General features: G+C 68.8%; 98 protein-coding genes and 1 pseudogene (1 of these 99 running past the window's edge). 53 read left to right on the top strand and 46 right to left on the bottom strand.

Annotated elements, in window-relative coordinates; translation table 11 throughout:
• Both H074_RS40805 and H074_RS41170 read left to right on the top strand, forming a co-directional pair.
• Positions 1–424 (top strand): GyrI-like domain-containing protein (locus H074_RS40805; protein ID WP_007034344.1); only part of this gene is annotated, 424 nt, incomplete at its 5' end.
• Between the two features lie 201 nt (positions 425–625).
• Positions 626–841: a hypothetical protein gene (locus tag H074_RS41170; protein ID WP_143253029.1), complete on the top strand. Its 216-nt coding sequence runs from the start codon at positions 626–628 to the stop codon at positions 839–841.
• Here H074_RS41170 and H074_RS32550 read toward each other — a convergent pair.
• On the bottom strand, positions 829–1,614 hold the full coding sequence (locus tag H074_RS32550) for an IclR family transcriptional regulator (protein WP_007034342.1): 786 nt from the start codon (positions 1,612–1,614) through the stop codon (positions 829–831). The two genes, H074_RS41170 and H074_RS32550, sit on opposite strands and share 13 nt — an antisense overlap.
• 332 nt (positions 1,615–1,946) lie before the next feature.
• Here H074_RS32550 and hutH point away from each other — a divergent pair, with 332 nt between their 5' ends.
• Genes hutH through hutI form a run of 5 tightly spaced genes read left to right on the top strand, consistent with a single transcriptional unit; the run spans position 1,947 to position 8,778 of the window.
• The gene (hutH, locus tag H074_RS32545; RefSeq protein ID WP_007034341.1) at positions 1,947–3,473 is read left to right on the top strand and encodes a histidine ammonia-lyase; all 1,527 of its coding nucleotides are present in this window, start codon (positions 1,947–1,949) and stop codon (positions 3,471–3,473) included.
• A gap of 4 nt (positions 3,474–3,477) precedes the next feature.
• On the top strand, positions 3,478–5,130 hold the full coding sequence (gene hutU / locus H074_RS32540; protein WP_007034340.1) for a urocanate hydratase: 1,653 nt from the start codon (positions 3,478–3,480) through the stop codon (positions 5,128–5,130).
• Complete coding sequence (locus H074_RS32535; protein ID WP_007034339.1) at positions 5,127–6,323, top strand: allantoate amidohydrolase; 1,197 nt, start codon at positions 5,127–5,129, stop codon at positions 6,321–6,323. The genes hutU and H074_RS32535 overlap by 4 nt, the downstream gene beginning before the upstream one ends.
• Positions 6,320–7,624: a formimidoylglutamate deiminase gene (locus tag H074_RS32530; RefSeq protein ID WP_007034338.1), complete on the top strand. Its 1,305-nt coding sequence runs from the start codon at positions 6,320–6,322 to the stop codon at positions 7,622–7,624. The genes H074_RS32535 and H074_RS32530 overlap by 4 nt, the downstream gene beginning before the upstream one ends.
• The gene (hutI, locus tag H074_RS32525; protein WP_007034337.1) at positions 7,612–8,778 is read left to right on the top strand and encodes an imidazolonepropionase; all 1,167 of its coding nucleotides are present in this window, start codon (positions 7,612–7,614) and stop codon (positions 8,776–8,778) included. The genes H074_RS32530 and hutI overlap by 13 nt, the downstream gene beginning before the upstream one ends.
• Before the next feature lie 27 nt (positions 8,779–8,805).
• On the opposite strand, the gene H074_RS32520 is transcribed toward hutI, so the two are convergent.
• Both H074_RS32520 and H074_RS32515 read right to left on the bottom strand, forming a co-directional pair.
• A complete protein-coding gene (locus tag H074_RS32520; RefSeq protein WP_007034336.1) occupies positions 8,806–9,564 on the bottom strand; it encodes a hypothetical protein in 759 nt (252 codons plus the stop codon).
• Entirely contained in the window at positions 9,561–9,770 is a 210-nt protein-coding gene (locus tag H074_RS32515; RefSeq protein ID WP_007034335.1) for a hypothetical protein, read from the bottom strand. The genes H074_RS32520 and H074_RS32515 overlap by 4 nt, the downstream gene beginning before the upstream one ends.
• 125 nt (positions 9,771–9,895) lie before the next feature.
• Between H074_RS32515 and H074_RS32510 the strand changes: the two genes are divergently transcribed.
• The gene (locus tag H074_RS32510; protein ID WP_007034334.1) at positions 9,896–11,500 is read left to right on the top strand and encodes a histidine kinase; all 1,605 of its coding nucleotides are present in this window, start codon (positions 9,896–9,898) and stop codon (positions 11,498–11,500) included.
• Complete coding sequence (locus tag H074_RS32505) at positions 11,475–12,149, top strand: response regulator transcription factor (protein ID WP_007034333.1); 675 nt, start codon at positions 11,475–11,477, stop codon at positions 12,147–12,149. Before H074_RS32510 ends, H074_RS32505 begins: the two co-directional genes overlap by 26 nt.
• On the opposite strand, the gene H074_RS32500 is transcribed toward H074_RS32505, so the two are convergent.
• Positions 12,094–13,215, bottom strand: a complete 1,122-nt coding sequence (locus tag H074_RS32500) for an FAD-dependent monooxygenase (RefSeq protein ID WP_007034332.1) — start codon at positions 13,213–13,215, stop codon at positions 12,094–12,096. The two genes, H074_RS32505 and H074_RS32500, sit on opposite strands and share 56 nt — an antisense overlap.
• 43 nt (positions 13,216–13,258) lie before the next feature.
• Here H074_RS32500 and H074_RS32495 point away from each other — a divergent pair, with 43 nt between their 5' ends.
• Positions 13,259–13,804 (top strand): TetR/AcrR family transcriptional regulator, encoded by a 546-nt coding sequence (locus H074_RS32495; RefSeq protein ID WP_007034331.1) that lies wholly within the window; start codon positions 13,259–13,261, stop codon positions 13,802–13,804.
• Positions 13,805–14,086: 282 nt separating this feature from the next.
• On the opposite strand, the gene H074_RS32490 is transcribed toward H074_RS32495, so the two are convergent.
• Genes H074_RS32490 through H074_RS32480 form a run of 3 tightly spaced genes read right to left on the bottom strand, consistent with a single transcriptional unit; the run spans position 14,087 to position 16,778 of the window.
• On the bottom strand, positions 14,087–14,833 hold the full coding sequence (locus H074_RS32490) for an ABC transporter permease (protein WP_007034330.1): 747 nt from the start codon (positions 14,831–14,833) through the stop codon (positions 14,087–14,089).
• A complete protein-coding gene (locus H074_RS32485; protein WP_039923788.1) occupies positions 14,830–15,864 on the bottom strand; it encodes an alpha/beta hydrolase family protein in 1,035 nt (344 codons plus the stop codon). The genes H074_RS32490 and H074_RS32485 overlap by 4 nt, the downstream gene beginning before the upstream one ends.
• Entirely contained in the window at positions 15,861–16,778 is a 918-nt protein-coding gene (locus H074_RS32480; RefSeq protein ID WP_007034328.1) for an ABC transporter ATP-binding protein, read from the bottom strand. The genes H074_RS32485 and H074_RS32480 overlap by 4 nt, the downstream gene beginning before the upstream one ends.
• 135 nt (positions 16,779–16,913) lie before the next feature.
• Here H074_RS32480 and H074_RS32475 point away from each other — a divergent pair, with 135 nt between their 5' ends.
• Positions 16,914–17,702 (top strand): ion transporter, encoded by a 789-nt coding sequence (locus H074_RS32475; protein WP_007034327.1) that lies wholly within the window; start codon positions 16,914–16,916, stop codon positions 17,700–17,702.
• A gap of 40 nt (positions 17,703–17,742) precedes the next feature.
• Here the strand turns inward: H074_RS32475 and hrpB are convergent, their stop codons facing one another.
• Together hrpB and H074_RS32465 are read right to left on the bottom strand one after the other, a co-directional pair.
• Positions 17,743–20,130, bottom strand: coding sequence for an ATP-dependent helicase HrpB (gene hrpB / locus H074_RS32470; RefSeq protein ID WP_007034326.1), 2,388 nt, complete (start codon positions 20,128–20,130; stop codon positions 17,743–17,745).
• Positions 20,127–20,954, bottom strand: coding sequence for a glutamate ABC transporter substrate-binding protein (locus H074_RS32465; protein ID WP_007034325.1), 828 nt, complete (start codon positions 20,952–20,954; stop codon positions 20,127–20,129). Before H074_RS32465 ends, hrpB begins: the two co-directional genes overlap by 4 nt.
• 91 nt (positions 20,955–21,045) lie before the next feature.
• On the opposite strand from H074_RS32465, the gene H074_RS32460 reads away from it, so the two are divergent.
• Both H074_RS32460 and H074_RS32455 read left to right on the top strand, forming a co-directional pair.
• Complete coding sequence (locus tag H074_RS32460) at positions 21,046–21,534, top strand: MauE/DoxX family redox-associated membrane protein (protein WP_007034324.1); 489 nt, start codon at positions 21,046–21,048, stop codon at positions 21,532–21,534.
• A 2-nt stretch (positions 21,535–21,536) separates the two neighbouring features.
• Complete coding sequence (locus tag H074_RS32455; protein ID WP_039923868.1) at positions 21,537–22,331, top strand: DsbA family protein; 795 nt, start codon at positions 21,537–21,539, stop codon at positions 22,329–22,331.
• Between the two features lie 199 nt (positions 22,332–22,530).
• On the opposite strand, the gene H074_RS32450 is transcribed toward H074_RS32455, so the two are convergent.
• On the bottom strand, positions 22,531–23,415 hold the full coding sequence (locus tag H074_RS32450; protein ID WP_007034322.1) for a LysR family transcriptional regulator: 885 nt from the start codon (positions 23,413–23,415) through the stop codon (positions 22,531–22,533).
• A 132-nt stretch (positions 23,416–23,547) separates the two neighbouring features.
• Here H074_RS32450 and H074_RS32445 point away from each other — a divergent pair, with 132 nt between their 5' ends.
• Both H074_RS32445 and H074_RS32440 read left to right on the top strand, forming a co-directional pair.
• A complete protein-coding gene (locus H074_RS32445) occupies positions 23,548–25,377 on the top strand; it encodes a glycoside hydrolase family 3 protein (protein ID WP_007034321.1) in 1,830 nt (609 codons plus the stop codon).
• Positions 25,378–25,379: 2 nt separating this feature from the next.
• A complete protein-coding gene (locus H074_RS32440) occupies positions 25,380–26,195 on the top strand; it encodes a ThuA domain-containing protein (protein WP_007034320.1) in 816 nt (271 codons plus the stop codon).
• 72 nt (positions 26,196–26,267) lie between these two features.
• On the opposite strand, the gene H074_RS32435 is transcribed toward H074_RS32440, so the two are convergent.
• Complete coding sequence (locus H074_RS32435; protein WP_007034319.1) at positions 26,268–26,975, bottom strand: RraA family protein; 708 nt, start codon at positions 26,973–26,975, stop codon at positions 26,268–26,270.
• A gap of 9 nt (positions 26,976–26,984) precedes the next feature.
• Complete coding sequence (locus H074_RS32430) at positions 26,985–27,929, bottom strand: hypothetical protein (protein WP_235096929.1); 945 nt, start codon at positions 27,927–27,929, stop codon at positions 26,985–26,987.
• A gap of 181 nt (positions 27,930–28,110) precedes the next feature.
• Between H074_RS32430 and H074_RS32425 the strand changes: the two genes are divergently transcribed.
• The 5 genes from H074_RS32425 (at position 28,111) to H074_RS41765 (ending at position 31,749) form a co-directional block, all read left to right on the top strand.
• The gene (locus H074_RS32425) at positions 28,111–29,304 is read left to right on the top strand and encodes a lipid-transfer protein (RefSeq protein WP_200865836.1); all 1,194 of its coding nucleotides are present in this window, start codon (positions 28,111–28,113) and stop codon (positions 29,302–29,304) included.
• A gap of 20 nt (positions 29,305–29,324) precedes the next feature.
• A complete protein-coding gene (locus H074_RS32420; RefSeq protein WP_007034316.1) occupies positions 29,325–29,756 on the top strand; it encodes a type II toxin-antitoxin system Rv0910 family toxin in 432 nt (143 codons plus the stop codon).
• Complete coding sequence (locus tag H074_RS32415) at positions 29,753–30,595, top strand: MaoC/PaaZ C-terminal domain-containing protein (protein WP_007034315.1); 843 nt, start codon at positions 29,753–29,755, stop codon at positions 30,593–30,595. Before H074_RS32420 ends, H074_RS32415 begins: the two co-directional genes overlap by 4 nt.
• 10 nt (positions 30,596–30,605) lie before the next feature.
• On the top strand, positions 30,606–31,475 hold the full coding sequence (locus H074_RS32410; RefSeq protein WP_007034314.1) for an SDR family oxidoreductase: 870 nt from the start codon (positions 30,606–30,608) through the stop codon (positions 31,473–31,475).
• Between the two features lie 112 nt (positions 31,476–31,587).
• Positions 31,588–31,749, top strand: coding sequence for a hypothetical protein (locus H074_RS41765; protein ID WP_007034313.1), 162 nt, complete (start codon positions 31,588–31,590; stop codon positions 31,747–31,749).
• Between the two features lie 117 nt (positions 31,750–31,866).
• Here the strand turns inward: H074_RS41765 and H074_RS32405 are convergent, their stop codons facing one another.
• Positions 31,867–34,353, bottom strand: a complete 2,487-nt coding sequence (locus H074_RS32405) for a DNA gyrase/topoisomerase IV subunit A (RefSeq protein ID WP_007034312.1) — start codon at positions 34,351–34,353, stop codon at positions 31,867–31,869.
• A 29-nt stretch (positions 34,354–34,382) separates the two neighbouring features.
• Complete coding sequence (locus H074_RS32400; RefSeq protein WP_007034311.1) at positions 34,383–36,434, bottom strand: DNA gyrase/topoisomerase IV subunit B; 2,052 nt, start codon at positions 36,432–36,434, stop codon at positions 34,383–34,385.
• 289 nt (positions 36,435–36,723) lie between these two features.
• On the opposite strand from H074_RS32400, the gene H074_RS32395 reads away from it, so the two are divergent.
• Positions 36,724–36,972, top strand: a complete 249-nt coding sequence (locus tag H074_RS32395; RefSeq protein ID WP_007034310.1) for a hypothetical protein — start codon at positions 36,724–36,726, stop codon at positions 36,970–36,972.
• On the opposite strand, the gene H074_RS32390 is transcribed toward H074_RS32395, so the two are convergent.
• Complete coding sequence (locus H074_RS32390) at positions 36,956–38,380, bottom strand: glycoside hydrolase family 76 protein (RefSeq protein ID WP_039923866.1); 1,425 nt, start codon at positions 38,378–38,380, stop codon at positions 36,956–36,958. The genes H074_RS32395 and H074_RS32390 overlap by 17 nt on opposite strands.
• 135 nt (positions 38,381–38,515) lie before the next feature.
• Between H074_RS32390 and H074_RS32385 the strand changes: the two genes are divergently transcribed.
• The gene (locus H074_RS32385; protein ID WP_007034308.1) at positions 38,516–39,592 is read left to right on the top strand and encodes an LLM class flavin-dependent oxidoreductase; all 1,077 of its coding nucleotides are present in this window, start codon (positions 38,516–38,518) and stop codon (positions 39,590–39,592) included.
• On the top strand, positions 39,589–40,167 hold the full coding sequence (locus H074_RS32380) for an FMN reductase (RefSeq protein ID WP_007034307.1): 579 nt from the start codon (positions 39,589–39,591) through the stop codon (positions 40,165–40,167). Before H074_RS32385 ends, H074_RS32380 begins: the two co-directional genes overlap by 4 nt.
• A gap of 68 nt (positions 40,168–40,235) precedes the next feature.
• Here H074_RS32380 and H074_RS32375 read toward each other — a convergent pair whose 3' ends face one another.
• Both H074_RS32375 and H074_RS40800 read right to left on the bottom strand, forming a co-directional pair.
• Positions 40,236–40,577 carry a YciI family protein gene (locus H074_RS32375; protein WP_007034306.1) on the bottom strand — a complete coding sequence of 114 codons (342 nt, stop codon included), beginning with the start codon at positions 40,575–40,577 and terminating at the stop codon, positions 40,236–40,238.
• 2 nt (positions 40,578–40,579) lie between these two features.
• Positions 40,580–40,735: a hypothetical protein gene (locus H074_RS40800; protein WP_161630708.1), complete on the bottom strand. Its 156-nt coding sequence runs from the start codon at positions 40,733–40,735 to the stop codon at positions 40,580–40,582.
• Between the two features lie 285 nt (positions 40,736–41,020).
• Here H074_RS40800 and H074_RS38835 point away from each other — a divergent pair, with 285 nt between their 5' ends.
• From H074_RS38835 to H074_RS32355, 4 genes are all read left to right on the top strand, one after another.
• A complete protein-coding gene (locus H074_RS38835) occupies positions 41,021–41,464 on the top strand; it encodes an SbtR family transcriptional regulator (protein WP_007034304.1) in 444 nt (147 codons plus the stop codon).
• Positions 41,443–41,856, top strand: a complete 414-nt coding sequence (locus H074_RS32365; RefSeq protein ID WP_007034303.1) for a PGPGW domain-containing protein — start codon at positions 41,443–41,445, stop codon at positions 41,854–41,856. The genes H074_RS38835 and H074_RS32365 overlap by 22 nt, the downstream gene beginning before the upstream one ends.
• Before the next feature lie 20 nt (positions 41,857–41,876).
• Positions 41,877–42,569, top strand: a complete 693-nt coding sequence (locus tag H074_RS32360; RefSeq protein ID WP_007034302.1) for a TetR/AcrR family transcriptional regulator — start codon at positions 41,877–41,879, stop codon at positions 42,567–42,569.
• Positions 42,570–42,655: 86 nt separating this feature from the next.
• Positions 42,656–43,513 (top strand): oxidoreductase, encoded by an 858-nt coding sequence (locus H074_RS32355; RefSeq protein WP_007034301.1) that lies wholly within the window; start codon positions 42,656–42,658, stop codon positions 43,511–43,513.
• Positions 43,514–43,572: 59 nt separating this feature from the next.
• Here H074_RS32355 and H074_RS32350 read toward each other — a convergent pair whose 3' ends face one another.
• Together H074_RS32350 and H074_RS32345 are read right to left on the bottom strand one after the other, a co-directional pair.
• The gene (locus tag H074_RS32350; protein ID WP_007034300.1) at positions 43,573–44,397 is read right to left on the bottom strand and encodes an ABC transporter permease; all 825 of its coding nucleotides are present in this window, start codon (positions 44,395–44,397) and stop codon (positions 43,573–43,575) included.
• On the bottom strand, positions 44,387–45,283 hold the full coding sequence (locus H074_RS32345; RefSeq protein ID WP_039923784.1) for an ABC transporter ATP-binding protein: 897 nt from the start codon (positions 45,281–45,283) through the stop codon (positions 44,387–44,389). Before H074_RS32345 ends, H074_RS32350 begins: the two co-directional genes overlap by 11 nt.
• Before the next feature lie 155 nt (positions 45,284–45,438).
• Between H074_RS32345 and H074_RS32340 the strand changes: the two genes are divergently transcribed.
• Positions 45,439–45,648, top strand: coding sequence for a hypothetical protein (locus H074_RS32340; RefSeq protein WP_235096927.1), 210 nt, complete (start codon positions 45,439–45,441; stop codon positions 45,646–45,648).
• A gap of 60 nt (positions 45,649–45,708) precedes the next feature.
• Here H074_RS32340 and H074_RS32335 read toward each other — a convergent pair whose 3' ends face one another.
• A complete protein-coding gene (locus tag H074_RS32335) occupies positions 45,709–46,029 on the bottom strand; it encodes a hypothetical protein (RefSeq protein ID WP_235096926.1) in 321 nt (106 codons plus the stop codon).
• A gap of 16 nt (positions 46,030–46,045) precedes the next feature.
• Positions 46,046–46,678, bottom strand: a complete 633-nt coding sequence (locus H074_RS32330; protein ID WP_007034296.1) for a hypothetical protein — start codon at positions 46,676–46,678, stop codon at positions 46,046–46,048.
• Positions 46,679–47,044: 366 nt separating this feature from the next.
• Here H074_RS32330 and H074_RS40795 point away from each other — a divergent pair, with 366 nt between their 5' ends.
• The 5 genes from H074_RS40795 (at position 47,045) to H074_RS32310 (ending at position 52,918) form a co-directional block, all read left to right on the top strand.
• Positions 47,045–47,218, top strand: a complete 174-nt coding sequence (locus tag H074_RS40795) for a hypothetical protein (protein ID WP_161630707.1) — start codon at positions 47,045–47,047, stop codon at positions 47,216–47,218.
• A gap of 90 nt (positions 47,219–47,308) precedes the next feature.
• Positions 47,309–49,921, top strand: coding sequence for a CHAT domain-containing protein (locus H074_RS32325; protein WP_039923780.1), 2,613 nt, complete (start codon positions 47,309–47,311; stop codon positions 49,919–49,921).
• 236 nt (positions 49,922–50,157) lie between these two features.
• Positions 50,158–50,673 (top strand): lytic polysaccharide monooxygenase auxiliary activity family 9 protein, encoded by a 516-nt coding sequence (locus tag H074_RS32320; protein ID WP_007034294.1) that lies wholly within the window; start codon positions 50,158–50,160, stop codon positions 50,671–50,673.
• A gap of 76 nt (positions 50,674–50,749) precedes the next feature.
• Positions 50,750–51,691, top strand: a complete 942-nt coding sequence (locus tag H074_RS32315; protein WP_007034293.1) for a DNA polymerase domain-containing protein — start codon at positions 50,750–50,752, stop codon at positions 51,689–51,691.
• A 72-nt stretch (positions 51,692–51,763) separates the two neighbouring features.
• Entirely contained in the window at positions 51,764–52,918 is a 1,155-nt protein-coding gene (locus H074_RS32310) for a 4-hydroxybenzoate 3-monooxygenase (RefSeq protein ID WP_007034292.1), read from the top strand.
• Between the two features lie 25 nt (positions 52,919–52,943).
• Here H074_RS32310 and H074_RS32305 read toward each other — a convergent pair whose 3' ends face one another.
• From H074_RS32305 to H074_RS32295, 3 genes are all read right to left on the bottom strand, one after another.
• A complete protein-coding gene (locus tag H074_RS32305) occupies positions 52,944–53,561 on the bottom strand; it encodes an AAA family ATPase (protein ID WP_007034291.1) in 618 nt (205 codons plus the stop codon).
• A 66-nt stretch (positions 53,562–53,627) separates the two neighbouring features.
• Positions 53,628–54,293: a DUF998 domain-containing protein gene (locus H074_RS32300; protein WP_007034290.1), complete on the bottom strand. Its 666-nt coding sequence runs from the start codon at positions 54,291–54,293 to the stop codon at positions 53,628–53,630.
• A 110-nt stretch (positions 54,294–54,403) separates the two neighbouring features.
• Positions 54,404–55,555: a beta-ketoacyl synthase N-terminal-like domain-containing protein gene (locus H074_RS32295; RefSeq protein ID WP_007034289.1), complete on the bottom strand. Its 1,152-nt coding sequence runs from the start codon at positions 55,553–55,555 to the stop codon at positions 54,404–54,406.
• Positions 55,556–55,689: 134 nt separating this feature from the next.
• Here H074_RS32295 and H074_RS32290 point away from each other — a divergent pair, with 134 nt between their 5' ends.
• The 3 genes from H074_RS32290 to H074_RS32280 all read left to right on the top strand — a co-directional run bounded on the left by H074_RS32290 (position 55,690) and on the right by H074_RS32280 (position 59,265).
• Complete coding sequence (locus H074_RS32290; RefSeq protein WP_039923777.1) at positions 55,690–58,272, top strand: sensor domain-containing protein; 2,583 nt, start codon at positions 55,690–55,692, stop codon at positions 58,270–58,272.
• Between the two features lie 65 nt (positions 58,273–58,337).
• Entirely contained in the window at positions 58,338–58,901 is a 564-nt protein-coding gene (locus H074_RS32285; RefSeq protein WP_007034287.1) for a TetR/AcrR family transcriptional regulator, read from the top strand.
• Position 58,902: 1 nt separating this feature from the next.
• Complete coding sequence (locus H074_RS32280) at positions 58,903–59,265, top strand: tautomerase family protein (RefSeq protein WP_007034286.1); 363 nt, start codon at positions 58,903–58,905, stop codon at positions 59,263–59,265.
• On the opposite strand, the gene H074_RS32275 is transcribed toward H074_RS32280, so the two are convergent.
• Positions 59,266–59,961 carry a CDP-alcohol phosphatidyltransferase family protein gene (locus H074_RS32275; protein ID WP_007034285.1) on the bottom strand — a complete coding sequence of 232 codons (696 nt, stop codon included), beginning with the start codon at positions 59,959–59,961 and terminating at the stop codon, positions 59,266–59,268.
• 59 nt (positions 59,962–60,020) lie between these two features.
• Between H074_RS32275 and H074_RS32270 the strand changes: the two genes are divergently transcribed.
• The 5 genes from H074_RS32270 to ribA are packed head-to-tail and all read left to right on the top strand — an operon-like array spanning position 60,021 to position 64,890.
• Positions 60,021–61,001, top strand: coding sequence for a zinc-dependent alcohol dehydrogenase (locus H074_RS32270; protein ID WP_007034284.1), 981 nt, complete (start codon positions 60,021–60,023; stop codon positions 60,999–61,001).
• A 22-nt stretch (positions 61,002–61,023) separates the two neighbouring features.
• Complete coding sequence (locus H074_RS32265) at positions 61,024–61,422, top strand: 6-pyruvoyl trahydropterin synthase family protein (RefSeq protein ID WP_007034283.1); 399 nt, start codon at positions 61,024–61,026, stop codon at positions 61,420–61,422.
• A complete protein-coding gene (locus H074_RS32260; RefSeq protein ID WP_007034282.1) occupies positions 61,419–62,486 on the top strand; it encodes a glycosyltransferase family 4 protein in 1,068 nt (355 codons plus the stop codon). Before H074_RS32265 ends, H074_RS32260 begins: the two co-directional genes overlap by 4 nt.
• On the top strand, positions 62,483–63,301 hold the full coding sequence (locus H074_RS32255; protein ID WP_007034281.1) for a methyltransferase domain-containing protein: 819 nt from the start codon (positions 62,483–62,485) through the stop codon (positions 63,299–63,301). Before H074_RS32260 ends, H074_RS32255 begins: the two co-directional genes overlap by 4 nt.
• Positions 63,298–64,890: a GTP cyclohydrolase II gene (ribA, locus tag H074_RS39655; protein ID WP_007034280.1), complete on the top strand. Its 1,593-nt coding sequence runs from the start codon at positions 63,298–63,300 to the stop codon at positions 64,888–64,890. Before H074_RS32255 ends, ribA begins: the two co-directional genes overlap by 4 nt.
• Here the strand turns inward: ribA and H074_RS32240 are convergent.
• Positions 64,846–65,541: a creatininase family protein gene (locus tag H074_RS32240; RefSeq protein WP_007034279.1), complete on the bottom strand. Its 696-nt coding sequence runs from the start codon at positions 65,539–65,541 to the stop codon at positions 64,846–64,848. The two genes, ribA and H074_RS32240, sit on opposite strands and share 45 nt — an antisense overlap.
• Before the next feature lie 18 nt (positions 65,542–65,559).
• On the opposite strand from H074_RS32240, the gene H074_RS32235 reads away from it, so the two are divergent.
• From H074_RS32235 to H074_RS32225, 3 genes are all read left to right on the top strand, one after another.
• Positions 65,560–66,348 carry an inositol monophosphatase family protein gene (locus H074_RS32235; RefSeq protein WP_007034278.1) on the top strand — a complete coding sequence of 263 codons (789 nt, stop codon included), beginning with the start codon at positions 65,560–65,562 and terminating at the stop codon, positions 66,346–66,348.
• A 78-nt stretch (positions 66,349–66,426) separates the two neighbouring features.
• Positions 66,427–67,497 (top strand): glycosyltransferase family 4 protein, encoded by a 1,071-nt coding sequence (locus H074_RS32230; protein WP_007034277.1) that lies wholly within the window; start codon positions 66,427–66,429, stop codon positions 67,495–67,497.
• Between the two features lie 78 nt (positions 67,498–67,575).
• Positions 67,576–68,313, top strand: a complete 738-nt coding sequence (locus H074_RS32225; protein ID WP_007034276.1) for a GNAT family N-acetyltransferase — start codon at positions 67,576–67,578, stop codon at positions 68,311–68,313.
• A 54-nt stretch (positions 68,314–68,367) separates the two neighbouring features.
• Here the strand turns inward: H074_RS32225 and H074_RS32220 are convergent, their stop codons facing one another.
• Positions 68,368–70,038, bottom strand: a complete 1,671-nt coding sequence (locus tag H074_RS32220; protein WP_007034275.1) for a M14 family zinc carboxypeptidase — start codon at positions 70,036–70,038, stop codon at positions 68,368–68,370.
• Between the two features lie 172 nt (positions 70,039–70,210).
• On the opposite strand from H074_RS32220, the gene H074_RS32215 reads away from it, so the two are divergent.
• Positions 70,211–71,101: an NAD(P)-dependent oxidoreductase gene (locus tag H074_RS32215; protein WP_039923854.1), complete on the top strand. Its 891-nt coding sequence runs from the start codon at positions 70,211–70,213 to the stop codon at positions 71,099–71,101.
• A 44-nt stretch (positions 71,102–71,145) separates the two neighbouring features.
• Here the strand turns inward: H074_RS32215 and H074_RS32210 are convergent, their stop codons facing one another.
• From H074_RS32210 to H074_RS32170, 9 genes and pseudogenes are all read right to left on the bottom strand, one after another.
• Positions 71,146–72,111 carry an LLM class flavin-dependent oxidoreductase gene (locus H074_RS32210; protein WP_007034273.1) on the bottom strand — a complete coding sequence of 322 codons (966 nt, stop codon included), beginning with the start codon at positions 72,109–72,111 and terminating at the stop codon, positions 71,146–71,148.
• 255 nt (positions 72,112–72,366) lie between these two features.
• Positions 72,367–72,588 (bottom strand): annotated as a pseudogene (locus H074_RS41760) (GTP-binding protein); the annotation flags it as partial.
• 226 nt (positions 72,589–72,814) lie between these two features.
• A complete protein-coding gene (locus H074_RS32200) occupies positions 72,815–74,260 on the bottom strand; it encodes a glycoside hydrolase family 3 protein (protein WP_007034272.1) in 1,446 nt (481 codons plus the stop codon).
• A 3-nt stretch (positions 74,261–74,263) separates the two neighbouring features.
• Positions 74,264–75,094 carry a carbohydrate ABC transporter permease gene (locus H074_RS32195; RefSeq protein ID WP_007034271.1) on the bottom strand — a complete coding sequence of 277 codons (831 nt, stop codon included), beginning with the start codon at positions 75,092–75,094 and terminating at the stop codon, positions 74,264–74,266.
• The gene (locus tag H074_RS32190; RefSeq protein ID WP_007034270.1) at positions 75,091–76,077 is read right to left on the bottom strand and encodes a carbohydrate ABC transporter permease; all 987 of its coding nucleotides are present in this window, start codon (positions 76,075–76,077) and stop codon (positions 75,091–75,093) included. The genes H074_RS32195 and H074_RS32190 overlap by 4 nt, the downstream gene beginning before the upstream one ends.
• Positions 76,074–77,366: a sugar ABC transporter substrate-binding protein gene (locus H074_RS32185; protein WP_007034269.1), complete on the bottom strand. Its 1,293-nt coding sequence runs from the start codon at positions 77,364–77,366 to the stop codon at positions 76,074–76,076. The genes H074_RS32190 and H074_RS32185 overlap by 4 nt, the downstream gene beginning before the upstream one ends.
• Before the next feature lie 318 nt (positions 77,367–77,684).
• A complete protein-coding gene (locus H074_RS32180) occupies positions 77,685–78,110 on the bottom strand; it encodes a DoxX family protein (RefSeq protein WP_007034268.1) in 426 nt (141 codons plus the stop codon).
• A 118-nt stretch (positions 78,111–78,228) separates the two neighbouring features.
• Positions 78,229–80,283 carry an ATP-binding protein gene (locus H074_RS32175; protein WP_007034267.1) on the bottom strand — a complete coding sequence of 685 codons (2,055 nt, stop codon included), beginning with the start codon at positions 80,281–80,283 and terminating at the stop codon, positions 78,229–78,231.
• A gap of 78 nt (positions 80,284–80,361) precedes the next feature.
• The gene (locus H074_RS32170) at positions 80,362–81,159 is read right to left on the bottom strand and encodes a thioesterase family protein (protein WP_007034266.1); all 798 of its coding nucleotides are present in this window, start codon (positions 81,157–81,159) and stop codon (positions 80,362–80,364) included.
• 58 nt (positions 81,160–81,217) lie between these two features.
• On the opposite strand from H074_RS32170, the gene H074_RS32165 reads away from it, so the two are divergent.
• Positions 81,218–81,913: a TetR/AcrR family transcriptional regulator gene (locus tag H074_RS32165; protein WP_007034265.1), complete on the top strand. Its 696-nt coding sequence runs from the start codon at positions 81,218–81,220 to the stop codon at positions 81,911–81,913.
• Positions 81,914–81,922: 9 nt separating this feature from the next.
• The gene (locus tag H074_RS32160) at positions 81,923–83,128 is read left to right on the top strand and encodes a PP2C family protein-serine/threonine phosphatase (RefSeq protein ID WP_007034264.1); all 1,206 of its coding nucleotides are present in this window, start codon (positions 81,923–81,925) and stop codon (positions 83,126–83,128) included.
• A gap of 1 nt (position 83,129) precedes the next feature.
• Here H074_RS32160 and H074_RS32155 read toward each other — a convergent pair whose 3' ends face one another.
• Positions 83,130–83,699, bottom strand: coding sequence for a YdeI/OmpD-associated family protein (locus H074_RS32155; protein ID WP_007034263.1), 570 nt, complete (start codon positions 83,697–83,699; stop codon positions 83,130–83,132).
• A gap of 90 nt (positions 83,700–83,789) precedes the next feature.
• Between H074_RS32155 and H074_RS32150 the strand changes: the two genes are divergently transcribed.
• Positions 83,790–84,149, top strand: a complete 360-nt coding sequence (locus H074_RS32150) for an arsenate reductase family protein (RefSeq protein ID WP_007034262.1) — start codon at positions 83,790–83,792, stop codon at positions 84,147–84,149.
• 71 nt (positions 84,150–84,220) lie between these two features.
• On the opposite strand, the gene H074_RS32145 is transcribed toward H074_RS32150, so the two are convergent.
• The gene (locus H074_RS32145; RefSeq protein ID WP_007034261.1) at positions 84,221–85,378 is read right to left on the bottom strand and encodes an epoxide hydrolase family protein; all 1,158 of its coding nucleotides are present in this window, start codon (positions 85,376–85,378) and stop codon (positions 84,221–84,223) included.
• Between the two features lie 61 nt (positions 85,379–85,439).
• Between H074_RS32145 and H074_RS32140 the strand changes: the two genes are divergently transcribed.
• Complete coding sequence (locus H074_RS32140; protein WP_039923771.1) at positions 85,440–86,402, top strand: helix-turn-helix transcriptional regulator; 963 nt, start codon at positions 85,440–85,442, stop codon at positions 86,400–86,402.
• Between the two features lie 16 nt (positions 86,403–86,418).
• Here the strand turns inward: H074_RS32140 and H074_RS32135 are convergent, their stop codons facing one another.
• Both H074_RS32135 and H074_RS32130 read right to left on the bottom strand, forming a co-directional pair.
• Positions 86,419–88,092, bottom strand: coding sequence for an alkaline phosphatase family protein (locus H074_RS32135; protein WP_007034259.1), 1,674 nt, complete (start codon positions 88,090–88,092; stop codon positions 86,419–86,421).
• A gap of 61 nt (positions 88,093–88,153) precedes the next feature.
• Positions 88,154–89,299: an RsbRD N-terminal domain-containing protein gene (locus H074_RS32130; protein WP_007034258.1), complete on the bottom strand. Its 1,146-nt coding sequence runs from the start codon at positions 89,297–89,299 to the stop codon at positions 88,154–88,156.
• 144 nt (positions 89,300–89,443) lie between these two features.
• Between H074_RS32130 and H074_RS32125 the strand changes: the two genes are divergently transcribed.
• From H074_RS32125 to htpG, 4 genes are read left to right on the top strand one after another with little or no spacing between them, the layout of a single operon-like run.
• Positions 89,444–90,682 (top strand): YncE family protein, encoded by a 1,239-nt coding sequence (locus H074_RS32125; protein ID WP_007034257.1) that lies wholly within the window; start codon positions 89,444–89,446, stop codon positions 90,680–90,682.
• A 9-nt stretch (positions 90,683–90,691) separates the two neighbouring features.
• Positions 90,692–91,309, top strand: a complete 618-nt coding sequence (locus H074_RS32120; protein ID WP_007034256.1) for a hypothetical protein — start codon at positions 90,692–90,694, stop codon at positions 91,307–91,309.
• Between the two features lie 50 nt (positions 91,310–91,359).
• Positions 91,360–92,946: an alkaline phosphatase D family protein gene (locus tag H074_RS32115; protein WP_039923768.1), complete on the top strand. Its 1,587-nt coding sequence runs from the start codon at positions 91,360–91,362 to the stop codon at positions 92,944–92,946.
• Positions 92,947–92,975: 29 nt separating this feature from the next.
• Positions 92,976–94,841 (top strand): molecular chaperone HtpG, encoded by a 1,866-nt coding sequence (gene htpG / locus H074_RS32110; RefSeq protein WP_007034254.1) that lies wholly within the window; start codon positions 92,976–92,978, stop codon positions 94,839–94,841.
• Positions 94,842–94,948: 107 nt separating this feature from the next.
• On the opposite strand, the gene H074_RS32105 is transcribed toward htpG, so the two are convergent.
• The 6 genes from H074_RS32105 to H074_RS32080 all read right to left on the bottom strand — a co-directional run.
• A complete protein-coding gene (locus H074_RS32105; RefSeq protein WP_235096925.1) occupies positions 94,949–97,027 on the bottom strand; it encodes an iron ABC transporter permease in 2,079 nt (692 codons plus the stop codon).
• Positions 97,027–98,004: an ABC transporter substrate-binding protein gene (locus H074_RS32100; protein ID WP_007034252.1), complete on the bottom strand. Its 978-nt coding sequence runs from the start codon at positions 98,002–98,004 to the stop codon at positions 97,027–97,029. The genes H074_RS32105 and H074_RS32100 overlap by 1 nt, the downstream gene beginning before the upstream one ends.
• A gap of 16 nt (positions 98,005–98,020) precedes the next feature.
• On the bottom strand, positions 98,021–98,836 hold the full coding sequence (locus H074_RS32095) for an ABC transporter ATP-binding protein (RefSeq protein ID WP_007034251.1): 816 nt from the start codon (positions 98,834–98,836) through the stop codon (positions 98,021–98,023).
• Positions 98,837–98,908: 72 nt separating this feature from the next.
• The gene (locus tag H074_RS32090; RefSeq protein ID WP_007034250.1) at positions 98,909–99,778 is read right to left on the bottom strand and encodes a metal ABC transporter permease; all 870 of its coding nucleotides are present in this window, start codon (positions 99,776–99,778) and stop codon (positions 98,909–98,911) included.
• Positions 99,775–100,518 (bottom strand): ATP-binding cassette domain-containing protein, encoded by a 744-nt coding sequence (locus tag H074_RS32085; protein ID WP_200865835.1) that lies wholly within the window; start codon positions 100,516–100,518, stop codon positions 99,775–99,777. The genes H074_RS32090 and H074_RS32085 overlap by 4 nt, the downstream gene beginning before the upstream one ends.
• Positions 100,515–101,342, bottom strand: the 3' portion of a protein-coding gene (locus tag H074_RS32080) for a metal ABC transporter substrate-binding protein (RefSeq protein WP_007034248.1). The gene runs 102 nt beyond the window's last position; the window shows 828 of its 930 coding nt (coding positions 103–930); its start codon lies off the right edge, out of view — the gene reads right to left on this strand; its stop codon occupies positions 100,515–100,517. The genes H074_RS32085 and H074_RS32080 overlap by 4 nt, the downstream gene beginning before the upstream one ends.

Here is a 101,342-nt window from a genome sequence, read left to right as displayed (position 1 = left end):
CCTCACCGCCGACCGGATCGGCGAGTTCGCCACCCCGCTTTTCGGCTTGTTCGGCGGTCCCTCGAGCCCTCGGCCCGAGGGACATGCCGGGCTGCCGTTTCTGCGCTATCACGGGGAAGTCGGTGAAGACAGCGACGCGGTGGTGGAGTTCTGCTGCCCGGTGGACTCGACTGATATCGAGGCGGTCCGCGATCGTTTTCCGGAGATGACCCGGCGCGACGAAGAAGCCGGCCGCGAGATCTTTGTCAGCATTCCCAAGGCGAGCATGATGACCGAGCTCGGATTCGAAGCACTGCACCGGTGGCTTGTCGAACACGATGAGGAAACCGACTGGAAACCGCGTCAGATCTTCCTTGTCGATCCCGCCACGGTCGAGGCTTCCGAACCCGTTTACGAGCTGGCTGTCCGGCTTGGCGGGCGCTGAGGTGCTCGTGGGCAAGGCGCGCTGTTCAACGAGCTTTTGGAAGATTTTCTGAATCACGGAGGGTAGCTAAATCAGGTTCGATTTCATCTCGATTCACCCGCAATGGCGATCATGTTCGAGCGGGATGTCATGCTGTGTGTCCGACCATGGCCCTCTTTCGAAACGACCCCGTGTCGCCGGAGGGCCGGAAGAAGGTGGCAGATGACCTGGGCCAGGCATTCCAGTCGTCCCGACCCCGCTGAAGACCAGAGCCGGATGGCTGGTGTGCGTGCGGAGGAAGAGGTCCGCCTCACCCTGCAGAACGGCAGAGCCGCACGAACCGTCGCAGGGCACGCTTCGGACGCCCTCGACTGTGCGGAACTGCTGGCGATGCTCGGACTCGAGGGAGTCCAGAAGAAGCACGCTCAGCGCACCTGACCCCCGATCCGGGTGGTCAGCTCGGCCGCGGTCACGCGGACCTCTGCGGCGAGGTCGGGCCAAGTTTCCTCGCAGCCCTCGGCCCCTGGGCAGAGGTGGCGGAGGGTCACGCTGATCGCGGCCATCGGACGGCCGCCGTGGTCGAAGACCGGGCAGGCCACCGAGGCGAATCCTTCGGTGACGTGCCCGTCTTCGACCGCCCAGCCGAGTCTGCCCTCCGCGTTCAGCGTGCGGCGCAGCTCGGCGAGAGTGCGCGGGCCGCGACCGGTGCGCAGGACGAACGCCGACGCGGCCGGGAAGAGCGCGCGCACGTGCGGCGACGGCAGATGCCGCAGCATCGCCCTGCCTGACGCCGTGAGCTGGCCCGGCAGCCGGACGCCGACCTCGGTGACCAGCGTTTCCGGGCGGGTGGGGCGCTCTTTGACCAGGTAGAGCGACTCGTTGCCGTGAAGCACGCCCAGATGCGCGGTGTGGCCGACCCGGTCGGCGAGTTTGCGCAGCAGCGGGAGCGCGAGGCGTTCCAGCGGGTCGTGCCGCAGATAGGCCGATCCGAGTTCGAACGCGGCGATGCCGAGGCCGTACCGGCGCTCGGCCGGCAGGTGTGTCACGAAACCGGCGGCCTCCAGTTCGGCGAGCAGGTGATACGTCGTCGAACGCGGGAGGCCGAGTTCGCGCGCGATCGCGGCCGCCGACACCGGGCCCGGGCGGGCGGCGAGGGCGCGAAGGATGCCGAGACCGCGTCGTAGGGCCGGGACTTCGCTGCTGTCGCCCATGCCGACCTCCTGTTTCGTGCGGGGGGGGAGCAAGGGACCTTTGCTACCGCTTCTCTCAACGTTGAGAGAAGCGGTAGCAAAGGTCCCTTGCTCCCCTCTGTGGTGACCGTGTGGATTTCGGGACGTCAGATGTCCCAAAATCCACACGGTCAGTACGCATGGTTACGCGGAGTGCGCGGTGTGTGGAAACAGGGACACTCAACGTCCCTATTTCCACACACCCTGCCCGCGGTAGCAAAGGTCCCTTGCTCCCACCGTGCGTGTCTTGGATACCAGACACAACCACCGGTTGGCGCCGCCCACCAGCGGGCATGGCGTTGTCCAATGGGGCTATGCCGGAAACCGTACTTCTGGGGTCCGAACCGCTTCGGCCTGAACAGGTCGTCGCGGTCGCCCGTGACCACTCGCCCGTCGCGGTCAGCGAAGCGGCCGAGAAGAACCTTGCCGCGACGCGTCAGCACATCGACAACCTCGCTCACGCCGAGACGCCGACGTACGGCGTTTCGACGGGCTTCGGGGCGCTCGCCACCAGGCACATCCCGCTCGAGAGCCGCACCGCGCTCCAGCGGTCGCTGATCCGCTCACACGCGGCCGGCGCGGGCCCGGTCGTGGAGACCGAGGTCGTGCGCGCGCTGATGCTGCTGCGTTTGCGCACTCTCACCAGTGGTTACACCGGCATTCGCCCGCAGACCGCGCAAGCGCTTGCGGCCCTGCTCAACGCCGGGATCACCCCGCTCGTGCACGAGTACGGCTCTCTCGGCTGCTCCGGCGACCTCGCGCCGCTGGCCGCTGTCGCGCTCGCGCTGATGGGGGAGGGCGAAGTCTCCTACAACGGCGAAGTCGTCCAGGCCGCCGACGCGCTGAAGCACGCCGGGATCGAGCCGGTCGTTCTCGCGGAGAAGGAGGGCCTCGCCCTCACGAACGGGACCGACGGCATGCTCGGCATGCTCCTGCTGGCCGCCGCTGACCTGCGCAAGCTCCTCGACACCGCCGACATCACCGCGGCGATGAGCGTCGAAGCGCTTCTCGGCACCGATCGCGCCTTCGCCGCCGAACTCCAGGCGCTGCGTCCGCACCCGGGCCAGGCGCTGAGCGCCCGGCGCATGTGGACGGCGCTCCAGGATTCGAAGATCGTCGAGAGCCACCGCGGCCCCGATTGCAACCGTGTCCAGGACGCGTACTCCCTTCGCTGCGCGCCCCAGGTGCACGGTGGCGCGCGGGACAGCCTCACGCACGCCGAACTCGTCGCCTGGCGTGAGCTTCAGTCCGCGGTCGACAACCCGGTCGTGTTGTCCGACGGCCGCGTCGAGTCGAACGGCAACTTCCACGGCGCCCCGGTCGCGTACGTGCTCGACTTCCTCGCCATCCCGCTCGCGGACGTCGCGAGCATCGCCGAGCGCCGCACGGACCGCATGCTCGACAAGGCCCGCTCGCACGGCCTGCCGCCGTTCCTCGCGTTCGACGCCGGCGTCGACTCCGGCCACATGATCGCCCAGTACACGCAGGCGGCCGTGGTCAGCGAACTCAAACGGCTCGCGGTGCCGGCGTCGGTCGATTCGATCCCGAGCAGCGCGATGCAGGAGGACCACGTCTCCATGGGCTGGTCCGCCGCGCGCAAGCTGCGCAAGGCCGTCGAGGGTCTCAACACCGTCCTCGCCATCGAACTGCTCACCGCCGCGCGGGCACTCGACATGCGCGCGCCCCTGACCCCGTCGCCGGTCACCGGCCGGGTCCGGGATCTCGTCCGCACCAAGGTCGAGGGCCCCGGCCCCGACCGTCATCTGGCGCCGGAGATCGCCGCCGCCGAAGAACTCGTCGCGTCGGGTGCCGTCCTCGCCGCGGCCCAACTGGAGGTCTGAGCCCATGACCCGCACGGTCCGTGCCGCCCGAGGCACCACGCTCACCGCGAAGAACTGGCAGACCGAAGCCGCGTTGCGGATGTTCCACAACAATCTCGACCCCGAGGTCGCCGAGCGCCCGGAGGACCTGGTCGTCTACGGCGGCACCGGCAAGGCCGCCCGCAACTGGGCCAGTTTCGACGCCATCACCCGCGAGCTGACCACTTTGGACGCCGACGAGACCCTGCTCGTCCAGTCCGGCAAGCCGGTCGGCGTGTTCCGGACCCACGAATGGGCGCCGCGGGTGCTCATCGCGAACTCCAACCTCGTCGGCGACTGGGCGACGTGGCCGGAATTCCGCCGCCTGGAGGCGCAGGGCCTGACCATGTACGGCCAGATGACCGCGGGGTCCTGGATCTACATCGGCACGCAGGGAATTCTGCAGGGCACGTACGAGACCTTCGCCGCTGTCGCCAAGAAGCGGTTCGGCGGCAGCCTCAAGGGCACGCTCACCGTCACCGCCGGCCTCGGTGGCATGGGCGGCGCGCAGCCGCTGGCCGTCACGATGAACGACGGCGTCGCGCTGGTCGTCGAATGCGACCCGCAGCGTGCTCACCGCCGCGTGGAGACTCGCTACCTCGACGAGGTCGCCGATGACCTTGACGACGCGATCCGCCGGGTGGAGGCCGCGAAGAAGGAGAAGCGCGCGCTGTCCGTCGGCGTGGTCGGCAACGCCGCCGAAGTACTGCCCGAACTGCTGCGCCGCGGCGTCGAGGTCGACATCGTCACCGACCAGACCTCCGCGCACGACCCGCTTTCCTACCTTCCCAAGGGTATCGGCGTCGACGAGTGGCAGGACTACGCGGACAAGAAGCCCGACGAGTTCACCGAGCGTGCTCGCGAGTCGATGGCGGAGCACGTGGAGGCGATGCTCGGCTTCCTCGACAAGGGCGCCGAAGTCTTCGACTACGGCAACTCCCTGCGCGGTGAGGCGAAACTCGGCGGCTGCGAGCGCGCGTTCGACTTCCCAGGATTCGTGCCCGCCTACATCCGCCCGCTGTTCTGCGAGGGCAACGGCCCGTTCCGCTGGGCGGCGCTGTCCGGCGACCCCGAGGACATCGCGGCGACCGACCGCGCGATGCTGGAACTGTTCCCCGAGAACGAATCCCTCGCGCGCTGGATCCGGCTCGCCGGTGAGCGCGTCGCGTTCCAGGGGCTGCCGTCGCGGATCTGCTGGCTCGGCTACGGCGAGCGGCACCTCGCGGGTCTGCGGTTCAACGAGATGGTCGCCAGCGGTGAGCTGAAGGCACCGGTCGTCATCGGCCGCGACCACCTCGACTCGGGCAGCGTCGCCTCGCCGTACCGCGAGACCGAAGGCATGGCCGACGGATCCGACGCGATCGCCGACTGGCCGCTGCTGAACGCGCTGGTCAACACCTCGTCGGGCGCCAGCTGGGTGTCGATCCACCACGGCGGCGGCGTCGGCATGGGCCGCTCCATCCACGCGGGCCAGGTCAGCGTGGCCGACGGAACCCCGCTGGCCGCGCGGAAACTCGAGCGCGTGCTCACCAACGACCCGGGTATGGGTGTCATCCGGCACGTCGACGCCGGATACGACCGCGCCGCCGACGTCGCCGACGAGCGCGGCGTGCGCGTGCCGATGCGGGATGCCGAGTGACCGCGTCCTCGCTGCTGGAGGAGATCTCGGACGTCGGTCGCGACCCGAAACGTGGCGGCTACTCCCGTCACGCCTTCGACGCGGCCGAAACCGAACTACGCGCGTGGTTCGTCGAGCGCGCCGGGCGGCTGGGCCTGGGCGTCGAAACCGACCGCAACGGCAACATCTGGGCCTGGTGGGGCACACCCGGTCCGGGCGCGGTCGTCACCGGGAGCCATCTCGATTCGGTTCCCGGCGGCGGCGCCTTCGATGGCCCGCTCGGCGTCGCGAGCGCGCTTGACGCGGTGGAGATCTTGCAGGCCAAGGGATTCCGTCCCGCCAAGCCGTTCGCCGTCGTGGTCTTCGCCGAGGAGGAAGGTGGCCGATTCGGTGTGCCTTGCCTCGGTTCGCGGCTGCTGACCGGGACCATCGACGCGGACAAGGCCCGCGGCTTGCGGGACCCGGACGGCGTCACGTTCGCCGAAGCGGCGGCGAAAACCGGGCTCGATCCCGATCGCGTCGGCCGGGACCCCGAGCGGCTCGGGCTGATCGGACGGTTCCTGGAACTGCACGTCGAGCAGGGGCGCGGGCTGATCGACCTCGGCTCGCCGGTCGCCGTCGGCAACACGGTGATCGCGCACGGCCGGTGGCGATTCTCCTTCCAGGGGCAGGGAAACCACGCCGGTGCGACGCTGATCGGTGATCGTCGTGATCCGATGATCCCGGCGGCCGAGACCGTTCTCGCCGTACGGAAACTGGCGAAGGCGACCGCCGACGCGAGGGCCACCGTCGGGAGGCTCGTGCCCATCCCCGGCGGGACCAACGTCATCGCGTCCACTGTGGACCTGTGGCTGGACGCGCGGGTGCCGGGCACGGACACGCCCGAACTGGTCGCGGAGATCGCGAAGCTGGCCGAAGAGGCGGCCGGGCAGGAAGGCTGCCGCGTCGAGGTCACGAGGGAGTCGTACTCGGACGACGTGATCTTCGACGACGCGCTGCGCCGCGACCTGGGCACCTGGCTGGGCGGGCCGCCGGAACTGCCGACCGGGGCCGGGCACGACGCGGCGATCCTCGCCGGGTTCGTCCCGTCCGGGATGCTCTACGTGCGCAACCCCACCGGGATCAGCCATTCCCCGGAGGAGTTCTCCGAGGCGGAGGACGTCGACCACGGTGCCCGTGCGCTGGCGGATGCCCTGGAGAAGCTGTCGACATGACGACATATTGGTGTGAGCGGGCGTGGCTGCCGGACGGGGTTGCCGACGCCGTCCGGATCGAGCTCGACGGCGGGAAGATCACTTCCGTGACGGCGAACGCGCCTCGTGAGGGTACTGTCCTGAGTGGACTTACTTTGCCGGGCTTCGTCAACGGGCACTCGCACGCCTTCCATCGTGCGCTGCGCGGCCGGACGCACCACGACCGCGGGACCTTCTGGACGTGGCGCGAGCGGATGTACTCGCTCGCGTCACGACTCGACCCGGACTCGTACTACCGCCTGGCGCGGGGTGTCTACGCCGAGATGGTGCTGGCCGGTTACACGAGCGTCGGCGAGTTCCACTACCTGCACCACGCACCGGGCGGGAAGCCTTACGCCGAGCCGAACGCGATGGGCGAGGCGCTGCGGCAGGCCGCCAGGGACACCGGGATCCGGCTGACGTTGCTCGACACGTGCTACCTCGCGGGCGGAATCGGCGTCGAACCCGACGAGGTGCAGCGGCGGTTCTCCGATGGGTCGGCCACGAAGTGGGCGCAACGAGTCGGCGAATTGCGGGAAGAAGAGACGTTCCGGGTGGGCGGTGCGATCCATTCGGTGCGGGCCGTCCCCGAGGATCAACTGTCCGAAGTGGACAACGGCACGCCTGCGGATCGTCCGCTGCACATCCATCTTTCGGAGCAGCGAGCGGAGAACGAGCAGTGCATGGCGGCCTATCACTGGACTCCGACGGGGCTGCTCTGGGACAACGGCGTCCTCGGTGAGCGGCTCACCGCGGTGCATGCGACTCACCTGACACCGGGTGACATCAAGTGGCTCGGCGAGGCGCGGAGCCGCGCCTGCTTCTGCCCGACGACCGAGCGGGATCTCGGCGACGGCATCGGCCCCGCGCGGACGCTGCTGGACGCGGGGGTGCGGCTGTCGCTCGGCAGCGACAGCAACGCGGTCGTCGACGCGTTCGAGGAGACCAGGGCGCTGGAACTGAACGAGCGCCTCGCCAGCGAGAAACGCGGCCGGTTCACCGCGGAGGAACTGCTCGCGGCGGCGACGGACCACGGCGCGATCGGCTGGGACGAGGTCGGCGAGCTCGCCCCGGGCGCGGGCGCTGATCTGGTCACGGTCGGACTCGGTTCGGTGCGGACCGCGGGGATCGAGCCGTCCGGGGTGGTCTTCGCCGCTTCCGACGCGGACGTGCGGGATGTCATCGTCGCCGGGCGTGAGATCGTCCGCGATGGCGCACATCAGCTGATCGACCGGCCGGAAACGGTCTTGGCCAAGGAGATCGAGGCATTGTGGCAGTCCTGATCACGGGAATCGGCGAGCTCACGACGAACGACGCCGAGCTGGGCAAGCTCCGCGACGCGGCCGTCGTCATCGATGGCGAAGAGGTCGCGTGGGTCGGTGCCGCAGCGGACGCGCCCGACGCGGACGAGCGGATCGACGTCGAGGGCCGGGCGGTGCTGCCTGGTTGGGTGGACAGTCACACCCACCTCGTCTTCGCCGGGGACCGGACGGCCGAGTTCGAAGCGCGGATGGCCGGGAAGGCGTACAGCGCCGGGGGAATCGCGGTCACCGTCGACGCGACGCGGTCGGCTTCCGACGAGCAGCTGGCGGCGAATCTGCGGCGTCACGTCGGCGAGGCGGCGAGGCAGGGCACGACCTGCCTGGAAACGAAGACCGGGTACGGCCTCAACGTCGAAGACGAGGCGCGTTCGGCGCGGATCGCCGCCGATGTGGCCGACGAGGTGACGTTCCTCGGCGCGCATCTGGTGCCGCCGGGCGCCGACGCGGAGTCCTATGTGGACCTGGTGTGCGGCGACATGCTCGACGCCGTCGCGCCGCTCGTGCGGTGGGCGGACGTGTTCTGCGAGACTGGCGCGTTCGACGAAGCACAGTCCGGGCGGGTGCTGAAGGCGGCGCGGGAACGCGGGCTCGGGCTGCGGGTGCACGGCAATCAGCTGGGGGAGGGGCCGGGCGTGCGGCTCGCCGTCGAGTTGGGGGCGGCGAGTGTCGACCACTGCACGTACCTGAGCGAAGCGGACGTCGAGGCTCTGGCTGCTTCGGACACCGTCGCGACCTTGCTGCCGGCGTGTGACCTCTCGACCCGGCAGCCGCTGGCGCCGGCGCGGCGGCTCCTGGACGCGGGGGCGACGGTCGCGCTGGCCAGCAACGCGAACCCGGGCAGCTCGTACACGACGTCGATGGCGTTCTGCGTCGCGACCGCGGTGCTGCAGATGCGGATGACGATCGACGAGGCGGTGTGGGCGGCGACGGCGGGCGGCGCCCGTGCGTTGCGGCGTGACGATGTGGGCTTCGTGCGGCCGGGGGCGCGTGCCGACCTTCACGTGCTGGAGGCGCCTTCGACGGCGCACCTCGCGTACCGGCCGGGAGTGCCGCTGACGGCCGCTGTGTGGCGGCGAGGGAAGCGTTTGACCAGCGGTTTCGTCTCAAAGTGGTAGCAAAGGTCCCTTGCTCCCCCGCTGAGGTCAGGAGGCTTGGCCGAGGGTCTCCTCAACCCGCTCGCGCAAGGCGGGCGGGAGTTCGTCGAGCAGGTGGGACCACTGCTCGACCCGCTTCTCGCTCAGGTGGGTGAGCAGGTCGAGCACCGGCGCCCACAGATCCTCGTCGGCGGCCGCGACCTGCAGGAGGCCGCCGAACCGGGCTTCGGAGAGCAGCCCGAGTACGTGATCGATCCGGCTTTTGTCGTCGAGGACGAACGCGATCCGGATCAGCGCCTCGTCGCCGATGACGGCCAGGGCCCTTCGCACCGTCGGATCGGGCAGGTGGCCGACGAACCGGCCGACGGTGATCCAGTCCTCGCGGCGTACCAGTTCGCCTGCCACCGCGACGACGGTGTCGAGCGGGATCCGCGTGATGATCGCGCTCGCCCGGCGCGGGTCCAGTTCGGCCGCGACGTCGGCCAGGAACGGCGGCTTCAGTCGCTTCGCGACGTCGACGCCCCGGGAGACGTCCACCAGCCCGGCGATCCGCGCGCACAGAAGCGGGCCGAAGACCTTCTCGGCGATCTTCGCGAGAATCGGGCTCGGGACGAGCTTGCTCGCCATCGCCATCCGTTCCAGGACGGCGAGGTTGGCGTCGAACAGCGTGTCCGTGACCTGCTCGCGGAACGCCTGGAGTTCGGCCGCGTCCACCTCTTCCAGGTAGGACAGTCGTTCCGGAGTGGTGCCGAGGACACGGGCGAGTTTGAGGATCTCCGCCTGCGAAGCGAAGTTTTCGGTGGTCACAGGCCCACCACCTTGCGAACGGTGCCGCGCAGAAGCGCGGGTACGTACTTCAGGCCCTCTTCGCCCGCTTCGGCCAATGCCTTGGCCTGGCGGTGGCGCGCGTCGCGTAGCGCGTCGGAGAGGTCCTGTTTCTCGTTGTCGGCCAGCGCTTCGATGCCTGCCGGGACAGGACCGCCTAGCTGGCCGGTGAGTGTGCGCTCGGCCATGGTCGATCATCATGCCTCATCGGACCGGCGATGGTCGGATGATCGAGGGACCTTTACTTTCGTCCATGGCGGGCGGCTCGTCACGGCTTGTAGCGTCCTGTCGTGTGAAGGACGCTGAGGAGCCCGTGTGGCGCGGGCGGCGGCTGGTCATGGACGTGGCCTTGTGGCTCGGGCTCTGCGGCTGGGTGATCATCGACGCCGGATCCAGCACGAGACACTGGGAACTGCTCGCCGGGCTCATCGCGACCACCGCCGCGATCGCGGTGTCGCGCCGGTACCCGCTGCTCTCCCTCGCCATCGCGATGGTCGCCAGTTTCGTCGTCATGGGAAGCTTCGGCGGCCGGGTGCCGATCTGGGAGGGGTTCGTCCTCGTCGCGGTGAGTTACCTCGCCGGTTACCGGCAACCGGTCGCGAAGCCGATGCTGCGCCTTTTCGCCGTCGTTTCCGTGATCGCGGTCCCCGTGGCGCTGGTCTGGAGCCGGGACGGGTTCGCGTCCTGGGGTGCGCTGCTCGGTGTCCTGGTCTTCGCGGGGGTGACGCCGTGGCTGCTGGGCAGGTACATCCGGCAGCGTGAGGACATGGCGCGCGACGGCTGGCGCCGGGCCGAGGAGATGGAGAGCCGCCAGCGGCTCGTCGCCGACCGCGCGCGGCTGCGCGAGCGCACCCGGATCGCCAGCGACATGCACGATTCACTGGGCCACGAGCTGAGTCTGATCGCGGTGCGCGCGGCGGCGCTGGAGGTCGCGGGCGGCCTCGACGAACCTCAGCGGCAGGCCGCGGGCGAGCTGCGGCAGAGCGCCGCGACGGCGACCGAGCGGCTGCGCGAGATCATCGGGGTCCTGCGCGAGGACGACGCGCCGACCGAGCCGGTGCACGAGAGCATCGACGAACTGCTCGACCGGACCAGGGCGTCGGGCGTGCTGATCGAGTCCTCAGTGGACGGTCCGGTCGACGGTGAGCCGCCGATGGTCGACCGCGCCGCGTATCGCGTGGTCCAGGAATCGGTCACGAACGTGGTGAAACACGCGCCGGGTGCCGCGGTCACGGTCCGGGTCGTGCGGTCGGAAGGGCGGACGGACGTCGTGGTCACCAACGCCGCGCCACCCGCGGGCCCGTTGCCGGGCCGGGCTTCGGGCAGGCGCGGGCTGATCGGGCTGCGCGAGCGGGTCCGGCTGGTCGGCGGGACCCTGCGAGCGGGTCCCCGTGACGGCGGATTCGAGGTCAGCGCGACCTTGCCGCACGACGCGGCTCCGTCGGAGGAATCGCCCGAAAGCCAGGCGGCGATGGACGCCGAGGTGGGACAGTCGACGTCGGCCAGGGAACTGGAACGCGCCCGCCGGGACGTCCGGCGCAGCCTGATCCAGGCGATCGTCGTGCCGATCGGGCTGTTCGGCCTCGTGGTCGGGATCAGCGGTGGCGTGTTCCTCGTCCAGTGGTACGGCTCCGAACTCGCCGGTGCGGACTACGACCGCATCCGGATCGGCCAGACGCGGGCGGAGATCGCGCCCGTCCTGCCCGGCGGCCAGCGGATCGCGCGTCCGCGTCAGGTAGAGCCGCCGGTTCCCACCGGGGCGACATGCGAGTACTACGGCACCGAGCGCAGCGTGTTCAACATGAACTACGAGGCCTACAGGCTGTGCTTCGCGGAGGGGAAACTCGTGGCGAAGGATCTGATCAGTGAAGACGAGCAAAGGGGGGACCCGGATGATCCGGGTGGTGCTGGCCGATGACGAGGCGATGATCCGCGCCGGGGTGTCGGCGATCCTGGCCGCGGACGCCGGGATCGAAGTGGTCGCGGAGGCCGAGGACGGGCGCGCCGCCGTCGAGCAGGTCCGCGCGACCAGGCCGGACGTCGTGCTGCTCGACATCCGGATGCCGGTCATGGACGGGCTCAAGGCGGCCGAGGAGATCCGGCGGCTGCTGCCCGAGGTCGGCGTGATCATGCTGACCACGTTCGGCGAGGACGCCTACATCGAGCGCGCGCTCGGTCTCGGCGCTAGCGGGTTCCTGCTGAAATCCGGCGATCCCCGCGAACTGCTCGGCGGGATCCACGCGGTCGCGGGCGGGGCGGCGTTCCTTTCGCCGAAGGTCGCGCAGCGGGTCATCGCCCGCTTCTCCGGCAACCAGGTTTCCCGCGCCGAAGAAGCGAAGGCGCTGATCGGCAAGCTCACCCCGCGTGAGCAAGAAGTGCTGGCGTTGCTGGGTTCCGGACTGTCCAATGCGGACATCGCCGGGAAGCTGTTCGTGGTCGAGGGCACGGTGAAGGCCTACGTGAGCACCATCCTCAACCGGCTCGGCGCGCGGAACCGGGTGCAGGCCGCGATCACCGCGTACGAGGCGGGGCTGGTCGGCGGGGAACGGGAGGAGTCCAGCCGCTGACGCCGGCGCCGATGCGGGCGGTGAGCGCGCCGGGGAGCAGCCGGAACACGCCGTTGCGGACGGCCACGGCGAGCGGGTTGCGCAGCTGCGGCCCTATTCTTCCTGCCTGGACCGAAGCTTTGACCACCGATTGGCTGCGCGGTCGGCGCTGCTCGTCGTAACTCTTCAGCGCCGCGTCGACGTCTTCGGTGGTAGTGAGCGCGGCGGCGAGGACGACGGCGTCTTCGATCGCCTGGCAGCCGCCTTGGCCGAGAAACGGCGGCATCGCGTGGGCCGAGTCGCCGAGGAGCGCGACGCGGCCCCGCACGTAGGACGGCAGGGGAGTGCCGAGCAGGTGGAGATCGTGGTGGAGCAGCGTCTCGGGCGTGGTCGCGTCGATGAGCTCGGGAATGGGGTCGTGCCAGCCGCCGAAGCGGTTTCGCAGATACGACTTCGGGTCCTCGTGACGGATGCCCGCTTCGGCGACGTAGCTCGCCCACCAGTAGACGCGGCCGTCGTGCAACGGGATGACGCCGATCTCGGCGCCGTCGTCCCAGCTCGTGCTGAGCTCGACCGCGTGAGGGAGCGTGGTCACAGCGCGGAAGGCGGTGCTGCCGCTGTAGACCGGTTCGGGATGCCGCGGCCACAGCCGCTTGCGGGCCGCGCTGTGGATTCCGTCGGCGGCGACGATGACGTCGGCGTCGAGATCGTCGAGGTCGGTGACCTCGGTGCCGGTGCGGACGCGGTCGCCGGGCAGGGCGGCGCGGAGTGCGTCGATGAGGTCCGCGCGGTGGATGGCGGCGAGCGGGCGGCCGTGATGACGGCGGAACGCTTCGGCATCCCACCGGGTGATGCGGCGGCCGTCGCGATCGTGGAGGCCGCCGGACGATTGTTCCCGCAGCTTGCCGAGTTGGACGCCCAGTGCTTCGAGTGAGCGCAGGGCGTTCGGCCACAGGGAGATGCCGGCGCCCACGGCGGTGAGTTCCGGGGCCTGTTCGAGGACAGTGACCTCCCAGCCGATGCGGTGCAACCCGATGGCGGCGGTCAGTCCGCCGATTCCTCCGCCGATCACGATCGCTTTGCGCATGTCGACCTCCTCTACATTTGTAGAGTACTACTACACTTGTAGAGTGCGAAAGGCGACGATCGGGGACGCGGCCATCGAAGTGATCGCGGCCGAGGGGATGCGAGGGCTGACGCATCGCGCCGTCGACCGGTTCGCCGGACTGCCGTCGGGTTCGACCTCGTATTACGCGCGGACGCGGGCCGCGCTGCTGGAGCTGGCGATCTCGCGGATGATCGAACTCGACGAGGTCACCCTCGACCCGCCGCCCGGGGAGCTGGCCGACTATGTGGCGGGATTCGCCCACGCGGCGATCACGAACGGGCGGACGCGGATGCTCGCGCGGTACGAGTTCGCGCTGGAGGCGACGCGGCGGCCGGAGTTGCGTGAGGCCTACGACCGCGGCGGGTTGATCATCCGGCGCCGGTGCGAGGAGGTGCTCGCCGCGTGCGGATCGGCGGAGCCGGAGCGGCACGCGCGGGTGCTCGTCGCGTGGCTGGAAGGGACGATCTTCGACGCGCTGGCCGGGACCGGCTCGCTGCGGCCGCCGGATCTCGGGGAGCTGACGCGAGGGGCGCGGGAGGTTTTGGCGGGGCTCGGGGTGGCGGGGTAGCAAGGGACCTTTGCTACCACTGGGGGCGCTGACCTGCGCAAAGAGAGCGGGGGACCTTTGCTGTCGCTGGGGGTGTGTGGAAATGGGGACGTTGAGTGTCCCTGATTCCACACACCCTGTACTCCGCGTAGCGATGAGTGGTGACTGTGTGGGTTTTGGGACGTTAGATGACCCGAAATCCACACAGTCGTCCGGGCTGTGCCGAGTGCGGGGGAGCAGGGGACCTTTGCTACCGCTTCTCTCGACATTGAGAGAAGCGGTAGCAAAGGTCCCTTGCTCCCCTCAGGCGTCGCGGCGCCGGAGCACGGTGGAACCGGTGGCCAGACCGGCCGCCGCCCACGCCGCACAGAGCGCGATGCCGACCCAAGGCGCGTAGGGCGCGACGCCGCCGAAGATCGGGTTCGGCTGCCCTGGGGTGACCATCGCGTTGACGCCCGCGAAGCCGGGGAAGTAGTTCACGAGGTCTTCCCAGCCCAGCGAACCGGCGAACATCGGAATCATCACCAGCAGCACGAAGACCGTCACGATCGTCCCCGCCGTCGATCGCAGCGCCGTCCCCAGGCCGAGGCAGAGCAGACCCAGCAGCGCGAAGTAGCCGCCCATGCCCGCCGCGGTCGCGAGGACCTCACCCACCGAGGAGCCGGGCGCGGGGATAAGCGGTGCCGAGACCACCACACCGGCGAGTGTGTTCAGCACCCCGTAACCGAACAGCACCGGCAGCAGGACGGCCGATTTCGCCGCGAGGACCCGGTTCCGCACCGGGACCCACTGCAGGGTCGAGCGGATGCTGCCACTGGCGTACTCGCTCGTGATGAACAGCGTCGCCAGCGCGACCACGGCGAACTGCGTGAGGAAGTACGCCGCTCCGGCCACCACGGCGTGCGGGGCCATCGGACGGTTGCTGCCGTCGTGCAACGAGAAACCCACTACGGCCGAGTAGGCGAGCATCAGCAGGACACCGCTGATCAGGCACCACCAGGTGGACCGGACCGACCAGAACTTCGTCCATTCCGAAGAGATCGTGTTCATCGTGCGCTCCACTGCTTGAAGAAGCCGGTCAGCTCACTACGGAAGAACTCCAGCGCCTTCCGCGAGTCGATCGAGCCGTACTGGTTCTCGACTTCGGTCGGCGGGATGTGCGGTCGCAGCCCCAGCTGGTCGACCAGGATCGCCGCGTCGGTGACCGACGAATGGCCGCTGTTCTCGACCAGGTCCTGCTTCTTCGGCCCGGTGAGCCGCGGCCAGGTCTCGTTCCAGGACGCGCGGTAGTACTTCTCGCCGGTCGGGCTGGTCAGCAGCAGGAACGGCCGGTCGAGGGAGACGATGCCGAAGAACGGGCCGTCGACGTTCACGCCCGCCTTGATCCGCCGGTCGCCGACCATCGCGGCGGCGGTCGCCGAACCGCCGGCGGAGTGGCCGGCCATCCCGATCTTCGTGGCGTCGATCGACCAGCGCCGGTCCTTCAGCAGGGTGTCGACGACGAACGTCGTGTCGATCGCGCGGTTCGCGATCGCGGCGGGCCAGGGATCGTCCGACCGTCCGCAAGCGACACATTGGCGCAGCCCGTCGGGGAACTCCGTCGCCCAGGCCTCGTAGGCATGGTCGATCCCGGCGACCACGAAGCCTTGTGCGGCAAGGTGTTCGGCCACCGAGGTCAGCGTGATCCGGTTGTTGCCCGCGCCCGGCGAAAGCAGCACCAGAGGACGTCGTCCCGGCAGGGAAGGCGCGTTCTCCCGTGAGTGGACCCGCACCTTGCTCAGCGTGTCCGGCGGCAGGTCGAGCTTCCGTCCGGCGATCGCCGCCGCCGACTCCGCCTGGGTCATGTACAGCGGCGCGCGTCCGACCGGGACCGCCGGATACCAGACGTTGACCATCAGCTCGCGCCGCTTTTCGGGCACCCAGGGGTCGGCTCGCCGCTGATCGGTGAGGTGCAGTGTCCGCAGCCCGATCGGGAAAGGGCCGCCCGGAGCGGGCAGCGACAGATCCGGCGTCGCCGACGCGGCCGCCGGCACCCCCAGCAGGCCGGCGATCACCGCCACCAGGACCATCAATGACTTCATGCCGCGACTCCCGTTCCGTATTCGACCGACGACGCGGTCAGTTCCATGTACGCCTGCTCCAGCGAGGCGGTCCGTTCGGTCAGCCCGTGCACGCGGATCCCGAGTTCGTGCACCGCGTCGCCGACGAGGTGGACGGGCAGGTCGTGCACGAGCAGTTCCCCCTGATCGGTTTCCGTGGTCGCGCCGAGCGCGCGAAGGCGCTGTGCGAGCACGCGCAGGTCGGCTGGAGCGGGCACCCGCACCGCCACCGATGTCCGCGAATTGCCCGCGATGAACTCGTCGACGGGGGCGTCGGCGAGCAGCTTTCCCTTGCCGATGACGACAAGCCGGTCCGCGGTCAGCTGCATCTCGCTCATCAGGTGGCTCGACACGAACACCGTGCGGCCCTCCGCGGCGAGCGAACGCATCAGGTGCCGCACCCAGCGGACGCCGTCGGGGTCGAGGCCGTTGACCGGCTCGTCGAACATCAGCACACCCGGGTCGCCCAGCAGCGCGCCGGCGATCCCGAGCCGCTGTCCCATGCCGAGTGAAAACGTCCCGGCCCGCTTGCCCGCGACGTCGGTGAGGCCGACCGTCGCGAGCACCTCGTCGACCCGGCTCGCCGGGATCCCGTTGCTGCGCGCCATCGCCAGGAGATGCTTGCCCGCGCTCCGGCCGGGGTGCAGCGCCTTGGCCTCCAGCAGTGCGCCGACCTCGCGCAACGGGAACCGCAGGTCCGGATACTTCTTGCCGTCGATGCGGACCTCGCCCGCGCTCGGCGCGTCGAGGCCGAGCGTCATCCGCATGGTCGTCGACTTGCCCGCGCCGTTGGGGCCGAGGAATCCGGTCACCTTGCCCGGCTCGACGGCGAAGGTCAGCCCGTCGACCACAGTCTTCTCGCCATAGCGCTTCGTGAGTCCTCGAAGCGTGATCATCCGCGTCCTCCTTCGTGTCCCTGAATCCTCCGATGCGGGGACACGCGCGGGCATTGCCCCGAAGTCATCGGCCACCCCTTACTTTCGGCAGGTGCCGCTCGGCACGAGTCGCAGCGGAAAGGCAGAATCGGCGCCATGACCACCCGCGAACAACGGCGCGTGAATCCGCTCGACCTGGTGATGCTCGTACTCGCCGTGTTCTCCGTCGGGCTGCTCGCCTACGTGATGTTCTTCCCGCATTCGGAGGAGACGGCGCACCGCGTCTTCGCCATCGACACGACGGTGTGCGGGATCTTCGCGCTGGAATTCCTCTGGCGGTGGCGGCGCCACCGGTGGGAGAAGTGGTTCCCGCTGCGCAATTGGTACGAAATCCTCGGCATGATCCCCATCGCGCATCCGGCGCTGCGCGGGTTCCGGCTGCTGCGGATCCTGGTCGTGCTCGTCCGGCTCGCGCGCACCGCCGACCGCGCTTTCGGGGAGCGGTTCACGCAGCGGCTGGTCGAACGGCTTTCGCGGCCGATCGTGCTGGCGATCAAGAAGCCGATCACGATCGCGGTGCTCGACGAGGTCGTGAAGGTGCTGGAAACCGGGAACTATCCGCAGAACCTCGCGCGCTCACTCGGCGAGAACCAGACACTGCTGCGGGGGATCATCGCCGAGAAGCTCAAGAACGATCCGCAGGCGGGACGGCTTTCGAAGCTGCCGTTCCACGACGAGGTGGTGCGTTCGGTGATCGACACCGCGATGCGCGTGATCCTCGAAGTGCTGACCGATCCGCGGATCGACGAGTTCTTCGCGCATGTGGTGCGGGAGAACCGGGAGCAGATCCGCAGCGCGGTGCAACTGGGGCTGAACGAGCGGGAGGACGACGAGGAGCTGGCGGCGCGGCTGCCGACCCGGCCTCAGCACCAGTTGATGGACTGACCTCGTGAGTGGCGAGGACGGTTAGAACCGTCCTTACCACTCACGAGCCGCGACGGCTGGTCCGGCGGGTGGGTGCGGCATTCAGCGGGTCCTCCGGCCAGGGGTGCTTCGGATAGCGTCCGCGAAGATCGGCGCGAACGGCCGCGTAACCGTTGCGCCAGAACGATTCCAGATCGGCGGTGACCGCGGCCGGCCGCCCGGCGGGGGAGAGCAGGTGCAGTACCACGGGGACGCCCGCCAGTTCCGGCGTCGCGAGCCAGCCGAAGGTCTCCTGCAGTTTCACGGCCAGCACCGGCTGCTCACCCGAGTAATCGACCCGGATCCGCGAACCCGACGGTACGTCCAGGCGGTCCGGCGCCAGTTCGTCCAAACGCGACGCCTCGGGCCAGGGCAGCAGCCCGCGCAGCGCGGCGCCCGCGTCCAGCGAGGCCAGGTCCGACCGGCGACGGGCGGAGCCGAGATCGAGCCAAGTGTCCAAGGTGGACAGTAGATCCGCGTCGGAGACCGCGGGCCAAGGCGGGCCCAGCACCCGATGCAGGAAGGACAGCCGTTCGCGCAGCCGTCGCGCATCTTCCGACCAGCGCAGCAGACCGAGCCCTTCGGCGCGCAAACCGTCCAGCAGCGCGGCGCGGATCGCGTCCGGCGCGGGCGAGCGCAACGGTTTCTCCGACAGCACGATCGCCCCGAGCCGCCGCACCGATCGTGCCACGACGTCGCCCGAAGACCAGCGCACTTCGTCCACGGAGGACACCAGATTCGGCGCCGCGCGCACGGCGAGGTCTTCGTCCGCGGGCGCGGCCAGCCGGATGATGCCCTGCGCGCGCCCGGGATCCCGGGTCGCTTCGGCCACCGCCAGCCATTCGACGTCCGCCAGTCCGCTGCCGCGCGGAAGTTCGGCCGCCGTTCCACCGGCCATCAGATACACCGGCGTCCCCGGCGAACGCCGTCGCGCCAGCCGCTCGGGATGCGCCAGCGCCACGACCAGCGCCGGATCCGCGGCACCGCCGCCGTCGGGCACCAGCTTGGAAAGCCGCCGCACGTCGGACTTCCAGCGCTCGTCACCCCGCACTCGCCGCAGTTCGGCCTCGAGGTCGGTCAGTGTGCCGCCGCTGTCCAGCAGCGCGACGACCTCGGCCGCCGAACGCGCGTTGGTCCGGGCCGCGCCGTCCAGCAACGCCCTCGCCAGCCGCGGATGCAGGCCCAATCCGGCCATCTTCCGGCCGCGTTCGGTCACCGTGCCGTCTTCCGCTGTCGCCCCGAGCGTGGTCAGCAACGCGCGTCCGGCGGCCAGCGCGCCTTCACCGGGCGGATCCCACCAGGCGAGGCCGGAACCGTCCGGAGTGGACCAGCACGCGAGTTCGAGTGCGAAACGCGCCAGTTCCGCCGTCCTGATCTCGGGTTCGGGATACGCGGGCAGGGAACCCTGTTCGTGCGCCGCCCAGCACCGGTACGCGCGTCCCGGCGCCTCACGCCCGGCGCGGCCGGCGCGCTGTTCCGCGACCGCGGCCGAAACTCGGACCGTCGCCAGCCCTGGCAGGCCGCGCCGATGATCGACGCGGGGCACGCGGGACAGGCCGCAGTCCACCACCGCGCGCACACCCGGCACGGTCAGACTGGACTCGGCGACCGACGTCGACAGCACCACCCGGCGGCGGGCGCGCGGACGCAACGCGTCGTCCTGGCTCGCCGCCGAAAGCCGCCCGTGCAGTGGCAGCACGTCGGCGTCGAGGCCGCTGAGAAGGCCGCTCACCCTGGCGATCTCACCGGTGCCCGGTAGGAAGGCGAGCACATCACCGTCCCCTTCGGCCAGTGCTTTGCCGATCACGCGGGCCACGGTCGCTTCGATCCGCTCGCCGCGCGCGGGCGGGGAGTACGAGACGTCGACCGGATAGGTCCGTGCCCGCGCGGTGATCACCGGCGCGTCGCCGAGCAGGGCCGCGAGCCGTCCGGAAGCCACGGTGGCGGACGTCGCGAGCAGGCGCAGGTCGTCTCGCAGTCCGGCGCGCACGTCCAGCAGCAGCGCGAGCAGCAGATCCGCGTCGAGATGGCGTTCGTGGCATTCGTCGAGCAGAACGGTCGACACCCCGGCGAGTTCGGGATCGCCCTGCACCCGCCGGACCAGCAAGCCCGAGGTGACCACTTCGATCCGCGTCGAAGAAGACACCTTCCGGTCTCCACGGACCGAGTAGCCGACCGTCTCACCGACCCGCTCGCCCAGCAGGGATGCCATCCGCGCCGCCGCGGACCGCGCCGCCAGCCGTCTCGGTTCGGCGACGATCACCCGGCCTTCACCGTTGTCCAACGCGAGCGGCACCAAGGTGGTCTTGCCGGTGCCAGGGGGTGCGACGAGCACCGCGGTGCCGTGGGCGTCGAGAGCGGCTTCGAGTTCGGGCAGAACGGCGCGAACCGGCAGATCGGGAAGGGTCACTGCTCGGTGACCTGCGGCGGAGGCGGGATCCGGTAGCCGGACGGGCCGATGTTGCGGTTCAGCGATTCGAGCCATTCCCCGGACGAGATCATCTTCTGGATCGCCTTGGCCACCGCCGCACGGCCCTCGGTGTCGTCCTTGCGCAGGCCGACGCCGTACTTCTCGTTCGAGAACGGCTTGCCGACGACCCTCAGCAACTCCGGGTTCTGTGCCACGTAACCGGCCAGGATGACGTCGTCGGTGGTCACCGCGTCCACCTGTCCCGCGAGGAGAGCCGTGACGCAATCCTGGTAACGCGGGTATTCGACGAGCTGGACGGCCTGGGCGAACTTGTCGCGCACCTGCTCGGCGGAGGTCGTGCCGCCCACGGCGCACAGCTTCCGGCCGTTGAGGTTCTCGGGGCCGGTGATGTCGGTCGACCGGAGGCGGACGAGCAGATCCTGGCCGGCGTCGAAATAGGGTCCGGCGAAGGCGACCACCTGTTTCCGTTTTTCGGTGATCGAGTAGGTCGCCACCATCAGATCCGTGATCCCCGAGGTGATGTCCGTCTCGCGCGACGACGGCCTGCTGTCGTGCCAGGTGATGCGATCCTCGTCGACACCCAATTCGCTCGCGACGTACTTCGCCACGTCGACGTCGAAGCCGACATAACGGCCGTCGACCGTCCGTTCGGAGAGACCCGGCTGGTCGAAGCGGATGCCGATGGTGAGTTTGTTGGAGGCGACGGCGCGCGCGACGAGAGAATCCGACGGACCGGCCTCTTTGCCGCAGGCCGTCGCTGTGACCAGCATCAAGCAGGCCACCAGCAGGGCGCGTCCCCTCATCGGGTGCCTCCGTCCGCCGCCTCACGTTGTTCTCAGGGTCGGCGGCTAGCCTAGGCCCGTGCGTAGACCGCCCCAAGTCGTACTCGACGCCGTGGGCACACTCGCCCGGCTCGGACTGGCCGCCGTCTGGTTGATTTCCGGAGCGCTGAAGATCAGCGATCCGGGAGAGACCTACATCGCGGTTCAGGCTTTCGATGTCCTGCCGGGCGGGCTCGTCCGCCCGGTCGCGATCGGGATGCCGCTCGTCGAACTGGCGCTCGGCCTGTTCCTGCTCGCCGGGTTCGTGACCCGGTGGGTGTCGGTGCTGTCGGTGCTGCTGCTCGCGGTGCTCATCGCCGCGATCGCCCAATCCTGGGCACGCGGACTGAGCATCGACTGCGGCTGCTTCGGCGGTGGCGGTCAGATCGCCGCGGATCAGACGCAGTATCCGCAGGAGATCGCCAGGGACCTCGGATTCGCGCTTTTGGGGGTGTGGCTGATCGTGCGGCCGCGGACCTGGCTGTCGGTGGACGGCTGGCTCGGGAACTCCGGAGCCCGCGCCGACGACGACTATGTGGGTATCGCTGAAGGGAACGAATGATCGTGGGTGGAGCTGAGCGCAACGCTCGGAAACGCAAGCAGCAGCAGACGGCGGCGCGTTCTGTGGCACAGGCCAGGGGCGCCGCGGACGGCGACAAGAAGAAGGTCGTCGCGATCACCGTCGCGGTGGTCGTCCTCGCCGCGCTGGTGATCGGTGGCGTCATCTGGACGACGTCCAGCAAGGACAGCACCGAGGGCAAGGTGATCGGAGCGGAGACCACCGCGTCGGCGCCCGGTGTCGTCGAAAAGCGCGACGGGGCCGTCGTGGTCGTCGGCAAGCCCGAGGCGAAGAAGACCATCGACGTCTACGCGGACTTCCTGTGCCCGGTCTGCAAGCAGTTCGAGGAGTCGTTCAAGGGACAGATCCAGGAGCAGGTGAACAACGGGACCCTGCAGGTCCGGTACCACATGCTGCCGATGCTCAACCAGCGTTCCGACCCGCCGGGCTACTCGCTGGACTCCGCCAACGCCTCGCTCGCCGCGGCCGACGCGGGCAAGTTCCTGGCCTTCCACGACGCGCTGTTCAAGGACCAGCCGAAGGAAGGCGGACGCGGGTTCGACAAGGCGCAGCTGATCAAGCTCGGTCAGGACGTCGGCATCACGGACCCGTCCTTCGTGATCAAGGTCAACAGTGGCGCTTATGAGCAGGAGATCCAGGACGCGTACAAGAAGATCTCCACGGATCCGTCGCTGCAGCAGGACTTCGGCAACGGCCCCGGCTTCGGCACGCCGACCGTCACGTCGAACGGGCAGGTCGTGAAGCTCGAGCAGGACTGGGTGCAGAAGGTCACCGGCTAGTTCGCTAGAGGTACATGAAGGCCCCCTTCCTTACGCCTAGGTACGGGAAGGGGGCCTTCATGTACTTCGGGGTGACGGGGCGGCCGGGTGGTAGCAAAGGTCCCTTGCTCTCTTCCCGCAGGTGGAGGCCGCATTTAGGTGACGAATCGCGGCCGTTGCGCGGGCAAGGATCGCAAGTAGGTGACGAATTGCGGGGGAGTCAGGGGCGCGAAGCGGAGGCGACGGTCGCGAAGGCCTGTACGCGGGCTGTCTCGGCGGAACGCGGCCAGACGAGGCCCCACTCGACGTCGGGGGAGCCGGTGAAGGGCACGAAGCGAATTCGCGGGTGGCTAAAGTACTCCCGCGCGTGGGCGGCGAGCGGGCAGATTCCGGCGCCGGTGGCGATCGCCGCGAGCAGTTCCTGAAACGTCGCGAAGGGTTCGCCCCGGGTCACGAGGTGCCCGGCCGGCGTCAGCCACTGCCGGGGTTCCTCGATCCAGTACGGCTCCGGCGGATGCGCCGCGCGGAGGACGGTGTCGCGGGCGAGGTCGTCCAGGGTCACTGATTTCCGTCGCGCGAAAGGGTGTTTCGACGACACCGCGAGCACCATCGGTTCGGTGTGCACGGCCGGTCCGATCGTGAGGTCGGGTTCGTCGGCCGGAAGCAGGGTCACCAGCACGTCGATCTCACCCGATCGCAGCATCGCGAACGGATCGGCGAAATCGGCTTCGCGGATGAGCAGTTCCGTCTCCGGGTAGCGCTGCCGGAAACGGTCCAGCAGGTCTTCCGTCAGATCGGCGACGCCGGGTGCTTCGAAGCCCAGCCGCAGCACGCCACCGATCCCACGTCCGGCCGCGATCGCGCGGTCGATGCCTTCGTGCAGCGCACTGTAGGCGGGGCCGAGATCGTCCCGCAGCCGTTCGCCGATCGGCGTGAGCCGGACCCGCCTGCTGGTGCGGGCGAACAGCGGTGCGCCGATCCGCCGCTCCACCTGTTTGATCGTCTGGCTCACCCGCGCCTGCGAAACGTGCAGGCGTTCCGCGGTGCGGCCGAAATGCAGTTCGTCGGCCAGCGCCAGGAAGATCTCGACATCCCGCAGTTCCATAATCCCCAGGTTATCGATCCGGGCCGATGCCGGTCAGCGGGAACCGTCTTTTTCGCAGGTCTAGACCATAGATCGTTTGTCATGCGTTAATTCAAGCCTTGAACTTACGCCCGTGTGTCGAGGAGGACCCGGATGCGGAGATTCACACTGGGGATACTGACCGCCGCGCTCATGCTGGGCGCGCACACCCCGGCACTGGCCGGGAACGGCCCCGCGTACCGGGACGCCTGGCGGCCGGTGAAGTTCCGTGTGGCCGACCTGCTGTCGCGCATGACCCTCGACGAGAAGATCGGCCAGATGACGCAGGCCGAACGCCTCGGCATCAAGGCGCCCGGCGACGTCACCAAGGGGATGCTCGGCTCCCTGCTCTCCGGCGGCAGCTCACAGCCGACTCCGAACAACGCGATCACCTGGGCCGACATGTACGACGGCTTCCAGAAGGAAGCGCTCGCCACCCGGCTCGGCATTCCGCTGATCTACGGCGTCGACGCCGTCCACGGCCACAACGGGCTCTACGGCGCCACGGTCTTCCCGCACAACATCGGCCTCGGCGCGACGCGCGATGCCTCGCTGGTCATGAAGATCGGCCGCGCGACCGCCGAAGAGGTGTCGGGTACCGGAATCGACTGGAACTTCGCGCCGTGCCTGTGCATCGCGCGTGACGATCGGTGGGGCCGCACGTACGAGTCCTTCGGCGAGGTGCCGGAAATCGCCAGCGCGATGACGACGGTCATCGACGGTATGCAGGGCCGTTCGCTGTCCGCGCCCGGATCGGTTCTCGCGACGGCGAAGCATTACATCGGCGACGGCGGTACGACCGGCGGCGACGATCAGGGCGAGACCGACATCAGTGAAGCCGAACTCCGCGCCGTGCACCTGCCGCCGTTCCGCGAGGCCGTCCGCCGCGGCGTCGGCTCGGTGATGATCTCCTACAGCAGCTGGAACGGCCTCAAGATGCACGCCGGTTCCTACCTGATCAACGACGTGCTCAAGGGCGAACTCGGGTTCTCCGGCATCGTGATCTCGGACTACAACGGCATCGACCAGATCGACCGGCAGCCGGGCTTCACCCCGGCCGAGGTCACCGCGTCGATCAACGCCGGCATCGACATGGTCATGGTTCCTTTCGAGTACCAGAAGTTCACGGACACGCTGAAGGCCGAAGTCCTCGCCGGGCGGGTCACGCGGGCGCGGATCGACGACGCGAACCGGCGCATCCTGACGAAGAAGTTCGAACTGGGCCTGTTCGAGCGGCCGCTGACCGACCGGCGGTTCCTCAAGACCATCGGCAGTGACGAGCACCGCGCCCTCGCGCGACAGGCCGTCCGCGAATCGCAGGTACTGCTGAAGAACGAGAACAGGGTGCTGCCGCTGGACAAGTCGCGCAACCGGATCTTCGTCGCGGGCAAGAGCGCCGACGACATCGGCAACCAGAGCGGCGGCTGGACGGTCGGCTGGCAGGGCAAGAGCGGTCCGGTCACCGAGGGAACGACCATCCTGCAAGGGATCCGGCACACCGCGAAGCCGTCGTCCACGGTCACCTTCGACAAGGACGCGAACGGGATCGACAAGTCTTATGACGTCGCAGTGGCGGTCGTGGGGGAGACGCCGTACGCCGAAGGTCGCGGTGACCGGCCGGAGGGAATGGGTCTCGACGCCGAAGACCTGGCGACTTTGAAGCGGCTTCACGACAGCGGGGTGCCGACCGTGGTGGTGCTCGTTTCCGGGCGGCCGCTGGACATCGCGGGTCAGTTGCCGGAATGGGACGGGCTGATCGCGTCGTGGCTGCCCGGCTCGGAAGGTCAGGGCGTCGCGGACGTGCTCTTCGGCGACTACAACCCCACCGGCAAGCTGCCGGTGACGTGGATGCGCAGCGCTGACCAGCAGCCGATCAACGTCGGCGATGGAAAGTCCGGGCTGTTCCCGTTCGGGTTCGGCCTTCGCTATCGGCACGGGTGGTGAGTATGAGGAAATTCGCGGTCCGGCTCGCTCTGCTGTTCGTTTCGTGTCTCGCACTGGCGTTGGCGCCGGTGACGGCACAGGCGGCACCCGCGTTCAAGGTGCTGGCCTTCTACAACGGCACCTACGACGCGGCGCACATCAGCTTCGTCAAGGAAGCCAACCAGTGGTTCCCGAAAACCGCTTCACAGAACAACTTCAGCTACACCGCGACCAACGACTGGAACCGGCTGAACTCGCTGCAGCCCTCGCAGTACCAGGTCGTGCTGTTCCTGGACGACCTTCCGCAGACCTCGTCGCAGCGTTCGGGCTTCGAGCGCTACATGAACGCGGGTGGCGCGTTCTTCGGCTTCCACGTGGCGGCGTTCAACACCGATCCGTCGGCTTGGGACTGGTACCACAACAGGTTCCTGGGCACGGGCGGCTTCAAGTCCAACACCTGGGGGCCGACGACGGCGACGCTGAAGGTGGAGAACCGGCCGCATCCCTCGACCACGCGGCTGCCCGCGACCTTCACCTCGTCGGTGAGCGAGTGGTACGCCTGGAACAGCGACCTGCGCAAGAACCCGGACATCCGGATCCTCGCGTCGGTGGATCCGGTGAGCTTCCCGCTCGGGACCGATCCGAACCAGTCCTGGTACAGCGGGTATCACCCGATCCTCTGGACCAACGCCAAGTACAAGATGCTGTACGCCAACTTCGGCCACAACAAGATGAACTACGAGACGAACCAGCCGCTTTCGTCGACCTTCGCCAGTGAGGTGCAGAACCGCTTCGTCATCGACGGTCTGCTGTGGCTCGGCGGCTTGAAGACCTCGTAACCAGGGGCGCCGGGGCCTGGCCAGGTCGTGTTTTGCCTGGTCAGACCCTTCGGTGGTAGCAAAGGTCCCTTGCTACTCCTCGATGGCGCCCCCGACCGCCCGCAGGTGCTGCCGGAACGTCAGCGAAGGCGACTTCGCGCGGTCCGCGAGGAAGTCGGCGAAGCGCACCTGCTCGCGAAGGGACTCTCCGGCGCGGATCCGGTCGGCCTGGCGCCGTTCGGTGTCGCGGATGCCCTCGGCGCGATCCAGGACCTCGTCCGCCCGGCCGGCCGGGACGAACAGGACACCGTCCTCGTCGCCGAACACGAGGTCGTCCCGCGTCACCGTCCACTCCCCGACGACGGCCGATTCGAGCGCGCCGTCCGGGCGGGCGGAGACCGACAGCGGGCCGGTCGGGATCGAGCCGAGACTGAACACCGGCAGTCCGATCTTCTTGATGTCGGCGGTGTCGCGGTGCAGCCCCCAGATGACCACACCGCTCAGCCCGGCCGCCTCCGCTTCGAGGACCGCGAGGTCCCCGACGCAGCTCTCGTCGAGCCTGCCGCCGTTGTCGACGACGAGGACGTCGCCGGGGTTCGCGGTTTCGTACGCCTCAAGGAAGACGTCGACACTGCCGACGTGCCGGGCGGGGGTGACCCGCCCGGCCACGCGGCCGCCGGGCACGACCGCTTGCGTGCCGGCGGGCGCGCACCGGACCGGGACGCCGGCGCGGACGCAGCCGTCGGTCAGATGCGCGGTGGTCAGCAAGGTGAACCGCTGCCGAAGCTCCTCAGGATTCATATCCCGACTTTAGCCACGGCGCCACACCACAGGAGTGTTGTCGTAGCCGCCGCCCTGCAGTGCGCCCGCGATCTCGCCGTTGTCGCCCACCACGATGCCGTAGGCGTCGACAGGCGCGGGAAGCGTCGTCACCGGACCGCCCGGTGACCACACCGCGGGGGTCTTCGGGTGGCCGGGTGTGGCGACCCAGCCCGTGACCAGTCCGGATCCGTTCAGCGCCATCGTCTCCATGTTGTCCGGGACTTCTTCGGAGACGTCGAACGCCGTCCAGAGGCGGTCACCCATCGGGGTGGAGGCCAGCACCTTCCCGTCCCGGATCGCGATTCCCCGTGACTCGGTGACACCGTCGGGGAGGACGAGTCGCCGCAGCACGCCGTCCTTCCAGAGCCAGGTTCCGCCGAACTGCTCGTTCAGCAGGATGGTGCCGTCGTGGTCGACGTCGACGGGACGGAGCAACGGCGGGACGTCCAGCAGCACCGGATGCGCCCGGTCGCCGGACGGCCAGAACGCCGCGGTGGACCCGTAGCGAGGATCGTTGGACACGGTGCCGACGACATCACCGCGGTTGTTCACGCCGAGTCCCCGCGTGTTGGCGTAGCCCGGAACCTTCCCCAGGAACCGGAAGCCGCCGTTCTCGAAGACGAAGGCGTGTTCGTTCGGGTACGACCTGGCGTTGCCGAGGACCGAACGCGTCGCGTTCTCGTCCACGGTTTCGACCGTTTGGTAGCCCGCGGGAACGCCGTGGTTCCGGAAGGTCCCGTCCGCCCAGGTGATCAGCCTCCCGTCGGAGTGCCCCGCGTAGCGCCCGGCGCCGTCCGTGGCGACCACCTGCGCCAGGCCGCTGCCGGGAGGCAGCGGCAGGTGACTCATCGTCCACCCGGTCGCCGACGCGGTGCCCGCCGACAGCAGACCGGCGGTGACGACGGCCGCCAAGACCATGCTCGTTCGTTTCATCGATACCCCCTGTTAGTGGTGTTCATCCTGTTTAACGGGGGTACGAGCCGTCCGTCTACGTCATCTGACACTCATCGTGCGTTAAGTAACATCCGTGCAGGACTGTATGTAAGGGGTTGATAAATACAGACCTGTCTGTATCTTCAGTGGCAGCAGCGACCCGGCAACGACAAGGAGCGTCGTGGTGGCCAACAAGGTGTACGTCGTCGGCGTGGGCATGACGAAGTTCGAGAAGCCCGGACGCCGTGAGGACTGGGACTACCCGCAGATGGCCAAGGAGTCCGGGACCAAGGCGCTCGAAGACGCCGGGATCTCCTTCGACGAGGTGCGCCAAGCTTACGTCGGCTACGTCTACGGCGAGTCGACCTCGGGGCAGCGTGCGGTCTATGAAATGGGCATGACCGGTATCCCGGTGGTCAACGTCAACAACAACTGCTCGACCGGGTCGACCGCGCTGTACCTGGCCGCGGAAGCGATCCGGGGCGGCCGCGCGGACTGCGTGCTCGCGCTGGGCTTCGAGAAGATGCAGCCTGGATCGCTCGGCTCGACCTACGACGACCGTGAGCAGCCGATGGGCAGGCATATCCAGGCGCTCGCGGAGATCTCCGAGGTGCTCTTCCCGCCGGCGCCGTGGATGTTCGGCGCGGCCGGCCGCGAGCACATGAAGACCTACGGCACCACCGCCGAGCACTTCGCCAAGATCGGCGAGAAGAACCACCGGCATTCGGTGAACAACCCGTACGCGCAGTTCCAGGAAAGCTATTCGCTGCAGGACATCCTCGACTCGCGGATGATCTACGACCCGCTCACGAAACTCCAGTGCTCCCCGACCTCGGACGGTTCGGGCGCGGTGATCCTCGCCAGCGAGTCCTTTGTGGACTCGCACGGGCTCGCTGGCCAGGCCGTCGAGATCGTCGGGCAGGCGATGACCACCGACTTCGCCAGCACTTTCGACGGCACGGCGAAGAACATCATCGGCTACGACATGAACGTCCAGGCCGCGCGCCAGGTGTACGACCAGGCCGGGCTCGGCGCGGAGGACTTCCAGGTCATCGAGCTGCACGACTGCTTCTCCGCCAACGAACTCCTGCTTTACGAAGCACTCGGGCTCTGCGCCGAGGGTGAGGGCGGGAAGCTCGTCGACTCCGGGGACACCACCTACGGCGGCAAATGGGTCGTCAACCCGTCCGGCGGGCTGATCTCCAAGGGACACCCGCTCGGCGCCACCGGCCTCGCGCAATGCGCCGAACTGACCTGGCAGCTGCGCGGGACCGCGGACAAACGCCAGGTCGACGGCGTCGAAGCCGCGCTGCAGCACAACATCGGACTCGGCGGCGCCGCCGTCGTCACCGCCTACCAGCGCGCCGAGCGCTGATCCCGTCGAAAGGAAGAACCATGGGCAAGATCAGTGCCTCCGTCGAACTCCCCGCCGCTCCGGACAAGGTGTGGGCGGAGTTCTCCAACCCCAGCAACTTCGAGAAATGGCTGACCATCCACACCAAGTGGAAGGGCGAGGTCCCGGCCGAGTTCTCCAAGGGGGCGCAGGCTTCCGAGGTCGTCACGATGCTCGGGATGCCGAACACGATCACCTGGACCGTCGACGAGTTCGAGGCACCGTCGAAGCTGGCGATCTCCGGGACCGGGATGGCCGGGGTGAAGGTCAAGTTCGAGCTGTCGGTGGAGGCGTCCGGAGAAGGTTCTCTCGCCAGCATCGACGCGGAGTTCGCCGGCCAGATGATCGTCGGCGCGCTCGGCAAGGCCGTCGAGAAGGACGGCAAGAAGAACCTCGACGCCTCCCTCGAGAACTTCAAGGCGCTGGTCGCGTGACCGAGCGATTCGACCCCGGCGGGCTCGGCAAGTGGACCGGCGAGTCCCGGTTCGAGGTGACCCGCGAGCGGCTGATCGAGTACGCGAAGGCCACCAACGACCCGATCCCGGCGCATCTCGCCGGGGACGTCGCGAGCCCGGTGTTCGCGATCGTGCCGGTGTTCGAGTCGCTGATGGAGCCCGCGCTCGAAGTCGTCCCGGTCGGCTTGTTCGGCCGGATCGTGCACGGGGAACAGGAGTTCCGGTTCCACCGGCCGATCCGTCCCGGCGACAAGCTCGTGTCACGCGCGCGGATGACCGGCTACGAAGGCCTGCGGAACGGCACCCGCGGCACCATCCACCTCGAATGCCGGACCGAGGACGGCGATCTGGTCAACGAGCAGTACGTCACGTTGTTCGTGCGCGGGTTCGACACCGGCGAGACACGGGGCGAACTCGGGCCGGACCACAGGTTCGACGACGGCCTGCGCTCGCAGGCGCCGGTGGCGAAGGTGAACCAGCACGTCGACGACGACCAGACGTACCGGTACGCGCCCGCCGCCGGTGACCCCATGCCGATCCATCTCGACGAAGAGGTCGCGAAGGAGTCCGGACTGCCGGGGATCATCGCGCACGGCTTGTGCACCATGGCGTTCACCTCCTGGGCGCTGCTGACCGAGGTCGCCGGGTCCGATGTGGACGGACTGAAGCGCTTAGCCGTCCGGTTCGCCAAACCGGTGCTGCCCGGCCAGGACCTCACCACGCACATCTGGCGCGCGGGCGCCGGGAGCTACGCGTTCGAAACCACCGTCGGCGAAACCGTCGTGATCAAGGACGGTCTCGCGGAATTCGCGGAGTAGGAGCAAAGCCATGGGAGCACTCGACGGACGCGTCGCCGTCATCACCGGCGCCGGACGCGGGATCGGCCGCGAGCACGCGCTGCTGTTCGCGCGGGAGGGCGCGAACGTCGTGGTCAACGACCTCGGCGGCGCGAACGACGGCAGCGGCAGCGACGCCGGGCCCGCACAGGAGGTCGTCGACGAGATCCGGGCGGCGGGCGGGAAGGCCGTGGCCAACACGGCCAACGTCGCCGACTGGGCGGGCGCCGCGGAGCTGGTGGCGCAGGCGGTGGACGAGTTCGGCAGGCTCGACGTCGTCGTGAACAACGCGGGCATCCTGCGCGACGCGTTCATCGCCGGACTCGATGAGTCGCAGTGGGACTCCGTGATAGCCGTGCATTTGAAGGGGCACGCGGCGGTGCTGCGGCACGCGGCCGCGTACTGGAAGGTCGCGAGCAAGGCCGGTGATCGGGTGGCCGGATCGGTGATCAACACCGCCTCGGCGTCCGGGACCACGTTGCCGAACGCGGGACAGGCGAACTACGGCGCGGCGAAGGCGGGGATCGCCGCGCTGACGCTGGTCGCCGCAGAGGAACTGGAACGCTACGGCGTGCGGGTCAACGCGATCGCGCCGATCGCTCGCACCCGGCTCACCCTGGCGACGCCGGGCATGGGCGCGATCTTCGCGCAGGAGGTCGAAGAAGGGGAGTTCGACGCGTTCTCCCCGGCCAACATCTCGCCGCTGGTGGCCTACCTCGCGACCGAGAAATGCCCGCTCACCGGCAAGGTGTTCGCGGTGCAGGGCGGCGCGATCTCCGAACTCGCGGGCTGGCACGACGTCAAGGTGATCGAGACCGAGGCGGCCTGGGAGATCGACGACATCGCGGCCAGGCTGCCGTGATCGAGTGGTCCGAGACCGAGCTGCTGATCCGGGAGTTCGTCGACAAAGAGACCCGGCCGCATCTCGACGCGCTGGAAAGCGGACACTGCCGCCGTACGACATCATCCGGAAGATGTTCGCGTCCTTCGGCATCGTCGCTTCGCTCGGCGTGAGCATCGGGCTGACCGCGCAGAAGGAACGCCGGCTGCCCGGACTGGCGACATTCGAGAAGGTCGGCGCGTGGGCGATCACCGAACCCGGCTCCGGCTCGGACGCCGCGACCGCAAGGTGTTGACGTTCGTGCTGGACAAAGGCATGCCGGGGCTCACGCAGGCCCTCGCAATCAGTCACCTACTTGCGTCGGCTTCCAGGAGGACGCAAGAGTAGGTGACTGATTGCGGCAGGGGCGGGGTCAGTCGCGTTCGATCAGGTGGCCGACGACCTCCGGGCCCGGGTGCGCGTGGCCGGAGCCGTCGCGCCGGAGGTCGACCTCCGGCAGTTCCACCGGGTCGCCGTTGCGGGCGGCACCGGCAGGCCGCGGGCCGATCCAGCCGACCATCAGCCGCGTTTCGCCCTTGAGGAACCGTTGCGCCCGGACACCGCCGGTCGCGCGACCCTTGGCCGGGTACTCGCTGAACGGGGTCACCTTCACGCTCGCGCCGGTCGCTGTGACGACCATCGGCTCGCCGTGTTCGGCGTCATCGGTCCGGATCGCGCCGAAGAAGACCACTTCCGCGTCACCACGCACGGCGATGCCGGCCATGCCGCCGCCCTTGAGGCCCTGCGGCCGCACCAGCGAAGCGGCGTAGCGCAGCAGTGATGCTTCGGACGACAGGAACGCCAGCGTCTCGTTGCCGTCGGTGAGCCAGGTGGCGCCGACGACCTCGTCGCCGTCCTTCAGGCTGATCACGTCGAACTCGTCCGAGCGGACCGGCCATTCCGGCGCGCACACCTTCACGACGCCGAGTTTCGTGCCGAGCGCGAGACCCGGGGAGCCCGCCGCCTGTTCGCCGAGCGGGGCCAGGCCGACGACGCGCTCGCCCTTCTCCAGCGGCACCAGTTCCTTCGCGGCCATCCCGCCGCGCAGGGAGACCGTGCCCGCCTGCTCGGGCAGCACCGGCAGCGGCAGCACGTCCGTCTTGAACGCGCGCCCGCGGTTGGTCACCAGCAGCACCTGGCCGCGCGCTGTCGAATGCACGACGGCGGACACCGAGTCGTGTTTGACGCGGCCGTTGCGGCGCCGCACTTCCGACGCCTCTTCCGATTCCGCCGCCGTCCGCGCGACCAGGCCGGTGGCCGACAGGATCACCTGGCACGGATCGTCGGCGACCTCCAGCGGACCCGACGGCTTCGACGCGGCGAGGACCTCCTTGAGGTCGCCGTCGATCAGCGCGGTGCGGCGTTCGGCGGGGTGGTCCTTGGCGACCTTGGCCAGCTCGGCCGAGACGACCTTCTTCAGCACCGACTCGTCGTCGAGGATCTTCGACAGCTCGGCGATCTCCTCGCGCAGCTTGTCCTGCTCGGCCTCGAGCTCGATCCGGTCGTACTTCGTGAGCCGCCGCAGCGGGGTGTCCAGGATGTAGGTCGCCTGGATCTCGGAGAGCTTGAACCGCTTCATCAGGCCGTCCTTCGCGGCCGCGGCGTTCTCGCTCTCGCGGATCAGCTTGATCACCTTGTCGATGTTGAGCAGGGCGATCAGCAGACCGTCGACCAGGTGCAGACGCTCTTCGCGCTTGCGGCGCCGGTACCGGGTGCGGCGGGTGACGACCTCGTAACGGTGGCTGAGGAAGACCTCCAGCAGCGCCTTGAGGCCCAGCGTCCGCGGCTGCCCGTCGACCAGCACCAGGTTGTTGATGCCGAAGGACTGCTCCAGCGGCGTCAGCCGGTACAGGTCCGCCAGCAGGGCCTGCGGGTTCACGCCGACCTTGCATTCGATGACCAGCCGTGTGCCGTTCTCGCGGTCGGTGAGGTCCTTGACGTCGGCGATCCCGGTGAGCCGCTTGGACTTGTTGACCTCGTCGGTGATCTTCTCGATCACCTTCTCCGGGCCGACGCCATAAGGCAGTTCGGTGATGGTGATCGCCTGGCGGCCGCGGCTGCCCTCCAGCGGTCCGGTCTCGGCGCTGGCGCGCATGCGCACCACACCGCGGCCGGTCTCGTACGCGCGGCGGACCTCGTCCAGCCCCAGCAGCGAACCGCCGGTCGGCAGGTCGGGGCCCGGGACGAACTCCATCAGCTTGTCGAGGGTGGCGTTCGGGTGGTTGATCAGCCACCGTGCCGCGCCGATGACCTCGGTCAGGTTGTGCGGGATCATGTTGGTCGCCATCCCGACCGCGATCCCGGAAGTGCCGTTGACCAGCAGGTTCGGGAAGGCCGCGGGCAGCACCGACGGCTCTTCGAGCGAACCGTCGTAGTTCGGCCGGAAGTCGACGGTGTCCTCGCCGAGCTCGCCGACCAGCAGCATCGCTTCCGGGGACAACCGCGCCTCGGTGTATCGCGAGGCGGCCGGGCCGTCGTCGGGGGAGCCGAAGTTGCCGTGCCCGTCGACCAGCGGGACGTTGAGCGAGAAGTCCTGCGCGAGCCGGACCATGGCGTCGTAGATCGCCGTGTCGCCGTGCGGGTGGTACTTGCCCATCACGTCGCCGACCACGCGGGACGACTTCACGTACGCGTGCGTCGGCCGGTAGCCGTTCTCGTTCATCGAGTACATGATCCGGCGGTGCACCGGCTTCAGCCCGTCCCGCGCGTCCGGGAGCGCCCGCGAATGGATGACCGAGTAGGCGTACTCCAGGTACGAATCCTCGATCTCCGTCTTCAGCGAGTTGTCGAAGACGTTCGCGCCGGGCTGGTCGAACGCTGACGGGTCGACCTTGGTGGTGGTGCCCTTACGGCGTGCCATTGCTCAAAGCTCCTTGAATAGCAGCGAAATCAGGCGTCGATGGCTTCGCGGTCGACCCGGTCGGAGGATTCGACCAGCCAGTTGCGGCGTGGTTCGACCTTCTCGCCCATCAACAGTTCGAGCGCGTTCTCAGCGGCTTCGACGTCGTCGAGGGTGATGCGGCGGACCGAACGGGTGGCCGGGTTCATCGTGGTGTCCCACAGTTCGTCGGCGTCCATCTCACCGAGGCCCTTGAACCGCGGCACCGGCGTGACGATCTGCTTGCCCGCCCGCTCCAGCGCCGCGTACTTGGTCTCCATCTCCTTCTGGGTGAAGGTGAAGTGGGTCTCCGGGTTGCGGCCCTTGGTGACCAGTTTGTGCAGCGGCGGCATCGCGGCGTAGAGCCTGCCGTCCTCGATCACCGGCCGCATGTACTTGGCGAACAGCGTGATCAGCAGCGTCCGGATGTGCGAACCGTCGACGTCCGCGTCGGCCATCAGGATCACCCGGCCGTAGCGCATGGTCGACAGGTCGAACGTGCGCCCGCTGCCCGCGCCGAGCACCTGCACGATCGAGGCGATCTCGGCGTTCTTGAGGGTGTCGCCGAGCGACGCCTTCTGGACGTTGAGGATCTTGCCGCGCAAGGGAAGCAGCGCCTGGTACTCCGACACGCGCGCCATCCGCGCCGAACCGAGCGCGCTGTCACCCTCGACGAGGAACAGTTCGCTGCGGGAGACGCCGGTGGTGCGGCAGTCGACCAGCTTCGGCGGCATGGCCGCGCCTTCGAGCGCGGTCTTGCGCCGGGCGGCGTCCTTCTGCTGCTTCTGGGTGAGCCGGACGCGTGCCGCGTCGACCACCTTCTGCAGCACGATCTTCGCCTCGGACTTGGTCTTGCGCTCCTCGGTCCACGACCGGATGTGCTTGTCGACGATGCCCTGGATGACCCGGGTGATCCCGGCGGTGGACAGCTCGTCCTTGGTCTGCGAGGTGAACTGCGGCTCCGGCAGCCGGACGTGGACGACCGCCGTCATGCCTTCGAGCACGTCCTCGACCGTCGGCATGTCCTCCTTGGGCTTGAGCAGCCCGCGGGTCTTGGAAATGGCGTCCTGCAAGGCTTTCAGCACGGCGCGGTCGAAACCGCGCCGGTGCGTGCCGCCGTGCACGTTGCGGATGGTGTTGGTGAAGCACTCCACCGTGCGCTCGTAGCCGGTGCCCCAGCGGAGCGCGACCTCGACCTCGGCGTGACGCTCCACATTGGACTGCATGACACCGCTGGCGTCGGCGGCGTTCTCCTTGTACGTGCCCTCGCCGTTGATGATCAGCGTGCCGCAGACGGGTTTCTCGCTGTCCGGGGCGAGGAAGTCGACCATGTCGGCGAGGCCGTTGGGGAAGTGGAAGGTCTCTTCGCTGATCGAGTCGTCGACGGCGGTGCGCAGCACGTACGTGACGCCGGGGACCAGGAACGCGGTGTTGCGCATCTTCGCGCGGACACCCTCGACGTCGAGCGCGGCGCCGCTCTCGAAGTAGCGCGAGTCGTACCAGTACCGGATCGACGTGCCGGAGCGCTCGCCGCGCTTCATCTTCCCGGTGACGTTCAGCCCGGACCTGCGAGTGAACTTGGCCTTCGGCCCGGGTCCGTCGAAGACGCCGGGGACACCGTGCGCGAACGACATCTGGTGCACCTTGCCGTTCTGCTTCACCGTGACGTCGAAGCGGTGCGACAGCGCGTTCACCGCCGACGCGCCGACGCCGTGCAGGCCGCCGGAGGTCTTGTATCCCGAGCCGCCGAACTTGCCGCCGGCGTGCAGCCTGGTCAGCACCAGCTCGACACCGGACAAACCGGATTTGGCGTGCGTGCCGGTGGGGATGCCGCGGCCGTCGTCGTCCACCTGGACACTGCCGTCGGCGTGCAGGGTGACCACGATCTTCGTGGCGTGACCGGCCACACCTTCGTCGGTCGAGTTGTCCACGACCTCGGAGAACAGGTGGTTGATGCCTCGGCTGTCGGTGGAGCCGATGTACATCCCGGGGCGCTTGCGGACCGCTTCCAGACCCTCGAGATGCGTCAGGTCGTCGGCCCCGTACAGGGTCTCAGCAGTCACTGGGTACTTCTCCTGGAGTCGTGGCTCGCGAACTAGCTCGTGGAGGTGGCGTTCAACGCGACACCGTACTGGAGGATATCCGTCCCCTCCGACAGCTTCTTCCTCCCGAGCCCCGGTGTGGCGGATCACCCTCTCCCGATGGCCGGGTCACGGCTGGGGAAAGCGGCTTCCTCAGGGCTCGGATGAGGCGTTATCGTTTCCGGTGTCACAGGGTTACGGGGGAAGAAGGTGACCGTCGGAACCGGTCCACACGCGTCACGCCTGCCTGAAGCGCGACACCGGGGACGGCATGATCGTCGTGGTCCCGCCGCATTTCCCGAAGTTCCACCTGGTGTGTCCGCTGGTGTCCCGGCTGACCGCGGAACTGGCCAGGTGCAACGTCGTCACCGAGCCCGGCCTGCGGATCCAGGACGTCCGGGACCAGGGCGGTCCCGGCCTCGGCACGATGAGCTACCGGCAGGTGCTCGTGCACGAGAAGGAGACCGAGGTCCGCGCCTGGCTGCACGTCCCGGATCCGGTGCTCAGAGGGCTGCGGTGAGGACCTCCAGCGCGCTGTGCTGACGGGCGGCGTCGATCCTGTCGCCCGGCCCCGCCCAGCGCAGGCCGTGCTGGTCGAGCGACGTACGGTTGTTCGCGATCGTCGAGTTCGCTTGGCGCGTCAGGTAAGCGCGGTACGGCCTGCCCGCCAGCGCCCGGTCCAGCTCGCCGAGTCCCCTGGCGTAAGCACCCTTGAACGATGGTCCGTCGGCGCCGCAGTCCCCGGACTCGCACGGGTCGCGCAGGATCCCGTTCGAGTGAAGCTGTGAGGTCGTGGTGGAGGCGTCCGCGAGCTGACGGGCCCGGGTGAGCAGAGCGGCGTCACCGGTCGCGCGGTTCAGTTCGACCAGCGCGCCGAGGATGATGCCCTGGTTGTAACTCCAGACCGCTTGCCCGTTGTTGGCGCAGGTGGAGTTCAGCCCGTCGTTGATCAGATCGCCGCCGTTGATCATGCCGCTCGCGCGGAACCAGTCCCAGACCTCGCGTGCCCTGGCCAACTGCACGGTGTCGCCGGGGAGCCGGTTGTGCAGTGACGCGGCCACCTTGACGTACAGCTCGTTGGTGACCGCGTTCTTGTACGTCTTCGCCGTCGACCACCAGAGTCCGCCGCCGCAGGTCCCGTCGCGATAGGAGTACATGTAGTTCGCCGCGATGACGGCGGTGTCGAGGTAGCGGCGGTCCTTGGTCAGGTCGTAGGCGCGGATCCAGGCGAGCGCCCACCAGCCGGTGTCGTCGATGTAGGAGTTGGTGAAGTCGTTCCCGCGGTTGCGGTCGAAGGTGTTGCCGATGGCGTAGCGGTAATTCTGCGAGCCGGTGCGGGTGCTGTAGTCGAGGATCGCGGTGAGCGCGTTCGCCGAGTTCCACCAGCCGGTGGTCTGCCAGAGACCCGTGTCGTTGTCGTAGAACTGCATGAGCGCGGTGGCCGCGGCCTCGGCACGGTCGTTCGCCGCGACCGTGGTGCGGAACCACGGCGTGCAGGCGATTTCCGGCCGGTTGCCCGCCTTCCCGCAGGCGCGCAGGGCGCCGAAGCGGTGGGTGGCGGGGTCGTCGACGTTGAACATCAGGGTCCGCCAGCCGCGTTGGCCGGACGGGATCTTCGTGTCGCCGATCCGGCTGTCGCCGGTCCACGTGCGACCGCCGTCGAAAGAGCGGTCGAGCCAGACCTCGTCGCCGGGGTCGCCGTCGGCGATGCTGCCCCAGCCCATGTCGTCGCCATCGGAGAGATGCAGCGTGATGCCGCGGCCCCAGACGGTCGCCGTACCGGGTCTTCTTTCGCCGACGGCCAATGCGGGGTCGCGGTTGTCGCAGTACTTGGCGCAGATCGTCGCCGCGACGGTGGGTTCGGGAGTGGTGGTGGCCGGCGTGAGAGCGAATGTCAACGTTGTCACAAGCAGGGAAGTGAGCCACATGGATCCGAGTGTGAGGGCGGCCACTTTCCGGGCCGATCAAGTCACCCTTTCAGCTCGCGCCGATGGTCTGGAATACTTCTCGCTCGCGTGAGGTTGAACGCTCAAGCAAAGTAACCCCGGCCCAGGGAGCAGGTCATGCAGTTCGGAATCTTCACGGTGGGCGATGTGACGACCGACCCGACCACCGGGGAGGCGCCCAGCGAGTACGAGCGCATCAAGGCGATGGTGCGGATCGCGCTCAAGGCCGAAGAAGTCGGCCTCGACGTCTTCGCGACCGGCGAGCACCACAACCCGCCCTTCGTGCCTTCTTCGCCGACGACGATGCTCGGCTACATCGCCGCGCGGACGTCGAAGATCATCCTTTCCACCTCGACCACGCTGATCACGACGAACGACCCGGTGAAGATCGCCGAGGACTTCGCGATGCTGCAGCACCTCGCCGACGGCCGTGTCGACCTGATGATGGGGCGCGGCAACACCGGCCCGGTGTACCCGTGGTTCGGGCAGGACATCCGGCAGGGGATCCCGCTCGCGATCGAGAACTACCACCTGCTGCACCGGTTGTGGCGGGAGGACGTGGTCAGCTGGTCCGGCAAGTTCCGGACGCCGTTGCAGGAGTTCACCTCGACCCCGCGGCCGCTCGACGGAGTTCCGCCGTTCGTGTGGCACGGTTCGATCCGCAGCCCGGAGATCGCGGAGCAGGCCGCCTACTACGGCGATGGGTTCTTCGCGAACCACATCTTCTGGCCGAAGGAGCACTTCCAGGCGCTGATCAACCTGTACCGCGAGCGGTACGAGCACTACGGGCACGGCAAGGCGGACCAGGCCATCGTCGGACTGGGCGGCCAGGTGTTCCTGCGCCCGAAGTCGCAGGACGCGGTGCGGGAGTTCCGGCCGTACTTCGACAACGCGCCGGTGTACGGGCACGGGCCGTCACTGGAGGAGTTCACCGAGCAGACGCCGCTGACCGTCGGCAGCCCGCAAGAGGTGATCGACAAGACGCTGACCTTCCGCGAGCACTTCGGCGACTACCAGCGTCAGCTGTTCCTGATGGACCACGCCGGACTGCCGCTGAAGACCGTGCTGGAACAGCTCGACCTGCTGGGTGAGCACGTCATTCCGGTGCTGCGCAAGGAACTCGACTCGCTTCGCCCGGCTCACGTGCCCGAGGCTCCCACTCACGCTTCTCTTTCGTCAGGGGTGACCGTATGACCACGATCGCTGTCGTGACCGCGGGACTGAGCCAGCCGTCCTCGACCCGGCTGCTCGCCGACAAACTCGCCGCGGCCACCCGTTCGGTGTTGCCGGACGTGGAGATCGAGGTGATCGAGCTCCGCGACCTGGCCGTCGACGTCACGAAGAACATGCTGACCGGATTCCCGTCCCCGGCCCTGCGCGCGGCCATCGACACGGTGACCGCCGCGGACGGCCTGATCGCCGTGACGCCGGTGTTCACCGCGTCGTACAGCGGGCTGTTCAAGTCGTTCTTCGACGTGCTGGACCAGAAGGCGCTCGACGGGAAGCCGGTACTGATCGGCGCGACCGGCGGAACCGAACGGCACTCGCTGGTGCTGGACTTCGCGCTGCGTCCGCTCTTCGCCTACCTTCGCGCCGAGCCTGTCGCGACGGCGGTGTACGCGGCTTCGTCGGACTGGGCGTCTCCGGGTGATCTCGACACGCGGGCCTCGCGGGCCGGGCGGGAATTCGCCTCCCGGCTGGCGGGGGCGCCGGTCGCGGCTCCGGACAGCGGGTTCGTGCCGTTCGAGCAGCTGCTGGCCGGTGGGTGAGCAAGGGACCTTTGCTCTCGTGAGTGGCAAAGACGGTTAGAACCGTCCTTACCACTCACGAGGCTGGGTCAGGGGGTCGGCCAGATCGGCCGGATCTCGATGGTCGCGAACTTCGCGACCGGATGTTTCGACACGACCTCGATCGCCTCGTCCAGATCGGCGCACTCGATCAGGTCGTAGCCGAGGATCTGTTCCTTCGTCTCCGCGAACGGCCCGTCCGAGACGAGCAGTTCGCCGTCGCGGTGGCGCACGGTGGTCGCGGTGGCCGCCGACCGGAGCCTGCTGCCGGACAGCCGGACTCCGCGAGCGGTCATCTCGTCGACCCACGCCTGCGTCTTTTCGTCGAGCGGGTCTTCGCAGTCGTCCGCGCCGGGGAACGGGCTTCCGCAGATCAGCAACATGTAGCGCATGGTCACTCCTTGGCTTTGGCTTGTTCACCATCCCGACGAACCGCCTCGCCCGGAACAGACAGTCGCAGATAATCTTCGAAGCGGGTGAGTCCTGGGTAGCGCGACCGCAGGCCCGCGACATCCGCCGCGTAGCCGCTCTCGGCGAACCAATCGAACATGCGCTCCTCGATCGGCTTCGGTTCGAAGCGGGTCGGGACCCCGGTGACCCGTTCGTAGCGCCTGCCCGAGGAAGCCTTCGCGGTCCTCGAACGCCGTCGCGGCGAAGAACCCGATGTCGTCGGCGGCGATCATCCGCATCGGTTTCGCGGGATCCACCGGAAGCGCCAGTACGCGGTCTTCACCGCAGGGAATCGGGGACGTCGAGATCGCCCTCGACCAGGACCGCGCTGAGTCTCGCCAGTTTCTTGGCCTCGGGTTTGCCGGCATCGCGAACCGCGCGCGAGGTGGTCATCAACCGCGGGTTCGGCGCCCTCGCGCCGCTCGCGGGACGGATCGACGCCACCGAGGAGATGTGGCAGGCCACCGGGATAGCGCAGGACCTTGCCGGCCAGGTGGTCGCTCGCGCGCACGCCGCCGGGGTGCTGCGCGACGACGTCACGACGCCGGACATCTCGCCGCTGATCGGCCAGTTCAGCAGGCGCGGTCCGGTGCCGGAGGCGGATAATGACGAGAACGTCCGGCGGCTGGTCGCGATCGCCGTCGCGGGCCTGCGTGCCGGCGTCGTCGAGCCGCTTCCGGGTGACCCGTCGGAGCAGCGGGAGTACGAGTCGCTCTGGCGGAACTCGTGGCATCACCCGTCCATGACCGGCGTTTTCCCGGCGCGACCGGCACAATCGATGAGAGGGACGACGACGAGGAGACGACGGTGGGCATCGGAAAACCCGTGAAGCAGGCCCTGATCCTGATCGCGGGCGTCATTCTCCTGGCGGTCGGCATCGCGCTTCTCGTGCTGCCCGGACCGGGGCTGCTGCTGGTGCTCGCGGGTCTGCTCGTGCTGGCCTCGGAGTTCCCCGCGGTGGAGAAGTACGTCGATCCGATCCGCGACAGGGCGATGAAGGCGGCCGAGGACAGTGTTTCCTCTCCACTGCGCATCGCGGGTTCGGTGCTGGCGGGGCTGGGCCTGCTGGCCGCGGGGATCGTGTGGGGACTCGTGCCCGGGCTGCCGCTCGGGGGCTGGAGCACCGGGTCGAGCCTGATCCTCTCCGGGCTCATCCTGTTCGCGTTGCTGATCTGGAGCTACAAGCGGGTGCAGACCAGGAGGGCCGCGAACGCCGAATAACAGCCGGGTGGTCTGGTACCGTGCGGCGCGTGGTCACCGACTTCCAGCGCGCACGGCGGCCGGAACAGGTCGAGGCCCGGCGAACGGCGATTCTCGGTGCGGCGCGCGAACTCCTGTCCGAGCGGCCCGTCTCCCGGATCAGCCTCCGAGAACTGAGCGACCGTGTGGGCTTGGCGAAGTCGAACGTGCTGCGGTACTTCGACAGCCGCGAAGCGATCTTCCTGGAAGTCCTCGACTCGGTCTGGGTCGCGTGGCTCGACGAACTCGAAGGCGAGCTAAGCGCCCCTGACGGCGCGAAGCCTGGGCACGAGCGCGAAGTGCGTGTCGCGAGTGTCATCGCGACGTCGATCTCGCGGCAGCGACTGCTGTGCGAGCTGATCAGCACGATGGCCGCCGTGCTCGAACGCAACATCTCCGTGGAGACCGCCCGCACGTTCAAAGGCCGGGCCGGTGACCGGACCGAACGGCTCGCCGAGGTCGTCCGTGCCCAGGTCCCGTTGGACGCCGAAGCGGCCGGACACTTCGCGAAGGCCGTCTTCATCCTCGTCGCGGGACTGTGGCCGTACGCGAACCCAGGCGAGGCCGTGGCGACGGTCCTGGCCGAACGCGGAGCGCCCGCCGGCCACGCGATGTTCGTCGACGGATTGACCGAAGGGCTGGCGAACCAGCTGGTCGGCCTGGTCGTTCGCGCAGGTCAGAGGCCCGGGTGTTAGCAAAGGTCCCTTGCTCCCTTCCCGCACGCGCCGGGCAGGCCGAACCTGCATAAGGTGGGCGGAACCCACTTGCACAAGGAGCGATCATGAGCCCAGGCGGCACTCTCACTCTCGGCGATCTCACCGTGAGCCGGATGGGCTACGGCGCCATGCGGCTGTCCGGCCCCGGCATCTGGGGGCCGCCGAGCGACCGCGAAACCGCGATCGCCGTCCTCCGCGAGGCGGTCGAGCTTGGCGTGACCCACATCGACACCAGCGACTTCTACGGTCCGCACACGGTCAACGAGCTGATCCGCGAGGCGCTGCACCCGTACCCGGACGAGCTGCACATCGTCACGAAGGTCGGCGCGAAGCGGTCTCCGGACAAGGGCTGGCCTTCGGCGCTCTCGCGGGAGGAGCTGACCTCCGCGGTCCACGACAACCTGCGCAACCTCGGCGTCGACGTGCTCGACGTCGTCAACCTGCGGCTCGCGGGGGAGCACGGCGTCTTCCCGATCCCGGTCTCGATCACGGAGCCGTTCGAGGTGCTCGCCGAACTGCGGCAGCAGGGGTTGATCCGGCACCTCGGCCTGAGCCACGTCTCGGCGGAACAGGTCAAGGAAGCCCGCGCCATCGCGCCGGTCGTCTGCGTGCAGAACGAGTACAACGTCGCGAACCGAGCCAACGACGACCTGCTCGACGCCCTCGCGGCCATCAACATCCCGTTCGTGCCGTACTTCCCGCTCGGCGGGTTCACGCCACTGCAGTCCGGCGTCCTCGACGACTGCGCCCGCCGTGTCGACGCGACGCCGATGCAGGTCGCGCTCGCGTGGCTGCTCCAGCGGTCGCCGAACATCCTGGTGATCCCGGGTACGTCGTCGCCGTCGCACCTGCGCGAGAACGTCGCCGCCGCGAAACTCGAGCTGCCCGCGGACGTCATCGCGGATCTCGACGCCCTCGTCTAACGGTCCGTGAAGGCCTCCTTCCCTACCCTCAAGACAGCGAAGGAGGCCTTCACGGACTTTCAGAGGACATCCCGGCGCCGCAACATCCAGCCGCCGAGACCGGCGAAGACCACCAGGTAGCCGGCCACCACCAGCGTCGCCTGCGAGACACCGACGAGTTCCCCGACTCCCGGCGTCGCGCCCGAAGCGCCGAGCGACGCGGCCAGCGAACCGGCGTTGGCTCCCGGCAGCGCCAGCTGAAGCGTGCCGACCCAGTCCACCAGCGGGGCCGCTACCCCGAACAGCAGGTTCTGGACCACCAGCAGCCACACCAGGCCGAGCCCGATCGGCAGCGCCACCCCGCGCATCGCGATGGCGAGGGCCGCGCCGAGAGCCGCCCAGGTCATCGCGATCAGCCAGCCCGCGCCGATCCCCGTCAGCAGCGAGCCGAACGCGGGCCAGTTCATCGGCTCGCCCTCCGAGGAGGCGATGAGCGCGCTCGTGATCGCGCCGGTCGCGAAGCTCGCCAGCACGACGGTCAGTGACGCGACGGCCAATGCGAACAACTTTCCACTGTAGACGGTGAGACGCGAAGGTCCCTGCGTCAGCACGGTTTTCCACGTGCTCCAGCCGTACTCGGTGCCAACGGCCAGTACGCCGATCACGAGCAGGATCGCCCCGAGGAACACCGGCAGCCCGCCGATCGAGTTGCCGACCAGATGTGACGGCAGGGTCGCGGCCAGTCCTCGATCCGTGCCGGGTGCCCCGCTCGACGAACCCGCCGCGCCCGCGAGCGGCAGCAGATAGGTGAAGGTCAGGCCGAGCACGACCGCGATCCCCAGCATGAACCAGTTCGCCGGACGCCGGACGAGTTTCGTCAGCTCGGCGGTGCAGCTACCCCACATGACCTGCCACCTCTCCGGTGAGCTCGAAGAAGACCTGTTCCAGATCCCGTTCGCGGACATGCAGTTCGCGCACCGGGATCCCTTCCGTGACGAGTTCGCGGTTGAGCCACGACGCGCGTTCCGGGTCGACGGTCAGATCGAGCCCTGTCCCGCTCGCGCGAACGTTCTCCGTGCCGATCCAGTGCCGCACCAGTTCGGCGGCGCGCATGACCTCGTCGGTCTCGATGTGCAGCACCGTGCCGCCGCGTAGTTCGGCCACCGTGTTCTCCGCGACCAGCCGCCCGTGCGAGACGACACCGACGCGGTCGCAGATCTGCTGGACCTCGCCCAGCAGGTGGCTCGACAGCAGCACGGTGCAACCCTCCGCGCCGAGCCGCCGGATCAGCACCCGCATGTCGGCCATCCCGGCCGGGTCGAGCCCGTTGGTCGGCTCGTCGAGGATCAGCAGCCGCGGATCCTTCAGCAGTGCCGCCGCGACACCGAGCCGCTGCTTCATGCCGAGGGAGTAGGTCGAGTACCGGTCCTTGCCGCGATCGGCGAGGTCGACCATCGCGAGCACCTCGCCGACGCGCAGCGGATCCGTTCCGCTGTACCTGGCCAGCACCTTGAGATTGTCCGAACCGGAAAGGTACGGGTAGAACCCCGGCGATTCGATCAGCGCGCCGACCCCGTCGAGATCGCCGGGAGGCTTGCCGAACAACCGGACGCCGCCGGAAGTCGGCCGGACGAGTCCCAGCAGCATCCGCAACGTCGTCGTCTTGCCCGCGCCGTTCGGGCCGAGGAAGCCGTAGATCTCGCCGGGCAGCACGGTCAGTTTCATCCGGTCGACGGCGAGATGCCCGCCGTACCGTTTCGTGAGTTCGTCTGTGTCCACGGGAAGGTTCATGGTGACGAATGGTGTCCCGGGAGAGGCCCTCGCCACATCCGTTCCCAAGCGGCATCCGGCGTACGTCGCCGGACGTAGTGCGTGGCCGGAATCCTGTGATATCTGTCGAAAACACTAGTACCGGACACCGGGGTGACGATCATAGGCTCGGCGGCGTGTCGAAAGTCCTCCATATGCTCGCCGCCGTCATCGCGGTCCGTCCGGTCACCGTCGCGGCGAGCATGTTCCCCGGCGCCGCGCGGAAGGCCTTCGCCGAACCGGTTTCCGGACTGTCCGTGCTGCGTGCGCTCGACCGGATCTGCCGGGTCTACGCGCTCTTCAGCCTGGCGGTGCCGTTCTTCGGACTGGCGACGGCCGGCGCATAGGCAAAAGCTCGTGAGTGGCAAGGACGGTTCTAACCGTCCTTGCCACTCACGAGCTTTTGCCTATGCGCTCAGCAACTGGTTGAAGAACGACCGGTAACGGCGCAGCGCGATCCGGAGGTCTTCGGTGGCCGGTTCACCCTGGCTCCACGCGGATTCCAGTTCCTTCTTGTGATCCGCGAAGGTCGTGGCCAGGTTCTGGATCACGACCGCGACGAGTTCGTCGGCCTCCTTGACCGCTCGCCGCGGATCGTCCACAAAGGCCGTCTGGATGCTCTGCCAGCTGTCGCGGAACCTGTCGACGTCGACGTTGTCGAACAACGTCTGTGCTTCGTCTTCGGTGGTGCGCTCGGGCTCGGCGGCAACCAGGTCCTCGGTGCTCAAGGCCTGACCGGTGCCGTCATCGGTCCGTTCCTCGTCGAGCCGATCCGTCGTCCCCGCGACGCGTTCCGTTCCCTCGGTTTCCAAGCGCCTGCTTTCCATGGCTTTCCGCTCCTTCGCCGGCATCGGTCAACAGATCTTCGAACACCTCGCGATAGTGCTTCATCGCTTCCCGCATGTCCTCTGTGGACATTTCGGATTCCCGTTGGCGCACCAGCGTGTCGTGCCCGGCGCGGTAGTGTCGCAGCGCGTTGGCGTGCCGGACTGACAGATCCGCGAGCTGCTGGTCGTACCCTTCGGTCGGATAACCGCGCTCGGCCATCAAGGAGACCAGGACCCGGTCCGCCTCGACGACCGCACCGGACGGACGATCGACGAACTGTTCCTGGATCAGCGCCCATTCCTGCGCGTACCGGTCCTTTGTGGTCTTCGGCAGCGGCCGGATGTCGAGATACGAATGTCGTTTCACCCGCGACGAAAGCTCACGTTCCGCTTCCCGTGGACTTTCGTGTTCCTTGACGGCCCGGTCGTATTCGGGTCCGAACGTCTCACGCAACCGCCGCCTGCGCTGTCCCGCGATGACGAACCAAGCGGCCGCTCCCACCGCCAGGATCGCGGCGATGACGATGATGATGACCAACCAGGTGGACATCGTTATCTCCTCCGGATGTTCGCCGGTCTACCCCCGACAGGCCGTGAATTCCCCGCTCTCGTAGCCGGAAACCCTTGTGCCACAAGAAGTTTGAATTTTAGGCCGGATGGCGCAGTGAAATGATCTCGATTCGCGGTCATCGCTGAGCGCGGTGCGGCCATTTGGCACAAAGTCGTGAGACTCGCTAACCAGGCGTCCCTCTTTCGGGTGCCGCCGATGACTCAGTGTAGGTAAAAACTCCCGATCACTGCTCCGTTGTGGCACTATTGCCCCGTTCGCAGGAAGAGGGCTTGCGGGCAGAGGGGGCCGCCGTAATGGGGTCGCCGGGTACGACAAAGAAAGATCGCCAGGGGAGGAGATCGTCAAATGTCGACGCCTACGGATGTCAAGGACGCCATCGGCGAGGAGGAGCCGGTCGACCCGGCTCAGTCCAAGCCTGACCTGCCGCAGCACGAGCACAGCCCGGACTGTGAGCACTACCGCGACAAGCTGCTGGAATGCTCGGGTGGCTGCGCTCAGACACCCCCGCCCACCCCGTGAGCAGCTTCGCCGGTTGAAGGAAGTCGCCCGCTCGTCGGACTTTCCCGGCGGCGGGCTTCCTTCGGCTACGGAGTGTGCTGTCATAGTTCAGTGGCTGTGACTACGCTTCATGAACTCGAGAGCATTCGCAAGGCCCGTGAACTACACCTGGCCGGTGTGGAGGCGGGCTGCTCGGCGCGTCAGCGTGAAGCCCTCCGGCTGCTCCGCCGGGGGATGAGCGTACTCGAGTCGATCCATCCTGTGTCGGCGAAGAATCGTGACGAATGGTTGACCGTTCGCATCAGGCTCGCCTCGACCATTGCCACGATCGGCACCGAGACCAGTGGTGCGGTTTCCGCCGGCCTCTCCAGCCTCGACGATATCCGGCTGTTGCTTCCCGCCGTCTCCGATCCTCTTTTGCGGGCGGATCTTTCCGGCAGGCTCGACCACAACTTCGCCCTGCTCTTGATGGCGGCGGGTCGTAACGAGGACAGCATCACCTATTTCGATTCTTCTCTCAGGTTCCGGCAGATGGTGCTTGACGCCTCGACGGATCCGGTTCCGCTGCTCGATCCGTATCTCGGGACGCTCGTCACGCGCGGTCTGGCCTACACCCGGTTGGGAGATGTCCGCCGGGCTCGAGACGACCTCACGCACGCTATGGAGTTGGCCGAGCGGCATCGTTTGCGCTCCCAGGCGGCGGACGCCAGGCGACCGCTCGGGTCACTGGAGCTGCGCGTCGGCAATGTCCCGGCCGCGCTGAAGTTCTTCGGGGAAAGTGAACGGATCTACCGATCACTGGGAATCGAGGTGCATCCGCTGCTGCGGCTTGCCCAGGCCCAGGCGTTGCTGACGGCGGGGCTTGCCGAAGAAGCCGGAGGGCACCTCGACGAAGTGTTGCCGGCGATGCTCGCACAGCGGAGCATCAGCCGTGATCTCGCCGATGTGGAGCTGTATCGCGCGTCGGCGGCGCTGATGAGCGACGATCTCGGACTCGCCCGCTCCTATGCCGCGTCCGCGCGCCGCAGGATGCTGCGCTGGGGCTGCCAGACCTGCGTCGCGAACGCGACCATCGTCGGTCTCCGTGCTGACGTGCAGGAAGCTTTGCGCACCAACGAAATCCCGCCCATCCTGACGTCACGCGCGCTGCGCGCGGCGAACGGGATGCCGATGCCGAGGCTCGTCGATCAGGCCGCGCTCGCGCGGATGCTGGCCGTCCGGGTCGAGCTGCGGAAGGGAAAACGCAAGCGCGCCGCCGAGTTGCTCGCCCGGATCCCACGTCCCGGGCGGTTGACCTCCGTCGATTATCGGATGTTGCGCAGGCTTTGCCGTGCGGAACTCGCGGTGGCGGAGGGGGACAAGACCAGGGCGCTGGCGGAGATCCGGGCCGGGCTCACCGAACTCGACCGCGTCCGTGACCGGATGGGCGGAATCGAGCTCGTGTCCGGGATGGCGCTGCACGGCAGGGAACTGGCGGATCTGGCCGTCAAGATCGTGCTGGAGCGCGCCGACGCGGCCCGGTTGTTCGGCTGGACGGAGCGGACCCGCGCGCAAAGTTACCGGTACGAACCGGTTGTGGCGAGCGATCCGGAGCTGGCCGAGCGGGTCGGTGAGGTCCGAGGGCTCGATCAGGCGATCCACCAGGCGCAGCATGACGGGCATCCGACGGCGGCGTTGCGCGCGAAGCACGCCGAGCGGTTACGCGAGGCGCATCGGCTCGGGTGGCATACGGGGCGATGGGGCAGGCCGCGGCCGATCGTGCGGCTCGCCGAGGTCGCCGAGGAACTGGGCGAACGCGCGCTGGTGAGTTTCGCTTCGTCGGGGGACGACCTGGTGGCGATGGTCGTCGTCGGCGGGCAGTGTGAACTGGTGCGGCTCGGTTCGGCGGAGCGGGCGGCGGAGTCCGCGCGGATGCTGAACGTCGATCTCGACGCCCTCGCGCCGGATCGGCTGCCGGCGCCGTTGGTTCAGTCGGTGCTCGGTTCGGCGCGGAAACAGGCCGAACGGCTGGACATCCAGCTGATCCGGCCGCTCGAAGCGCTGCTCGGGGACCGTGGCCTGGTCGTCGTGCCGACCGGCCCGTTGTTCGCCGTCCCGTGGGGAGTGCTGCCCGCGCTGCGGTCGCGGCCGATCGTCGTCGCTCCGTCGGCGACGGCGTGGCTGGGCGCCGAGCGCTCGACGGGGTCGCCCGGGCGGAAGGTCGTCCTCGTCCGCGGTCCTGGCCTCGTGGGGACCAGGGGTGAGCTGGAGAAACTCGCCACGCATTACCGGACCGCGCATACGCTTGCCGGGGCCGACGCGACCATCACCTCCGTCTTGCGCGCGTTGGACGGCGCGAAGCTCGCGCACATCGCCGCGCACGGCGCGCACGAGCCCGAAAACGCCTTGTTCTCCCGGCTGGAACTGGCCGACGGCGCGCTCTTCGCGCACGAAATGGCCGGGCTCGCGCAGCCGCCGTCGCAAGTCGTCTTCGCGGCGTGCGAACTGGCGCTGAACCGGATCCGGCCCGGTGACGAGGTCCTCGGTTTCGCCAGCGCTTTGCTCGCCAGCGGTTCGCGGACGGTGATCGCGCCGTTGAGCCGAGTCGGTGACGAGGCCGCGGCGGCCGCGATGGACGATTACCACCGTGGACTCGTCGAAGGCGCCGGACCGGCGACGGCCTTGGCGGACACCATCGCCGTTGATCCGTTCCGGCGGCCGTTCGTCTGTTTGGGTGCCGGCTGAAGTCCGGCTTGACAACCCCTGTTCGATCTTCACGACTCCAAGTGCCCGGTTGGTTACTCTTGACCGAGTCGTCTGAACCAATTATGGTCTAGACCACATTCGCTCTGCTCGGCGCTTCGGCGGATGGGTCCCAACCTTCAGTGGTTTTCGCTCGCCGCGGCCCAGGAACCCTCGACTCGACGGACGGGTTCCCCGAGTGGGTCGGCGGCGGGTGCAGAGATGGGAAAGGGGTAGGCATGAGCTTCAAACGACGGCTTTTGACCCTGGCGGCAGGTGCGGCGATGGTGCCGGCGGCTCTGGTCGCGATCCCGGCGGGCACCGCCAGCGCGCACGGCTACGTTTCCTCGCCTGCCAGCAGGCAGGCGCAATGCGCCCAGAACACCGTTTCCTGTGGCTCCATCAAATGGGAGCCGCAAAGTGTCGAGGGCCCCAAGGGGCTCATGAGCTGTAACGGTGGTGTCGGCCGTTTCGCGGACCTCAACGACGACAGCAAGGGCTGGACGGTGCATTCCCTCGGCCGTACCACCACGTTCCGGTGGACGCTGACGGCTCGCCACCGCACCAGCACTTGGGAGTACTTCGTCGACGGTGCCAAGGTCGCGACCATCAACGATGGCGGCGCGCAGCCGGGGGCCACGGTCACCCACAGCGTGAACCTGCAGCAGAGCGGGCGGCACAAGATCCTCGCCCGCTGGAACGTCTACGACACGGCGAACGCCTTCTACGCGTGTATCGACGCCAACATCAGTTAGGGATCGGGCTCGTGAGTGGTAATGACGGTTAGAACCGTCATTACCACTCACGAGGCTTTTGTGTCAGGCTCACCCCATGTGTGAACGCGACGGGGTCAAGCTGACCAACCTCGACCAGCCGCTGTTCGAGGGCGCGACCAAACGCGACCTGGTGGACTATCTGGACGCCGTCGCGGGCCGCATTATTCCGGTCCTGGAGAACAGGCCGCTTTCGGTGATCCGCGTCCTGCGCGGCCAGGAACCGTTCATGCAGAAGAACCTGCCCAAATACACGCCCGACTGGGTGAAGCGGTACGGGATGTGGGCGGAGACATCGAAACGGCAGGTGTCGTACGCGCTCTGCGACGACCGCCGCACCCTGCTGTGGTTCGCGAATCAGCGCGCCGTCGAGTACCACCCGACGTTGATGACCGCGGACGTCGACGCGGGTCCGACCCATCTGGTGCTGGACCTCGACCCGCCCCCTGGCGACGATTTCACCCACGTCGTGAAGGCCGCGGTACTGGTGCGGCAGGCCCTCTCCGACTCCGGACTCGTCGGGACGGTCAAGACCAGCGGTTCCAAGGGAGTGCACATCTTCGTCCCGCTGACGCCGGGACAAGGCTTCGAAGACGTCGCGGCCGCGACCCGCGCGCTCGCCGCCCGCGCGGAGAAGATCGACCCGGCGCTCGCGACGACCGCGTACATCGTGGAAGACCGCGAGGGAAAGGTGTACCTCGATTCGACGCGGGCGGGCGGGAACACGGTCGCGGCGGCGTACAGCCCACGGCTGCGGCCGGGACTGACGGTGTCGTTCCCGGTGGCCTGGGAGGTCCTCGAAAACGTGGTCCCCGCCGATTTCACCGTCCATACGGCGCCGGGTCTCCTGGGGGACAAGGATCCGTGGGCCGAGTCGATGCCGGTGCCGCAGACGCTGCCCGCCGACCTCGTCGAACAGGGGCACACGATCCCGATCGCCCGCGTCGTGGCGATGCACGAAGGGAAACGCCGGGCGCGGTCGCGCGACCGGAAGAGCTGAACGCCCACGACGGCACGCCGTTTTGTGTACCTTGGACCGCGCTGGGGGCGGGCGAAGGTACTGGGGGCTTTCGTGGGAAAGATCGATGCCGACGTGGTGATCGTGGGGGCCGGTCCGGCGGGCCTGGTGCTGGGAAATCTCCTGCGCGCGGCCGGAATCGACTGTTTGATCCTTGAGCGTCGAAGCCGTGAGCATGTCGAAAACAGGGCCAGGGCGGGATTTCTGGCCGCGAACAGTGTCCGTGTGCTCACCGAGAACGGGCTCGCCGACGGACTGCTCACGAACGGCGTCCGGCACGACACCTGCGCCTTCCGTGACGATCGGGCCGAATTCGAGCTGAAGTACAGCGAGCTCGGGAACGGCGAGGTGCACACCGTTTATCCGCAACAGTTCCTGGTCACCGACCTGATCGCGGAATTCCTCGCCCGCGGCGGGGAGATCAGGTTCGGGACCGAGGTCTCCTCGGTGTCGGGGATGGACGCGACGGTCATCGCCGATGATCTTCTCTTGCGTGCCAAGTACATCGCCGGCTGCGACGGCAGGCGCGGGATCTCGCTGAGATCCGTGCCGGCCCGGGTCTTCCGCCGGGACCACGACATTTCGTGGCTGGCGATCCTCGCCGAGGCGCCGCCGAGTATGTCCGCGATCGGCTACGCCATCCACGAACGCGGATTCGCCGGGCATATGGCGAGAACGTCGACGGTGACGCGCTATTACCTCGAAGTCCCGCCCGGTGAGGATCCGGAGAACTGGGGAGACGACCGGATCTGGGACGAACTGCACGTGCGGATGCGTGCCGACCGCTACGGCGAGCTCAAACGTGGCGCCATCATCGAGCGTCGGATCGTGGACATGGCCTCACGCGTGATGGACACGATCCAGCGGGGGAACCTGTTCCTCGCGGGCGACGCGGCGAGCCTGATCAGTCCCGCCGCGGCGAAAGGCGCGAATCTCGCGCTGATGGAGGCCGAGATCCTCGCGCACGCGTTGATCGAAGCCCTCACCGAGACCGACACGACGGCGCTCGAACGCTACTCCGCCGACTGCCTGCCGCGGATCTGGCGTGCGCAGGAGTTCTCGCTCTGGATGATCAACCTTCTGCACGGCCCGGCCGGGTACGACGACGAGGCCGTCTTCCAGCGGGCCTTGCGGGACGCGCGCTTGGAGAGCCTGCGGGTTTCCCGGGCGCACCAAGACTTCTTCGCCGAGAACTACGTGGGTGTCTGACCACGAATGAACCGAGCCGGAACCGCTATCCCGCCCGCGCCGCGGGCGGCTCGGCACGGAGGAGCCGGACGTCGCCCGAGCGGTGTCTCCCCGGCTCCTCCTCGGTGACGAATCGCAGCGCCCCGGTGACCTCGCGGGTCACCATCCGCGCGCCGTGCCAGCCCGCCGGGACCCAGCCGCCGCGCAGATCACGGCGCACCTTCTCGGCCCTTTTGACGTGGCGGGCGAACGAATGCCGCCGGATGACGCGCCCGCGCGCGACTTGGCCCGCGCGGGCGTCCTCCGGGGTCACGTCGAGCCACAGCAACCGGACCGGGCGGCGGCTCAGCAGGCCGAGCAGGGCCAGCAGCCCGCGGGTCGTCGCGCGGGTCGACGGCTCATGCACGACGAGCGGGCCGACGTCCGTCAACGCGAACCGGACGACCCGCGCGCGATGCCACAGATGGACCAGTGGCCGGTAGAACCGGTACGGCAGCGCGGCCGGCAGCCGTGCCCGCAGCCGCGCGCGGACCTGGTCGGAATCGAGCACCGGTATCGCGCCGGTCGCCGCCCGGGACAGCAGGGTGGTCTTGCCCGCCCCGGGAATCCCCGCGACCACCAGCAGGTCGCGGCGGCCGAGCTGGAGTGCGATGCGATCGGTCATAAGGCGTCAACGACCCGGCCGAGGATAAAGGTTCCTTTACCTTGATCGGCGCGGCTCCCGCACAGGTCAGGCCGTCACGCGCGTCCCCGCCGTGACCGTCTTGTCCGGCAGCAGCGTCCCGCCCTTGGTCAGCCACGCGACGCCGAACGCGAGGATCGCCACCGACTCCAGCCACAGCGCCGGGTAAAGGTCCTTCGTCAGATCGTCGAAGACCAGGCCGCAGAGCACGATCAACGCCAGGCACACCAGCATGATCACGCCCGAGGTGACGTACAGCCGGTTCCGTTCGGGTTTGCGGGCGCCGGGGATCTCCTTGTCCGACTTGGTGAACAGCACGATGCAGAAGAACGCCAAGGTGAGGAAGAAGACCGCGGCGAAGCCGAGGTGCAGCAGACCGATGATCTCGTCCGCGCGGTCGCCGTTCGACGGCGTCGTCGGGAAGAGCGCCACCCCGACCGCGGCCACCGCCGCGATGTTCCCGGCGATGTCGTCGACCCGGCCATAACCCCGATAGGACAACAGGAAGACGCCGATGGCGCACATGACGCCGACCCAGACGTCCCGCATCCCCGAGTAGTAGTAGCCGCTGATCGAGTTGAGCAGGCCGCCGCCGTCGAGGGCCATCTTCCCGAAGACCAGCACGAAGGGCAGTCCGATCCCGAGGAAACCTATGGCACGCCGCAAGAACAGGTAGTTGTGGACGAGGTTGTCGGACGCCGTTCGCGGGCTCATGGTCGCCTCCGTGCTTCGATGCGTTGTCGCTACTGGGAAGTATCGACCATCCGAGCACGGAAAATGACAGTTCGTGACGACGTTGAGACCGTGTGTTATCGAACTGCCCGCTAGGCGGTCTCCAACACGACAGCGGCGACGTAGCCGCCCATTCCGATCGACGTCTTGACGGTGAGCCCGCTTTCCGGCCGGGATGGTCCCTCCATCAGCTGCGGATGCCCGTCCGCCACCGGTTTCGGCGCCGGGACCAGGTCCCGCTCCGCCGCGAGACAGATCGCCGCGATCTCGGTCAGCGCGCTGCCCGACTGGCTGTGCCCGGTCAGCGGTTTGATCGAGTAGATCTCGGTCTCGCGGGGGAAGACCGCTTCGAGGATCTGGGATTCCGTGCGGTGGCACAGTTTCGTGCCCGTTCCGTGCGCGTTCAGGTAGCGGACGTCGGACGGCGCGGCGTTCGCGTTCTCCAGTGCCCCGGTCACCGCCGCGACCGCGTTCGTCGGATCGGGGTCGAGCGCCATCGCGTTGTGCGCTTCATGCGTCATGGCGCCGCCCCGCAGGGTGGCGTACGAGTCGGTCTTCCGCTGGGTCAGCACCACCGCGACCGCGGCCTCGGAGAAGGTGAAACCCCTTGTGCCCTCTTGGAAAGGACGGCACGCCTCGAGCGGGGGAACGTCGGTGATCGCCACCCCGCAGTGCACGAAGTTGCGCACCATCGTCCTGGTCGCGGACAGATCGGTGGTGACCACGACCACGTCATCGGCCATTCCCGCGTCCAGCCACATCTTCGCGGTGAGCACCGCGGCGCTGCCGGTCGCGCACATCGCGGACGTGGCCATCGAGGGGCCGTGGAAGCCGAACTCCGACATCAGCGTGGCGATCGGGGTCGAGGGCATCATGCCGATGAACTCGCGCCGGTACATGAGCTGCTCGCCGAGTTCGGTGAGCCTGTCCCAGGTCCGCAGGTCCTCGCGGACGCCGCCTGAGATGACGCCGACCCGGCGTCCTGGCGACCAGCCTCGCGCTCCGGCGTCTTCGATCGCCTCCCGTGCCGCGGCGAGCAGGGCGCGCGCGTGGAGGCTGCCGTCCCTCGGCCGTCCGCCCTCGGGCACGTGTGCGACCCAGCCCGGCAGATCCGGGGTCTCCCCGAAGCCTTCGGCGAATTGGGCGCAGGGGACGCCGCCGGCCAAACCCTCCCACAGTGCTTCGCGCCCCCAGCCGTAGGCGGTTACGGCGCCGATGCCGCAGATGTCTGTTTTGCTCCGCACGTGTTTCCCTTCGACTACATTAAGTCAACGCTGGGGTGGAATAGCCGCACCGGTCAGCTGTCCGGGGAGGACGGCTACGTCGATTTAGTGATCTAATCGGAAGCTACATCAGTCGAGTAGGGGGTTTGGATCAGATGGATCCTGACGATCTCGACGGTGGGACTCCCGACACCCACCGGCCCTCGGATCAGGATTCCTCGCCAGCGAACGGCGCCGCGACCCGCACGGTGGGAAAACCCGACCGGCACGCGTCGCTCGTCCGTCTGCTGACCGAGTTGTCCGCCGAGAGGGATCAGCGTGGCGAACCCGCGCTCGCCTTTCTCGGTCAGGGGTACCGCCTTTTGGAGCAAAATTCCGATGGTGGCACTTTGGGAACGCAATATCTCACGATGGTGGAGGCGAGCCCTTACGGGATCTGTGTTCATCAGCGGGGCAAGGTCGTGTTCGTGAACTCGGCCACCATGCGGTTCGTCGGGGCGAGGGTGTCGACCGAGATCATCGGGATGCACATCACGGATCTGGTCGACGCCGGCTCGCAGGACGCGCTGCTGGCGCGGATCGGATCGCTGGCCTCGCCCGGCTCGTTCAGCGAACCGACCGAGATGACGCTGCGGACCTTGCAGGGCCGAAGTGTCACCGTCGAATCCCAGGCGGTGCTCACCACCTGGGAGGGCAAACCCGCGTATCAGGTGATCATGCGCGACCTGACCACGCAGAAGGCGGCCGAGGCCGGTCTGCGGTTTCAGGCCGCGCTGGTCGGCCACGCGAGCGACGCGATCATCGCCACCTCGCCCGACGGGCTGGTGACGAGCTGGAATCCGGCGGCCGAGGCCGTCTACGGACATGAACTCGACCAGGTCATCGGGGTCCCGGTGGCCGAGGTCGTCGGCGCGCCGATGAGTCCGCGTGAGGTCGTCGCGGCGGGCGGTGTCGTGCAGGCGACGCATTACAGCGCCGACGGCACCGCGCTGGCGGTGCGTGTCTCCGCGGCCGAGATGTTCGACGGTTACGTGCTGCTGTGCGCCGACGAGACCGCGCAGCGCCGGGCCGAAGCCGAATTCGCCACCGTCGTCGAGACGCTCGACGAAGGAGTGCTGCTGGTCGGCCCCGGCGGACGCATCGAGCTGGCGAACTCCGCGGCGCACCGGATCGCCGGGGTGCCGGCGGGTTCCCTGGTCGGCCTGGAGAGCCGGACGCTGCGGCTGCATGACGAGTACGGCGTCCCGGTACCCGTCGACGATCTGCCGTCCGCGCGCGTGCGACGGTCCGGGAAGGTCGAGACCGGCCGGGTCGTGCAGGTGCGGCGGCGTGACGGCGCGCATCGGTGGCTTTCGCTGACCTCCGGTCCGCTGATGGCGCCGGGTCAGAGCGTGCCCTCGGTGCTGACGTCCTTCGCCGACATCACCGAACGCCGGGCGATCAGCGAACGGCTGGCCTACGAGGCCACCCATGATCCGCTGACCAGGCTCGCGAACCGCACGCTCGCGCTGAACCACCTGCGCCGCACGATCGCCGATCCGGCGCGCACGACCACCGTGATGTTCATCGACCTCGACAAGTTCAAGATCATCAACGATTCGCTCGGCCATACCGTCGGCGATCAGGTGCTGCGCATCGTCGGCGACCGGCTGCGGGCCGCCGCCGGGCCTTCGGACCTGGTCGGGCGGCTCGGCGGGGACGAGTTCCTGGTCATCACCACCGGTTACGCCGAAGCCGCCGAGGTGCGGGCGCTGGCCGATCACCTCCAGCGGCGGCTCGCCGAATCGCTCACCGTGCACGGCCGCGAACTGCATATCAATACGAGTATTGGAATAGTGATCGCCGAACCCGGCGATACCCGCAGTGCCGACGAATTGCTGGAAGACGCCGATTTGGCGATGTATCAGGCAAAAACATTCGGACCCGGCCGTTATGCGTTCTATGCGCCGATCATGCGGAAACGAGTGCAAGACCGTTTCGCGCTGGAGCAGGATCTGCGGAACGCCGTCGCGGAAGGCCTGGTCGAGACCGTTTACCAGCCCGTCGTCGATTTGCGGACCGGTGACATGGTCGCGGTGAAGGCGAAGTCCTGCTGGGATCACCCCGTCCGGGGACCGATCGATCCGGCGGAATTGGCCGAGATCGCCGACGACGACGATCTTTTGACGGTCATCGGGGCGGAGGTCCTTGCCAAGGCCGCCTGCGAGATCTCTCGATGGCGTGCCGATCATGGTGTGCACTGTAATGTGAATGTGAGCCTTTCGGTCCGCCAACTGGGCGATCCCACGTTGCTGCAAGTGGTTCAGGCAATCCTGGAAGACGCGGGGCTGGTGCCGCAGGACCTGAGCCTCGACGTCGACGAGACGGCGCTGAAGGACGCGGCCGACGCCGTCGACGCGCTGCGCAAGACCGGCGTGAGGGTGACCGCGGAACGATTCGGCGCCGGGTACTCCTCGCTCGCTCAGCTGTGCCGGCTCGATCTGAACGTGATCGAGATCGACCGCTCGTTCGTGGCCGATCTCGGGAGGTCGAGCGACGCCGAGCCGATCGTCGCCGGGATCATGGCGATGGCGCACGCCGTCGACCTCGTGGTGGTCGCCGAAGGGGTCGAGACCGCGCGGCAGCTGGAGGTCCTGCACGAACTCGGCTGCGACTGGGCGAAAGGACCGCTGGTCGCGCCACCCGGCCCGGTGAAGGACCTGAAGTCCGCGTACACGCACGTCGTGAGGCGCATGTAGGTGACTAATTGCGGCCTCGGGTGCCCCGCCTTGTTTCTGTACCTACTGGTATGTACGGTCTAGGTGTGGACAAGAGGGAACAGCTCATCGAGAGCACTCGCGAGCTCCTGTGGGAGCGCGGCTACGTCGGCACCAGCCCGAAGGCGATCCAGGAGCGCTCCGGCGCCGGCCAGGGCAGCATGTACCACCACTTCCAGGGCAAGTCCGAACTCGCGCTCGCCGCGATCGGCCGCAACGCCGACGATCTGCGCGCCAGGGCGGAGGCCGAGTTCTCCGGTCCCGGCTCGGTCGTCGAGCGCATCACCGTCTATCTGCGCCGCGAGCGCGACGTGCTCAAGGGCTGCCCGGTCGGCAAGCTCACCCAGGATCCCGACGTGATGGCCGACCCCGACCTGCGAAGGCCGGTCGAGAAGACCTTCGGCTGGCTCACCGGTCGTCTCGCCGAACTGCTCGACGAGGGCCGTACGGCAGGGGAACTCGACGCCGCGCTCGACCCGCTCGCCACGGCGACCGCGCTGGTCGCGGTGCTGCAGGGCGGGTACGTCCTCGCCCGCGCCGCCGGATCTCCGGACGTGTTCGCGAAAGCCGTCGACGGCGCCCTCGGCCTGCTCGCCACCAAGGAGAAGTGACATGCCCTTCGTCCGCATCGATGCTGTCGGGACCGACAAGCTCGAAGCCCTCGGCAACGCTGTCCACGACGCGATGGTCGAGACGCTCGGCATCCCGGCCGACGACCGCTTCCAGGTCCTCAACGGCCGGAGCACCCTCAAATACGACGACTACCTCGGCATCCACCGTGACGACGGGATCGTGTTCGTCGCGATCACCATGCGGCCCGGACGCACCGCCGAGCAGAAGAAGGCGCTCTACCGGCGGATCGCGGAACTCGCCGAGCAGTACTCGGGAACCGAGCCGCGGAACGTGCTCGTCACGATCACTGAGACCGACCTCGTCAACTGGTCGTTCGGGAACGGCGAAGCGCAGTACGCGTGATCAGGCGGGAGCGGCGGCGAAGGCGTGCTGCTCCAGCAGCCACCACGTGTCGCGTCCGAACGACCACACCAGCAACCCCAGCGCGCCCAGCGTGACCACGAAACCGGCCCAGATCGGCAAGGCCGTCGAAGCCACCGCGACCAGCACGATGCCCTGGACCGCGGCGACCGTCTTGCGCGCCATGCTCGGCGGAAGCGGTGTGTTCAGCCACGGCCACAGCCTGCTCGCGGCGACGAAGACGTAGCGCATCGCGCCGATCGTGAGCACCCACGGACCCAGCGACTGCGCGACGACCACGCTCAGGATCAGGATCAGATACGCGTCGACCTCCATGTCGAAGCGCGCGCCGAGTGGTGACGCCGTCCCGGTGCGGCGTGCGACCTGGCCGTCGACGGCGTCCAGGGCGAGGGCGACCGACGCGATGACGACCATCGTGACGACCTCCCGGCCCGCGGTGTCGACGACCAGCGCGGTCACGCAGCCGACCAGCCCGGACCGGACGAGCGTGACGGCGTCGGCGGGGCCGAGGGAGCGCGCGGTGCTCCGGTGCAGGCCGTAGGTCAGGAATCCGCCCACGGCGAGGCCGTAGGCCGCTCCGGCGAGCCGGCCCAGCGGGCCCAGCCCGGCGACGGCGTCCAGCGTCCCCAGCAGTGCCAGCTGGACGAGGACCCCCAGGAAAACTCCGGGATTGATCACGAGGCCTCCTCGTTATGGTGGCGGTGACCCCGCTCCAGGGTCCGGCAAGAGAGGACACGATGGAACGCGCCTTCTGGTTCAGTGGTTCCGGTGACGGTGAGATCAGGCCCGTCACGCTCCCTCCGGTCGGCGACGGCGAGGTGCTGGTCCGCACCCTGTGCACGGGCGTGAGCCGCGGCACCGAGACGCTCGTCTTCCGTGGCGAGGTCCCGCCGAGTCAACGTGTGGCCATGCGCGCGCCGTTCCAGGAAGGCGATTTCCCGGGGCCCGTGAAGTACGGATACCTCAACGTCGGCGTGGTCGAACGAGGTCCGGAGGACCTGGTCGGGCAAGTCGTCTTCTGCCTCTATCCACACCAGACGCGCTACGTCGTCCCGGCATCGGCCGTCACGCCGGTACCACGCGGGGTCCCGCCGGAGCGCGCGATCCTCGCGGGGACGATCGAGACCGCGATCAACGCCGTCTGGGACGCGTCGCCGAAACTCGGCGACCGGATCGCCGTGGTCGGCGCCGGGATGGTCGGCAGCAGCGTCGCGAAACTGCTGGCCGGTTTCCCGGCGACCAGGGTCCAGTTGATCGACGTCGACCCGGAACGCGCGAAGATCGCCGAAGCGCTCGGTGTCGACTTTTCGACACCGGAGGACGCGCTGGGCGACTGCGACCTCGTCGTGCACGCCAGCGCGAGCGAAGCGGGGCTCGCGCGGTCGCTGGAACTGCTCGCGCCGGAGGGCGAGGTCATCGAGCTGAGCTGGTACGGCGACCGCCGGATCAGCGTCCCGCTCGGCGAGAACTTCCATTCACGGCGGTTGGCGATCCGCAGCAGCCAGGTCGGCATGGTCTCGCCGTCCCGTCGCCTGAACCGCGGCTACGCCGACCGCTTGGCGCTCGCTTTGCGCCTTCTGGCCGATCCAGGCTTTGAAGTGCTGGTCAGCGGGGAATGCCGCTTCCGGGAACTACCCGACGTCGTGGGGCGTCTGGCCGCGAATGAACCGGGAACGCTCTGCCTCCGTGTCACCTATCAGATGGAGGACACGCGTTAAGGACACGACCTGAGGAGGTCCGTTGTTCAGTATCACCGTCCGCGACCACGTCATGGTGGCCCACAGCTTCCGCGGTGAGGTGTTCGGCCCCGCGCAGCGGCTGCACGGCGCGACCTTCCTGGTGGACGCGACGTTCCGCCGGTCCGAACTGGACGCCGACAACATCGTCGTCGACATCGGCAAGGCGACCGAAGAGCTCAAAGCGGTGCTCGCCGGCCTGAACTATCGCAACCTCGACGACGTGCCCGAGTTCGCCGGGATCAACACCTCGACGGAATTCCTCGCCAAGGTCATCGCCGACAGGCTCGCCGACCGCGTCCACACGGGAGCGCTCGGTGAGGGGGCGCGCGGGCTCGAGGGGATCACCGTCTCGCTGCACGAATCCCACGTCGCGTGGGCGAGTTACGAGCGTGCGCTGTGACCGGCCTCCACGTCGTCCTGCCCAACGACATCGACGACGTGAGCGCGCCCAGCGGCGGTAACGTCTACGACAGACGTCTGTGCGACGGTCTCGCCGCGGCGGGAATGGAGGTTCACGAGATCGCCGTGCGCGGGAACTGGCCGCGGCCCGACACCGAAGCGCGCAAGGTGCTGGCGCGCGAGCTGGCCGAACTGCCCGACGGTGCCGCGGTCCTGCTCGACGGGCTGGTCGCCTGCGGGGTGCCCGAGGTGATCGGACCCGCGGCCCGGCGGCTGTCGATCGCGGTGCTGGTGCATCTGCCGCTGGCCGACGAAACGGGACTTTCGCCCTCGCTCGCCGCCGAACTGGACCGGCTGGAGGCCGAGACGCTCGGCGCGGTCGAGGCAGTGGTCACGACCAGCGACTGGGCGGCGCGACGGCTGATCGACCACCACGACCTCGCCCCGCACCGCGTGCACGTGGTGCCGCCTGGGGTCGACAAGGCCGAAGTCGCTTCCGGGAGCCTGGACGGCACGCACCTGGTCTGTGTCGCCAACGTGACGCCGCGCAAGGGGCAAGGCCTGCTCGCGGACGCGCTGAAGTCGCTCAAAGATCTCCCGTGGAGCTGTGAGTGCGTCGGCGCCATCCGCCGCGAGACCCGCTACGTCGAACGCCTGCGGCGACACTCGCTCGGCGATCGGTTCACTCTCACCGGTCCGCGGTCCGGCGAAGCACTCGAAGCGACGTACGCCGCTGCAGACCTTCTCGTGCTGCCTTCGCGCGCGGAGACCTACGGGATGGTCGTCACCGAGGCGCTCGCGCACGGCATTCCCGTGCTGGCGACCGCCGTCGACGCCCTGCCGGACACGCTCGGCCAAGCGTCCGACGGCAGTGTGCCCGGGATGCTCGTCCCCGGTGAGGACGTCAAAGCGCTGGCCGCGGCCCTCCGCCGCTGGCTCACCGAACCTGAACTGCGTGACCGTCTTCGTGCCTCCGCACGCCTTCGCCGCGAGACGCTGACCGGCTGGGACGAGACGGCCCGCGGCGTCGCCGCCGTACTGCTGAGCGAAAGGACGGCGGCATGACCAAGTACGCCCCCAGCTGGCTTCAGTTGCGTGAAGACGCCGACGCCGCCGCCCGCGCGACCGAACTGATCGAGCCGGTGCGTACGTTCCTGCGCGGACAGGACGACGTCGTCATCCGGGATCTCGGCTGCGGGACCGGTTCGCTCGGTCGCTGGCTGGCGAGGCGGCTGCCCGGCCGCCAGCGCTGGATCCTGCACGACCGCGACCCCGACCTGCTCACCCACGCGCTGGCCCGCACCAGCCGTCCGGAGCACGCTTTGGACGGTAGCGAAGTCACCGTCGTCACCGAACAGCGTGACATCACCGAGTTGCGCGCGGAGGACCTCGCCGGGACCACCCTCGTGGCGGCGTCGGCACTGCTCGACCTGCTCACCGCCGAAGAGATGTCCCGGCTTGCGGAAGCCTGCGTCAAAGCGGGCTGCGCGGTCCTCTTCACGTTGAGCGTTTCGGGCCGGGTCGTGCTGTCGCCCAAGGACAAGTTCGACATCGAGATCTCCGACGCCTTCAACGCGCACCAGCGCAGGGTGACCGACGGCAGGTGGCTGCTCGGCCCGGACGCGGTGGACGTCGCCTTCGGGGTCTTCGAACGGCTCGGCGCCACCGTGCGGCGCGCTGCGAGCCCATGGCGGCTCGGGGCGGATCAGGCCGTGCTGACCGCGGAATGGCTCACCGGCTGGGTCGGTGCCGCTTGCGAGCAGCGGCCGGAGCTCTCGCCGGACGGGGACGACTACCTGCGGTGGCGGCTCGCGCAGTGCGCGGCGGGTGAGCTGAACGCGGTGATCCAGCACGAAGATCTCCTGGTGGTGCCCGCGTGAAACGGTTCTGGCCCTGGCTTCGGATCCTCGGCGCGCTCGCCATCCTCGGAGTGCTCGTCTGGCACGTGGGCACCGGAGCGTTCCTGGACGGACTACGCGAAGTCGACGCCGGCGGAATCGTCGCGGCGCTCGGGATCGGTTTCGCCACCACGATCTTCAGCGCGTGGCGCTGGTGCCTGGTCGCGCGACGGCTCAGTCTCGAGCTCTCGCTCGGGAGCGCCGTCCGCGAGTACTACCGCGCCTTGTTCCTCAACGGTGTCCTGCCGGCGGGCGTCCTCGGCGACGTCAACCGTGCCGTGCAGCACGGCCGCGAAGCCGGTGACGTCCCGCGCGGCGTCCGCGCGGTGGTGCTGGAGCGCACGGCCGGGCAGATCATGGTCATCGGCGCTTCGGTCGCCGTCGTGCTCAGCGCGCCTTCCGTGGTGCCGCCGCCGATCGACGGGATCGTCACGGTCGCCGGCGTCGTGGTCGTCGTGCTCGCTCTCGCGGTCATCGTCACCGGGATGACGGCCGGAAGGCGGTGGATCCACAGTGGATCGAGATGGCGCCGCGGGTTCGCCGTCACCCTCGCCGACGTGCGGCTCGGCCTGCTGACCAAGGAGACCTGGCCCGGCGTGAGCCTGCTTTCGGCCGCCACCCTGGCCGGGCACCTCGCCTTGTTCGTCGTCGCCGCGCGCGCGGCCGGGGTCACCGCGCCGGTCGGCGACCTGCTGCCGTTGATGATCCTCGCCCTGCTCGCGATGGGGCTGCCGCTGAACATCGGCGGCTGGGGCCCGCGTGAAGGCGTTTGCGCGCTGCTGTTCGGCGCGGCGGGCCTCGGTTCGGCGCAGGGCGTCACCGTGGCCGTCGTCTACGGCGTGCTCGCGCTCGTCTCCAGCCTTCCCGGCGCGGGCATTCTGCTGGCGCGCTCTGTCAGGAGTCACCGAACAGACAGGAGAAACCCGATGACCGTCGAGAGGGTCGTGGAGACCAGACTGCCCACCCATTACGGCGTTTTCCGCGCGTATGGGTACCTGGACGCCGACGGCACCGAGCAGATGGCGCTGGTGCACGGCGACGTCGCGACCTTCGGCACGCTGGCGCGGGTCCATTCGGAATGCCTCACCGGCGACGTGTTCGGCTCGATGCACTGTGAATGCGGAGACCAGCTGGCCGCCGCGCTGCGGGCGATCGTCGACGAGGGCGCCGGAGTCCTCGTGTACGCACAGGGACACGAAGGACGCGGAATCGGCTTGCTCGCGAAGCTGAAAGCGATGCGGCTGCAGGACGAAGGCCTCGACACCGTCGAGGCGAACATCGCGCTCGGGCTGCCGGTGGACGCGCGCGACTACCGTGCCGCGGCGGAGATCCTGACCGATCTCGGGGTGCGGTCGGTGCGGCTGCTGTCCAACAACCCGGCGAAGGTCGACCAGCTGAAACGGCACGGGGTGCGGATCAGCGAGCGGGTGCCGCTGCTGGTCACGCCGAACGACGAGAACCTGCGGTACCTGCGGACGAAACAGGAACGGATGCACCACTTCCTGCCGCATCTGGACCTGGCCGGCTCAAGCGAGCGCGGCCAGAGTCTCCCCGAAGCTCTCCACCAGTGACTCCAGCACCAGCCGTCCCTTCTCCGCCGTCGCCAGCGAAGGCCGCCCCACCACACCGGACTCCGAATACGGCCGCAGCCCCACGGTGAGCAGGTGCCGCCTGTCGTCGGCCAGCTGGTCCGCCTCCGCGAAGCCGGGCCGGACCAGCGAAGGATGCGCGTGCAGCAGAAGGGAGGTCTCCAGTTCCCCCGCGTGCATGTCGCTGTCCAGCGACGTCTCCAGCCCGGCCGCGTCGTGCGCCGCCTGCCAGCCCTCGACGCCGGGGAAGAGCGCCATCGGCGACGTCGACTCCTGGACCACGTTGGACAGGACGTAGTTGCCGCCGTGCGCGTTCACCAGCACCAGTTTCGGCACTCCGGAACGGCGCAGCGAGGCCGCGATGTCGTTCACCACGGCGTACAGCGTCGCGGCCGAGATGCTGACCGTTCCCGCCCAGTCCGCGTGTTCGTGCGAACAGCCGATCGTGATCGGCGGGAGCCGCAGCACCGGGTACGCCGCGGCGAGGGCGTCGGCGATCGTCGTCGCGATCACCGCGTCGGTGGCCAGGGGGAGGTGCGCGCCGTGCTGTTCGAAACTGCCGACGGGCAGCACCGCGACCTCGGCGCCCCGGGCGCGCTCGTCGGCCGTCGTGGCCGTCGGGAACAGGTTCACTCCGGCTACGGTACCCACATGACCGACCACGCCGCATTGTTGTCCGTCGCCCGCGAAGCCGTCGCCAAGGCGAGCGGAATCATCCGCTCGATGACGTCGTTTTCCGTTGCCGCCAAAGGTGATCGTGACATGGTGACCGACGTCGACCTCGCCGTCGAGGACGCCGTCCGCGCATTCCTGGCGCGCGAGACGCCGGAGATCGGCATCCTCGGCGAGGAACGCGGGCACGAGGGCGACGAGGACCTGTGGTGGGCGCTCGACCCGGTTGACGGCACGGCGAACTTCGCGCGCGGCATTCCGTTGTGCGGTGTTTCGCTCGGCCTCGTCGACGGTCTGAAGAGCACGGTCGCGGCGATCTCCCTGCCGTTCCTCGATGTCACCTACACCGCTGCCGAGGGCCAGGGTGCGTACGCGGGCGAAGAGCGTCTCGAGGCGTCGAATGCGACGAAGCTGTCCGACGCGATCGTGAGTATCGGCGACTTCGCGGTCGGCGAGGGCGCGGAGGTCAAGAACCGGGTCCGGATGGCGTTGCTGGGCGAACTCGGCGGCCGCGTGCAGCGGGTCCGCTTCCTCGGCTCCGCGGCGATCGACCTGGCGTGGGTCGCGCACGGCAAACTCGACGCGAGCGTCATCCTCGCCAACAAGCCGTGGGACACGATGGCGGGGGTCCTGCTGGTACGCGAGGCCGGAGGAGTGGTCGTCGACACCGACGGTGGCGACCACACGGTGCGTTCGGCGGCCACGATCGCGGTCGGGGCCGGGCTGCGTGACGACATCGTCGCCACGATCGCGCGCGTGAACGGCTGAAATTTCCCGCTCCGGATGTGAACCGGCCAGGCGCCGGCTCCGTGTCCCCTGATAAGGCGCCCGCATCTGGAGGTAACCGTGTTCACCTCGAATGTCCGCGAGACCGAACCGGTCGTCTTCGTCCTGCCGGGGGACACCGAGGACACCAGCGGCGAATACGACCGCCGGATGTGCCAGAACCTCCCGGCCACCGGCCTCCCGCTGCTGGAACTGCCGATCGCCGGGGAATGGCCGATGCCGGGGGCGCTGTCCCGGTCGAGACTGGCCCGTTCGCTCGCCGCGCTGCCCGACGACACCATCGTCCTGATCGACGGCACGGTCGCCTGCGGCGTCCCGGAGATCGTGGTCCCGCACGCGCGACGATTGCGGCTGGCCGTCCTGGTCCACCGGCCGCTCGCCGACGACCCCGCGCTCGACCCGGCGCAGGCCGCCGAACTCGACGCGTGCGAACGGGAGACCCTGCGGCTGACGGGAATGATCGTCGCCACCGGGCCGTGGCTCGCGCGGCAGTTGATCGACCGGCACGACCTCGACCCGACCCGCGTCTACGTCGCGACACCCGGCACCGACGCGGCCCCGCTCGCCGCCGGAGCCGACGGCGTCTCCCGGCTGCTGTGTCTCGCGCCCATGACCGCACGCCATGGCCAGGACGTGCTCATCCGGGCGCTCTCGATGGTCGACGAGCTGGTGTTCAGATGCGTGTTCGCCGGGGCGACACACCACGATCCCGCCTACGTCGACGAACTTCGGTGGACGGTCGAACGGCTCGGGCTCGGTTCCCGGATCAGCCTCATCCAGCCGCCGGACGACCTCGACCTGGTCTACGACGGCACGGATCTGCTCGTCCTGCCCGCGCGCGGCGGGACGTCCGGACTGGTCGTCGCCGAGGCGCTGGCCCGCGGAATCCCCGTGGTGGCCACCGAAACCGCCGGCGCGCACGACGCGCTCGGCGCAGCGCCCGGCGGCGGGGTCCCCGGCATGCTGGTGCCGCCGAACAACCCGTCGGCGCTCGCGACGGCCTTGCTGCGCTGGTCGCTCGATGCCGAACTCCGCCATTCCCTGCGGACGTCGGCGCTCGCGCGGAGCAGCGTCCTCGAGGAGTGGGACGTCGCCGCGGGCAGGCTCACCGACGTCCTTTCCCGGTTGTAGGCCGCGCCGCGTCAGCCGGCTTGATCATCGCCCGGAAGCAGCTATCGGGCCGATCACCGGCTCGGTTGACTGGGCGGCATGCGAATCGTCGATCTTGCGTCCCGTCCCGATCTCCTCGATCCCGCGCTGGATCTCGGTGATGTCGGCGGTGAGTTCATCTACGCCGGGTTCAGCGGCAAGATGATCACCCCGGAACGGTTCCTGCGCCACTGGTCCCGGTACTTCCTGATCGCGCTGGACGACGACGGCGAACCGATCGCGCGGGCGCTGTCGGTCCCGCTGACCTATCCCGCCGAAGACCGCCGCGAGTTGCCGGCGCACGGCTGGGACGAGGCGATCCAGTGGGCCGCGCAAGACCTGATGGACGGCCGTGCGCCGGACACCCTGTGCGCACTCGAAGTCGTTGTGGCGCCGCGAATGCGCGGGACGGGCCTGTCCACGCCGATGCTCAAGGCGCTCAAGGCACGCGCGGCCGAGACGGGGTTGAAGCGGCTGATCGTCTCCGTGCGCCCGATCGGCAAGGAAGACGAACCGGACGTCCCCATGGAGGAGTACGCCATCCGGCGGCGCGAGGACGGGCTGTTCGCCGACCGCTGGCTGCGCACCCACGAACGGCTCGGCGCGCGGATGATCAAGGTGTGCCCGTTCGCGGTGACCATTTCGGGCTCGATCGCGGACTGGCAGGAGTGGACCGGGGTCAAACTCGCCGACGGCGACAACGTGATTCCCGGCGGGATCGCGCCGGTGCACGCGAACGTCGAGCGGGACTGCGGGGTCTACGTGGAGGCGAACGTGTGGATGGAGCACCCCTTCTGAGCGCCTCGTGAGTGGCAAGGACGGTTCTAACCGTCCTTGCCACTCACGAGGCCGCTAGCTCAGTGCAGCGCTGATCCGTTGCCCGGCCGCCCGTTCGGTGCGCGCGGCGAACTCCTTCAGCAGCGACAGGGCTTCCGGGACAGCCTCGCCGATCGCCGTCGCGGCCTCGGCCAGCTTCTCGGCGACGTCGCTTTCGAGCACCGGATCGTGTTCCAGCCGAGCGCTCTCCGTGAGCCGCTTCAAGGCGATGGTCGCCTTCACCCGCGCTCGCGGATCGTCGCCCAACGCCCGCAGGATGGCCGGCCCGTGCGAGACCAGGCCGTCGTACAGTTCCCGCGAAGCTCCCATGTGCCGGGCGAGGACCTCATCGGCCTCCTGAAGCAACAGACTGTCGGGACCGGTCGGGCAGTAGATCTCCAGCAGGAACTCCACCACTGCGGGCCCGACCTCTTCGATCACCTTGCGGGCGTCCTCGTACGGCGGCTGGAAGGCACCGAGGACGTCGCCGCCGACCGGCGGTTTGCCGGTCTCGATGCAGAACGTCCGCACCTTCTTCAGCCCGGGGTTCACGAAGTGCCGGGAGAACGTGTAGTCGTCGATGGTCGCCGTCGTCGGATACAGCCCGACGCTCTGCTGGACCGCGTACGGGCGGCCGTGCTGTTTCATGATCATGTCCCGCATCCGGTTTCCCGCGCGGACGAACCAGTTCAGGTCGCCTTCCGGGATGTACTCGCGGTAGCGCCCGTCGTTCGGCACGCCGCGATCCGGGTTCGGCACCCGGAAGTTCTGCGCGGGATCGGTGGTCTGGTTGTCGTCGTCGCCCCACGGGTGGAGGATCAGCTCGCTGTAGGAATGCAGGTCCAGCACGGCGACGACATGCGGGAAGGTGTCGAGCAGCCAGCGGATGTTGCGGGTCTCCGGTTCCGAGAACGCGTGCGGCCCGCGGTAGACCTCGCTCGCCGGGTCGGTGCTGGTGCCGATGCCGCTGTCGAAAAGGAAGTCGTAGTTGCGGTTCAGGTCGACACCGCTGCTGTTTCCGCGCCACATCCGCAGGTGTTCCGCGGACATCACGATGTCCCGGCCGTCCGGGTTGACCATGGGGACGACGAAGATGTCCAGGTTGTCGACCAGCATCCTGATCGTGCCGTGCTGGTAGACGACGGCCGGATAGTTCACGGCCGTCTCCGAAGACAGGCAGTGGGCGACCCGGAAGATCCAGTTGTACAGCAGTTCCGGGTTCATCAGTTCCCGCGCGTGTGCCCCGGCCATCAGGATCACGCCCGGCCGGTCGGCGCGGGTGCCGCCGCGCATGCGCAGCGCGGAGATCGGCTTGCCCTGGACCGACGGTTCGGGCAACCGGACACGAGACAGGGTGTCCGGCAGCGCCTGCGCCATGTCCTGGATGAGCCGTTCGAAGTGGTACGACGCCTGATAGCCGGGTGGTACGGCGGCTTCCGGCCCGACGGCGAGGGTCCGCTCGCCGGGTTCCGGCGCGACCTCCAGCGGCGCGGCCTCGACGTCGGGATGGACCAGGACGTCATGACCGCTGTCGGTGAGTGCGGTGATCTCGCTGTCGCGAAGGTACCCGTCGATCGCCGCGCCGCCGTCGGTCTCCTTCGCGGTCGAGGGGAACAGGTCGAGCCCGCGCTGGGCGAGCAGACGCAGCGCGGCGGGGTCGTCGACGGAGACGGTGACGAAGTGCCGTGCGGCCTCGGTGTCGGGCATGTGGGGTCCCCCTCTGTGGTCGGTACCCCGACGACGTTAGGGATCGCCACCTGCCGTGACAGGGGCGGAACGGACCGGCTTTCGGGAGACCGGAAGGGCTGTTCCTCGCGATTTCCGACAGGAACGTCGCATCGGCCGCTCCCGGCCCCGGCGATACCGCACAGTGGGTGTCATGGACATCTCGCGAGTCGGTTTCGCCGGGCTGGGCAGCATGGGCGGGCCGATGGCACTGAACCTGGCGCGGGCCGGGGTCCCGTTGCTCGTGTGGAATCGCACCCCGGGCAAGGCGGACCAGGTGGCCGAGGCTGTCGAAGACGTGGCCGAGCTCTTCGCGCGGTGCGAAGTCGTGATCCTGATGCTCAAGGACGAGGCGGCGGTCGACGCCGTGCTCGACCGTGGAGGGCCGGCGTTCGCCGGGAGGGTGGCGGGCCGCACGATCGTCCACATGGGAACGACGGCGCCGGGCCATTCCCGTGAACTCGAGGCCGGGCTCCGCGCGGCCGGGGCGAAGTACGTGGAGGCGCCGGTCTCCGGCTCGCGGATCCCGGCGGAGGCGGGTGAGCTGGTCGCGATGCTCGCGGGTGACCCCGCCGCGATCGAGGAGATCCGGGAGCTGTTCGGACCGATGTGCCGGGAAACCGTGCACTGCGGGCCGGTCCCCAACGGGCTCCTGATGAAGCTGGCGGTCAACGTGCACCTGACCGCGGTCGTGACCGGGCTCGCCGAGACCGTTCACTTCGCCCGGGCGCACGGGCTCGATCTCGGCCTGCTCGCCGATGTCCTCGGCGCGGGCCAGCTGGCCAGCCCGATCCTGCGGGTCAAGGCGCCCAAACTGGTCGAGGAGGATTTCGCGCCGCAGGCCTCGATCGCGAACGTCCTGGCCAATGTCGAGTTGATCGCGGCGGCGGCCGGGGAAGCGGGCCTGGAGTTGCCGCTGATCGAGGCGTCCCGTGCCCTCTACGCCGAGACCGCGCGGCGCGGTTTCGGCGCGGAGGACATGGTCGCCGTCGTCAAGGCACTCGAAGCCCGCCCCAGTCCGCGTTCAGAGGACCAATTGCGGTAGTCGCGTGCGCAAGTACCGCAATTGGTCCTCTGAACGCGGTGGGGTCAGCCGCGCAGGGCCGAGGCAATACGGCCGGCCGCGGCGAAGGACTCTTCCTCCGGCTCACCGAGCAGAGGAAGCAGGATGACGGATTCGGTCCCGGCCGCGTACAGCGCGCGGATCTGCTCGGCACAACGGTCGAGCGGCCCGCTGATGCTCAGCCGGTCGATCCACTCGGGCCGCAGCCGCCGCGCCAGTTCTGCCCGGTCGTCCTTCGCGGCGGCGACTTCGGCCAGCAATTCGGCGCCGAAGTCCAGCGGTTCCAGCGCCGGGCCCGAGTTCGGCCCGATCGCGGAAGCGACGTCGGACCGAGCGCGCTCGCGGGCACGCTCGGGATCTTCGTCGAGGGCCAGCCAGTTGTAGGTGGCGATCGAAGGACTTTCGGCGCCGATGAGGTCCCGCGTCGCGCGGACGTACTCCGGGGTCGCCGGTTCGGCGAGAAGCGTCCCGTCGGCGACCCGGCCCGCCGCCGCGAGCGACTTCGGGCCGCGGACGCCGGCGATGAGCTTCGGCGGCAGCGCGGGCGGGAACTCCAGTTCGACCTCGTCGAGCCGGACGTGCTTGCCCTCGAAGGAAACGCGCTCACCGGCAAGCAGCCGCCGGATCACCGTCAGCGTCTCTTCGAACGCGGCCAGCGCCGACTTCGGCCACGCGTCGATCTGCCGCATCCAGCTCGGCACCCCGTGCCCGAACCCGGCGATCAGCCGTCCCGGGTACAGCTCCGCCAGCGCCGCGATCTCCATCGCCGCGATGGCCGGGTTCCTGGCCACGGCGGGCATGATGCCGATGCCGAGGGTGATCTTCTCGGTCGCCGCCAGCACCGCCGACGCCGTCGCGATCCCGCCCGCGTAGAAACAGTCCTCGACGATCCAGACCTCGTCCAAGCCCTCCTGCTCCGCGCGTCGTGCGAGGCCGGTCAGCCGGGCGGCGGGCAGCTCGCGCGGGATCCTGACCCCGAGCCGTGAAACCATGACGTTCTCCGTTCCCTCAGACGCGCCGCAGCACGCGTGGCAGATATTCCTTGCGCTCCAACGGGTCGTGGTCGGTTCTCGACCGTGACGGCGCCGCTCCCCGGACCGGCCGGTAGCCGTGGAAGACGGTCTCCATCAGGCCCTCTCCTCGGGGCGCCGAGGGTACGAGGGACGGCGCGAGCCTGCGCCAGCAGCGCGGCCATCAGCACCAACGGCGTCAGGTCGCGGAAGTCGCCCGCGGTGCTGGACATGCTCTTGTCGGATGAAATCGGGATGGCAGGGGGTGTCGATCAGATTGACGGAGACGTCGCCGACGGCGAACGACACCACGGCCGCGTTGATGGTGATCCCGCGGGCGCGTTCCAGCGCCGGCGTGTCGGTCTGCGTGCTGTCGTCATCGACGCTGCCCAGCCCGCCGATGATCCCGGCGGTGTGCGCGTCAACATGCGCCGGAATCCCCGGATCGAGGGTCTTCACGAGATGTCTTGTCCTTGAGGTAGGCGGAAATTACCCGGTGGAAGGACCCGGACATCCGCAAGGCGATCATCTCCTAGGCCGGGAACCGATCTTCCCGACTACAGCACCCCCGCTTCGGTGCCGCAACCGAATTACCCCCTACGCAATTCGGCACCTGCTTGCGGTCCTTGCGTGTGCAAGTACCGCAACCAGGTGCCGAATTGCGTCAGGGGTGGATCTGGGGGTGTCAGGCCAGGTAGTCGGCGGCGGCGCGGAGGCTGACGTAGGACCCGCTGAACGTGTCGATCCGCGGGCCGGTGCCGGTGTCCGGCCCCGGCACGCCGGTCTCGACCCGGATGTAGTCCACGCCTGCCTCACGCAGCCAGCTCAGGAACTCGCGGACCTCGGGGTGCCGGTGCGCTTCGCGCGTCACCACCACGATGTCGCGAGCGCCGTGGACGGCCTCGATCGCGGTCGCGATCCCCTCCGCGCCGACCTTGAGCGCACGGGTGCCGGGCACGAGTCCGGTCAGATGCGAGCCGAGACCCCACGGCATCGGCCCCGCCGCGATGATCGGCTCGGTCTCGATGTCGATCACCAGCGGCGGCCCGGCCAGCTTCGGCGAACCCTGGATCCGCAACGCCTTGCGCGCCGCCTCCAGGCCGAGCCGGTGATCCACCGGCGAGATCGGCGTCGACACCGGGGGTGTGCCGAGCGCGGCGACCCGTTCCGACGCTTCGGCCAGCCGCTCCAGCGGCAGCTCGCCGGACTCGACGGCGGCCGCGATGACCGCCGCGATCTGGTTCAGCTCGTCCTCTTCGAACGACACACCGCCGAGGCAGAGCGCGTCGGCTCCGGCGATCAGCGCCCGCACCGACGCCCGGCCGACGCCCTCGGTCTTGCCGAGTTCGCCCGCGACGGCGCCCATGTCGAGCGCGTCGGTGATCACCGCGCCGGTGAAGCCGAGTTCGCCGCGCAGGACGTCGGTGAGCGCCTTCGGGTTGAGCGTCGCGGGCAGATCACCCCAAGCGGGCACGACGAGGTGCCCGGTCATCACCGCGCGCACGCCCGCCGCGATCGCCGCCTTGAACGGGACGAGTTCGATCTCGTGCAGTTCCGCCTCGGTCCGGGGCAGCACCGGCAGCGCGTGGTGCGAATCGTCCGTCGCCGCCCCGTGCCCGGGGAAGTGCTTGGCCGACGCGGCCACGCCGTACTTCTGCAGGCCGGTGATGTACGCCGCGACATGCGGCGACGCCTTCACCGGATCCGAACCGAACGCCCGGACCCCGATCGAGGGATCCTCCGCCGCCAGCGTCAGATCCGCGCACGGGGCGAAGTTGATCGTGACCCCGCACGCGGCGAGCCGTTCGCCGAGCGCCGCCGCGACCGAGGTCGTCAGCTCGACGTCGTCCGCGGCGCCGAGTGCGAGTGGTCCCGGGACGAACGAGCCGGTGGCGACGTCGAGCCGGGTGACATCACCGCCCTCCTCGTCGATGCCGATGAGCACGTCGGGCCGTTCCGCCCGCAGCTGCGCGCTGAGCGCGGCCACCTGCTCGTCATCGACCACGTTGCGGCCGAACAGGATCGCGCCGCCGAGGCCGTCGGCCACCCTGCGCCGCAGCCAATCCGGCGCGGTGGTGCCGTCGAAGCCCGATACGAGAACGGATGCGGCGAGCTTTTCCGGTGAAGTCAAGGATTACCCCTTCACTGCGCCTGCGGTCAGGTTGGACACGAGCTTGCGTTGAACGATGATGAAGAACACCAGTGCGGGCACGGCGTAGATGACCGACGCCGCCATGATGCCGCCCCAGTCCACGGAGAACGCCGTCCGGAACGAGGACAGCCACACCGGCAGCGTCTGCTTGTTCTGGTCGCGCATGAACACGAACGCGAACAGGAACTCGTTCCACGCGGTGATGAAGCTGAACACCGAGGTGGTCACCAGTCCGGGCGCGAGCAACGGCAGCGTCACCCGGCGGAAGGCGCCCGCGCGGCTGCAGCCGTCGATCATCGCGGCCTCTTCGAGGTCGTACGGGATGCCGTTGACGAAGCCGTAGAGCATCCAGCACGTGAAGGGCAGCGTCGCCGCGAAGTACACCAGCAGCAGCGAAGGCAGCTGGTTGAGCAGCCCGGCGTCGCGCATCAGCAGGTACATCGGGATCAGCAGCGCTTCGAACGGCGCCAGCTGAGCGATGAGCACCAGCAGCAGGAAACCCTTGCGCCCGCGGAAACGCATGCGGGACAGGGGAACCGCGGCCAGGACACCCGCGACGAGCGAGCACAGCACCGCGCCGAGCGTGACGATCAGGCTGTTGGTCAGGTACGTGGTGAATCCGGGCTTCGTCAGCGCCGAGACGAAGTTGTCGAACGTCACCGAAAGCGGGACGAGGTCGTAATCCGGGGACAGGACCTGGCCCGGTGTCTTCAGCGACGAAGTGAACATCCAGTACGTCGGGAAGACGAACAGGAGGGCCGCGACCACGCCGAGCGTGCCGAGGCCGAGCCGCTGGGTCAGGGACTTCCTCATGACAGGTCGGCCTCCTTCGTGCGCACCAGCAGCTGGACGTACCGGGCGGTGAGCAGGATCAGCACGAGCATCATCAGCAGGGCGGCGGTCGCCGCCAGGCCGAAGTGGTTGCCCGCGAGGCCCTTGAGGTACATGTAGACCGGCAGCGTCGTGCTGGCGCCGTCCGGACCGCCTTGACGGATCGCCCAAACCTGGGCGAACAACTTGAAGTCCCACAGCACCGACAGGAACGTGACCATGGTCAGGATCGGCCGGATCGCCGGCCAGCTGACCGCCCAGAACGCCTGCCAGGCGTTCGCGCCGTCGATGCCCGCGGCTTCGTACTGCTCCTTCGGGACGCCGAGAAGCCCGGCGTACAGCGTGAACGCCACGAACGGCACGGCCTGCCAGACGACCAGCACCCCGATGACGGTCAGCGTGCTCGGGCCGGTGGAGAACCAGGAGTGCCCGATGAAGCTCTCGAAACCGAGTTTCGCGAGCGTCTTGTTCAAGATGCCGTACTGCTGGTCGAAGATCCACTGGAAGACCGTGGTCGTCGCGACCACCGGGGTCGCCCACGCGAGGATCAGCGCGACCTGCAGGATCACCCGGACCACCGGGTTGAGATGCCGCATCAGCACCGCCATGAGCAGCGCGAGCAGCAGGGTGAGGATCACGACCGACGCGGTGAACACCAGCGTGCGGACGGTGATCTCCCAGAACTCCGGGTCGGACAGGATCTCGGAGAAGTTCTCGAACCCGACCCAGACCATCTCTCCGGAGACCAGCTCACGGAGGTCGAGCTTGCGGAGGCTGATCCCGACCAGCTGCAGCGTCGGCCAGCCCAACAGGACCAGGATCGCGACCAGTGCGGGAAGGATCAGCAGGTACGGCGCCGTCCGCTCGCCGAGGCGGAGGCGCCGGTTGGACTTCGGGGGTTTGATGCGCGGCGATGCCGGCGGGGTGGCCCCCGCCGGCATCGTCACATCTTTCGTCGTGGTCATCCGCCGATGAGCTTGTCGAGCGCTGCGTTGGCGTCGGCGGTCGCCTGGTCGAGCGTCTTCGTTCCGGTCAGGTAGGCGGTCAGCATGTCCTTGATCGGGTTCTGACCGGACTCGACGTCACCCCACTTGGGGCTGGTCGGGACGGCACGGCCGTTCTTGGAAGCCTCGGCCATGACCTTGGTGAGCGGGTTCGCGTCGAGCGCGGACACGTCGGTCGAGGTACCGGGCACGTAACCGGCCTTGGCCAGCTCGGTCTGGTACTTCGGGGTGGAGAACAGCTTGACGTAGTCCTTGGCCGCGGCCGCGTTCTTGCTGTTGGTCGGGATGACCAGGTTCGAGCCGCCGAGGAAGACCGGGGCCGACTTGCCTGCGGTCTTGCCCGGGATCGGGAAGGCGCCCGACTTCTCCTTGATCGACGGGTCGGTCTTCGCCGCGGTGTCGGCCTCGCCCGGGACAGCGATCATCATCGCGACCTTGCCCGCGCCGTAGATGCCGGCCTGCTGCGGGGTGGCCTCGTCGGCGTCCTTCGGGGCCTTGGTGCCCGAAGCGTCGGTGAGCTGCTTGTAGAACTCGAGCCCGGCCTTGGCCTGCGGGGAGTCCAGGGTCGCCTTGAAGGACTTCCCGTTGGCCTGCGCGATGTCGCCGCCCTCGTCCCAGATGAACGACAGCAGCTCGTACCAGTTCTGGCCCGGCTGGTAGAGGGCCTGGAACTCGGGGTCGCTGCCGAACTTGGCCTTGAGCTTGGTGATCGCGTCGAGCCACTCCGCGCGCGTCTTCGGCGTCGCGGTGATGCCCGCCTGCTCGAACATGTCCTTGCGGTAGATGACCTCACGGTTGGCCGCGTAGAACGGGACGCCGTAGGTCTTGCCGTCGAACTCGCCCGAAGCCTTGAGGCCCTGCAGCCACTGGTCGCCGTTGAAGTCCTTGACGCTCGACGAGAGGTCGGCGAGCACGCCCTGGTTCGCGAACGCGGGGGTCTGGGTGTTGCCCAGCTCGATCACGTCCGGCGGGTTGTCACTGGCCAGCGCGGTGGTCAGCTTCTGCTGGATGCCGTTCCACTGCTGGATCTCGTACTTGACCTTGACGCCGGGGTGCGCGTCTTCGAATTCCTTGTGGAGCGAGTTCGTCAGTGCTTCCGGGGCGGTTCCGGTCATCAGCCAGACCGTGAGGGTGCCGTTCGAGGCCGGAGCGCTCGAATTCGTGCTGTCGCCACTACCGGAACCGGCGCAGCCCGCCGTCGCGAGGGTGATGGCGGCGGCGCCCGCAGCCATCTTGAGCCAGCGCTTCACTCGTGCCGTCCTTTCGATGCCCGGCCACCATGCCGAGCTCCCACAAAATGGTGTAGACCAATGCGGGCAGCGTGGTACGTACCACTCCGACTGTCAAGCGGGTGGCCGGTTCGTTGTAAACGAGCCGCAATCTTTCACCTTGAGTAAGCGGATGATCACGCTGATGATCGGATTTCGGCGTCCTCGTCAGTGCCTCGCGAGGCACGCTGACATGCGGTTTTTCTTTGTCTGTTCCGGTGATCGGGGCATTCGGAGGGAGGTCTCTGCGCTGTTCGGCGGAAGCCGGCCTCGCGTTCGCCGACCAGGGGTGCGGCCTGGCTAGCGGTAGTCCTCGTCGTCGTCGGCGGGCGGCTCGATGCCGAGCAGCGTCCGCGTCTGGTCCTGCAAGAACCACGCGAGCGTCGCGGAGATCATCAGCAGGATCAGCGGGAGGACCGGGCCGCCGTCGGTGAGGATGAACAGCTCCGTGACGCTCGCGCCCACCATGACACCGCCCAGCAGCAGCGCCGACGGCCCGCCGAAACGAGGGATGAGCAGCCCGATCGCGCCGCCGACCTCCAGCCCGCCGGTGACGTACCGGAGCCACTGCCCGAGCCCGATCTCGGCGAAGGTCTGTTCGGTGTGGCCGCCCGCGAACAGCAGGTACCCGCTGTAGAGGAACTCGGCGGCGAGCGCGACGCGCACGACCCACAGCACGATCGAGCCGATGGGCAGGCTTCGGGTACCGCTGGCTCCTCCGGACATGCCGAGGATCCTTCTCCAGGGGGCGATGGGTGGCAAGGCGCGGCGTGGGTGCGTGGTCGGCCCGGGGCCTTCACGGCCGCGTGCCCTCGGCGGTGTCACCGCCCTCGACGTCGAGGCCTCACTTCTGTTCGCCGAGGAGTATCCGTTCGAGCAACAGGTCGACGTCGCGGGCGGACTCGGCTTCGCCTATCCGGTGGAACGTTTCGGCGGCGCTGAGCGCGCGGCGGGCGGCTTCCCGTACCCGGCCGGCGGCGCTGAGCACGTGGGCGGCGACATGGTCGAGCTGCGCGATGAGATGCTCCCTGGCGGGCGCGGTTTCGGTTTCCACGGCGTGCACGGCGGTTTCCGCGGCGTCGAGCGCGGTCAGCGCGGCGTCGAGGTCGCCGGACCGCAGCCGGGAAAGCGTCGCGGCGTTACGGCAAGTGGCGGCCACGTAGCCGCCGCCGATCGCCAACGCCGCGTCGGCGGCCCGCGCGTAGAAGTCGGCGGCGTTCGCGCCGTAGCCGAGCAGGTCGAGTTGTTCGGCGGCGGCCATGCTCACCGAGATGTAGGAGTGCCCGGTGTCGCCCGAGTCCTGGAGGATTTCGGCGAGGACGGCGTATTCGTCGAAGGCACGCGAAGATTCGCCGAGCGCGCGGTAGCTGTCGGCGTACATCCACCGGCAGCGATGGCCCCAGTCCGGTGACGCGGCGAGCAGGGCGATGGCGCGGGGTGCGACGTCGAGCACCTCGTCGTAGCGGCAGGCGCCGTGCAGCGCGGTGACGAGGACGTACCAATGTTCCGCGGTGTCCTTGCCTTTCGACGCGGCGACACCGAGGGACGCGTAGGCGTCGTCGACGGCTTCGGCGAACCGGCCGGTGCCGATCAGCGACAGCGCCCGAAGATGGCGGAGGTGTCCCCGCAACCGTTCCGGGCCGCCCACGGGCAGCGTCGACAGCAGGTGCTCCACGAAAACGTCCAATTCGTCGAGCGATCCTGTGCGCTCATAGGCGATCCGGACCTGTTCGACGGCTTCGATGGCCTTCTCGCCGACGTTTCCGACGATGAAGGCGTCCGTCGCCGCCTGTGCGAGTTCCAGTGTGGTCACCGGATCCTCGCCGTCGCCGTTCCGCAGCGACGCTTCCAGACACAGAAGAGTCCCGTGGAGCAAGGGATCGCCCGCTTCGCGAGCCCGCTCGGCACCCCGTCGCAAGGCCTCGTACGCCTCGGCGGTACGGCCCTGCCCGGAAAGTACGTGCGCCAGCCAGTACTCGCCCCAGCAGGCGGCGCGGTCGTCCGTCCCGGCGCGCAACCGCGCCGCGGCCACCGTCGTCAGCGCGACCCCGGTCTCGGCCTGATCGTCGAAGACGAGCCACAGGCCGAGCCAGCACTGATTGAGCAGGAACCGGATTTCGTCGTTCCGGCGCCGGAATCCGGCGGCCGCCTGGCGCAGCCGTTCCTCGGTGTCGCCGCCCTGGAAGAAGATCGCGCGCAGTTCGGTCAGCCGAGGGGCGATCCCGTCCGGGACGGTCTCGATCGCGGCGAGACAGGCGCGCGCCTCCTCCGGTTCGCATCGGTGATTGTGGATTTCCGCCCGGATGACGAGTTCCTCCGCGGACAGTCCCGGCGGGGGGAGGATCGGGACGCGGGGGAGCGCGGAAGGCAGGAGCGGCACGAATCCCGCGACCGGTTTCGCGGCCATTTTCCGTTCGGCGTGGACGGTGAAGTAGCCGGTGCGCTCGGGTCCGTCGAGTTCCTCGGCTTCGACGAACGCCGCCGCCCGCATCCGCTGGTGCAGCCGGCTCAGGGAAACACCGTCGTACGGGCCGTTGAGGATGAACGGGATCTCGCCGTATCCGGTTTCCGTCAACCGGCGGGTGAGCAGCGCCGCCGAGGCGAAGAACTCGAGTCTGCCGACGGCGTCCGAATGGTCACCCACACCGTCCAAAAGCGACAGAAGATCGAGGCCGGTGTGCTCGTTGCCGGTGAGGGCGCAGAACTCCAGCCGCAGTGCGTGATCGCCGTAGCGGGGCGGCGCTCCGGACGAGGCCCTGGTCACCCACCGATAAGTCGCCGCGGCCTCGGCGTACTTGCCGGCGGCCGCCAGCGGCACCAGGGTCCGGCAGAGGCGGGTGATCTCGGCACCGCCGGAGTCGGAGCCGTCCGCGTCCGCGCGGCGTGGTTCCACTTCCATGGTCCTGCCCCCAGAACAATGACGTCGACGCCGGATCTTAACTCCCGGAGTCGCTTCATCGCCCTGCTTTCGGGTGGTTCAGGGGACGCGCACGGCGGCGATTTGAGTCGCTTGCCCGATCAACCTGTTCTTTTCGTCCCAAAGCTCCGCGACCTCGTCCATCCGGTCGCCGCCGATCTCGCCCACCCGCATCCGCACCCGCACCGGTCCCGGCGCCGGGATCCCGCGCAGGTACGCGGTGAACTGGACGGTCGGCGCCCAGCCCGCGATGCCGAGGTCGTAGGAGATCGGCGGCACCGGGTCGAGTGCCACGAGCAGGCTCACCGGGTCCCAGTCGGTGCCGTCGGCGAGCCGCAGCCAGGACGAGATGACGCCTTTCCGGGACGGCTGTCCCACCGCGAAGCCCGCCGCGGCCGGGTCGATCCGCTGCTCGACGACGTCCATCAGGCCGAGCCGGAATCCGCCGCCGCCGTCGGCGGGCACGGGCAGGCAGTCCTGTTCCGGTGGGATCTCGACCGGGTCCACTCCGGACCACCACGCGTCGCCGTCACTCAGGACGCCCTGCGTGATCAAGGCTTCGGTGCAGGGCGTGCCGTGCTGGCTCAGCCGCGCGCGCAACTGGGTGAGGCCGCGGCCTTCGCGCAGCACCTCGACCTCGACGACCGCGGGGCCGGGTTCCGGGGCCACCGAGAACGAGCCGCTGATCGCGGTCAGATGCGGATGCGAGGAGACCTCGGCGGCGGCCTTGGCGAGCACGGCGAGGAGGTAGCCGCCGTGCAGCTTCGTCCCGATCGTCCACTGTGGATCGAGTTCGGTGTCGAATACCGTGCCGTCGCCCCGGCGGACCAGGGCGGTCGCGGTCTGGAAGTGCGCCATGCCTCAAGCTGACATCGTCAAGTTGACGGTGTCAAGTCAATGCTGGCAGCATCACGGCATGGGCTCGAAGCGGACGAAGGCGCGGCCGGGCGAAGGGGAGAAGCTGCGAGGCGAGATCCTGTGCGCCGCCGACGCCCTGCTCGGCGAGGCGGGCACAGACGAGGCACTGACGCTGCGCGCCGTCGCGCGCCGGACCGGCGTCTCCACGCCGTCGGTCTACTCGCATTTCCCGAGTCGCGATGCCTTGCTGGAGGCGGTCTGCCTGCGGGTGTGGGACGAACTCGCGCGCCGGATGCGCGATCGCGCCGTCGAGATCACCGATCCGATGCGCGCGCTCAGCCGCTGCGCACGGGTGTACGCCCGGTTCGCCCTCGACCATCCGGTGCAGTACCGGGTGCTCCTGATGCGTCCCTCCGGCGGCTCGTCTCCCGGGGCGGTCGCCTGCTTCCGGTATCTCGCCGACGCGACCGCCGAGTGCGTGCGGGCCGGGATCCTGCGCGGCGAACCGGAAGTCCTCGCGATGGGCCTCTGGTCGGCGATGCACGGCTGCGTGAGCCTCCTGATCGCCCAGCCGGGATTCGACTGGCCGGAGGAGCCGGAAGCGCTGATCGACACCGTCATCCGGATGGCCGGGCTCGGCACGGCGCTCGCCTGCCGCGTCCCGCGGGACGCGATTCCGCCGAGTGCGGCACTGGCGGAGGACCTCGACGGACTGGCGGCGGGCTGGGCGGTGTCCGCCGAGCGGACTGGCTAGGCTCTGCGCATGCCCGAGACCCCGAAGGCCGACGATCGGCTCCAGGTGCTCGAAGCCATCACCGACACGGCGCTGGGCCACCTCGGTCAGGACAAGGTGATGGCCACGATCCTCGCGCGCGTGCGCGAGGTTCTCGGTGTCGACACGGCCACGGTGCTGCGGCACGACCCGTCGGCCCAGCAGCTGCAGGCGATCGCCGCGTCCGGGATCGAGGAAGAGGTCTACCAGGACGTCCGGGTTCCCGTCGGGGCCGGCTTCGCGGGACGAGTGGCCGCGCATCGCCGTCCGGTGATCATCGACCATGTGGACGAGACCACGGTGGTGAACCCGCTCCTGTGGGAACGGGGGCTGCGCACGCTGCTCGGCGTGCCGATGCTCGCGGGGGACGAGCTGATCGGTGTCCTGCACGTCGGGTCGCTGACGACGCGGGAATTCTCCGAGACCGACATCGAACTGCTGCGGCTGGTGGCCGCGCGGCTCGCGCTGGCGGCGCAGATCGAACTCTCGTCGACCGATCGTGCGGCCGCGGCGGCGCTGCAGCGGAGCCTGGTGCCCGCGGGGCTGCCCGCCGTTCCCGGAATGCGGTTCTCCGCGCGGTACGTGCCGGGCACCGAACCCGGGGTCGGCGGGGACTGGTACGACCTGTTCCCGCTGCCGGGTGACCGGCTCGGCATCGTGATGGGAGACGTCGCCGGGCACGGCCTCAACGCCGCCGTGATCATGGGAAGGCTCCGCAGCGTGCTTCGCGCCTACGCGCTCGAATCGGACGACCCGGCGGAGGTGCTGTCCAAACTGGACCGGAAGGTCCGGCATTTCGAACCGGGGACACTGGCCACCGTCGTATACGGGTTGGTGACGGCTTCGCGGGACAGCATGGCGATCTCGCTGGCCGGGCATCTGCCGCCGGTGCTCGCGGCGCCCGGCGGGCCGTCGGCGTTCGTCCCCGCCCCGGTCGATCCGCCCATCGGGGTCGCGGGTCCGGGGCGTCGAAGAACGACGGTCGACTTGCCCTCCGGCGGCGTGCTCGCCTTCTACACCGACGGTCTCGTGGAGCGCCGGAACCAGCTGATCGACGTCGGCTTGCAGCGGCTCGCCGAGGTGGTCACCGCCGACCAGCCTTCAGTGGTGTGCGCGCGGGTGATGGCCGCGCTCGTCGGCAACACGCCGGCGCAGGACGACATCGCCCTCCTCGTGGCCCGGTGCGAACAGAACTGAGTCACCGGACCGGGTGATTGGCGCGGAGGTTCACGGCCGCGAGCTCAACGGTCCTGGCGATCCGCCGCTCCCGGGTTTCCGGCTTCTTCGCCGTCAGGATCCATTCCAGGATCAGCCTTTTCGATGACGGCGGGAACTTCTCGAAATGGTCGCGGGCGGCCTCGTCGACGTCGAGCCGGGCACGCAGGTCTTCGGGGAGGCCGTCGTCGTCCGGCACGACCTGCCAGCGGCCCTTCTCCTTGGCGAGGTCGATCATCGCCTGCCCGCGCTCGGTCATCCGTCCCTCGGCGATCAGGCGGGCCGCCCGCTCGCGGTTGACCCGGCTCCACGAACTCCGGGGGCCGCGCGGGGCGAACCGCAGCCGGGAAGCGGTGGCGTCGTGCTTGCGGTGCAGCCCGTCGATCCAGCCGAAGCACAGGGCCTGCTCCATCGCCTCTTCGATACGGACGCTGGGGACGCCGCTGTCCTTGTGCCGGATGACCAGCCAGACCGCCTTCTCGGTCTCGGCGTTCTCGGTCAGCCAAGCGCGCCACTCGGCGGGTGAGGCGGCGCTGAAGATGGTCTCGTCCATGACCGGGTTCCTTCCGTCGTAACGTCTGTGACCATCATCGGAAGCAAAGCGCTCACCGAGTGAGCACTTTTCGAAGAGAGGCGGTCCCGGATGGAGATCTGGGTGAACCCGGCGTGCTCCAAATGCCGGTCTGCGGTGTCGATGCTGGACGAGGCGGGGGCCGAGTACACCGTGCGGAAGTACTTGGAAGAGCCGCCGACGGCGAAGGAACTGAAAGCCGTCCTCAAGCGGCTCGGACTCGAGCCGTGGGACATCACCCGCACCACCGAGGCGGTCGCGAAGGAACTCGAGCTCAAGACGTGGGGGCGCACGCCCGCCGACCGGGACCGGTGGATCGAGGCACTGGTCACGCATCCGAAGCTGATCCAGCGGCCGATCATCACCGCCGACGACGGCACGACCGTGGTCGCGCGGACCCCGGAGGCCGTGCGGTCGGTGCTGCCAGGCTGAAGGCGGCGGTCAGGCGTCGGGCCTCGTGAGTGGTAAGGACGGTTAGAACCGTCCTTACCACTCACGAGGGGTCACGCCAGCTTGCGGAAGAAGTCCCGGATGTCCCCCAGCAGCAGATCCGGCGCGTCCTGCGTCGCCCAGTGGCTGCCGCGGTCGAATTCCCGCCACGAAACGATGTTCGCGTGGTCCCGCTCGGCGAAGCGCCGCAGCGGCCGGAAGTCGTAGGCGAAACTCGCCAGCCCGGTGGGCGCGGTCGTCGGCTCGGCCGGGTGCTCGGTGTGCTTGTCCTCGTAGTAGAACCGCGCAGCCGAGGCCGCGGTGTTGGTAAGCCAGTACAGGGTGGCGTTGGTGAGCACGTGGTCGTCGCTCGTGCCCGACAGCAGCTGCGCGCTCCAGGCCAGCTGCCCGGTCGGCGAGTCGGCCAGCGCGTGCGCGAGGTTCTGCGGCGCGCTCTCCTGGAGTTTCGCGTAGCCGGACATGTCGTCGTTGAAGGACTGGAGGAACTGCATGTACTCCAGTTCCTTCTCGGTCATGCCCTCGAACTCCGCCGGGTCGCCGCTGGGGAAGGAGAACAGCTGCGTGACGTGCACGCCGATCACGTGCTCGGCGTCGACGCGGCCGACTTCGGGGGCGACGAACGAACCGGCGTCGTTCCCGTGCGTGCCGTAGCGCTCGTAGCCGAGACGGCGCATCAGCTCGGCCCAAGCCTGAGCCGTGCGGTACCGGTTCCAGCCCTTCTCACGGGTGGCGCCGGAGAAGCCGAATCCGGGCAGTGACGGGATGACGACGTGGAAGGCGTCCGCGGGATCCCCGCCGTGGGCACGCGGGTCGGTCAGCCGGTCGATCAGGTCGAGGTATTCGAAGACCGAGTTCGGCCAGCCGTGCGTGAGGATCAGCGGCGTCGCGTCCGGTTCCGGCGAGCGGACGTGCAGGAAGTGGATGTTCTGCCCGTCGATCTCCGTGGTGAACTGCGGGTACTCGTTGAGCTTCGCCTCCCACTTCCGCCAGTCGTAGCCTTCGCGCCAGTAGGCGACCAGGCGCTGCACGTACTCGAGGGGCACGCCGTACTCCCAGCCCGGCGTGACCGGTCCGCGCTGCACCCCGTCGGTCACCTGGTCGGCGGGCAGTTCGTTCGCCCAGCGGACACGGGCCAGGCGGCCGGCCAGGTCGTCCAGTTCGGACTGAGGGATGTCGACGCGGAAGGGTCTGATCTCTGTGTTCTCGTTCATGAGACCAAGGTAAACTTCCATTAGGAACATTCCGTTCCTAATGGAAGGGCAGCCTGAAGAAATGTTGGAAACTTCGGCACGACTACTCCGTTTGCTCTCCCTCTTGCAGACTCCCCGTGACTGGACCGGCACTGAACTGGCAGAACGCCTCGAAGTGAGCTCCCGGACGATCCGCAACGACGTCGAGCGCCTGCGCGCGCTCGGGTACCCGGTGAACGCGACCCGCGGTTCCGTCGGCGGCTACCGTCTCGGCGCGGGCGCCGACCTGCCGCCGTTGCTGCTGGACGACGAGGAGGCCGTCGCCGTCGCGATAGGACTCCGCACCGCGGCGGGCGGCACCATCGCGGGCGTCGAGGAGACGTCGCTGCGGGCGCTCGCCAAACTGGAGCAGGTGCTCCCGTCCCGGTTGCGCCGCCGCGTGAACGCCCTGCAGGCGTACACGGTGCCGGTGCCGCGAGACGAGCCCGGCCCGCGCGTAGACGCGAAGACGCTTACCGTGCTGACGGCCTGCTGCCGGGATCACGAGGTGCTGCGGTTCGGCTACCGCAGCCACGACGGTTCGGAGAGCGTCCGCAAGGTCGAGCCGCATCGCCTGGTGAACTGGGGACGCCGCTGGTACCTGGTCGGCTGGGACCTCGACCGCGGCGACTGGCGCACTTATCGCGTCGACAGGCTGACGCCGCGCGTCCCGGTCGGCCCCCGGTTCACCCCGCGGGACCTGCCCGAGGACGTCACGGACCGGGTGCGGCGCGGCGTCTCGTCCGCCGCTTGGCGATACCGGGCCGACGTCACCGTGCACGCGTCCGCCGAGGAGGTGACCGCGCGGATCAACCCGGCCGTCGGGACGGTGGAGGCCGTCGACGCGAACACCTGCGTCCTGCACACCGGCGCGGACAGCATCGAGACGATGGCCGTCCACTTAGGACTCCTCAATCTCCCTTTCCGGGTCACCGAACCCCCGCAATTGGTCACCTACTTGCGCACATTGGCCGACCGGTACCGCGACGCGACCGCAAGTAGGTGACTAATTGCGCGGGGGGTCACCGGGCGAAGGTGGTCAGGAACCGGTCCCGGAACGTGTCCATCCTCCAGACCGGCGCGGTCCGGTCCGGGTTCAGGCCGTCCCGCCAGTTCCACCCCGCGATCTTGCCGAGTACGGCCTTGTCCCGCGTGACGACGGTGATCGGGACGTCGTGATCCGCGCCCGCGCCGGCGACGATCGGGTTCGGCTGGTGGTCGCCGAGGAACACGAGCACGAGGTCGTCGTCCCCGTACGTCTCCACATACGAGATGAGCGAGTTCAGCGAATAAGCGATCGAGTCGCCGTACACGCCGCGAACCTTGGCCGGGTCGGTGAAGACCTCTTCGGGCGTTTTCCCCTGCGAGGGCATGGGGTTGTAGATCGACCCGTCGCCGACGGCGGTCCAGTCGACCATGTGGGGGAGCGGAGTCCACGGCCAGTGACTGGTGACGAGGTCGATTTCCGCCATCAGCGGCCGGCGGTCCCGCTTTTGGCTTCCCAGCCCGCGTTCGGCGCGCTGGAACGCCGAAAGCGTGAACTGGTCCGGCATCGTGGCATAGGAGAACGGCGGGCCGTGATAGCCGATCCCGCGTGAGTCGTAATAGCGGTCGTAGCCGTAGACCTTGCCCTCCGGCCAGTCCTCGGTGTGCGCCGGAACGACACCGACGGTCTCCCAGCCCGCCCGTTTGAACGCGCCGCCGAGGGTGAACCGGTCGGTCTTCACGAAGTCGTCGTAGCGGTGCTGGCTGTCGACCCAGACCCCGGATTGGAACGTGGAATGCGCCAGCCAGCTTCCCGCGCTCGTCGTCGGCGACGTCAGGAACGCGCTGCGCGAGCCGTATCCGGCGTTCTTCAGCCGCGCGGTCCCGGCGTCGAGGACCGCGTCGACCTTGGGCGCGATGTCCGAGTCCTGGACGGCCACTCGCCCGTAACTCTCGACGAAGGTGAACAGGACGTCCTTGCCGCGCAACGCGTTCAGCAACCCGGAAGGCGGAGTGTCACGGAAGGCGTCGACGGCGACTTCCCCGGCGAAGGCCTCCTGGTCCCTGATACCGGCCCGCACCTGGCGGAGGTCGTCGTAGGCAAAGGCGGCCGCGCTGCGCGACGCGAGCGGTTGTCCCGGGGCGAGCTGCGCGCCGGAGACCGCGCACACCATCCAGAGCACGCTGAGCACGGCCGTCACCCGGGTCGACGCGGTGCGCCGTCCGGCCACCACCCGGCTCAACCGCAGGACGGCCAGCGCCATCAGCACGGTCACGACCACGGCCAGCAGTGTCAGCCCGGTGAACGTCGCGATCGCCCCCGCTCGGCCGATCGACGTGCCGAGCAGGTCGACGCCGTTGCCGAGCACACCCCAGTCGAACACCGGGTTGAATCGCCGGTTCAGCGCGAGCCCGAAGCCGATGTCGATGGCCTTGAACACGGTCAGCAGCCCGAGGACCGCGCCGGCGGACACCGCGACGATCCGCCGGGCGCCGTCGCGCAGCATGAGCACGACCGCCACCCCGAGCAGCGCCTCCACCGGCAGCCGCACGAACGCCTCCGGCGTCAGCCCGTCGAGATCGTTCGGCGCGAGCAGGGCGAACAGCACGAGGACGGCGGACAGGGTCGTCGCCGCGCTGGACGCGATTTCGCGGGCGGCCGTCCGGTCGCCCGGCAGGCCCACCAGTGCGGGGCGCGTGAAAACCGACAAGGCGGGTTCCTTCCGGGTGGGCAGCCTTCACCGGATTACACGGACGGGTGGCCCCGGCGGTTCAGCCCGATCGCCAGGTGCGCAGCGCCCACCACCAGCCGACGGTGTGCCGCACGTGTGATCCGGCGTCGTCCTCCGGCGGGTCGAGCGACGTTCCGGTGATCTCGCCGAGCCTGGAGAGCCGGTACCTGACGGTGTTCGCGTGGACGTGCAGCGCCGCGGCCGTCTGGTCGAGCCGCCGCCCGTGGTCGAGGTAGGCCAGCGCGGTCGAGACGAGTTGCTCGTGGAAGGGGTCGCCTGGGGTCAGCTCGCTCAGCAGGGTGTCGCCGAGCAACGTGGCGAGCCCCGGCTGGGCGGCGAGCGCGGTCTCCACGGCCAAATCGGCCACCTCGTGCAGTCCGTTTCCCCGCTCTCGCGCGGCCGTCGGCAGAGCCATGACGCACAGGGCGTGCGTCCCGCGGACCTCGGTGAGCGGGACGGCCGGAGAGGCCACCATGAGGACGTCGTCCCCGAGCGCGGACGGGGTGGGAAGCCGCGGCGCCAGCCCGGCCAGCCGTCCCTCGACGAGGCCGAAGACGCCACCCGTCGCGCCGAGCCGTCGCTCGACGACCCGAGCCTGGTACGGATCGCCGACGTCGGAGAGCAGGCAGTGATAGCGCCCGCCCGGGTTCAGCCCGGTGTTCGCGACCTCCTCGGCCGAAGGCGCCGTCGTGTCGCCGCCCAGCAACCGCCGCAGTAACCGGGCGCGGCTGTCGTGGACCGTCCGGGAGAGTTCGAGTTCGGCTTCGTGATATCCGGCGATGACCTGGCGTTCGAGCGCGCGGGTGTTCCGGTCGAAGTCGACCAGCGCCGCCAGCATGACGTCGTCCGGCACACCGGCCGCCTTGCCGCGTTCGACGGCGATCTCGACCGCTCGGCTGCGACCCGCCTGCACCCCGCGCAGCAGCGCGGCGAGCGGCACGCCCTGCGCGGCCCTGTCCGTGCCGAGGACGGCGGCCGCGGCGTAGTCCTGCTCCCCGGCCCCGCCCGGCCGGTCGAAGGAGGCGAGTCCGGCGGCGAGGACGATCGCGACGTGCCGCCGGTTCTCGCTCACCGGCAACCGCGCCACTTCCGGCGACTCCGTGCGGGCGGCCCGGACCACTTCGTCGACCACGTCGGCGTCGGCCGCCATTTCCCGCAGCACGTCGTGGAGCGACCGGTGCGCCATCGCCACCGCCTTCCCGCGCGGATTGTGCCCGGTGCACAACGAAGCCGGCGGTCCTTGGCGACCGGCCCCTACCGAGGGTGTCCGGCCGGTTGGTTTCCTGTGAGCTACCGAAAGGTAACAGGCCCTCGCCGAAAGGTGCGCGTGATGCGGAAACGCCGGTCGCTGAACACCGTCCTCGTGACCTGCCTCGCCTTCGCGGCACTGAGCTCGGTGCCCGCCGCCGCGGCGGGCGACGGCCTTCGGCAGGTCCTGTTCGTGGGCAACAACTGGGAGGGGACCGCGGACGTCATCGCGCCCTCCGGCGACTACGCGAAGATCGCGCGCGTCGACATGGTGCCGGACAAGGACGAGCGGCTCACCGAGATCTACCTGAACCCGATCAAACTCGCGTTCTTCCTCGGTATCCGCAACGGCGTCGGCGAGGGACACGACCAGCTCGTCGACGATCTCTACACGACTCCGGACGGCCGTTCGGTCGTCGCGTCCCGTCCGAGCTTCGCCGACGTCGTGTCGATCGACCTCGCCACCGGCGGCGTCAACTGGCGGTTCCCGGTGTCGGGTTTCCGGTCCGACCACATGGCCGTATCGCCGGACGGCCGCAGCATCGCGGTCTCCGCGTCGACGTCGAACACCGTCCACGTGCTCGACATCGAGACCGGACAGCAGCTCGGCTCCTTCAAGACCGGCGACAAACCGCACGAGAACACCTACACCGACGGCGGCCGGTACCTGTGGAACAGTTCGATCGGCGAGGTGAACACCGCGCTCGACGCGCCGTGGCAGGACTTCACCAAGGGAGACCGGCGGCTCACCGTCGTCGACGCGACCACCTTCAAGCAGGTGAAGGTGATCGACATGCGCGAGCGCCTGGACGCTTTCGGGCGCAGCGATCTCTCCGACGCCGTCCGGCCGGTGGCCTTCACCCCCGACGAGTCGAAGCTGTACTTCCAGGTGTCCTTCTTCAACGGCCTCCTCGAATACGACGTCGCCACCGACCGGATCACGCGGTCGAAGACGCTGCCGAAGAACCCGGACACCAGCGAGGACCGCACGACCTGGGTCAACGACTCGCGTCACCACGGGCTTTCGATGAGCCCGGCGGGCGACAAGCTCTGCGTCGCCGGGACGATGGACGACTACGCGACCATTGTGGACCGTGCGAGTCTGCGGGAGGCTCAGCTCGTGAACGCCGCGAAGCCGTACTGGGCGACCGTGAGCGGGGACGGAAAGCATTGCGTCATCTCGGAAAGCGGATCGGACCAGGTGACCGCGATCGACTTCGCGACCGGCGCGAAGGTGAAGTCCGTCCCGGTCGGCGATCACCCGCAGCGGATCCGGATCGGCCACGTGCCCGAAGGCTGGACGGGGCCCGCGGGCCGGTAGTCTGCGCCGGTGAGCGAAGAGATCTGGGCGGCACTCGGTGCGACATCCCTCGCGGAAGTGCGACGGCGTGCGGCGGTGATCGACGCGGTCACCGAGATCGAGCCGATCGAGGTGGACGGCGCGGTGCGGTACGCCTGGAACAACGGCGGCGGAGAGTCGGCGGTCTGGTATTTCACGCCGGACGGGCGCGCGCTGCTGCTGACCTTCGACCACGAGTCGGACTTGAACCTGTACGCCGAGGGCGACTATCGGGTGCAGGAGGCGCTTTACGGCGGCGTCCCCGAGGACCTCGTCGCCCTGGTGCGCGACCGGCCCGAGAACTACGAGTCCCTGAACCTCGTGGATTCGGACTCGGGAGCGACGATCCTCTACGCCGGCGGCGTGTTCTGGTTCGACGGAGAGCGGTGGCGGCAGGCCGAAGGCTTCCTCGATCACTGCCGGGAGGAAGGCCTGGACCCGCTGAGCGAGTCGGGGTTCACCTACTGCCTCGGCGACTACCGGTTCGGCGAGGAGTTCACGCCCGAGGCGATCGTCGGGGACCGGGCGGCCGACGGCTGGTACGAAGACGACGCCGAACGGGAGAAGGCGCTGGCCGAGGTCCGGGAGATCTTCTCGCGGCTCGGCTGAGACGTCCGCTCAGCGCACGATCTTGGCTCCGCTGTGGCACCGTTTCAGGAATGAGTCTGCGCCTGGGGCCGTTGCTGCGGCATGTCGACGAGACGTCGGCGACGGTATGGGTCGAGACCGACGCCGCGAGCGAGGTCGAAGTACTCGGCACGACCACGAAGACGTTCGAGATCAAGGGCCACCACTACGCCCTGCTGGTGCTGACCGGTCTCGAACCCGGCTCGTGCGTCGAATACGAAGTGCGCGTGGACGGCGAAAAAGTGTGGCCCCTCGCCGATTCCGCGTTCCCGCCGAGCCGGATCCGGACACTGCCCGAGGAGGAATCGCGGGTCCGGCTCGTGTTCGGCTCGTGCCGCAAACCGCACGACGGTGACTCCTTCGGCCCGGACGCGCTGGCCGCGTATGCCCGCCGGATGGCGGCGGGCGAGGAAACCGAGTGGCCGCAGGCGCTGCTGATGCTGGGCGATCAGGTCTACGCCGACGAGACCACCGACGAGACGAAGGAATGGCTGTCCCGGCGCCGCGACACCTCACAGCCGCCGGGTACCGAGGTGATGGACTTCGAGGAGTACACCCACCTGTATTTCGAGGCCTGGGGCGAACCGGCGATCCGCTGGCTGCTGTCCACCGTGCCGACCTCGATGATCTTCGACGACCACGACGTCCGCGACGACTGGAACACCTCCCTCGCCTGGCAGCGGCGGATGCGCGCGCAGCCGTGGTGGAAGGAACGGCTGCGCGGCGCGATCATGACGTACTGGGTCTACCAGCACCTCGGGAATCTCGGGCCCGCGGAACTCGCCGATGACGACACCTTCCAGAAGGCCATCGGCTCAGGCGGGGACAACGCCGGCCTGCTCACCGCATACGCCGACGAGGCTGACGACGAACGCGACGGCACCAAGGGCGCGCGATGGAGCTATCGCCGCGACTTCGGCGGCGTGCGGCTGCTGGTCATCGACAGCCGGGCGGGGCGGATCCTGGCCGGCGGCGCCCGGACCATGGTCGACGACGACGAATTCGGCTGGATCGAGGAGAACGCCGCCGCGCCGTGCGACCACCTGCTGATCGCCTCGTCGCTGCCGTGGCTGCTGCCTCCGGTCGTCTCCCACCTGCAGTCGCTGAACGAGCGCGCCTGCGAACGTCCCGGGTGGCGCGGCAGGCTCGCGGAGAAGATCCGCCAGGCCGCGGACCTCGAACACTGGGCGGCGTTCCGGGCGTCGTTCGAGCGGTTGTCCGCGATGATCGCCCGCGAGGGACGGCGGGACGAACCGCCCGCCACCATCGCGGTGCTCTCGGGCGACGTCCATCACGCCTACATCGCCGAGGCGCGCTATCCCGAACCGGTGACTTCGACGGTCTTCCAGCTCACCTGCTCCCCGGTCCACAACGCCATGCCGCGTCCGCTCCGGCTGGCCTTCGCGGCCACCTGGTCGTCCTTGGTGGCGTCGATCGCGCGCCGCTGGGCCCGCCGGGGCGGCGTCGCCCCCGATCCGCTGACCTGGTCCAAGGTGTCCGGACCGCATTTCGGCAACGTCATCGCCACGGTTGAGGCCGAGGGCCGGTCCGCCGTCACCACGATCGAACAGGCCACCGGCGAGGGACTGGTCGAAGTGGCCAGACGGAGGCTGGCCTGAGCCCGTTCCGCGCTCGGTAATATCGGCGCGTGACCACCTCTGCCGAAACACTCGAGTTCCAGTCGGAGGCACGTCAGCTGCTCCAGCTGATGATCCACTCGATCTACTCGAACAAGGACACCTTCCTGCGGGAACTGGTGTCCAACGCCTCCGACGCACTGGACAAACTCCGCCTCGAAGCGTTCCGCGACAAGGAACTCCAGGCGGACACCGACGATCTCCACATCGAGATCGCGACCGACCCCGAAAACCGCACCCTCACCGTGCGGGACAACGGAATCGGGATGAGCCGGGACGACGTCGTGGCGCTGATCGGCACGATCGCGAAATCCGGCACCGCCGAATTCCTGAAGAAACTGAAAGAGACCAAGGATTCCGCTGCCTCGCAGGATCTGATCGGCCAATTCGGCATCGGCTTCTACGCCAGCTTCATGGTGGCCGACAAGGTCACGCTGCTGACCCGCCGCGCCGGATCGGACGAGGGCGTCCGGTGGGAGTCCGAGGGCGAAGGCACGTACACCATCGAGACGGTTCCGGACCTGCCCCAGGGTACGTCGGTCGTCCTGCACCTCAAGCCCGAGGACGCCGAGGACCAGCTCTTCGACTACACCTCGGCCACGAAGATCAAGCAGATCGTCAAGAAGTACTCGGACTTCATCACCTGGCCGATCCGGATGACCGAGGGCGAAGAGGTCGTCACGGTCAACTCGATGAAGGCGCTGTGGGCCCGCCCCTCCAGTGACGTCACCGAAGACGAGTACAACGAGTTCTACAAGCACGTCGCGCACGACTGGAACGACCCGCTGGAGACGATCCGGCTCCAGGCCGAGGGCACCTTCGAGTACCAGGCGCTGCTGTTCCTGCCGGGGCACGCGCCGCTCGACCTGTTCATGCGGGAGCGCAAACGCGGCGTCCAGCTGTACGTGAAGCGCGTCTTCATCATGGACGACTGCGAAGCGCTGATGCCGGAGTACCTGCGTTTCGTGAAGGGCGTCGTCGACGCGCAGGACCTCTCGCTCAATGTCTCGCGCGAGATCCTGCAGCAGGACCGGCAGATCCAGCTGATCCGCCGTCGCCTGGTCAAGAAGGTCCTCTCGACGGTCAAGACCTTGATGGCCGACGAGAACCGCTACAAGTACGAGACGTTCTGGAAGGAGTTCGGCCGCGCCGTCAAGGAAGGCCTGCTGGACGACCACGAGAACCGCACCGCGATCCTCGACATCTGCTCGTTCGCCTCGACGAACGACCCGGAGAAGCTCACGTCGCTGCGCGAGTACGTCGAGCGGATGAAGGACGGCCAGGAGCACATCTACTACCTGACCGGTGAGTCGCGGCAGAGCATCGAGAACTCCCCGCATCTGGAAGCCTTCCAGGCCAAGGGGTACGAGGTCCTCGTGCTCACCGACCCGATCGACGAGATGTGGGTCGACGCCGTCTCCGGCTACGAGGAGAAGCAGTTCCAGTCGGTCGCGAAGGGCGAGGTCGAACTCGACTCCGACACCACCGACGAGCAGAAGGAGGAGTTCTCCGGGCTGCTGACCTGGCTGACGACGACGCTCGCGGACCAGGTCAAGGAGGTCCGGCTCTCGTCGCGGCTGACGACGTCGCCCGCCTGCATCGTCGGCGACACGAACGACGTCACCCCGACGCTGGAGAAGATGTACCGCGCGATGGGCCAGGAACTGCCGCAGATCAAGCGGATCCTGGAACTCAACCCGGGGCACCCGCTGGTGTCCGGGCTGCGGTCGTCGTTCGCCGAGAAGGGTGAGTCGGAGGGGCTCGCGGAGACCGCGGAACTGCTGTACGGCATGGCTCTGCTGGCCGAAGGCGGGGAACTCGGTGATCCGGCGCGCTTCACGAAGCTGCTGGCCACCCACCTGCAGAAGACCCTGTGAACACCGACCTCGCGTGATTGAAGACCGAACTCGCGTGATTGAACCCGGAACACGCTGTTCCGGGTTCAATCACGCGAGATCCGGGTCCAGACACGCGTGATCGGTGTTCAGGGCCGGGTCTTCCAGAGCACCAGTACGAAGTACGGCGTCCCGACCATCGCGATGACCAGGCCGGCGGGGATCTGGGCCGGTGCGATGACCGTCCGCCCGAGGGTGTCAGCGACGCTCACCAGCAGCGCCCCGAGCGCCGCGGCCACCGGGATCACCCGGCCGTGGCGTCCGCCGACCAGCGAACGCGCCAGATGCGGGGCGACCAGCCCGACGAACGCGACCACGCCGATCGCGGACACCGCGGTGGCCGCCAGGATCCCGGAAGCGCCCAGCACCACCAGCCGCGACCGCTCGATCCGCATTCCGAGCACACGCGGGGTGTCCTCGTCGAGGGCGTGCAGATCCAGTTCGCGGTGCTTGACCCACAACAACGGTGTCAGCGCGAGGAGCGCCAGCGCCACCGGCGCGACCTGCTCCAGTGTGCGGCCGTAGGTCGATCCCGAAAGCCAGGTCAGCGCCTTGGCCGAATTCCACGGGTCGGAGATCACGATCAGCAGCGTGATCAGCGCCATCCCGGCCGACCAGACCGCGATGCCGATGATCACCAGCCGGTCCGAATCCAGTCCCGACCGCCACGCCAGCCCGTAGACCAGCAGGAACACCACGGCCGCGCCGAGACCGGCGGCACCGGCGATCGCCCAGGCGCCGACCGCGGGGACGATGGTGATCAGCGTGATCGCGCCGAGCCCGGCGCCCGCGGTGATGCCGAGCAAGCCGGGTTCGGCGAGCGGGTTGCGGCTGACCGACTGGATCCCGCAGCCGGACACCGCCAGTGCGGCGCCGGCGAGCAACGCGGCCAGCACCCGCGGAAGTCGTTGGTCCAGCACGAAGGTGAGCGCGGTCCCGGTGTTGCCGGTGACCCAGTTCGCGAGGTCGCCGAGCAGCACCAGGCGGTCGCCCAGCATCAGGCCCACTACCGGGATGACGGCGAGCAGCGCCACCAAGACGACGGAAATGGCCACGAGCCGCCGGGTCGATCCGGCGACCCCGACCCGGCCGGCCGGAGCCGGACGACGCGAGCCGCTTCCCCGGCCGCGCCGCGCCAGCCACACCATCACGACGGCGCCGACGATCGTGGTCACCACACCCGTCGGCACCCGCACGGCGGCGGCCGAACCCATGATCGCCCGCAGGACGACGTCGGCACCGAGCACCGTCACCACGCCGACCAGCCCGGAAACCGGCAGCAGCGCGCGATGCTTGGCGATCGGCAGCAGCAGCCGCGTGATCACCGGCGCGCTCAGCCCGACGAACCCGACCGGCCCGGCGACGGTCACCGCCGCCGCGGTCAGCGCGACGGTCAGCACCACCGCGGTGACCCGTGTCCGGCGGACCCGCAGGCCGAGCACGGTCGCGTTGTCGTCGCCGAGGGCGAGGACGTCGAGTTTGCGGCCCATCGCGATGAGCGCCGCCACGGCGAGCACCACGATCGGCGTCATCTGGCCGGTCGCGCGCAGATCGGAAACGGTCAGGGAACCACTGCCCCAGGCGAACAGCCCGGACGTCTCCTGCTCGAAAAGGAGCAGCAGCAGGATGGTCACCGACTGGAGCGCCAGCAGCACCGCCGAGCCGACCAGCACCAGCCGCGGACTCGCCGAACCGCCGCCCGCCAGGCCCAGCACGATCACGGCCGCGGCGAGGCCGCCCACGAACGCCGCCCCGCCCACCGGGACCAGCGGCAGCGAAAGCCCGAACGCGGAGATGGCCACCACGGCGAAATGCGCGCCCGCGTTGACCGCGAGCGTGTCGGGTGAGGCGAGCGGGTTCCGCGCCACGGACTGCATTCCCGCGCCCGCGACACCGAGCGCGACCCCGAGCAGCAGCGCGGCGAGCAGCCGGGGGACGCGCGAACCCTCGAGTACCGCGAGGGTCTGCGCGTCGCCCTGGCCGAAGATCGCCTTCACCACGTCCAGCGGACCGGACGTCGACGTGCCCTGGGTCAGGTGGATGCCGGCGAGGACGGCGATCAGCACCACCAGTCCCGCCGATACCACCGCGGTGCGGATCGTCTGCGGCGGCCGCACTGTTTCGACGAGTCCTCGGCGGGGAGAAGTACCTCGGACCTTGGTGGTCATCAGGCGGTGATGGCCTTCACGATCTGGTCGGCGGTCATGATGACCGACTTCGGGCCGCCGAAGGTCCACGTGCCCGACTCCAGTTTGTGGATCTTCTTCGACACCACGAACGGCAGCCGCTGGTAGACGGCGTTCTGCGCGAGCCCGGTGGTGAAGACGTCCTCTTCGGAGGCGCTGTAGAACAGCACGGTCTTCGGGTCGGTGAGCGCGGTCAGGCCCTCGACGTCGGTCTGGCCGAGACCCCACTGCGGATCGACCTTGCCGGTCCAGGCGTTCTTCAGGCCGACGGCCTCGGCGGTGTCGGAGACCAGGGATCCCTTGCCGAACGGGCGGATGCTGACGGTGCTGCCCTCGAGGTAGCCGTCCGCCATCAGGAACGGGGTGCCCGCGGCGCCCTTGCCCTCGACGGCCTTCTTGCCCTCGGCGAGTTTGGCGTCCATTTCGGACAGTTGCCTGTCCGCCTCGGCCTCCTTGCCGACCGTCTTCGCGATCAGCTTGAAATCCTCGCGCAGGCGGTCGAAGTTGCGGCTCGCGTCGCTGGACTTGGTGACCACGACCGGCACGTACTTCTCGATCTGCGGCACCAGCGTCGAGTCGCGCTCGTCGGCGATGATGACGACGTCGGGGTTCAGCCCGACGATCGCGTCGACACTGGGTTCGTTGCGCTTGCCGACGTCCTTGACCTCGGCGGTCAGCGGGGCGGCCTTGTCCCAGACGTTGTAGCCCGCGACGTCCGCGGCACCGACCGGCATGACACCGAGCGAAGCGACCATCTCGGCCTCGCCCCACTCGAGCGCGACGACCCGCTTGGCGGGTGCCTTGAGGTTGACGGCCTTTCCGCGCGCGTCGGTCACCGTGACCGGTCCGCTCGCGACCGCGGAGTCGCTCGGCGCGGCCGCGGTGTTCTCGGTGGTGCCGCAGGCGGACAGCAGCAGGGCCGTCGCCGCGACGAGGGCGGCAGGGGTCAGCAAACGCATGGTTCTTCCTGGTTTCTCAGGCGGGCCTGGGCGAATGGCGCCCGAGTGGCCTGCAGTGGATCGCGCCCGTCACCGGGTCGTTCGCGACGTGGACGGTGACGCCGTAGGCCTGGGAGAGGTGCTCGGAGGTGAGCACCTGCCCGATGTCACCCGTGGCCACGATGGTTCCCTCGCTCAGCAGCACGACCTCGTCGGCGATGATCGCCGCGTGGTCGAGGTCGTGCAGCACCACGCCGACCGCGACGCCTTCGTTGGCCAGATCGCGGACGACGTCGAGGATCTCGACCTGATAGCGCAGGTCGAGATGGTTGGTGGGCTCGTCGAGCAGCAGCACGGAGGTCTGCTGGGCGAGACAGGACGCGAGCCAGACGCGCTGGAGCTCGCCGCCGGAGAGTTCGTCGACACCGCGTTCGGCCATCGGCGTCACGCCGGTCAGCTCCATCGCGCGGCGGATCGCGGCGGCGCCGTCGATGTCGACCCCGCGCCAGCCCGAGCGGTACGGGTACCGGCCGTAGGAGACGACGTCGCGCACGGAGACCCCGCTCGGGGTGGGCCGGTGCTGGGTCAGCAACGTGACCTGGCGGGCGAACTCCTTGCCGGACAACGCGTTCCCGCCCCAGACGGTGCGCTCTCCCAGGTGGACGCTGCCTTCGCGGGGCTTGTGCAGCCGCGCCAGCGATCGCAGGAGCGTCGACTTGCCGGAGCCGTTCGGCCCGACCAGCGCGGTCACCGTGCCGGCGCGCAGCGACAGGGACACACCGTCCACCACGGCCCGCTCTTGGTGCGCGAGCACCAGGTCATGGCCGGTGAGCAGCGCGTCTTCCGTAGACATGAGGGGAGCCTAACCTAAGGGCGGGATCCGACCCATGTCACGAGAGACACAGAGCGCGGGGTGATTGTCCGGTTACGCCGCCCGAGCTGTCTCTCGCCGCCGCTTGGCCAGCCGCTTCCCGACGATCCCGTGCCGCGGCCCGAACAGGTACACCAGCGTGAACCCGGCGCCCTGCACCAGCACGATCATCCCGCCGGACGCGGTGTCGAGGTGGTAGCTCAGGTACAACCCGGCCACCGCCGCGAGCACCGAGAACGACGGCGCGATCACCAGCATGCGGCCGAACCGGTCGGTCAGCAGGTACGCCGTCGCGCCGGGGATGATGAGCATCGCCACCACCAGGATCACGCCGACCACCTGCAGCGCCACCACCGCGGTCAGCGCGAGCAGCCCGAGCAGCGCGGCGCCGAGCACGCGCGGGTTCAGCCCGATGGCGTGCGCGTGTGTGGGATCGAAGGCATACAAGGTGAAGTCGCGGCGTTTGAGCACCAGCAGGGTGAGCGTGATCGCGCCGAGGACACCGATCTGGACCAGGTCCGAGGTGTCGACGCCGAGCAGGTTCCCGAAGATGATGTGGTTCAGGTCGGTCTGGCTCGGCGTCACCGAGATCAGCACGAGACCGAGCGCGAACAACGTCGTGAACACGATGCCGATCGCGGCGTCCTCCTTGACCCGGCTGGTGTCCCGGACGACACCGATCAGCGCCACGGCGAGGAAACCGAAGACGACGGCGCCCAGCGCGAAGGGCGCGCCGAGGACGTAGGCGAGCACGACGCCGGGCAGCACCGCGTGCGAGACCGCGTCGCCCATCAGCGACCAGCCGATCAGCACCAGCCAGCAGGAGAGCACCGCGCAGACCGCCGACGCGATGACCGTGGACGCCAGCGCCCGCACCATGAAGTCGTAGCTCAGCGGTTCGAGGAGCAGGTCGTAGAGGCTCACGCTGGTTCTTCTTCCCGTCGCAGGACATCGAGTCCGAAGGCCAGCGCGAGGTTCTCGGGCCGGAGCACCTCGCCGGGGGAGCCGTGCGCGAGCACCTTGCGCATCAGCAGGATCGCCTCGTCGGCCAGGCCGGGCAGCGCGTGCAGGTCGTGGGTGGAGATCAGGACCGCGGCGCCGTCGGCCGCGAGTTCCTTGAGCAGCCGGGTGATCGTGGCTTCGGACCGCTTGTCCACGCCGGCGAACGGCTCGTCCAGCAGCAGGACACGGGCGCCTTGCGCGATGCCGCGCGCGACGAACGCGCGTTTGCGCTGCCCTCCGGACAGTTGCCCGATCTGGCGTCCGGCGAGTTCGGTCAGTTCGACCCGCTCCAGCGCGTGGTCGACGGCCTCGTGGTCGGCGCGGCGCGGCCTCCTGGTGAAGCCGAGACGCCCGTAGCGGCCGGTCATCACGACGTCCCGCACGGACAGCGGGAACGACCAGTCGACGTCCTCGCTCTGCGGCACGTAGCCGATCACGCCGGTCTTGCGGGCGCGGGCGGGGGTGCCGCCGTCGATCGACACCGTGCCGGTGTCCGGCCGGACCATGCCCATGATCGTTTTGAACAGCGTCGACTTGCCGGAGCCGTTCATCCCGACCAGCCCGCAGACACGACCGTGGTCGAGCGTGACGTCGACCCCGTCGAGGGCGAGGACGTCGCCGTAGTGGACGGTGACACCTTCGACACGGATCGCGGGCATCACGGCTTCGCCCCGGTGAGCGCGGCCACGATCGTCTTGGAGTCGTGGCGGATGAGGTCGAGGTAGGTCGGCACCGGGCCTCCGGGCGCGGACAGGGAGTCGACGAAGAGGACGCCGCCGAACGCGGCACCGGTCGCGGAGACGACCTGGCGCATCGGGGCGTCGGAGACGGTCGACTCGCAGAACACCGCGGGGACCTTGTTCTCCTTGACGAACTCGATCGCGCGGGTGATCTGCTGGGGCGTGGCCTGTTGTTCGGCGTTGACCGCCCAGATGTACTTCTCGGTGAGGCCGGAGTCGCGTGCGAGGTAGGAGAAGGCGCCTTCGCAGGTGACCAGCGCGCGCTCGTTCTTCGGCAGGGCGCTCAGCGCGTTCGTCATCTCGTCGTGCACCTCCTGCAGTTTCGCCTTGTAGGCGTCGCCGTTGGCCTTGAACACGGCGGCGTCGCCGGAGGAGAGCTCGCTGAACGCCTTCACCATGTTGTCCACGTAGATACCCACATTCTTCGGGGACATCCACGCGTGCGGGTTCGGCTTGCCCTGGTAGGAGTCTTCGGCGATGTCGATGGGCTGGACGCCTTCGCTGACCACCTTGTGCGGCGCGTCGCTCTCCTTGACGAAACGGGCGAACCACGCCTCCAGGTTCAGTCCGTTGTCGAGGATCAGGTCGGCCTTCGCGGCCTTCTTGATGTCGTCCGGAGTGGGCTCGTAGCCGTGGATTTCGGCGCCGGGTTTGGTGATCGACTCGACCCGGAGCTTGTCGCCCGCGACATTCGAGGCGATGTCCGCCAGGACCGTGAACGTCGTCAGCACGACCGGCCGCTTCTC

Source organism: Amycolatopsis decaplanina DSM 44594 (assembly GCF_000342005.1).
Classification (GTDB): Bacteria; Actinomycetota; Actinomycetes; order Mycobacteriales; family Pseudonocardiaceae; genus Amycolatopsis; species Amycolatopsis decaplanina.
This window is presented reverse-complemented; position numbering and strand designations above follow the sequence as displayed.

What these genes read in the sequence shown, in the direction of transcription:
- H074_RS32445 (WP_007034321.1), top strand. Translation starts at nt 23,548, where the DNA reads ATGCGGAGATTCACACTGGGGATACTGACCGCCGCGCTCATGCTGGGC.
- H074_RS32115 (WP_039923768.1), top strand. Translation starts at nt 91,360, where the DNA reads ATGAGTCTGCGCCTGGGGCCGTTGCTGCGGCATGTCGACGAGACGTCG.
- H074_RS32220 (WP_007034275.1), bottom strand. Translation starts at nt 70,038, where the DNA reads ATGCCCGACACCGAGGCCGCACGGCACTTCGTCACCGTCTCCGTCGAC.
- H074_RS32450 (WP_007034322.1), bottom strand. Translation starts at nt 23,415, where the DNA reads ATGGAACTGCGGGATGTCGAGATCTTCCTGGCGCTGGCCGACGAACTG.
- H074_RS32550 (WP_007034342.1), bottom strand. Translation starts at nt 1,614, where the DNA reads ATGGGCGACAGCAGCGAAGTCCCGGCCCTACGACGCGGTCTCGGCATC.
- H074_RS32485 (WP_039923788.1), bottom strand. Translation starts at nt 15,864, where the DNA reads ATGAAGTCATTGATGGTCCTGGTGGCGGTGATCGCCGGCCTGCTGGGG.
- H074_RS32465 (WP_007034325.1), bottom strand. Translation starts at nt 20,954, where the DNA reads ATGAGGGGACGCGCCCTGCTGGTGGCCTGCTTGATGCTGGTCACAGCG.
- H074_RS32390 (WP_039923866.1), bottom strand. Translation starts at nt 38,380, where the DNA reads ATGTGGCTCACTTCCCTGCTTGTGACAACGTTGACATTCGCTCTCACG.
- H074_RS32290 (WP_039923777.1), top strand. Translation starts at nt 55,690, where the DNA reads ATGGATCCTGACGATCTCGACGGTGGGACTCCCGACACCCACCGGCCC.
- hutH (WP_007034341.1), top strand. Translation starts at nt 1,947, where the DNA reads ATGCCGGAAACCGTACTTCTGGGGTCCGAACCGCTTCGGCCTGAACAG.
- H074_RS32125 (WP_007034257.1), top strand. Translation starts at nt 89,444, where the DNA reads ATGCGGAAACGCCGGTCGCTGAACACCGTCCTCGTGACCTGCCTCGCC.
- H074_RS32270 (WP_007034284.1), top strand. Translation starts at nt 60,021, where the DNA reads ATGGAACGCGCCTTCTGGTTCAGTGGTTCCGGTGACGGTGAGATCAGG.
- H074_RS32225 (WP_007034276.1), top strand. Translation starts at nt 67,576, where the DNA reads ATGCGAATCGTCGATCTTGCGTCCCGTCCCGATCTCCTCGATCCCGCG.
- H074_RS32490 (WP_007034330.1), bottom strand. Translation starts at nt 14,833, where the DNA reads ATGAACACGATCTCTTCGGAATGGACGAAGTTCTGGTCGGTCCGGTCC.
- H074_RS32330 (WP_007034296.1), bottom strand. Translation starts at nt 46,678, where the DNA reads ATGTCCACCTGGTTGGTCATCATCATCGTCATCGCCGCGATCCTGGCG.
- H074_RS32375 (WP_007034306.1), bottom strand. Translation starts at nt 40,577, where the DNA reads ATGCGCTACATGTTGCTGATCTGCGGAAGCCCGTTCCCCGGCGCGGAC.
- H074_RS32140 (WP_039923771.1), top strand. Translation starts at nt 85,440, where the DNA reads ATGTTGGAAACTTCGGCACGACTACTCCGTTTGCTCTCCCTCTTGCAG.
- H074_RS32180 (WP_007034268.1), bottom strand. Translation starts at nt 78,110, where the DNA reads ATGTCCGGAGGAGCCAGCGGTACCCGAAGCCTGCCCATCGGCTCGATC.
- H074_RS32515 (WP_007034335.1), bottom strand. Translation starts at nt 9,770, where the DNA reads ATGGCCGAGCGCACACTCACCGGCCAGCTAGGCGGTCCTGTCCCGGCA.
- H074_RS32280 (WP_007034286.1), top strand. Translation starts at nt 58,903, where the DNA reads ATGCCCTTCGTCCGCATCGATGCTGTCGGGACCGACAAGCTCGAAGCC.
- H074_RS40800 (WP_161630708.1), bottom strand. Translation starts at nt 40,735, where the DNA reads ATGTTCGATTGGTTCGCCGAGAGCGGCTACGCGGCGGATGTCGCGGGC.
- H074_RS32130 (WP_007034258.1), bottom strand. Translation starts at nt 89,299, where the DNA reads ATGGCGCACCGGTCGCTCCACGACGTGCTGCGGGAAATGGCGGCCGAC.
- H074_RS32420 (WP_007034316.1), top strand. Translation starts at nt 29,325, where the DNA reads ATGGGCAAGATCAGTGCCTCCGTCGAACTCCCCGCCGCTCCGGACAAG.
- H074_RS32505 (WP_007034333.1), top strand. Translation starts at nt 11,475, where the DNA reads ATGATCCGGGTGGTGCTGGCCGATGACGAGGCGATGATCCGCGCCGGG.
- H074_RS32430 (WP_235096929.1), bottom strand. Translation starts at nt 27,929, where the DNA reads ATGAAACGAACGAGCATGGTCTTGGCGGCCGTCGTCACCGCCGGTCTG.
- H074_RS32500 (WP_007034332.1), bottom strand. Translation starts at nt 13,215, where the DNA reads ATGCGCAAAGCGATCGTGATCGGCGGAGGAATCGGCGGACTGACCGCC.
- H074_RS32475 (WP_007034327.1), top strand. Translation starts at nt 16,914, where the DNA reads ATGACCACCCGCGAACAACGGCGCGTGAATCCGCTCGACCTGGTGATG.
- H074_RS32165 (WP_007034265.1), top strand. Translation starts at nt 81,218, where the DNA reads ATGGGCTCGAAGCGGACGAAGGCGCGGCCGGGCGAAGGGGAGAAGCTG.
- H074_RS32105 (WP_235096925.1), bottom strand. Translation starts at nt 97,027, where the DNA reads ATGACCACCAAGGTCCGAGGTACTTCTCCCCGCCGAGGACTCGTCGAA.
- hutU (WP_007034340.1), top strand. Translation starts at nt 3,478, where the DNA reads ATGACCCGCACGGTCCGTGCCGCCCGAGGCACCACGCTCACCGCGAAG.
- H074_RS41765 (WP_007034313.1), top strand. Translation starts at nt 31,588, where the DNA reads ATGTTCGCGTCCTTCGGCATCGTCGCTTCGCTCGGCGTGAGCATCGGG.
- H074_RS32305 (WP_007034291.1), bottom strand. Translation starts at nt 53,561, where the DNA reads ATGACCGATCGCATCGCACTCCAGCTCGGCCGCCGCGACCTGCTGGTG.
- H074_RS32355 (WP_007034301.1), top strand. Translation starts at nt 42,656, where the DNA reads ATGAGCCCAGGCGGCACTCTCACTCTCGGCGATCTCACCGTGAGCCGG.
- H074_RS32380 (WP_007034307.1), top strand. Translation starts at nt 39,589, where the DNA reads ATGACCACGATCGCTGTCGTGACCGCGGGACTGAGCCAGCCGTCCTCG.
- H074_RS40795 (WP_161630707.1), top strand. Translation starts at nt 47,045, where the DNA reads ATGTCGACGCCTACGGATGTCAAGGACGCCATCGGCGAGGAGGAGCCG.
- H074_RS32160 (WP_007034264.1), top strand. Translation starts at nt 81,923, where the DNA reads ATGCCCGAGACCCCGAAGGCCGACGATCGGCTCCAGGTGCTCGAAGCC.
- H074_RS41170 (WP_143253029.1), top strand. Translation starts at nt 626, where the DNA reads ATGACCTGGGCCAGGCATTCCAGTCGTCCCGACCCCGCTGAAGACCAG.
- H074_RS32320 (WP_007034294.1), top strand. Translation starts at nt 50,158, where the DNA reads ATGAGCTTCAAACGACGGCTTTTGACCCTGGCGGCAGGTGCGGCGATG.
- H074_RS32175 (WP_007034267.1), bottom strand. Translation starts at nt 80,283, where the DNA reads ATGGAAGTGGAACCACGCCGCGCGGACGCGGACGGCTCCGACTCCGGC.
- H074_RS32530 (WP_007034338.1), top strand. Translation starts at nt 6,320, where the DNA reads ATGACGACATATTGGTGTGAGCGGGCGTGGCTGCCGGACGGGGTTGCC.
- H074_RS32100 (WP_007034252.1), bottom strand. Translation starts at nt 98,004, where the DNA reads ATGCGTTTGCTGACCCCTGCCGCCCTCGTCGCGGCGACGGCCCTGCTG.
- H074_RS32410 (WP_007034314.1), top strand. Translation starts at nt 30,606, where the DNA reads ATGGGAGCACTCGACGGACGCGTCGCCGTCATCACCGGCGCCGGACGC.
- H074_RS32350 (WP_007034300.1), bottom strand. Translation starts at nt 44,397, where the DNA reads ATGTGGGGTAGCTGCACCGCCGAGCTGACGAAACTCGTCCGGCGTCCG.
- H074_RS32345 (WP_039923784.1), bottom strand. Translation starts at nt 45,283, where the DNA reads ATGAACCTTCCCGTGGACACAGACGAACTCACGAAACGGTACGGCGGG.
- H074_RS32150 (WP_007034262.1), top strand. Translation starts at nt 83,790, where the DNA reads ATGGAGATCTGGGTGAACCCGGCGTGCTCCAAATGCCGGTCTGCGGTG.
- H074_RS32210 (WP_007034273.1), bottom strand. Translation starts at nt 72,111, where the DNA reads ATGGTTTCACGGCTCGGGGTCAGGATCCCGCGCGAGCTGCCCGCCGCC.
- H074_RS32385 (WP_007034308.1), top strand. Translation starts at nt 38,516, where the DNA reads ATGCAGTTCGGAATCTTCACGGTGGGCGATGTGACGACCGACCCGACC.
- H074_RS32255 (WP_007034281.1), top strand. Translation starts at nt 62,483, where the DNA reads ATGACCAAGTACGCCCCCAGCTGGCTTCAGTTGCGTGAAGACGCCGAC.
- H074_RS32440 (WP_007034320.1), top strand. Translation starts at nt 25,380, where the DNA reads ATGAGGAAATTCGCGGTCCGGCTCGCTCTGCTGTTCGTTTCGTGTCTC.
- H074_RS32395 (WP_007034310.1), top strand. Translation starts at nt 36,724, where the DNA reads ATGATCGTCGTGGTCCCGCCGCATTTCCCGAAGTTCCACCTGGTGTGT.
- H074_RS32190 (WP_007034270.1), bottom strand. Translation starts at nt 76,077, where the DNA reads ATGACCACGACGAAAGATGTGACGATGCCGGCGGGGGCCACCCCGCCG.
- H074_RS32145 (WP_007034261.1), bottom strand. Translation starts at nt 85,378, where the DNA reads ATGAACGAGAACACAGAGATCAGACCCTTCCGCGTCGACATCCCTCAG.
- H074_RS32435 (WP_007034319.1), bottom strand. Translation starts at nt 26,975, where the DNA reads ATGAATCCTGAGGAGCTTCGGCAGCGGTTCACCTTGCTGACCACCGCG.
- H074_RS32235 (WP_007034278.1), top strand. Translation starts at nt 65,560, where the DNA reads ATGACCGACCACGCCGCATTGTTGTCCGTCGCCCGCGAAGCCGTCGCC.
- H074_RS32480 (WP_007034328.1), bottom strand. Translation starts at nt 16,778, where the DNA reads ATGATCACGCTTCGAGGACTCACGAAGCGCTATGGCGAGAAGACTGTG.
- H074_RS32405 (WP_007034312.1), bottom strand. Translation starts at nt 34,353, where the DNA reads ATGGCACGCCGTAAGGGCACCACCACCAAGGTCGACCCGTCAGCGTTC.
- H074_RS32300 (WP_007034290.1), bottom strand. Translation starts at nt 54,293, where the DNA reads ATGAGCCCGCGAACGGCGTCCGACAACCTCGTCCACAACTACCTGTTC.
- H074_RS32215 (WP_039923854.1), top strand. Translation starts at nt 70,211, where the DNA reads ATGGACATCTCGCGAGTCGGTTTCGCCGGGCTGGGCAGCATGGGCGGG.
- H074_RS32155 (WP_007034263.1), bottom strand. Translation starts at nt 83,699, where the DNA reads ATGGACGAGACCATCTTCAGCGCCGCCTCACCCGCCGAGTGGCGCGCT.
- H074_RS32195 (WP_007034271.1), bottom strand. Translation starts at nt 75,094, where the DNA reads ATGAGGAAGTCCCTGACCCAGCGGCTCGGCCTCGGCACGCTCGGCGTG.
- H074_RS32170 (WP_007034266.1), bottom strand. Translation starts at nt 81,159, where the DNA reads ATGGCGCACTTCCAGACCGCGACCGCCCTGGTCCGCCGGGGCGACGGC.
- H074_RS32095 (WP_007034251.1), bottom strand. Translation starts at nt 98,836, where the DNA reads ATGTCTACGGAAGACGCGCTGCTCACCGGCCATGACCTGGTGCTCGCG.
- H074_RS32315 (WP_007034293.1), top strand. Translation starts at nt 50,750, where the DNA reads ATGTGTGAACGCGACGGGGTCAAGCTGACCAACCTCGACCAGCCGCTG.